Below are 114733 nucleotides of genomic sequence, written 5' to 3'. Positions count from 1 at the left end.
AAAATATATCTCCAATATCATTTGTAGTATATTCTATATACGATATTGCCAAAGCTGGAAGAAACAGAAAGAAGAAAGAAACGACAAAACTTTTTATTAAAAAATTGTTCCTTTCTTTATCTTCTTCGACAATGATTTCACACACGGTATAAACAAGTATTATTATAAATAAAATTAACAGTAATATCCCATACTTCATAATCGTCTCCTAGTCAGCCATCAGATAGTCATAAATCTCCTCCACCGTTCCTAGGGTCATCAGCTCTTGCTCCTTGACAATCCTTTTCAGGTCTTGGTAAATCTGACTTTCCTCAATCTCGCGTTTACTAGCCTCCTTATTGACCGTCATGACCCCGTCCTTAATGCTGACAAAGCCTAATTCTTCAAAGATTTGAATCATTTTAACCAATAAAATGGGCTCCAGCCTTAGATAGGTCGCTAGATCCTTGAGCTTGTAGCGAATGTCGAACTCTGGAAATTGATAGATGGTCTTGTAGAGACGGGCAAACTGCTCTCTGGTGCCATAGCCGGTCAGATAGTAATTTTCCTTGACTTCATTTTTAAAGTAAATGGCCTGAAAATCATGCTCGGCTAAAATATCCTTGAGCACCTGTAAATCCTGGGGCAAATCATAAATAACCACCGCCTGGGCCTGGCTTAAATCAGGCAGGTCCTTGCTGAAGGAAAGGACTGGGACCTGGTCTGGCAGGGCCGCTTTTTTACCTCGAATATTAAAGAGCTGGACCCCTTCCACCCTAGCATCTAGCAGCATGAGTTGCAGACTGGCTTGACCATTCCAGCGATTGACCGACAGGCTAACTGCTAACTCCAACTGCTTGGCCTGGGCAAACTCATTGGCCAAGGCTCCTAAACCAAAGGCCACCACCTCAAAACTAGCCCCTTCCTGGGCCACTTTCAACTTGAGGTGGGCATTGTTTTGACCCATGGTCCGAGCCTGCTCTACCTTAAAGTCCTTGAGATAAAAGACCGGTTTTTTATTATCCATGCCAAAAGGAGCCAGCTTTTCAAAGCTCTTCAAACTATCCAGACTCAAGTCTGCCAGCAAGAGCTCTTCATCAAGTAGAAGGGGCGCTTTTTGGGACAAATCTAGCTCCTGCTCTTTGATATAGGCCACTAATAAATCAGATAACTGGGGCAAATTAGCCTGGTCCAAGGTCATCCCAGCCGCTCCAGCATGACCCCCAAAAGCCTGAAAAATATCCCGATGGCCGTCTAAGGCCGCAAAAATATCCACTGCTTCAATGGAGCGGGCACTGCCCTTGGCCACTCCCCGGTCAATATTGAGGACGATAACTGGCTGACCCAATTCTTCCAAAAGACGTCCTGCCACAATGCCAAGCACTCCTGGATTCCAACCCTCCTTAGCCAGGACCTGGACCGGCTTGGTCAAGTCCAGCATGCTCCTAGCCTCATCCTGAATAGTCTGGACCAGTTCCTTGCGTTCCTCATTTTTCTGATTAACCATCAAAGCTAGCTCCCGCGCCTCTTCCTCATCAAAGCCTGTTAATAGCTCGATAGCCGGATTAGGGTCGTCCAAACGCCCCAGGGCATTAAGCCTAGGTGCCAGCTGAAAGCCAACCGTTTCCTCATTTAGCTCCTCGGTCTGAATGCCGGCAATCACAAACAGCTCTTGGAGACCGATTCGTTGGGTTTCTTTTAAGACAGCCAAACCATACTTAACCAGGATTCGATTTTCCCCCGTCAGGCTGACCATATCCGCTATGGTCCCAATAGCCACCAAGTCAAGCAGCTCTAGCTGGACTTCCTCTAGGAGGGCCGTTGCCAGCTTAAAGGCCACCCCACAGCCGGCCAAGTGCTTAAAGGGATAGTCAGCATCCGGGTGCTCCGGGTGAATCAAGGCGTAGGCAGCCGGCAAGACCTCCGGCATAGAGTGGTGGTCGGTCACAATGACATCAATCCCCATTTCCTGGGCCAGCTCAATAGCTTCTAGGCCAGCCACTCCATTATCAACCGTGATAATCAGTGAAATCCCTTGATTTTCGATAAAGTATTTGTAAACACTGGCATTGGGGCCATAACCATCTGTAAAACGATTGGGCAGATAGACCTGACAGTCAGCTCCCAACTGCTCCAAAGCTTCCTTGACAATGGAGGCCGAGGTCATCCCATCGGCATCATAGTCCCCATAAATCAAGATTTGCTCGCCAGTCTCAATAGCCTGTCTGATTCGCTCGACAGCCTTTTTCATATCATGTAGAAGATAGGGATCATGCAAATCTTCCAAGTCAGGACTTAAAAACTGCTGCAACTCCTCCTGGGTCTGAATCCCTCTTTGATAGAGGAGACCCGCCGCTGCCGGCTCCAAACCAGCCTTTTTCGCCAGCTTCAAAAACTCTTGATCCGAAAAATTAGGGGCAAACTGCCAGTCATATTTGGCTTTAATCATGAATGATAACTCTTTCTCTAAAATCTTTTACTATTATAACGCACATTCCGAAACTTTACAAAATTTAGAAATAAAAAGCCCAGTACAATATTATACTAGCTTCCTAATCTAATTTCATTATCATAATTTTTAAATTGTTCTTCGAAATATAGTCTTCGACCTCCGAAAAACCAAACTTTGTATAAAAACTAATCAATTTTTCGGTATCTTCACATTCTAGCCACACATACTTGCATCTGATAATCTGAGATGCTTCCTTGACTTTTTTGTAAGCTAAAGTTAGTAGTTCATTTCCAGTTATTTTTTGGTCTATTTCTTCAATATGATTTTTCCCTAACTGACCTATAAGATAACCATTTACTTCATATTTCTGATCAGAAGTTCTTCGCCCTATTCTTAATAGTTTTTTCTTTCTTGTATTACTCAACTTTTCAAAATTCTTTTTATTCATCTTCAATGGTTTCATTGTCAATGAAAAAAATCCCAATAAAAGATTTGTTTCAGCCTCAAAAACTAAATGAGTAGTAGAAATAGCTGACCTTTCAAAGTCAATAGCTTTTTTATGTAAAAACACTTCCACATCATGAGGTGTGGAAGTGTCCGCTTTTCGTCCTTTAAATTGTTGTAATATTGACTTGCTCTCTTCATCTCCCACCGCAGCCAATAAATCACTTAACGAAATAATATATACATCAACCATTAAAATTATTATTCCTTACTAAAAATAGCTTTTATCGCCTCTATTTTAGTTATTTCTTTTGTGTTTTGTATATGAGAGAGATTAGGTCTTTTATTATTTGTTAATGCAGAAATAAAATTGTCAGCTGATTTTCTGGTGAATACAAAATCTGTTGTAAAACTTTTTGTAGCCATTTTTTCTCTCCTTCCGTTCCAATGTTGAACATATCATCTACCTGATGTATTATAAACAACTATATTGTACAACAAATGAATGTTAGTTGTCAAAACCACTATATGTTGATTTTATAGCTGAAATACCTAAGAAATCACCTTCTTAAATCAATATATAGTATACAAAACTTTTTTATATATGTAATTCATGTTTTTTGGACTTTTTTAAAAAATGTACAGATAGCAAATACTTTTTTAGATACTTCAAATTTCGATTGATTTACAACTTTTTCAGTATTTCGTTAATTTACTTGTAACCTCAAGTGGTCAAGCTATTAGCCTACCTCTTTCCGTTCAAGATATTTGAGATGGTAGACTGGGTTACTACAGTTTCTTGATTTATAGAGTAATAGCTAGCGTTCACTAACTATCACTTCATCTTCTCCATAATGCCCCAGGAGCGCCCGGTTTAGGTTGTGGGAATTTAGTAAGAATCAGACACAAATCTCCTCCTCCCACCTAGAAGTTCTTCCGGACTGACTTTTAATAAAAAAGCCTGCGACTTCTGTCGCAGACTTGCTACCTTAAATGGCATTCTTATCAAAGCCAAGTTTTCTTTGGATAAATTTAACCAATTCAACAATGACAATCATGGAGAAGCTTCCAACCAGAACAGCTAGCCATTGTGACGGATCCAACTCGGTCACATGGAAGATTCCTTGTAGGGGCTTGATGACAATAGTTGCCGCCAAAAGGACAAAGGAAATCAGGATAGACCAGTTAAAGGTCTTGGACTTGAATGGTCCGACCTTGAGGATAGACTGGTAGACTGACTTGACATTGTAGGCATGGAAGAGCTGGATGAGTCCTAGAGTCGCAAAGGCCATAGTCAAGGCGTCAGCATGAATGGCCTTGCTATCTCCTAGGTGGACTGGATTCATCAGGGCATAGCCGTAAACTGCCAGCACCAGGAGACCTTGAAGGAGACCTTGGTAAATAATGGAGCTCATGACACCACCTGAGAAGAAGCTAGACTTGCGTCCCCGAGGCTTGTGGGTCATCACACCCGGTTCGGCCGGCTCTACTCCTAGGGCAATAGCTGGGAAGGTATCTGTTACCAGATTAATCCAGAGCAGATGAACTGGCTGCAAGACATCCCAACCAAAGAGGGTGGCTAAAAAGATAGTTAAGACTTCTGCTGTATTGGCTGAAAGGAGGTATTGAATGGTCTTTTGAATATTAGAGAAGACCTTACGTCCTTCCTCAACAGCCACGATGATGGTTGCAAAGTTATCATCAGCCAAAATCATATCAGAAGCTCCCTTGGATACTTCTGTACCAGTAATTCCCATACCGATACCGATGTCCGCTGTCTTAAGGGCTGGGGCATCATTGACCCCATCACCTGTCATGGCAACGACCTTGCCTTGGTTTTGCCAAGCCTTGACAATCCGCACCTTGTGCTCAGGTGATACGCGAGCGTAAACCGAATATTGACCGACTACCTTTTCAAAGTCCGCATCTGACAGCTCATTAAGCTCAGCACCAGTCAAGACATGATCCACACTATCGCCTTCTTCGATAATTCCTAGCCGTTTGGCAATGGCTTCTGCCGTATCTTGGTGGTCCCCAGTAATCATGATTGGACGAATGCCCGCTTCCTTGGCCACTCGTACGGCCTCGGCCGCCTCGGCCCGCTCTGGGTCAATCATTCCGATAAGACCTGTAAAGATTAGGTCCGCTTCCAGATTTTCCGAAGTCAAATCACTAGGAATCTCATCGATAACCTTGTAGGCACCAGCCAGGACCCGCAAGGCTTGGTGGGCCATCTCTGAATTATTGGTCTTAATCAGTTGCGAAATTTCTTCATCAATGGCAGCAACTTCCCCTGCCTTATCACGCGCCACACAGCGTTTCAAGAGTTGGTCTGGCGCCCCCTTGACAGCCACTAGGTATTGGCCATTTTCTAGAGGGTGGATCGTAGACATGAGCTTGCGCTCAGAATCAAAAGGCAACTCGGCTACCCGAGGGTATTTTTCTAAAAAGCCCTTGACATCATAGCCCTTGTCTAGGGCAAACTGGATAAAGGCCGTTTCAGTCGGATCTCCGATCAGCTTGCCTTCTTGGTCAATCTTGGTATCATTGGCTAGCACGACTGAGCGTAGAACTGGCAAGTCAAGCCCCAGAGCCAAGTCCTCATCTGAAGCATGGAGTTGCCCGTCATAAAAGACTTTTTCAACCGTCATCTTATTCATGGTCAGGGTTCCAGTCTTATCAGAGGCGATAATTTCAGTCGAACCTAGTGTCTCCACAGCCGGCAACTTGCGGACAATCGAATTACGCTTGGCCAAAACTTGGGTTCCCAAGGCTAGGACAATGGTCACGATAGCTGGTAAACCTTCTGGAATAGCCGCAACCGCTAGGGCTACCGAGGTCATAAGACCAGCCAGGGGATTTTCCCCGCGGACAAAGACCGCAACGACAAAGGTAATAGCAGCAATGACTAAAATCAGATAGGTCAAAAACTTGGATAGTTGATTAAGGTTTTGCTTGAGGGGAGTATCTGTTTCATCAGCCCCTTGGAGCATACCTGCGATATGGCCAACCTCGGTAAACATACCAGTATTGACCACGACACCAACTCCCCGACCGTAGGTGACATTGGAGTTTTGGAAGGCCATATTGACCCGGTCTCCTAGACCGGCATCCGCAGCCACCTCTAGGCTAACATCCTTTTCTACAGGGACAGACTCACCTGTCAAGGCCGCCTCTTCAATCTTGAGGGAATTGGCCTCCATTAGCCGCATATCGGCAGGGACTACATCACCAGCCTCAAGGATAACCACGTCTCCAGGAACCAGGTCCTTGGAGTCCACTTCGGTCACATGGCCGTCCCGCAAGGCCCGAGCCAGGGGACTAGACATGGACTTGAGGGCCTCGATTGCCTCCTCAGCCTTGCCTTCTTGATAAACACCAAAGGCTGCATTGAGGACAACGACTAATAGGATAATGATAGCATCTGTTAGACCATGCAGGCCTTCGGCTAGAACAGATAGACCCGCCGCAATCAATAGGATAATAATCATCAAATCCTTAAATTGTTCGATGAACTTCATCAAAAGGGTCTTCTTTTCCCCTTCTTCCAGCTCATTATGACCGTAGCTGTCCAGGCGCTTCTGCGCCTCAGCAGTTGTCAGCCCCTCTTCAGAGCTTTCTACCTGACGCAAGACTTCTTCGACATCTTGCGTGTAAAACTTCTCGTGTTTTTGTTCTTTTGACACGACATACCTCCTCTAAGATTGAAGCTGTCTAAAACCAGGACTGCCCTCTAGATATAGAAAGTTTTCTCATTTCAAACAAACTTACTGCACTCAGGCCTTTTTTGCAGACTAAATCGTTTTCAGAATACAAAAAAGAGACCTGTCCAAAAACAAGTCTCGCTATTTCATTCAAGGCCGGAAATTGCTTTCGTATTGACGACCTTGACGCGGATATTCCGCCAGCTACTCCCTTGAGTATTCTTATTATAACCAAATTCCAGTAATTTTTCAACCAGGAATTCCATTTTCCAGCCAAGTTTTAAAAGTCCTTTTCAGCCAAGACCTTTCTGGTCTCCCTAGTCAGCCTCTCCCTACTAGATTTTTCTTATTTTCTCGGGAAAGATAGGTGAATTTCCTCTCTTTTTATGATAGAATAGGTAGGAAAACTCTAGGAGGAAGTAAATGACTACTGAACATTCGAAAGAATTAAACGATCAACAAGTGATTCGCCGCGAAAAAATGGCAGCCCTGGCTGAAAAGGGCATCGACCCCTTTGGTAAACGCTTTGAGCGCACTGCCAACTCTGGCCAACTCAAAGGACTCTATGCAGACAAGGACAAGGACCAGCTGCATGACCTGGGAGCTAGCGCGACCATTGCTGGACGTTTGATGACCAAGCGTGGAAAAGGAAAGGTTGGCTTCGCCCACATCCAAGACCGCCAAGGCCAAATTCAAATCTATGTCCGCAAGGACGAAGTCGGTGAAGAAAACTATGAAATCTTCAAGAAAGCCGACCTGGGTGACTTCTTGGGTATCGAGGGAGAGGTTATGCGGACCGATATGGGAGAATTATCCATCAAGGCCAGCCACATCACCCACCTTTCAAAGTCTCTCCGGCCCCTACCAGAAAAATTCCATGGCCTATCCGACCAGGAAATCATCTACCGCCAGCGCTATCTGGACCTTATCACCAACCGTGAAAGCTTTGACCGCTTCGTGACCCGCTCTAAAATCATCTCTGAAATCCGCCGCTATCTGGACGGGCAAGATTTCTTGGAAGTGGAAACACCAGTCCTCCACAACCAGGCTGGTGGAGCTGCCGCTCGACCTTTCACAACCCACCACAATGCGCAAAATATGGAAATGGTTCTCAGAATTGCGACCGAACTCCACCTCAAACGCCTCATCGTTGGTGGTATGGAAAGGGTCTATGAAATTGGCCGCATCTTCCGTAATGAAGGAATGGACGCTACCCATAATCCTGAGTTTACCTCCATTGAAGTCTACCAAGCCTATGCAGACTTTGAGGACGTCATGGACCTGACAGAAGGCATCATCCAGCATGCTGCCATTGCTGTCAAGGGAGATGGACCAATCGACTATCAAGGAACTCAAATCAAGATTAACGAGCCCTTCAAGCGGGTCCACATGGTAGATGCCATTAAGGAAGCGACCGGTATCGACTTCTGGGCTGATATGACCTTTGAAGAAGCCGCTGCCCTTGCCAAGGAAAAGCAAGTACCAGTAGAGAAGCACTATACCGAGGTCGGCCACATCATCAATGCCTTCTTTGAAGAATATGTCGAAGAAAGCTTGATTCAACCAACCTTTGTCTACGGTCACCCTGTGGCAGTCTCCCCTCTGGCTAAGAAAAATCCAGAAGACCCTCGCTTTACCGACCGCTTCGAGCTCTTTATCATGACCAAGGAATACGCCAATGCCTTTACCGAGCTAAACGATCCGATTGATCAGCTGGCCCGCTTTGAAGCCCAAGCTGCGGCTAAGGAGTTGGGAGACGATGAAGCAACTGGTATTGACTATGAGTACGTGGAAGCTCTAGAATACGGTATGCCACCAACTGGTGGTCTGGGTATCGGTATTGACCGCCTCTGCATGCTCCTCACAGACACCACTACCATCCGCGATGTCCTGCTCTTCCCAACCATGAAGAATAATTAAGCAGAAGGTAAAACCTTCCTCATAAAAAGTCCCTAGCTAAGTCAGCTAGGGCTTTCTTTTTCTTCTCCTATCGATTCCAAAATGAGCTAAAAGAAGCCGACTTTTCATTCAAGCATATCCGATACAATTTTATTTTGCCAGTCAAAACTTCCGATTATTGATACTCATTCTTGTCCAACTAAAAAGAGGTCGCTCACTGCAACCTCTTCTTTCTTTACTTTTCTTCCTTCATGGCAAAGTAGGCCCGCACTTTTGGCGCTACCTTGGTCCCAAAGAGTTCAATAGCCTTAAGGACATCTTGGTGGGGCATGGAGCCCAGAGGTAGGTGGAGCATAAAGCGGTTGAGACCCAAGGTCTCAATCATCTTAATCAGCTTGTCTGCCACCTGGTCTGGATTGCCGACAAACATGGCTCCGTCAGGTCCTAGCTGCTGCAAATATTGATCATAGGTCATAGGAGACCAGTGGGGCCGATCCTTGGAAATGGCATCAACCACCTGCTTGGTTGGGTGGAAATAGCGCTCGACCGCCTCTTGACCATCCTCCATGATAAAGCCCCAGGAGTGCGCTCCGACCTTTAATTGCTCTAATCCAAAACCATTTTCCCGGCCAATCTTGCGATAAGCGTCAACCAAGCCCTTAAAGTACTTGGGATTGCCTCCGATAATGGCATAGACAATAGGAAGTCCCATCTGCGCAATCTTAATGGTTGACTCGACATGGCCTCCAGTTGCCACCCAGATGGGTAGGCCCCCTTTCTGGACTGCCCTTGGATAGACCTCCCGATTGGGAATGGTCTGGGTATGGGTTCCCTTCCAGTTTAGCTTGCTTTCCTGATTGGCATAGAGGAGCAGGTCCAATTTTTCATCAAAGAGCTGGTCGTAGTCTTTTAAGTCATAGCCAAAGAGGGGGAAGGACTCGGTAAAAGAGCCCCGCCCAGCCATGATTTCAGCCCGACCATTGGATAGGGCATCAATACTTGCATATTGCTGATAGAGACGAATCGGGTCCATGCTAGAGAGGATACTGACAGCACTAGTCAGGCGTATCTTCTTGGTATTTACCGCCCCTGCCGCCAGGACAATCTCTGGTGCCGATACAGCAAAGTCTGCTCGGTGGTGTTCACCAAGGCCATAGACATCCAGACCGACCTTGTCCGCCAGTTCAATCTCTGCTACTAGCTGTCTGATGCGCTCATCATGAGAAAAGACTTGCCCACTTCCCTCCAGGGCTGTTGTTTCACCAAAAGTAGAAATTCCAAGTTCAATCATTTTTATTTCCTCCGTACTGCTTTAGTATGACCTTAGTTTATCACTAGTTAGTAATAAAATCAAAAAATTGGCTTACTAGGAAAAATTGCCCAAAGAACCACTCCAGGAAGGAAAATTACTGGGGCTTCTCTCGTATCAAAAAATCAGCTAAAAGTTCTCCAGTTGCCACTAAAAGTATAACCTTTTGTCCAACTGTCAAGAGCGCTTCCGTCTAGTAACACTTTTCTGGATCTTTACTTTAGATAGCTAGCCACAAGCCATAATAAAAAGACTGGAAGCAAGTTCCAATCTTTTAGTTTTATTCGTAACGCAGGGCTTCAATCGGATCAAGTTTTGAAGCCTTATTGGCTGGGAGAATCCCAAAGACAATCCCGACAGCTGCTGAGAAGGCAATGCTACCAATAGCTACTAGAGGCGAGACGGTTGGCGGTCCACCTAGAGACTTACCAGCAACCGCACCAATTAAAGTGTTGAGACCATAGGCCAAGCCTAGTCCAATCAAGCCACCAATCATGGTCAAGACCATGGACTCAATCAGAAATTGGGTCAAGATATTGCCCCTAGTCGCACCCAAGGCCTTGCGTAGACCGATTTCTCGTGTCCGCTCGGTTACTGATACCAACATGATGTTCATCACACCGATACCTCCGACCAAGAGGGAAATACCTGCAATGGCTCCGACAACACCCGTCATCATGGAAACAATCGTATTGATTTGCCCGAGAACCTTATCCAAATTGAAAATTTGGAATTGTCCTTCTGGCACACCAGAAAGTTTGGTCAACTGTTTCGCAGCTTCCACACCAACATTTTTAATTTGTTCAGGCTCTGCCACATGAATATAGGGCGTTTGGATTTCATCCACATTAAATTCAGAAGCCAACTGGGTATTAGCCATGATGGCTGTTCCCCCAGATGAAGCACCCAGGACAGAAGTCCCTGCATTCGGATTTTTAAACACTCCGACCACCCGATAGGAAGTCTCACCTAAGGTGACAATTTGGTTGAGGGAATTACGGATACCGCCATAGAGCTTTTGGGCCAGGGGCTCATCCAACATCACCACTCGAGAAAAATTCTGATAGTCTGCGGGAGAAAGCCAACGACCAGTTACTAGCTTGTAACCACCCATTTTAAAGAAGGTGGCATTGACACCTGTAATGTCGACATTATTGGCCTTCTTATTACGACTACTGAAATCCGCCTTGGTATTATTGCTGACATAGTAGCCATCAATCCCCTTAATCTTGGTCAATTCTTTGATCCAAGCCTCTTGGATTTTAGGAGGTTCTACCGTACTATTGCTAATATCTTCATCAGAGTCTGCTGAACCGTTCAAGTTAACACCAGAGATATAGTCCCCTTTTTTAGGATTATAAAAGAGGGAAACATACTGCTGGTCCTTGGTCAGCGTACCAGTCACCCCAGCCTTCATCCCGTTTCCCAAGGCCATAATCACAACAACCGAGGCGACCCCGATAATGATTCCTAGCATGGTCAGAAAGGCCCGCATCTTGTGCCCCCAAATGGAGCTCAGAGCAAATTTCCAATTTTGCAACATCTATTGGCCTCCTTTCTGACTGCTATCCTCGGTAATCAAGCCGTCACGAATGACGATTTGGCGAGTGGCATAGGCCGCAATTTCAGGTTCGTGGGTAACCATGATGATGGTTTTTCCCTCCTTATTCAAATCAGTCAGAAGGTTCATGATTTGCACACCTGTTTTGGTATCCAAGGCTCCAGTCGGTTCGTCCGCAAGGATAATCGAGGGACTATTGACCAGGGCTCTGGCGATGGCTACCCGCTGTTTTTGCCCACCTGAAAGCTCAGACGGCAAATGGTGCATCCGCTCCTTCAATTCGACCTTGGTTAAAAACTGCTTGGCCAACTCTTTTCTCTTAGACTGATGGACGCCAGCGTAAATCAAGGGCAACTCCACATTTTGCAGGGCATTTAGTTTTGAAAGTAGGAAAAACTGTTGAAAGACAAAACCGATTTGATGGTTGCGGACCTTGGCTAGATTCTTCTCACCCAGACCGGCTACTTCTTGTTCTTCCAGATAGTAGCGACCGCTGGACGGGCGGTCCAGCATGCCGATAATATTCATCAAGGTCGACTTACCCGAACCAGACGGTCCCATAATGGCCACAAACTCGCCTTCCTCAACTTCCAAACTAATATGCTTTAAAACTTGCAGTTCTTGATCCCCATTACGATAGCTTTTAGTGATATCTTCTAGCTTAATGAGTTTCTTCATATTCAACCTCTTGACCGTCTTTTAGGCTGCTGTTTGGATTGCTGATAACCTTGCTGTCCTTGGTCAAACCGGCTGAAATCACTTGTTTTTCAGCATCGGCACTACCTAGAGTAACTTCGACCTTTTTAGCACTTCCATTCTTATCAAGAGTCCAAACATAGTTCTTATCCTTGTCCTCAACCACACTAGACACTGGTACTAGGATTCCCTGGGTATTATTCTTTACCTCAATATTGACAGAGAAACCTTGCTTCAATTCCCCCACCTCACTCGTCAAGTCAATTGTGAATGGGTATTTAACACTGCTACCTCCACCGCTAGTGCCAGAGCTTGCTGCCGCAGCTGCTGCTTGGCTTTCCTTTGGATAATTAGAGATGTAGCTAATCTTACCAGTCCAGGTCTTATCAGGGTAAACCTTAGAAGTAATACTTACTTCTTGGCCGACCGAAAGATTGGCCAAGTTGTACTCGGACAACTCCCCCTTGACCTGCAAGTTCCCGTTGTTTACAATGTGGACCAGGGTCTGGCTAGAGCCAGTTGTTGATTTAGAGACATCCCGGTTAACCTCAACGACAGTCCCTTCACCATTGCTAGTAACCGTTGTGGCATCCAAGGCCGCCTTGGCCTTATTGACATTATCTGCCGCATCTGCGCGTGAATCTTGCAGATCTTTTAATTGGTCATCGACAGAGCGCTGAGCACTATTACTAGTCTGCTGGTCTGTGGCCTCATCACCCGTTACTTCAACAGTTGTCCCGTAGGTTTTCAAGTTATAGATTTGGCGGTCAACCTTATTTAAGGCACGCACAGCCGTATCATAGGCTGACTGGGCTTCTGCATTCTTGTATTGGACCAGGGCTTGACCAGCCGTTACTTGATCACCGACATTGACTGAAACATTATCCAAGTCTCCCTTGGTACTATCATAGTAGACATACTGTTCTTTATTGGCAGAGACATTTCCTGATAGCAAAACCGAAGAAGCTACTGAGCCTTCTTGAACAGCCTCTACCTTAAATTTACTGTCTGTCTTTGCCTGACTGGACTTGTTTCCTGTCAAAAGCATGCTGGCGGCACCGATGACAACTACAGTCGCCACGCCAATCAATGTAAATAGTTGCCATTTCTTCATTTTTTTCATCTTTTTCCCTCCTGATGAAAACGTTTATTCGCTGTTAATTATATCACATTTGGTTGAAAACCATTGTAAATTTTTTCTGTTTTCTTGAAAAGTAAAATTCTGCTCTTGAATCGCCTAAAATATTTTTGTTTTTTTACCTACCGTAGCAAATTTTTGCTTTCAAATTTCAAAAGCGGTACAATATCTTCATCTAAACAAAAGAAGGAGTTTCTATTATGAATGTAAAAGAATTTGATATTGTTGCTATCGGAGGAGGCAGTGGCGGTATTGCTACCATGAACCGATCAGGGGAGCATGGAGCCAAGGCTGCTGTCATCGAAGAAAAGCAGCTGGGAGGCACCTGTGTCAACAAGGGCTGCGTCCCTAAGAAAATCATGTGGTATGGCGCCCAGATTGCCGAGGCCATCCACCAGTATGGACCAGACTATGGCTTTAGTGCCAAGGACCATCAATTTGACTTCAAGCAGCTCCGCAAGCATCGTGAGGCCTATATCGATCGGGCCAGATCTTCCTACGACGGGAGCTTCAAGCGCAACGGCGTCGAACTCATCGAAGGCCGGGCCCGCTTTGTCGATGCCCACACCCTTGAGGTTGGGGACCAAATCATCAAGGCCAAGCATATCGTCATTGCCACAGGTGCCCACCCTGCCCTACCAGTCATTCCTGGTGCCGAGCTTGGTGAGAATTCTGATGATGTTTTTGCTTGGGAGGAGCTACCCCAGTCTGTCGCTATCCTTGGCGCTGGCTATATCGCTGTGGAGCTAGCCGGAGTTCTCCATGCCCTAGGAGTCAAGACCGACCTCTTTGTTCGGCGAGATCGTCCCTTGCGTAGCTTTGATGACTATATCGTCCAAGGCCTGGTAGAAGAAATGGATAAGTCAGGTCTGGCCCTCCATACCCACAAGGTTCCAGAAAGGCTGGAAAAATTGGCTGACGGCAGTATTAAAATCTACTTTGCTGATGGTAGCCACCACCAAGCCCAAAAGGTTATCTGGGCTGCTGGCCGAAAACCAAATGTAGAAGGCTTGAATCTGGAAGCTGCTGGTGTGACCCTCACAGAACGTGGTTTCATCGCCGTTGATCAGTATCAAAACACAGATGTTCCCGGTATCTACGCCTTGGGCGATGTGACCGGGGAAAAGGAATTGACTCCTGTTGCGATCAAGGCCGGACGAACCCTAGCCGAGCGTCTCTTTAATGGAAAAGATGAGGCTAAAATGGACTATGAAAACATTCCAACCGTCGTCTTTTCCCACCCCGTTATCGGCACAGTCGGTCTGACCGAAAAAGAAGCCAAAGAGCGTTATGGAGCAGACCAGCTAAAGGTTTATACTTCCGAATTTGCCTCCATGTATAGTGCTGTCACCTCCCACCGCCAGCTAACTCGCTTCAAGCTGATTACTGCTGGTCCAGATGAAAAGGTGGTCGGCCTCCATGGTATCGGCTACGGGGTGGACGAAATGATTCAAGGCTTTGCTGTTGCCATCAAGATGGGGGCAAGCAAGTCTGACTTTGATGCCACTGTCGCCATCCACCCGACAGCCTCTGAAGAATTTGTCACCATGCGTTAAAAATAGCATTGAGAGTAGGCACAAGCCTGCTCTTTTTAGCTATATTCTTAGTGACTAAGTCTATCCTAACCTAAAAGGAAGCAAGCTGCCATAACTTAAACTTACAATCCTTCCTCTTGTCTTACATCTTTGTAAGATAGCTAGACCAATAAAGGGCTTTACTAGATAAACTACTAAATGATACCTCCTTCTTAGATAACTCAATTATTTATATATAAAATAATTATACAGTTATATTATATATAATAAAAATCAGCCTGTCAAATTTTTACTGTCCCTAATCATCTTGACTTATTATTTTTTTCCTGCTAGACTATAGGCAGATAAACTTGTTCTCGTTTGAAGGAGGTTTTATGCGCAAATCCAAATCAGTCTTTAAAGGCCTAGCCTTGCTTGTTCTCAATATCTTGGCCATCTTTGGTTTTATATTTCTAGCCTTTCGCGCCAAAAGGAAAAAAGGTTGATACAAGAGGCCCCTCTAGCCCTACCGGCTAGAGGGGCTATTTTTATAGACCTCCCTGTCAAGTCTAATAAATACTAAGAGCTATGATTTGGGTATAGCTTCTGCCTCCCTCCTCTTTTACCCTTAGGGGCTTAAGAATTATCTTGACATTTAAGTATTTTCCTTTATAATAGTTACCATAAATAAAAAGAGAGGTTAACTATCTTGCGGACAACATTTTCCTTGGCTCTTGCAGCAGTCGGCGCTGCCCTAATTGCTGTACTAGCTCAATTCACCCTTCCCTTGGGGACCGTTCCCCTGACCCTGCAAAACTTCGCTATCGGCTTAGTAGCTACTATCTTTCATCGCCGAGAGGCAGTTTGGGCAGTGGGACTCTATCTGCTTTTAGGTGCCATTGGGCTTCCTGTTTTTGCTGGTGGAGCAGCTGGTTTTCATGTTCTGACTGGACCTACGGCCGGCTACCTCTGGTTTGACCTAGCCTATGCCGCTGTCACTTCCAGCCTGACCAAGCCCAATAGTAAGCTTTATCAGATCTTTTTAGCCAACCTCCTAGGGGCCACCCTGACTTTCTTAGGTGGGGTCTTGGGCCTAGTTTTCTTAACATCTGGCGCAACTAGCCTGGCTCAGGCCTTTACGGTGGGAGTCGTCCCTTTTATCCTGCCAGACCTACTAAAAATTGTCCTGATTTGCCTAGTCAGCCTTCCTATCTTTAGGGCGCTAAAAAATCATTCCTACTTTTCGTCCAGCAAGGTTTGAGGGGAAGACAGCTAAAAACAAAAGAGGTTGCTCCGGCAACCTCTTTTATACTGAAAACTCCTAGTTCTTGAAAGCCTCTACTAGAACCTGAAACTCCTCATTGGTCAGAGTAATTCCCTTGCCCATCTTGCTATGATCCGGACTCCAGGTCCGTAAATCATACTTGGCAGGAGCCCCATTAAAGCTGACCCTGTTCAACTCCTTGGTCCAGCCCTTGTCATTTTCTGATAGGACTAGCAGTTTTTCTTCGATTTCAAAAGTAAAGTCTGCCATTTTTTCTCCTTTCTACATCATAAATTCGCAAAATCTTAGAATTTCACAAAAAAATAGGTTATAATATATTGTAACAAGTTATGGAGATTTTAGCCATGAAAAAATTTCTCAAAATGCTCATTGATAAAACCAATGATTTTTTAAATGATAAAAAGACCGACCCCCTGCTTGAAAATAGTAACCGCGTCCAGGAGATGATTGATTTGGCCCTCAGAAAGAAATCAGGCATCCATGTCATCTTTCTGGATCGGAGCTTTACCGGGGATATTCTCAAATATGACCAGGACAGGCAGCAACTCATCGTCAAAAATTTCAGAAAGAGTATGTCCATCATCATCCGGATTGCCGACATCAAACGGATTAGCCTGGTGCCCAACACCATCAAAAGGGCCCAACAAACTTCCGTCTCCCTCAAAGACAAAAGCAAAAATCCTCCCTCTTAAGCATCTCAAAGAGCTAAGGGGAGGATTTTTTTGTTTTCTTAATAGCCAATCTATTCTAAAAGGAGAAAGAGACCAGCCAACTAATCCCTAAAGTAGAGGTCATAGTGGTTTTTACAGGCCGGATTAAAGGCCCGCTTGCAATTTGGACAGCTCAACTGCCCCCGATATAGAGAAATAGTTAGCTCACTCTTACAGGCCCCACAAAGGACAACCTTGTCAGACTTTTGCTTAGATGGATAAGCTACAAAGTGATGGTCTCTCAAGGAATCGTGACATTGGTAGCAGGAAAAATAGTCCTGACAAGCCCAGCATTTGAGAGCTACGATATCCAGGTCACTGTGGTAGTGGAGACAGCGAGTCTCCTCATCTATTTCAAGACCAAACACCCTCATCATCTTTCCTCCTTCACTTCAGCTAGGCACGAATCGTTAAACTACTGCCATCCTCTTGATAAAGATTGATGAGACCTTCCTTTAGTCCCCGCACCATATCTCCTGGGTAAACCGGTTGGTCCAGGTCGATGGTTAAAAGCTCCATCGGTTTTGGTGCCCGCTCAATCTTTTGGCCTTGGGCATCGCGCAAATTTTTAATCTTGGTCTCAAAGTGCCGGAAATGGGGACCGTAAAATTCAACTTGATCTCCCTCATTGATGACATTGCGCTGTCGAATGGTAGCTAGCTTTTTCTGAGGGTCATAAGCGACAACTTCTGCAACAAATTTATACTCTGGAATTTTTCTACGAGCGCCAAAGAGCTGTTCATTTTCTGTCGGAGTACCATAGTAAAAGCCGGTCGCTAGCTCACGCTGGGCCACCTTCCACATCTCATCGACCAGGTCTTGTTTGATGGCTTCAAACTTTTCTGGGCTTTCTAGGTAAGCATCTACCGCAGCTTTATAGCAATTAGAAACGGTGGAGACATAGTGAATGGACTTCATCCGTCCTTCAATTTTTAAGCTATCCACCCCATTTTCAATCATATCAGGGATATGATCAATCATGGACATATCGACAGCAGACATGGAAAATTCTTCAGGAATTTCCCCTTTTAAGCTACGTCTTTCCCGGCCAAAGGGCATATCGTAGAGGTCATACTTCCAGCGACAGGACTGGGAGCAACCTCCCCGATTGGCATCGCGCATACTCATGTGGTTAGACAGGGTACAGCGCCCCGAATAAGAGATACACATGGCTCCATGGACAAAGGCTTCGATTTCCACATCCGTCCGCTGGCGAATCTCTGCCAACTCAGCCATGGAAACCTCTCTGGCTAGGACGACCCGGGTCAGGCCCAGATTCTTCCAAAACTCTAGGGTTTCATAGTTGGTGGCACTGGCCTGGGTTGATAGATGAATTTCTAGGCCTGGAGCTTCAGTCGCCGCAATCATAATCAAGGCTGGATCAGAAACAATAACAGCCGCAATCCCAATATCCCTCAGCTTACGAAACCAGGCTCCAGCTCCTTCTTCATCCCCCTCATGGGTGACCATATTAGCAGCTACATAGACCTTGGCTCCATGCTCACGAGCAAACTGGATGCCTTCCTCCATCTCTTCAAAGGTGAAGTTTCCAGCCCGACTTCTCAGGCCATAGGCCTGACCGCCAATATAGACAGCATCAGCCCCATAGCGAATAGCTACCTTTAGCTTTTCCAGGGTTCCAGCTGGTGCCAAAACCTCTGGGCGTTTCAATTTTTTTGTCATCATTTTCTCCTATTTGCAATATAGTTCTTGATGTTCTATCTTTATTTTATAGCAAAGAAGGGGCAAAAGCAAGGCTTGATCCAGGGCTAGTAAATGTTTTCACAATTCTCATTTTTTAAGAAAAAAAGAAAAAGCCATACTTAGACACTTGTCCAAGTATGGCTTGACAGCTTCTTCTTATTTGACCATGTCCGGTGTATAATCGTAGAAACCGGGACTCAAAAAACGATTTTTAGGGTGATAGCCATGCAGGGCCTCATCAAGGAGAAAGGCCTGATCGGCAGTGAACTTTCCATCCTTAATCAACTGGCGGGCCTGGACAAAAAGTTTGGCAATCTCTACAAAATTAGGTCCTGGGGTATAGAGGCCCTCCAACTTCCAGTGGGTAAAGCCGTGGCTAACCAACTCATCTAGCTTGGTCATCAAATCCAGGTCATTATTGGCAAAGACATGGGTCCCATGATTATCCTCAAAGATGGAGTAATGGCTGCTTGGATCATTGGGTTCAGCCAAGAACAAGTCCCTCTGACGACTCTTTTCATCATCAATGTGAGTGAAATTGTAGTAATTTTGCAGGAGCGGCCGCTTGGAGTGGTGAATGACACTGGCTCCATAGACCAGTATCTCTGCGGGAATCTCTAGGTTTTCCTGCATCTTAAATAACTCGGCTGCTGGAATTTCTCGGGCTAGAACAGCCTCTGCTGCTCCTGCCTTTTGTCCCCAAAAGTTGATCTGTCGACTGCTAGTGACCATGGTTGAAGCATCATAGATAGTTTTTAGTGGATAGCCGTCCCGATTGATGACATAAAAAAGACCAGCATCACCAACGGTGATATAATCAACCTTAATCTCACACAAAAAGTCTAAAAAAGGCTTGACCTTGTCCATCATCTCTTGGTGCATCAGAGCATTGACAGCTACTGTCAACTCCTTGCCGGCCTCGTGGACCATTCGCGCAATTTGGCGCAGCTCCTCATAGTAAAAGGTATGGGGGAGGCGGAGACCATAGTCCTTTTCTCCGACATAAATCCGGTCCACTCCTACTTCCAGGAGTTGGGCTACTTGTGGGATACTTTCTGCGGTTGCAGTAATAATTATCTCTTCCATATTTTTTATTATAACACAATTTTTTGCTTCTGTTCATCTTCTGAAAAGTTTTTTTATCCTTTTTGTAACTTTTCTGTAATATTTTTCTCTATTAAATCGTGATAAAATAGTAGAGTACTGTAAGGAGAGAGAATATGGCAATAAGAAAATACCAAGAAGAGAATTACACCTACCAAGAAAGTTCTGAAAATCAATTACCACTTTATCAGGAATACATACCAGAAGCAGAAACGGCTCCGCGCCTTAGTGAACTTTTGTTCTTTTTGAACATCGCAGCCTTCTGTATCTTAACTGCTATTTTTAGCTTTGTCTTCCTGTCATTCAAGATGAATACCTTTGCTGCTTTTGCCCTAGCTATTACAGCTAGTCTAGCTAGCATTCAGAGCTACCGTATGTTTTTAAAATTTAAAAAAGCCAATTAGTAAAAGCCCATACACATAGCAAAAAATTCTCATTTCAAAGTGAGAATTTTTGTTCTGCCTTCAAATAGTTATGCTTCTCTCGCCCATGGTGAAGCGACTAAGCCAACTCTTAAATACGCAAAAGCCCTGCTCGATTTCCAAGCAGGGCTTTTATCTATTTTAGTCTTTCTCTTTTTCATCCAGGTCGATGACAATGTCTTCTGACTGAAGAAAGTGAACTTTTTCTTCCAAGGCTTGAGCCTGCTCCTGAATGGAGGCTAGGAGGTCGTCCCTCCCAATATTTTCCTCCTGCAATTTATCCTTGATGCCTTGAAATTTATCTGGAGACAAGTTGAGAGCTGCCTGGGCCTGCTCCTTTACAGAGGTAAGGACAGTTTCTCCTGTGATTTGGCCAGTTGCCACCTTTTCTTTGACTTCTGACACTCGCTCTACTGCTTGATTGGTAAAATCATTAGCGGTTTGAAAGACCTGATCTCGAAAATCTTCGGGATTGGCCTGGACATCCTTGATAAAATCTGTCACTTTAGCTGTTACTTCCTGGCCCTTCTTGCTGGTTAGGAAATAGGCAACTGCTGCTCCAGAAATGGTTCCTAATAGAATAGATGAAAATTTTCCCATATAAACCTACTTTCTATATATCTTATTTAAAGAGCTTAGAAATAAAGCGAAGGGCTGATAGACCAGCCTTGGTCTTGACCGTATTGCTACCAGCTACTACTGCCTTCTTTCCAAGATTTCGAGCAGAATCGTTCAAGTCCGATACAGACTCGGACAAGTCAGCGACTGCTGTAAAGAGGGGGTCAATGGTGACCATTTTCCCATTGATGTCATCGGCCAAGACATTGACCTTGGCCAGGAGTTCATTGGTCTGATAGAGGGTTACATTGACATCTGTCGTCAAAATCTGAATCGTTTTTTCTGTTTCATCAACAACCCGACTAATCTTCATCACTAGAAAGATAGCGTAAATAATCAAGGCAACCAAAGCAAGGGCGACTAAACTAAAGGTAATTTCAAGCATTTTCTTCTCCATTTTCTATTTACTAGCTTGATAGTAGGGACTATCTTTTTTCCGACGCTGGTAAGCAATCAAGGTCAGCCCCAGCAAAATAAGGAGGACTGACAGCCACTGGGACACGCGCAAACCAACGAACATAAGACTATCTGTCCGCATGCCCTCAATGACCATTCGACCGCTACCATACCAAATCAGGTAGAAGGCCGTGATTTCTCCCTGCTTGAGGAGCTTGGGTTTTCTGCGTAAAAAGAGAATAATGAGAAAACCGAGCAAGTTCCAGAGGGACTCATAGAGAAAGGTTGGCTGGCGATAACTACCATCAATATACATCTGCTTTTTGATAAAGTCAGGTAGGTAGTTAAGACTTTTCACCGCTGCCCCATAGGCTTCCTGGTTGACAAAATTTCCCCAGCGACCAATGCTTTGGGCGATCATAACACTGGGAGCGGCAATATCTAGAAAATCTAGAGGATTGATGAGCCGCCTTTGGGAAAAGAAATAAAGAACCAGGGCCCCAGTTATAAGACCACCATAGATGGCGATTCCGCCATTCCAAATCTCAATAATTTGACCTAGATTTTTACTGTAATAGTCCCATTCAAAGGCTACATAGTAAAGGCGGGCCCCTAAAATAGCTAGGGGAAAGGCCACTAAAATGAAATCCAGAATATCATCTGGTCTCATCTTCTTGCGGGGTGCTTCCTTCATAGCCAGATAGACTGCCAAAACCAGACCAGTAACAATGCAGATGGCATACCAACGAATACTGATTGGACCTAAACGGAGGGCAACTGGATCAATCATTGGCCACCTCATTCTTATTGATTAGCTGGGTCAGACGTTCCTCAAATATTTTTGTGGCATCAAAGCCCATTTCCTTGGCCCGGTAGTTCATGGCTGCCGCCTCGATAACTACTGAGATATTGCGTCCAGTCTTAACGGGAATGCGAATCCGTGGGATTCTCACACCAGCGATTTCAATCTCTTCAGCTCCATTTCCTAGACGGTCAAAGACCTTGCCGGTAGTATAGTTTTCTAGGTAAACAGCGATTTGCACTGGAGATGAATCCTTGACAGCACTAGCACCATAGAGGCTCATAACATCAATAATCCCCACTCCTCGAATCTCTAGGAGGTGGCGAAGAATTTCAGCAGGCTCTCCCCAGAGAGTCATCTCGTCCTTGGCATAGACATCTACCCGGTCATCAGCCACAATCCGATGTCCCCGCTTAACTAGCTCTAGCCCTGTCTCGCTCTTTCCGATTCCGCTGTCTCCTTGAATCAAGACCCCCATACCATAGATATCCATCAAAACTCCATGGACACTGGTCCGCTCTGCAAGACGCGAATCTAGGTAACTTGATATTTCACCAGATAGGCGACTGGTTGCTGTATAGCTCCTGAGGATAGCAATCCCTTTTTCCTTGGCTGCTTGCAGCATTTCCTGCTGGATGTCCAGACCACGCGCCACGATGATTACTGGCGTCTCTGGCTGAAACATCTTGCGCAGGACCTGATAACGGTTATGGGAAGTCATGGCGTTCAAATAGGACCATTCCTTCATTCCGATAATCTGAATCCGCTCTGGGGAGTAGTAATCAAAGTAGCCAGTCATCTCCAAACCAGGCCGGGAAATATCAGCTGTCCGGATAACCTTCTCTAATAATTGGTCATCACCATAGATTAAATCTACTTTTACCTTCTCTAGTAAATCCTTTACTTTAACCGACATTAAATGCCCCCTTTATAATCTTCTTTCTCTATTATAGCAAATTTTGTGCTAAAAGAGACTTTAACAGTCGTTTTTGGTCAGAAAATAGGAGATTTTCTTTCACTATAAATCAGAAAGAGCCCGAGGGATTAAACTCGAGCTCACTATTAGGAGGCTTTATTTGGGGGAAATTGGCGTCTCTTACCAAAACCAAGCATCATTTTCTTTTATCGGTTCTGCTTCCTTGCGCTTACGCGGGCCAGTTCCATACATATCGGCTTCTAGGTCTTCCTTATAGGGCATAACAGTGGCCATCAAGATATAAATCAGGACCCCCAGTCCAAAGTTTGCAATGGTAAAAATGATAAAGAGAAAACGAATGAGATTTAAGTCAAAGTCAAATCTATCTGCTAGACCGGCCAAAACCCCTGATATGAGTCGTCCTCTTCTTAATTTGTAAAACTTTAGCTTCATCCTTTTGTCCTTCTTTTTCTAATACTTACCTTATTCTATCAGAAAGTGGAAGAGAAAAAATCAGCCCCAAGGCTGATTCTTAATTTTTACTTGATTTGGGTGTGATGTAGTGCAGGGTCTTGGCCGCTTGGCTATCAATCACGCGGTAGGAAACGAGTTTTTCTGAGAATTTTCCATATTCAGAAATCAGAATAGCACCGCTTGGATAAAGCTTCTCAACAATGGCAACCTGGCCTTGCGAGCCGGCTTTTTCCTGCTTGGGCTGAAAGGCAACGACTGTCCCAATCTTGGGCTCTTGGTTGACAGTATAGCCTTGCTTGCTGGCACTGTCTGCCCAGTTGGTCGTTTCAGCAAAATTGGTCTCTAATTTTCCACCCAACTGACTCATGCGGTTAAAGGCATAGCGAGCACTGGTCTCTTTGTAATTCTCCACGCCTGGGTAGTCCTTGCCGTCATAGTCAGGATAGTCACCATCAGGATAGCGCTCCAAAAGGGTCTTGTCTGTATCCTTATCGTACTGGGTCAAATCATAGGCCTCAATCAAGGCATTCAACTTCTTATCATAATGGATATCAGTAGCATAGCGACCAGTCAAGGCCTTGGTAGCTGCCTGATAGGTGGCTGCATTTTCTATCCATGCTCCTCGGTAAAGCTCCGTCCTTAAAAGCTTGGCATAATCAGTCAGAGAGGCTCTGACATTTGGATACTTACGAAAGGCTGCCTTGACGGTGTGGAGTTTGCCTGAGCCATCATCTTCCTTGGTATCCATGCTGACACTGCTGCCCTCATAGGCTCCCTTGATACCAAAAAGGTTATAGTTGGGTGCCTGGGCCAGTCCACTATTTCCGCTACCTGACTCAAGGATTGCCTGAGCAATCATGACTGAAGCGTAAAGTTTATACTCTTTTCCGATGGTTCTGGCATCTTCAGCAATCAGTTTGATGAAACTTTGGGTCGTATGGTTGACAGAGACCGTAAAATTCCCACCATCTTGGTCCTTTTCATCATCTTCTTTCTTAATTCCAGCTGCATCTTCCTTCTCTTTAGGGCTGAGAGGCTCAGCTGGAGCAGAATCAACTTCTGATTTAGGCTTGGTCTCTTCTTCCTTGGCTGATGAAGAAGGTTGACTCTCTGAACTAGAGCTGGAACTTGAGTCCTGGCTAGTAGAGGAAGAGCTAGATTCTTCAGTACTGGTGCTAGAAGAACTAGTCTCTTCTTGAGAGCTAGTATCAGTCGGTCCCTCAGCTAAGACTGGTATCTGAGCCAAGAAGAGACTGGCTAATAAAATAAGAGAGCTTGTTCTTTTTTTCATGTTGTCCTTTCTAAGCGGCCGCGACATCGGCCACAGCGATATTTTTCTAGATTGACTTTTCTTTGTCTATAATAAACCATCTTACAGTTTTTGCAGCGATAAATCAAGGATTTACGGTCAGAATTTAGGCTGGGAGCATAGCGGAGACCTCCGACTTTTGCTAAGAGGGCCTTAAAATCCCTATCCCCATGGCGATAACCCCTGCCCTCATAATAGAGATGATAGTGGCAGAGTTCATGGGCCACAATTTTCCGAAAAGTAGCTAGATCAAATTCTTGATAAATCCTAGGATTAAAATCTAGGTGGCCATCTTGGGGAAAGAAGCGTCCCCCTGTCGTTCTCAAGCGCTTATTCCAAAAGGCTTGGTGCCGAAATTCCTTCTGGAAGTCTTGACGGGAGACTTCCTGGACATAGCTAGTTAGATCCATCTGGCTCAACTAGAGAGAGGTTAACCTTTTCTCTTTCCAAATCTAGCTTGTCCACCCAAACAGTCACCAAATCACCTACTGCTAAGACCTGACTAGGGTGTTTTACGTAATTTTTACTTAATTTAGAGATATGAATCAAGCCGTCCTCATGAATCCCAATATCTACAAAAGCGCCAAAATCTACGACATTGCGAACAACTCCCTCTAGCTTTTGGCCAATTTCTAGATCCTTGATGTCTAGAACATCCTGCCTCAAAACGGGAGCCTCAAAAGAGTCCCGCAAATCACGACCCGGCTTTAAGAGGTCAAAAACAATGTCTTTCAGGGTTTCTAAGCCCAATTCCAAGTCCTGGGCCAGTTTAGGCAAGTCTAAATCTTGGAGTTTGGCTTGGGCAGTCTCATCTAGCTGCTCGATTTTCAGATAGTCAAAAAGCCTGGCCACTGCTGGATAGCTTTCTGGGTGAACACCAGTATTATCCAAGAAATTTTGACTTTCTGGAATCCGTAGGAAACCGGCTGCCTGCTCGAAGGCCTTGGCCCCTAGTCTAGGGACTTTTTTAATCTCTTCGCGACTCTGAATCAAGCCCTGACTTTCTCGATACTTGACAATATTTTCTGAAATACTCTTATTGAGACCAGCTACATGGCTCAAAAGGGCTGAGCTAGCTGTATTGATATTGACTCCGACCTGGTTAACCACCGTATCAACCACAAAATCCAAACTTTCGCTTAATTTCTTTTGGCTGACATCGTGCTGGTACTGGCCGACCCCGATTGATTTGGGATCAATCTTGACCAGTTCAGCCAAGGGGTCCTGCAAACGTCTAGCGATGGAGATGGCAGATCGCTTCTCAACCGTCAAGTCGGGAAATTCTTGCCGGGCCAAATCACTGGCCGAGTAAACCGATGCACCGCTCTCATTTACAATCACATAGCTGACCTGAGGCTGGTCCTTTAGAACCTCAGCTACAAAGGCTTCACTCTCCCGACTAGCCGTTCCATTACCGATAGCAATGATTTCCACGCTGTATTGATCCAGGAGGTTTGATAGGTCTTTTTTCGCTGCCTCGATTTGAGCGGGCTTGGCCGGAGCTACTGGATAAATAACCTGGGTCGTCAACATCTTTCCGGTCGCATCTACAATCGCTAACTTGGCTCCCGTCCGAAAGGCAGGGTCAAAACCTAGAACAACCCGCCCCTTTAAGGGAGCAATCAGAAGGAGATTGCGTAAATTCTCTGAAAAGAGCTGGATGGCTCCATCTTCTGCCTGCTCGCTCAACTCTGTCCGAATCCGCCGCTCCATGGCAGGAAGAATTTTCTTTTTGACAGCCTGCTGAATGGCTTCATCTATATATTCGTTTTTTACTTTGAAACGAACCGCAAAAAAGCGCAGAATTTTTTCCAAATGATGTTCAAAGGAAATCTTCAAAATCCCTAACTTCTCTCCCCGATTGAGGGCCAGGGTTCGGTAGCCCTGCATGCTGGCTACTTTTTCTGAAAAGTCATAATAAATCTGAAAGACCTGCTTGTCGTCCAAACTCTCGTCCTTGAGCTTAGAGAGGAGGCGGGAATGACTTAAAATTTCATGGTAAGTCCAGGACCGCAATTTGGCATCTTCTGAAATGGCCTCAACCAAAATATCGACCGCACCAGCCAGGGCAGCAGGCCCAGTTGGGAAGCTTTGATTGGTCAGCGTTTCGGCCTGACTTTCCAAATTTGGGGCATCTTGAAGGATGAGACGGGCCAAGGGAAAGAGCCCATTTTCACGCGCAACCGTCGCCTTGGTCCGACGTTTTTCCTTATAGGGAAGATACAATTCTTCAAGGTCCGCCAGCTTTTCAGCTCCTTCAATCTCCGCTCTTAACTGGGCTGTCAGCTTGCCCTGCTCTTCAATCTTGGCTAAAACCGTCGCTCTTCGCTCCGCCAGATTGGTCAGACTCCGGTTCAGGTCAATAATGGCCTTAATCTCGACCTCATCTAGATTGCCTGTCAACTCCTTGCGGTAACGAGCAATAAAGGGAATGGTATTCCCCTCTGAGGTTAGATCCAGCACCTTGCTAATCTGGCTATTTTTCAGGCCCAATTCCTGGGCAATTTTATCAATATGTTGCTTTTCCATAGTAGTATTATTATAACATACTCTTTAGGCTCCATTAGCCTTTTATCCAAATTTTGTCCATTTTTCCTCTAATTCCTTTCTGATTTTTTTCTAGTTGGAGGAGGGAAGGCTGAAACTGTTCATTTTTCTTTTTTGATAGTATAATAGACTTAATCAATGTAGAAAAGAGGTCCTTTATGGCTATTAAATTTAATCGCTCTGATGAGCTAGACAAGATGTTTGAGGAGTTCGCCAGCCTACCTAAAATGGAGAAGGTTGAATTTCCTGAAGATGAAAAAGAAAAGAAAACAAATGAAAAGCAGGCTGAGAAAAAATGAATTTCTTTTCCCAGCTACCGCCCAGTGTCTTGCAGGCTGGGGCTATCTTTTTATCCATCATCATTGAGGCCCTGCCCTTTGTCTTAATCGGAAGTATCATTTCTGGCTTTATTGAGGTCTATGTGACACCAGAAAAGGTCTACCACTATCTTCCCAAGAATAAGTGGCTCAGAATCTTCTTTGGTACCTTTATCGGCTTTATCTTTCCTTCCTGCGAGTGTGGGATTGTCCCCATTGTCAATCGCTTTTTAGAAAAGAAGGTTCCCAGCTACACAGCCCTGCCCTTTCTGGTCACTGCACCGGTCATCAATCCAATCGTTCTCTTTGCCACCTATTCGGCCTTTGGAAATTCCATCAAGTTCGCCCTGCTTCGGGCGCTTGGCTCTATCTTGGTCGCTGCGGCTCTGGGAATTTTTCTGGGCTTTTTCAGCCAAAATTCTATCCAAAAGGAGGAAAGAAAACAGGTCCACCAGCATGACTTTTCCCATCTATCCGCCGGAAAAAAGCTCTTCCAGGTCTTGGTCCAGGCCATTGATGAATTTTTCGATACAGGCCGCTATCTGGTCTTCGGCTGTCTCTTTGCTAGTCTGGTCCAGGTCTATGTACCGACTAGGATTTTGACCTCTATTAGCTCGACACCCTTGGTCGCTATCCTGCTTTTGATGCTCCTGTCTTTTCTGCTCTCCCTGTGCAGCGAGGCAGATGCCTTTATCGGAAGTTCCCTGCTATCTAGCTTTGGTCTAGCTCCTGTCCTGGCCTTTTTGGTTATCGGTCCCATACTGGATGTAAAAAATCTTCTGATGATGAAAAATTACTTTAAAACCAGCTTTATCTGGCAATTTATCGCTATTGTCAGCGGCTTTGTCCTCCTTTATTCTTGGCTGGTGGGGGTACTTCTATGATTCGTTTTTTAATTCTAGCAGGCTACTTTGAAATGAGCATGTACCTACACTTATCTGGTAAGCTCAACCAGTACATCAACCTGCATTATTCTTATCTGGCCTATTTATCCATGATTTTATCCTTTATTCTGGCTATCGTACAGTTGATTGTCTGGATGAAGCAAATCAAGGTCCACAGTCACCTGACTAGTCGCTGGGCCAAGATCGCGAGCATTGCCTTTCTCGCCATTCCCTTAATTGTCGGTACTTTTTTCCCGACAGTCAGCTTAGACTCAACAACGGTTTCAGCTAAGGGCTTTCATTTCCCACTTGCAGCAGGAGCTTCCAAGGAGGTCCAGGCCGACGAGGGGACGACCAGCCAATACCTAAAACCCGATACCAGCACCTACTTTACCAAGAGCGCCTATGATAAGGAGATGCGAACTGCTGCTAAAAAATATCTCAAGGAAGAGATCATCAAGGTCTCTACCGAAAATTATATGGAGGTCATGGAGGTCCTCTACGACTATCCTGACGAATTTGCCGGAAAAACTCTAGAATTTACCGGATTTGTCTACAATGACCCCAGTGACAAAAATAGTCAATTTCTCTTTCGCTTCGGGATTATCCACTGTATCGCCGACTCCGGTGTCTATGGTCTTTTGACGACGGGCAACGACCAGCATTATGAAAATAATACTTGGGTCAATGTCAGCGGTAAAATCACCATTCAATACCATAAGCAGCTAGGACAAAGTCTGCCAACCTTGGAAGTCAATCGTTTTACCAAGGTTGACAAACCAGACAATCCTTACGTTTATCGGGTGTTTTAAGCAAAAAATCCAAGTCTAATAGGGCTTGGATTTTTTAGCGCTTGCCTTCCCACTCAGCATAAAATTGTTCCAGATAGCTTTCCATAAAAGCATGTCGGTTTTCAGCTAATTTCTTTGCTGTCTCGGTATTCATCTTGTCTTTCAAGGTTAGTAGCTTCTCATAAAAGTGCATAATGGCAGTCCCTTCAGTTGAGCGGTATTCTTCCAAGGTCATATTTTCACGCGGTGAAAGATTTGGATCGTAAATCGGTCTCCCCTTAGCACCCGAATAAACCATGGCTCGCGCAATGCCAATTGCTCCTAGAGCATCTAGACGGTCGGCATCTTGAACGATTTTCCCCTCTGCAGACAGAGGGAAATTAGACACTTGTCCACCTTTAAATGAGATATGACTGATAATTGCCATTATCTCTTGGCAATCGGCTGGTTCAAGCTCTTTTTGCAGAAGCCAGTGCTCAACTTTTGCAAGCCCGGCTTCTTCACTGCTATTTAATTTTCCATCTGCCACATCGTGCAACAGGGCTGCCAAATGGCAGATAAAGGTGTCAGCTTTTTCTTCCTCTGCTATTTGGAGAGCTAGATTGACTACGCGTTTTACATGCCAAAAATCATGCCCTGATACGTCATTGCCTAGCTGCTCCTTGGCATAAGCCTCAGCTGCTTGCAGGATTTTTTCTTCTTTATTCTTATTTCTCATTTTTCTATTATAATACAAATTTTCTCTTTTAGAAACTATGAATGAAAACGGAATCCTCCTTTGCGACATCAAATTTATGTTACAATAGTTCTAGTTTTATTCTAGGAGGTCGTATGACAGATACAAAAGAAAAGGTCGCAAAGGCCGATTTAATTTCTATTTTTGCAACAGCCTTGGTGACTTTCGCAGGGATTCTCTCGGAAACCAGTATGAATGTTACCTTTTCTAATCTCATGAAAGTTTTTGGGGTTGGGCTGGGTACAATCCAGTGGATTACTACCGGTTATCTGCTGGCGGTAGCTATTACCATCACCCTTGGAGCCACTCTTGCCCATAACTGGACTGAAAGGCGCATCCTTTTTACTGCCCTGGCTATCTTTAGCTTGGGAAATGGGATTGCCATGATAGCTCCTGATTTTTTCTTTCTGATGCTGGGGCGGGTGCTCCAGGGAGGAGCGACTGGAATTGCCATTCCACTCATGTTTAACCTGATTGTCGAGCGGGTACCTCGACAGCAAATTGGTTTTTATATGGGGCTAACGGGGCTCGTTATCAGCTTGGCTCCAGCCTTGGGACCAACCTATGGGGGAATCATGATTGGGCTTTTTGACTGGCATCGAATTTTCAGTTTTATCATGCCCATTCCCTTGATTTCCTTTGCCCTAGGCTTTCACTTTCTGAAAAATTCGGCTGGCAAGAGCCGGCGGCCCTTTGATTTTCCTTCCTTTATTTTCTTGACCTTAGCACTAACCTTTTCCTTGATTAGCATCTCAAGCCTTGAAACGGGTCGCATCGACTGGCTTTTCACCCTCCTCTTTCTGGTTACTTTCAGTCTCTTTATCTGGCGGAGCCTGACTATCAAGAATCCCTTCTTGGATATTCGGATTCTAGCCAAACCTACTATTTTACTAGGAATTATCCCCTTTTTCATCTACCAATTTTCCAATCTTTCCTCCAACTTTATCATTCCCAACTATTTAACCCTGGTCCAGGGAGAAACAACGGCTAGGGCTGGTTTTGCCCTCCTTCCTGGAACCATGATTGGGGCCTTTTTAGCTCCCTTTCTGGGAAAACTCTACGATAGTAAGGGACCAAAACTTTCGCTCTTTGGTGGAAATGCCATCTTCTTTCTAGCAGTTTCTATCTTTGCCTTTTTCACCAAGGATTTGACCCTACCCCTGATTATTGGTGTCTACATTTTATTTACCATGGGGCGCAATATGGCCTTTAATAATACCATGGCCCTATCCATCTCTCAGATTGACAGAGATCAAGCGGCCGATGCGACAGCCCTCTTTCAAATGGCCCAGACCTTTGCTGGTGCCCTAGGAACAGCCATCGCAGCTGTTCTAGTCAAGCAGGCTCCCGACAAGGCAAGCGGTGTCCACCAGGTCTTTCTACTCCTCTTTATTCTGGTTCTGTTCATCTTTTTCCTCTTTTACCGCCTCTTTGCCACTATCAAATCAAAAAAAGGAAATTTTGATTAAGTTATGGTAAAATGAAGTGAATTTATATTAGAAAATAGGTATTAGGATGTCATCAAAAGTTATTATTACTATTTTTGGCGCTAGTGGTGATTTAGCTAAAAGAAAGCTCTATCCTTCACTATTTCGCCTCTACAAGTCGGGCAATCTATCCAAGCACTTTGCAGTGATTGGAACTGCTCGCAGACCCTGGAGCAAGGAATACTTCGAGTCTGTCGTAGTCGAGTCCATTACAGATTTGGCTGATAGTCCTGAGCAAGCTCAAGAGTTTGCTGGCCACTTCTACTATCAAAGTCATGATGTACAAGATACAGAACATTACATCGAACTTAAAAAACTACAAACGCGTCTCAATCAAGAGTACCAGGCCGAGCATAATAAGCTCTTCTTTCTGTCCATGGCTCCACAATTTTTCGGGACCATCGCTAAGCATCTCAAGTCCGAACAAATCGTTGATGGACAAGGCTTTGAGCGTCTTATCGTGGAAAAACCTTTCGGGACAGACTTATCCACTGCTAGTCAGCTCAATCAGGAACTCCTAGCTACCTTTGATGAAGAGCAAATCTTTAGAATTGACCACTATCTAGGCAAGGAAATGATTCAAAACATTTTTGCCATTCGCTTTGCCAACTCCCTCTTTGAAAACATCTGGAATCGTAACTATATTGACAATATTCAGATTACCTTTGCTGAACAACTAGGAGTCGAGGAGCGGGGAGGCTACTATGACCAGTCTGGAGCCCTGCGCGATATGGTCCAAAACCATACCTTACAGCTCCTGTCCCTCTTGGCCATGGATATGCCTAGCGCCTTCACTAAGGAGGCTATTCGCACCGAAAAGGTCAAGGTCTTTGAAAGACTAAGAAAACCTAGCCAAGAGGAGCTGAAAAAGCTCTTTATTCGGGGCCAATACAAGTCTGGTACAGTTGACGGCAAGAAGTACATTTCCTATCGTAGCGAGCCAAATGTAAACCCTGAATCAGAAACCGAAACCTTTGTTTCAGGGGCTTTCTTCGTTGATAGCGAACGCTTCCGCCATGTTCCCTTTTTCTTCCGAACTGGAAAGCGCCTGACCGCCAAGGGAACCCATGTCAATATTGTCTTTAAGCAGATGGACTCTATCTTCGGCCAAAGTCTGGAGCCCAATGTCCTGACCATCTATATCCAACCAACTGAAGGCTTCTCCCTCAGCGTTAATGGAAAAGAGGTGGGCGAACAGTTTAGGCTTGCTCCGATTTCCTTTGACTATCGGACAGATGCGACAGCGACTGGCGCCTCACAGGAGCCTTATGAAAAACTCATCTTTGATGTCCTCAATAATGATTCGACCAACTTCAGTCATTGGGACGAAGTCCGGGCTAGCTGGGAATTGATCGATCAGATTGAGGCCATCTGGCAAGAAAATCAAGTTCCCCTCCACCACTATGAAGCAGGGAGCATGGGACCAGAAGCTGCCTTTGAATTATTGCAAGAATTCGGGGCCAAGTGGCAATGGGATCCAAGAGAAAAGTGATTGGGGATAATAAATAGAAGCGATAAGCCTTATCAGCTACCAGCTTAGCTGGTGGCTTTCTCTTTTTATCTCCGAGAAAAACTGGCTTGAAGGTATAATAAAAAAGCAAGACTTTCAGTCTTGCTTTTTTCTGTCTTAAATCAGGCCTTCTAAAAGACCACGCATAAAGTTTTCAGACTTAAATTCGCCGATGTCGTCGATTTTTTCTCCAAAACCAATCAGCTTGACGGGGATGTCTAGCTCTTCTCGAATGGCTAGAACCACTCCTCCTCGGGCTGTCCCATCAATCTTGGTTAGGACGATGCCGGTTACTGGGGTAATTTTTGAAAATTCCTTGGCCTGGACCAGGGCATTTTGTCCGGTTGAAGCGTCCAGGGCGAGGAAGGTCTCATGCGGTGCTGCTGGATCGACCCGCTTGATGATGCGGCCAATCTTTTCCAGCTCTGCCATCAGATTATCCTTGTTTTGCAGGCGGCCTGCGGTATCAATCATGAGAATATCCACATCTTCTGCCTGAGCCCGCTCCATACCATCAAAGACAACGCTGGCTGGGTCGCTCTTTTCAGGTCCAGTAACAATCGGAACGTCTACCCGTCTCGCCCATTCTTCTAGTTGGGCCACGGCTCCCGCGCGGAAGGTGTCTGCTGCAACCAGCATAACCTTTTTGCCTTCTTGCTTATACTTATAAGCTAATTTCCCAATAGAGGTGGTCTTGCCGACCCCATTGACACCGACAAAGAGCATGACTGTCAAATCTGGTTGGAGATTGATTTTTTCCTGATAGCGACCATCCTTTTCATAGATGTCAACTAATTTTTCGATGACTAGCTGGCGTAAAAAGTCTGGCTTTTTGGCATTTTCTAACTTGGCTTCTTGGCGCAATTCTTCAGTTAGATTAGAGGCTACCTGCACACCTACATCACTGGTAATAAGGAGTTCTTCTAACTCTTCAAAGAAATCCTCATCAACAGCCCGAAAATTAGCGAAGAAGGCATTGAGCCTAGCCCCAAATCCTGTCCGCGTTTTCTTCAAGCTGCGGTCATATTTTTCTTGGACCGTTTCTTTTTCTCTTGCTTCAATGGCCGGCTCTTCTTCCTGAGAATCTTGGTCACCTAGTCTTTCCTCGACTGGGTTAGAAGGAGTCTCTAAGTTTTCTGCTGGCTGGTCCTCTTCTAGACTAGCCCCTGGAACGGGCTCCTCTGGGGCTTGCTCGGCTAGGCTTGCTTCTGGTGTTGGAGATGCCGCTTCGAGGGTTTGCTGGCTTTCAGCTTCTTTAAAATCCCTACTTTCCTCGACTTCTTTCACTGTTGTTAAAGCTGGCTCTTCCAAACTAGCCTCTGGAGCTAGGCTTTCCAGCTGGTCCCTAGCTTCCTGGACCTGGTCTTGTTCGGTCGAGCTAGAAGCTGTCGGCGTCTGCTCGCTAGGCTGGTCTTGCGAAAGTTCCTCTAGGGGCTCTTCCTTTGTTACTTCTTTTTCTTTCTTTCGACCAAAGAGTCGATCAAATAAACCCATTTTCTACCTCCCTATTTGGATAAAACATATTTTTCAATGGCCCAGGCTACCCCGTCTTCATCATTGGTCAAGGGGGTGACAACCTCAGCTGCTTCTTTGACGGCAGGAACGGCATTTTTCATAGCTACGCCAAGCCCTGCCCAGGCAATCATGGACAAGTCATTGGCCTCATCTCCCATAGCCATCACCTGGCTAGTCTCGAGCCCCAAATGAGCAATGAGTTTAGCCAAACCATTGGCCTTATGGGCCTCCTTGGGGCACCATTCCAAAATTTGGTCCCGCGATTTGAAAACGCCATAGCGCTCTTTGAGCGCCTGCGGAATCTCTGGCAGAGCACGGTCAATAGCCGCTGCCGGACAGGCAGTGATACATTTATTATAGCTGAGCTTCTGGTCCAAATTTTCAAAATCAAGGGGAATAAAGTTAAGGGCTGGATTGAAGGTCGAGTAAAGGGAGGGCTGATTAGACTGAATCTGATAGACATGGCCTTCATGAATGGCATCAAGTGGCAAGTCCATAGCCTGAGTGACCTCATGAATAGCCGCTACGTCTTCATAGGAAAAGACAATCTTGTCCAGAACCTCTCCTGTATTACGCTGAACCAGACCGCCATTAAAGGTAATGGTGTACTCGTTTTCTTGGTCAGCAATACCGATTTCTTTCAAGAAAAATTCCATGGCCTTGAGCGGACGCCCTGTTGTCAGGACAATTTTAACGCCTTGAGCATGAGCCGCCTTAAGCGCCGCCAAATTTCTTTCCGAAATCTTCTTATCATGGGTCAGTAAGGTCCCATCTAAATCTAGGGCAATTAGCTTGATTTCTGTCATCATAATCCCTCCATATAGGTCATAACCGAGCCTGCCGCATGGTGGCCGATTACTTGCTTAGCCAGGGCCAAAATTTCCGGCCGGGCATTTTCTGGGGCAATGGGTTGGCCGGCCACCTGCATCATGTGGAGATCATTGAGATTGTCTCCAAAGGCCATGACCTGCTCCATTTCAAGACCTAATTTTTTTGCCAGCTCCACCAGGGCCACACCCTTATCCACATAGTCTAAGACAATATCGATTGACTCAAAGCCTGTGGTCATGGCCTTGACTCCAGCAATATTTTCATTGACCCAGGCTTCGCCTGCCTCCACTGTTTCAGGAGTGAAATTAGTCGTGAATTTGAAAATCTCGTCCTCAATCTCAGCCAAGTCAGCAACTTTCTGGATATTTTCATTGTAATGGGCACTAAAGGAAAGGTAGGTCGGATTGACCGTTTCCAAAACATAGCAGCCCTTCTTACCCGTCAAAAGCAGCTGGTTGACATCTACATAGGGAGAGGATTTGAGCTTGTCAAAGACCTGCAGGTAAAAATCCTTGGGCATGGTGGCTTCATACAAGTCCTCACCATGAAATTCAACGACGCTACCATTTTCTGCGATGAAAATAATCTGATCGCGCACTTCTGCAAAGAGCTTTTCCAGGGACAAAAGACCGCGGCCGCTAGCTACTGCAAAATAAATCCCTTTTTCCTTAAAATTTACCAGCAAGGCCTTGAGCCGGTCCATATCAAACTGGCCCTTGTCGTCCAGAAAGGTCCCGTCCATATCTGTTGCTACTAACTTTATCGTCATCTTACACACTTTCTAAATCCTTCAATTTGACTGATACAATCTTGGAGACGCCTGATTCCTGCATGGTCACACCGTAGATGGAATCCGCCGCCGACATGGTCCCCTTGCGATGGGTCACCACGATAAACTGACTCTCCTTGTCAAAGCGGTTGAGATAGTCCCCGAAACGCTTGACATTAGCCTCATCAAGCGCCGCTTCCACCTCGTCCAAAATGACGAAAGGAATGGTCTTGACCCGGATAATGGAAAATAGCAAGGCCAAGGCTGAAAGGGCCTTTTCGCCACCACTCATTAGGTTGAGGGATTGAATCTTCTTGCCTGGCGGTTGCACTGAAATCTCCACACCAGCAGTTAGAAGGTCGCCCTCGGTCAAAATAAGGTCTGCCGATCCCCCACCAAACATCTGTCTAAAGGTGACCTTAAAACTTTCACGAATGGCCTCAAAGGTAGTTTTGAAGCGCTCTTTAACCTCATCATTCATCTCCTGAATGGTCGATAAAAGTAGGTCCTTGGCTGACAGGATGTCCTGGCGTTGACTATTGAGGAAGTCCAGACGCTCCTTGACCTCATCGTACTGGTCAATGGCGTCCAAATTGACTGGTCCCAAGGCTCTGATTGCCTTTTCTAAGTCCTTAAGCTGGCTTTCGGCCTGGCTTAGATTTTCTAGCTGCTTGGCCTTCAGGCTGGCCTCTTCAAAGCTAATCTGGTAGTCCTCGGTCAGGCTAGTTGCCAAGCGACGCAGGGTTTCAGCCAGCTTATCTCTTTCGGCTTCCGCACGAGCTTGCTTGCGAATCCAGTCTTCATTTTCCTCCCTAGCCTGCTCAAGTAGGCCTAGTAGGTCCTCTGACTGACCTTCCAAGTCCTCCTGCTCAAACTTAAGACGAATCAGGCTTTGGTTGAGCTCTTCCTTTTGCTTTTGAGCATCGGCTAGTTGCTCTTCCAAGAGGGCCAAATCGACCCTTGGCCTATTTTCCAATCTTTCTTCTAGCAGGATTTGCAGATTTGCTGTCTCTTCTCTGAGACTAGCTCCTTCCTGCTCCAAGCGTTCTAAATCGCTTTGTTCAAAGCGTTTACTGCTGGTTAGCTCGGTCCGGCTTAATTTGAGATTGGCTACTTCTTCTGACAACTTATCAAAGCGGAGCTGGACAGCATTCTTGTCTGATTTGACCTGCTCAATCTCCAGGGAAATCTCCTGCTTGATGCCTTCAATTTCAGCCAAGCGTTCGGCCAAGCGAGACTTTTCTAGCGAAAGATCTGGACTGGTCTGGCTGGATAGTTGCTCTTCCTGGGCCTGCTTGAGGAGGCTCAAGTCCTCCACCCTTTTAGCCAACTGTTCATAGGCTAGCTTGGTCCGCTGCTCCACTAATCGAGCCTCTTCTCCCTCTGTCTTGGTCCTTTCTAAATCCTGCTTGATTTTAGAAAGTTCTGCCTGTAAGGCCTGGGTTCTCTTTTCCTGCTCCTTTAGAGCCTGGTCTTTGTCCGCAATCTCCCGGGTCAAGGCGTCCAGCTCTGGCTTGATAAAAATGCTATTATTCTGCCGATTGGCACCACCTGCATAGGAACCACCTGTCCGCAATTCAGTCCCGTCAAGAGTCACTATTCGGACCTGATAACGAACCTCCCTAGCGGCTGCCCTGGCCTCTTCAACCGTCTCAAAAATAGCAGTTGTTCCCAAAAGATTTTCAAAAATATGGGTCAGGGGCTGATCAAATCGAACCAAATCAGAAGCTAGACCTAAAAAGCCTGGACTAGACTCAATTTTTGCTCGATTGTGGTCAGCCAGTTGTCTAGGCTTAATGGTCGTCAGAGGGAGGAAGGTTGCCCGACCTGCCCGATTTTTCTTAAGAAAATCAATGGCTCTAGTCGCCGCATTTTCATCCTCAACGATGATGTGCTGGCTGCTGGCCCCTAGGGCAATCTCTAGGGCGGTCTGATAGCTAGGATCAAAACTCAACTTTTCACTGACCGCTCCAAGAATGCCCCCCAGACGACTAGACTCCTGGAGAACCGTCTTGACTCCGGCATAAAAATTACTATGATTTTTTAGAATGGCTTCTAGACTGGCCGAGCGAGCTTTTTTATTTTTCAAATCATCCAGCAAATCAAAGAGCTGGCCTTGTTCTTTTTGATAATGCCCCTCTAAAACTTGGGCTTTTTCTACCTGGCTCTTGTACCTAGCTAACAGCTCCTTGAGGCTAGCCTCGGCCGCCTCTTGCTCATGCAGGGCCTGGACCTTTTCAGCCTCGGCTGTTTCTAAATCGGCCAAAAGTTTAGAAAATTCTTCCTGCTTGCTCTCGCTGAGCTTGGCCTCACTAAGCAAACGGCTCTCCAAGGCCGTCAAATCATTGGATAATTCAGCCTCTTCCTGCATCAACTTGACATAGCGTTCTCTAAGGTTTTCAATCAGTTGATCGGGATCCTCAGAAAAACTAGCCAATTCTTCCTCAAGATCCTCCAGAGCCTTCTGATTGCTCTTGAGCTCTTGGTTGAGCTCAGTCAATGCTTGGGTCTTGGCCTGATAGGCTCTTTCTACTTCTTGCAGTTTTTCAGCCAGTTTATCCAGACGCTCCTGGGTCTCCTGACGACTACTAGCTGCCTGACTAGACTCTAACTTAGAAAGGTCAATCTGGCGCTCTAAATCACTAATTAGACGGGTCAAGTCCAAGAGACTGGCCTGCTGGTCTTCCAAGTCCTGGTTCAAGCTTTGGCGTTTTTGCTTTAATTGTTGATTTTCAACTTCCAGGCGGTCACGCTTACTATAATAGGCAGCCAATTCCTGGGAAATCTTTTGAATACCCTGCTCAAGAGCTTCATGCTTTTCCTTGTTCAGCTTGATTTGGGCCACCAAGACATCCAAATAAAGCTCCTTGTGCTGGCCATCCAAGTCCAGAAAACGCCGAGCCGTCTGGGCCTGCTTTTCCAAGGGCTTAATCTGGCCATCCAGCTCATAGATAATATCTTCTAGCCGATCTAGATTGTCCTGGGTCTGGTTTAGCTTGCTCTCAGTTTCTTTTCTACGAGTCTTATACTTCAAGACTCCTGCGGCCTCTTCAAAAATAGCCCGTCTCTCCTCAGGTTTGCTGTTGAAGATTTCTTCGACCTTGCCCTGGGAGATAATAGAGAAACTATCTCTACCCAGCCCCGTATCCATAAAGAGATCATGGACATCGCGCAGGCGGACTTTTTTGCCGTCAATCTTGTATTCGCTGTCCCCGCTACGGTAGATATGGCGTTCCACCCGAATTTCTGTGGCCGCATTTTTGATAAACTGGTCCTTATTATCCAAAACCACCACGACCGAGGCATAGTTGAGCGGCTTTCTGGTCTCCGTTCCAGCAAAGATAACGTCTGGCATCTTGCCGCCCCGCAAACTCTTAACGCTCGACTCCCCCAAGGCCCAACGCAGGCTCTCGGTAATATTAGACTTGCCCGATCCGTTTGGACCGACCACTGCTGTCACTCCCTGGTCAAAGACGACCTTGGTCTTATCCGCAAAGGACTTGAAACCTTGAATTTCAATTTCCTTTAAAAACATTAGTAATTCCCCTTTTCAAAGGCATTTTTGGCTGCCTCTTGCTCAGCTAATTTCTTAGAGCGCCCCTGGCCTTGCCCCCTGGTCTCCCCGTTAACCAAAACAGCTACCTCAAAGCGCTTGGCATGGGCCGGCCCTGACTCTGCTACCACCTGATAGTTAATGACCACATCACCATTGACCTGGAGCACTTCCTGAAGTTTGGTCTTATAGTCGGTCACCTGTTCGAAGTCGCCCGCCTCTACCTTAGGAATCATAACCTGGTAAAGAAAATCTCGGACAGCCTCTACTCCCTTATCCAGTAAGAGGGCACCCAGAAAGGCTTCAAATAAATCTCCTAGAATGGTATCGCGATCACGTCCACCAGACTTTTCCTCCCCCTTACCTAGCTTGATAAAGCGGTCAAATTGGCAGTCTCTGGTAAAGCCAGCCAAGCTTTCCTCGCGAACAATCATGGACCGCAATTTGGAGAGGTCCCCTTCTGGTTTCTTGGGATATTTCCCATACAAATATTGGGAAATAATCAATTGCAGAACAGCGTCTCCTAAAAATTCCAAGCGCTCATTATGTGAAATTTTTAAGAGGCGGTGCTCATTAGCATAGGAGGTGTGGGTAAAGGCTGTTTCCAAGAGCTCCTCCTGACTAAAAACAATATTAAAACGCTCCAGCAGAGCTTGATGTAGTTTTTTCATAGTGATCAATTTTTCTAGACTTGATAGACTAAAAAATTCCTTTCTCATATATATAAAATCTGACATGGTCAATATAAGTTCAAACAAGGAACCAAATCCCTAATTGAATAAGGTTTGAGGGCTTATTGCTAATCCGAGACCTTGAAAAGATAATCGACTCGATACAAGTTCCATTATAACAAAAAAAGGGGCTTAACGCACTCCTTTTCCTTTGCTTCTTCCTACTTTGAGTCAGGGTCTTCTGGCCGATCAGGAATGACCTTGAAAAGATAGTAGGTAATAAAGATAGTCAGACCGACAAGAGCAATTTTGACCCAAATAATGGGAGCAAAAAAAATGGAAATCCCCATTAGGATGTAGATGGAAACCAAAATCCTTTTCTTGCGCTTGCGCGGGATAGAGCCTGTCTCTCGGAAATCAGCCACATAGGTCTGATAGAGCTTGGTGTGGTAGAGCCAGGTTTCAAAGCGCTTGGAGCTCCTTGAAAAACAAGCAATGGCAAGCAGTAAGAAGGGGGTGGTGGGAAGGAGGGGTAAAACCACTCCCAAGAGGGCTAAGCCCAGGGCCAAAAAACCAAGTAAGAGATAAATAAGTCGCATAATCTTTCCTTTACAGTTCCTAATAGTTATAGTTTCCCATAAAAGGGGCAGCTTTGTCAATAGGGACAGAATCTTTCTGCTTAATAAAAGCCAACCAGAGTGCTCTCTAATCGGCTAAAGTCTTATCATCAAGGTCCCTAAATATTGGTCAGCGGAGTCGCCTGATCTGGTGAGGTATCGTAGACCTTAAAATCATGACCCACTGCTAGGTCGGCCTGAGCTAGCTGGTTGACCATGGTCATATGGGCCAGCTCCTTGATATTATTTTCCTTACTGAGATGGCCCAGATAAATCTTCTTGGTCCGATTGCCCAGGGTCCGAATCATGGTCTCGGCCCCATCTTCATTGGACAAGTGGCCTAAATCAGACAAAATCCGCTGTTTGAGGCTCCAAGGATAGGCCCCACTGCGCAGGATTTCAATATCGTGGTTGCTCTCAATCAGGTAGGCATCGGCATTTTCAACAATACCCGCCATCCGATCGCTAACATAGCCCGTATCCGTCAAGATGACAAAGCTTTTATTGTCCTTCATAAAGCGGTAAAACTGGGGGGCAACCGCATCATGACTGACCCCGAAACTCTCAATATCCAAGTCTCCAAAGGTCTTGGTCTTACCCATCTGGAAGATATGCTTCTGGTCCAAGTCTAGCTTGCCCAGATGGCCCTCCATGGCCTGCCAAGTTTCTTGGTTAGCATAAATATCCAAGTGATACTTACGGGCCAAAACTCCCACTCCATGAATGTGATCCTTGTGCTCATGGGTCACAAAAATAGCGTCCAAATCTTCAGGCTTGCGGTCGATTTCAGCTAGGAGGCTGGTAATTTTTTTGCCGGATAGGCCAGCATCAACCAATATCTTCTTCTCTGGGCTCTCCAAGTAAAAACAATTTCCACTAGAGCCCGATGCTAAAATACTATACTTAAATCCTTGCTCGCTCATCTTAACTTTCTATTTCATCACTTTCCCAGTCATCGTCTAGAACCGCTTCCTTATCATAAGGCAGAACAATGGTAAAGGTTGAGCCCACCTCATACTCACTTTTAGCCCAGATAAAGCCCTGGTGCTGCTTGACAATTTCCTTGGCAATTGCCAGTCCCAGACCCGTTCCTCCCTGGGCCCGACTCCGGGCCTTGTCCACCCGATAAAAGCGGTCAAAAATTCGAGGCAAGTCCTTTTTAGGAATCCCTAGCCCCTCATCAGAAATGGAGATAATCAACTGGGCATCTGTCGTCTTCATCTTGACCGTAATCTTACCACCGTCAGGAGAATACTTGATAGCATTGTTCATGATATTGTCGATGACCTGGGTCATCTTATCCGTATCGATCTCCACCCAAATAGGAGTAATGGGATAATCACGGATAATTTCATACTTCTTGCTCTCATCCTGACTCCTAATCTTATCAAAGCGATTAAGGATAAAGGTGATAAAGGCTGTGAAGTTGGTAAACTCGACATCTAGCTGGCTGGTCGCATTATCAATCCGCGACAGGCTGAGTAGGTCTGAAACCATCCGCATCATCCGATTGGTCTCGGTCAAGGAAACCTTGACAAAGTCAGGCGCGACTGGCTCAGACAGGGCCCCCTCGTCCAGAGCTTCCAAATAAGACTTGACACTTGTCAAGGGTGTCCGCAATTCATGACTGACATTGGAAACAAAGAGACGGCGCTCCCGCTCTTCCTTTTCCTGCTCGGTCGTATCATGAAGAACGGCAACCAGACCCGAGATAAAGCCACTCTCCCGCCTTACCAGGGCAAAGCGGACACGCAGACTCAAATACTCGCCATTCTCATCCTGGGAGTCAATGGTCAACTCGGGAACGTTGGTAATCAAATCCCGCAGGTCATAGTCCTCACCAATATCTAACAATTCGATAATACTGGTATTTTGGACCTCCTCTGCCTTGACCCCCAACTGCTTGGAGGCCATATCATTGATCATGATAATCTGGCCCCGCCGGTTGGTCGCTAAGACCCCATCTGTCATATAAGATAGAATGCTGGTCAAGCGCTTGGTCTCCTGCTCCAAATTTTCCTGGGTCAGACGAGTGACCTCAGATAAATCATTGATACTATTGGTCATATCCGTAATTTCTGGACTTCCCTGCATATCTAGTACCTCTGAATAATCCCCAGCAATCAAATCCTTAACCTTTTGATTTAGGATGCGAAGCTGGTGATTATCCCGACGATTTTCCAAGAAAAGCAGGGCCACAACCAGGATAAAACCAATGATAATCAGAACAAAGACAAAGTCAACCGACACCACAAATTGTCTAATTTTTTCAATCATTATTTCTCATATAATAGCCGACACCACGACGGGTTAAGATATATTCAGGGCGGCTTGGTGTATCTTCAATCTTTTCGCGCAGACGTCGAATGGTCACATCGACCGTCCGAACATCGCCGAAATAATCGTAGCCCCAAACTGTTTCCAATAAATGTTCCCGGGTCATAACCTGACCGACATGGGTCGTCAAATGATGGAGCAACTCAAACTCGCGGTGGGTCAACTCCAACTCCTTGCCATGCTTTTTAGCCACAAAGGCTTCCGGCAAGATTTTTAAGTCACCAATGACCAATTCATTGGGACCTGACTCTTCTTCTTGATTATCAACTGATAGCTCCGAGCGCCGCAAGATTGCCTTGACCCGCGCCTGTAATTCACGATTTGAGAAGGGTTTGGTTACATAGTCATCCGCACCGATTTCCAGTCCAATTACCTTGTCAAATTCGCTATCCTTGGCCGATAATACAATAATGGGAACATTACTGGTCTTCCTGATGGTCCGAGCGACCTCAAGGCCATCGACTTCTGGCAACATCAAGTCCAGAATTAAAATATCTGGTTGCTCTGCTTCAAAGACTTCCAGAGCCTCGCGTCCGTCAAAAGCCGTCACTACCTCGTAGCCCTCTTTGACCATGTTAAACTTGATAATATCTGAGATTGGTTTCTCATCATCTACAACTAATATTTTTTTCATTTTATTCACCTTTTCTAACTACTTATTATACCAAATTATTCTTAAAAATGGCTAATTTGAGCGCCTCTAAAATGAAATTGTAAATTTAGATTAAAAATTGAGAGAATTTCTTCTTAAAAAAACGAATCCTCTACACTCAAATGAGTGTAGAGGATTCGTTTTTTTATTTCTCCACCCGCGATTTTCTTTCAATATCAGCCAGGATATTTTCTGTAAATGCTGCTAGGCTTTCGGTATGGGTTGCCTTAGAGCCGTAACGGCGGACATTGACTGCCTCTTCTTCCAACTCCTTGTCTCCAACAATTAGTTGGTAAGGAATTTTATGGGTCTGGCTCTGACGAATCTTGTACTGCATTTTTTCATTGCGCTCGTCAACAACAGCCCGAATGCCCCTATTTTGGAGCTCCTTGGCCACCTTCCAAGCATAGTCCATATGGACTTCATTAGAAACAGGGATAACAGTCGCCTGGGTCGGTGCTAGCCAGGTTGGAAAGGCCCCCTTGTAGGTCTCAATCAAGTAGGCAGTGAAGCGCTCCATGGTAGACACGACACCTCGGTGAATCATGACCGGCCGGTGCTCCTCACCGTCAGCCCCGATATAGCTAAGTTCAAAGCGTTCAGGCAAGAGGAAGTCCAGCTGAATGGTGGACAGGGTCTCGTCATTTCCAAGAGCAGTCTTGACCTGAATATCCAGTTTCGGTCCGTAGAAGGCTGCTTCTCCTTCCGCCTCATAGTAGTCCAGCTCCATCTCATCCATGGCAGCCTTGAGCATGGTTTGTGCTTTTTCCCACATCTCATCGTTGTCAAAGTATTTTTCCTTGTCCTCAGGGTCACGGTAGGATAAGCGGAAACTGTAATCTGTAATATTGAAGTCCGCGTAGACATCAATAATCAGTTGCAGGGCCCTTTGGAATTCTTCCTTGATTTGGTCTGGTGTTACAAAAAGGTGACCGTCGTTAAGGGTCATTTCCCGCACCCGTTGTAGACCTGACAAAGCGCCTGATTTTTCAAAGCGGTGCATCATGCCCAGCTCCGCAATCCGGATTGGCAATTCCCGATAAGAATGGACATGATTTTTATAGACCTGGATGTGGTGGGGACAGTTCATGGGACGCAGGACAAACTGCTCACCGTCACCCATATCCATCGGTGGAAACATGTCTTCTTGATAGTGCTCCCAGTGGCCAGAGGTCTTGTAGAGTTCGACACTGGCTACTGGTGGAGTATAGACGTGCTGATAGCCTGAAGCTAATTCCTTATCGGTAATGTAGCGTTCAATGGTTCGACGAATGGTGGCCCCATCTGGCAGCCAGAAAGGCAGACCTTGTCCCACTTCTTGGCTAATCATAAAGAGGTCTAATTCCTTACCCAGCTTACGGTGGTCACGCTCCTTGGCTTCTTCTCTCATTTGGATGTATTTCTTGAGGTCTTTCTTGTCAAACCAAGCTGTTCCGTAAATCCGCTGCATCATGGCATTATCAGAATTTCCCCGCCAGTAGGCCCCTGCCACATTGAGCAGTTGGAAGATTTGAATACGACCAGTTGAAGGGACATGAGGGCCACGACAGAGGTCCACATACTCTCCCTGACGGTAGATGGTCAAGCCACCCTCGTCCTCGGAATGCTCCTCAATCAGCTCAAGTTTATAAGGGTCATTTTTGAAAATCTCCCGGGCTTCTTCCTTAGAAACTTCCTCACGAATGCTAGGGAAATTTTCCTTGACAATCTTGCGCATCTCATCTTCAATCCGGGCTAAATCTTCATTAGAGATTTGGCCGGCCTCATTGTCCGTATCGTAGTAAAAACCGTCCTGAATAGCCGGACCCACGCCTAGATGGATATCTGGAAAATGACGTTTGGCTGCTTGAGCAAAAAGGTGGGCTGCTGAGTGACGGAGGATATCCAAGGCATCCTCATGGTCAGGCGTTACGATTTCAAGCGCACCGTCCTCAGTCAAGGGACGGGTCGTATCGACCAAGCGACCGTTAAATTTACCAGCAAGGGCCTTTTTAGCTAGGGAATTGCTGATAGACTGAGCAATGTCAAAAGTTGTGCTGCCAGACTGGTAGTCACGAACGGCACCATCTGGGAAAGTAATCTGAATCATGTTTTCTCCTTTTTAATTGGTTTTCTTTTTGTGCTAATCTCCTAGGCTAGTGATGCTATCCGAGCGGAGATTATTGTTAGAGACAGGCTAACTTAACTGATAGCTTAGGAGCTTAAGCCAAATATTCGAGTGACTTGCTCTGCCATCTCCTCGACAGACTGACTACCGTCTGTTATCAAACTGGGATAACCCAGCCTTTCGGCCTCTTCGCGGCATTTTTGAGCAAAGAGAATATCTCGGTTCATCCAGTTCTCGAAAGCCAGCTGGGGCTTGGAGGAAGCTCGCAGAACATAGGGGACCCATTCTCTTTTGGCATAATGCTCCTTCTGAAAATCTGCTGTCGGTGTGATACAAAGATAGGAAAGCTCCATCTCCAGCGATTTTATCAGATGTGGCAGGAGACCTGCCCCTTCAATCAGCAAGGTTTTATCCTGATTTTCCACCAAATAGTGTCCTAAGTAAGGGAAAATCTCCTCATAAAAGGACCATTCTTCCTCAAACATAAGAGGGGGCTCTCTCAACCAGATTTGATCGGCGGCTCGATTGGCCCTGAGATTGGAAAGTGGAGCCCCGTCTCTTCTAGCTGCTTGAGTAAAATCTTCCAGCAAATCGTCCAATTTAATCGGAAGCAGTTGATAGTGCTCTCCTAAAATAGAAGCAATCGTTGATTTTCCACTACAGGGCGAACCACCGATACAATAGAACATCTTCATTCCTCCCTTCCCTTGGGCAATCCTCTTGCTAAGAGGAGACAGACTTTGAAATCTTGCAACTAGACCTGATAGCAAAAATTTTTCAAAAATAAAAGGACGTCCTCAAAAAGGACGTCTCAACGTGGTTCCACCTTCATTCATCCATGGTAAAAACCATGAACCTCATGTTTGGCTATATCGTGGCCACCGTTTTATGTTTTCATAAAAGCTTATCGAGTAGTATCAAATCAGGCTTTCTATGCGCTTGCAGCAACCGCGCACTCTCTCAAAGAAAGGGACTGACTGACTTGTCTCTTTTCCTATTATAACACGATTAAAGAGAATTTCAAGCCTTCTAGACAAGAAATTTAATACCAGCCTCGTCTTCTCAACTTTTGTAATTGCCGGCTAGATGCCTTGATAATCCGAGCTGACCCATTGACTGGTAGGGCAATCATCTTGCTAGGCAGATACATGGCTGACTTGGCCAAACGCTTGGTAATCGGCTGTGCTTCTTCTGGATTTAATTTTTGGAAGTCCTTGGAAATCAGTAAATCAAGATAGAACTCATAGACCCTACGACCAAAATTTTCCGCCGAGATTTCATAGAGTTTGTTTTTCAAACGCTCCTCATCCATATCTGGTGTTGCTATGATAGCTTCCAAGATTGCACCAGCCAAATCATTTTCCTGATAATAAAGAGTACCGAAAATTTTCTCCGTAATCAGATTGTCCAGATAAGGATTGCCGTGAGCAATGATTGGCGTCCCACTGGCTAAGCTTTCCAAGTAGGTCAAGCCTTGGGTCTCACTGGTCGAAGCAGAGATAAAGAAGTCAGCCGCCTTATAGTAAAGGGCTGTCTCACTCGGAGCAATCATCCCCGTAAAGATAATTGCCTGCTCAATACCTAGCCTTCTAGCCTGGGCCTTCAAGTCCTCCAAATAGGGACCATCTCCAGCCACCACTAGCTTGACCTGGGCATTTTCCTCCAAGACCTCAGGCAGGGCTGCCAGAACAGCCTGGATATTTTTTTCATAAGAGACCCGAGATAGGCTTAAAAGCAAGGTTTCTTCTGGTCTGATTCCCAACTTTTCCCTTAACTCGGCTACATTCTCCTGGGAAATCTCTGGCCGTTCAAACTTGGCCAGCTCAATCCCTGTCGGAATGACCCTCTTTTCAGTCTGAATCTTATACTTGGTCAAGAGGTCATAGACAATCTCGCTGGGACAGATAACCCCGTCTAAATCATTGAGAAAGCCACGAACGATGTACTTGACCATACTAGGACGAATCAGCATACCATTTGCGATATAGCGGACATAGTCCTCATACTGGGTATGGTAGGTATGAACCACTGGAATCTTCAACTCCTTGGCAATCCAAACGCCTAAAAGACCTAGGGCAAACTCTGTTTGGGTATGAATGATGTCTAGCTGGTACTGGCGGGCAATCTTGAGGGCCGTTGAAAAGCCCCGATAGGCTACCCGCCGATCCTTAAAGGCAAAAAAAGGAACGCTAGGTATGCGGATGATTTGCCAGTCCTCGTAACGATTGACATCCTTGTCAGTCGTAGTGAAAATGAAAACAGTATGTCCCTGCTTTTCCAACTCTGTTTTTAGGGTCCGAATTGATGTAGCTACCCCTGAAACCTGAGGAAAATAAGTATCTGTAAAAAGACCAATGCGCATATTACATCTCCAATACTCTTTGGTAGGCTTCGACCAGCTGGTAGGAAACATCATCCATCGAGCGGCTCTCAGCTACCCGATAACCAGCCTCACGCTTATCCACCTTCTGGTCTAAAATATCTTGAATGGACTCTACAAATTCATCTACATTATGGCAGAGCTCAGCCGAAGTTTCATCAATCCAGCCCTCATAGACTGGAATATCTCTTAAGACTACATGCTGATGACTGGCCAAGGCCTCTAAAACAACGATTCCTTCCGTTTCTTCATAAGAGGGGAAAAAGAAAAGATCACTGCCACTCATGGCTCCCTGAAAGAGGGCTCCCTTAAAATAGCCAGGAAATTCTACATTGGCCGGATGGTTACGCTCAACCAACTTTCTAATCTTAGCTGGAATCAACCATTTATTGATAGAGCCCAGCCAGATAAAGCGAACATGGGGCATGCGACGAGCGACCTCGACAAAGTCCTCAATCCCCTTGCGGCGGAAGTAAAGACCGGCACAGACCACCACAGGCTGCCCTTCCTCAATATTAAAATGCTTGCGAAAGACAGCTTCCTTTTTAGGGTCCTTTTGATATTTGGCCAAATCAATCCCATTAGACACAGCAATAATGGGGGTACTGACCCCATAGGCCTGAATCAGCTTTTTAGAATATTCCGACGGAGTAATAATAAAGTCAGCCTTCTTATACATGTGGGCCAGGTATTTGCCCACCAAGGGTGCAAAGAAGTTAGAGCCGATAAAAGAATTTTCAAAGTCCTCTCGGGTCGAGTGACCATGCATAATCACCTTTTTTCCCCGCCTCTTAGCTGCATGGAGTAAGAGCCAGCTCCGGGGACCATAGGTATTGATATGAACGACATCATAATCGCCCAAAACATCTGTTGTATAAGGAATACCAGCCAGATCCAGGGCATGCATCTGATGCTGCAAGGCCCGACCAATCCCTGACTTTTCCAGGACAGACTTCCCTTCAAGATACAATAAAACTTTCATACCTCCTATTATAGCAAATTTTTAACAAAAAAACTGGAAGTTTCCTTCCAGCTGATCAAGAATCTTGATTATCCTCTTCTTTGTTTGCGCTTGAATTTCCAGAAGTAATAGAGAATTGGAATAATTGCAATGACTAAAAGAAGACTCAGGTAAAACCAATATTCTAGGAGGTAGACCCTAGCCCAATCCAGCTGCAAAATCTGGGTGGTTAACTGGAGAAAGACAGTCATAAAATCCGAACCCGGATATTGAGCCTGGATGATTAGCGTATAATGAATCACCTCTGAAAAATAGATGGTCAGATAGGAAAAAACGACACTGATAATTAAGGAAAAGAGGGAGAAATCAGGCTTAGCTGGAGCAAATTTACTCTTTGGAGTCGGTTCAAACTTGCTGCCTCCAAAAACTTCTTCCACTTCTTCTACTTCCTTTTGACCAGTCAGTTTCCTGGCCCAGTAAGCCCCTATCATAGGGCCCGAAAAGGCTATAAAGGGAACTAAGTTCGATTTACCTATATTTTGGGCTAGCCAGAGCAAGAAGCAAGTCGTCACAATCGCTCCCAAAAGAATGCCCAGGAAGGTCACCAATTTATACTCTTCTACAAAGGATATTTCTCTTCTTTGTCTCATGACTGTTCTCCTAGGCTAATAACCAGAGCAGCCAGCAGATTGACACGATGAATCAGGGCCTGATTGGACAGGAAAAGGATGAGCTTGCCCGTCTTATCCCAGATTTTGAGACAGCCTAGCTCATAGCCCACTTGATATTGGTCAAAGTCGTAGACCTCATCATCAACGCTAATGCTGTCTTTTGTGAGCTTGATTGTCATGGCAGCTAGTTCCAACTTCTCAAACATTCTCTTTTTGCTCAGGGAATTGATGTTCTTTTTGGGATCTTTAAATCTAAATTTTAGCTCCTGACCTGCTGCCAAGGCCTCCATAGCCTCAGGATAGGTCGCCTCAACAAAGTCTTGCTGGAAACCATCAAAACTCCTTCTAGAATAACCCATGGCAGGAATTTTTTGCCATTCCCCATCCTCGTCCTTGTACCAGACGAACATAAAACGATTGACCTGCCCCTTAACTGGTCCAAAGAAATATTCCAGATTTTGGTAAGAGAGCAAGGGTCCCTTGTTAACTCGAAAACCATCATCGTAAAAATAGAGGCTTGGATAGAGGCGCCAGAAAAAATAGGGCATCAGATAGCCAAAAAAGGCTAAGAGCAAAATAACACAAATCACAATGAGGATAAAAGGCCCCGTCGTTCCAAGCTCGGTCACCACCTTATATTGTTTTAGCGCAAAAAGAATAAAACTAACTAATAAAAAAGAGCATACACTAACCAGGATAAGATTAAGAAACATAATCTTAAGCGGCCGAACAAGCTTTTTAGGTTTTTCATTGATCATAGTCATCTCTCCTATTTGTATAATATATATGTAATATACCCCATAAAAATAGCTTTGTCAAGCTGGCTTATAAAAAAACCTGAGACAAGGCTCAGGTTGACTCTCTATTTCTTGGTCGAATTTCTTTCATAGATGCCATGGGCCAGAATCACTTCGCGCTCATCTAACTCTTCCTTGTGCATAATCTTGGTCAGCATGCGCATGCTGATTGCCCCCAAATCATAGAGGGGTTGGCTAACCGTTGTCAGGTTTGGTCTGGTAAAGCGAGCTACCTGAGAGTCATCACTGGTGATAATTTCAAAGTCTTCTGGTACCTTGACTCCCTGATCGGCCAGGCCATTTAAGAGACCAGCTGCTAGCTCATCGCCAGTAACAAAGGCAGCGCTAGCCTTAGAGGCAATGAGGCGTTCCGCCAGATGATAGCCATCATCATAGCTATACTTGGACTCAAAGACCAAACCTTCACTATAGGAAAGTTTCTTTTTCTTGAGCGCTTCCTTATAGCCTGCTAGGCGAATCTTGCCATTGATATCATCCACCAAGGGACCGCTGACAAAGGCAATCTTCTTATTTCTCTTGGCCAAAAGCTCCACTGCATCGACAGTCGCTTGCTTGTAATCAATATTCACACTCGGGAGTTGATGTTCCACATCTACCGTTCCAGCTAGGACAACCGGGGTCCTAGAACGGGAAAATTCAGAACGAATCTTCTCTGTCAGATGATAGCCCATAAAGATAATTCCGTCTACCTGCTTGGAGAAGAGGGTGTTGACTACGGATACTTCCTTATCATCATCTTCATCACTATTGGCTAGGACAATATTATACTTATACATCTCGGCAATATCGTCAATTCCCTTGGCCAGGGTTGAGAAGTAAGAATTGGTGATATTGGGAATAACAACTCCGACTGTCGTCGTTTTTTTGCTAGCCAGGCCACGAGCAACCGCATTTGGTCGATAGTCTAGACGTTCGATGACTTCCAAAACTTTTTTTCTCGTATTTTCCTTGACATTCTTGTTTCCATTGACGACCCGACTGACCGTAGCCATGGAAACACCTGCTTCACGGGCGACATCGTAGATTGTCACTGTATCGTCTGTGTTCATAATTCTTCCTTTCTAATGTGAAAATATCGTTTTCATTTTCCTACCAAGAACATTTTATCACTTATTGTAAACACTTTCAAGTATTTTGATAACTTTTTGAAAAGTCTTGATTTTTTATGGTTTTTTTGCCAAAATAGGAGGTGTAGAAAGAAGGTTTACCATGACAAAAATCAAGCAAATCACCCACTATCTCGAAACTGAAAACTTAACTGCTGCCGTCCTATCTGATCCAGTAACCATTAACTATCTGACAGGCTTTTACAGCGACCCCCATGAAAGACAGATGTTTCTCTTTATCTGCACTGACAGACAGCCCCTGCTCTTTGTGCCAGCGCTTGAGGTCGAGCGCGCTAATTCAGCTGTCGATTTTCAAGTTGCAGGCTATGTTGATTCTGAAAATCCTTGGGAAAAGATTAGGGAAATCCTTTCTCCTAGTACCAAGAGTCGGATTGCCCTAGAGTTTGACAATTTGATTCTCAGCAAGTACCAGGGACTCAAGCAGGTCTTTGAGGGAGCTGTTTTTTCCGATTTGACTCCTTTTGTCAACCGTATGCGGCTGATTAAGTCGGCTGATGAAATCAAGAAGATGCTGGTGGCCGGACAATTCGCTGACCAGGCAGTCCAGCGTGGTTTTGCAGCTATTGCAGCCGGAAAAACAGAGACTGACCTGATTGCTGAAATTGAGTTTGAAATGAAGAAATTGGGACTGGAAATGAGCTTTGAAACCATGGTCCTAACCGATGATAATGCCGCCAATCCTCATGGTATTCCTGGACCAAACCCGATTAAAAAAGACGCCCTACTCCTTTTCGACTTGGGAGTCATGGCAAATGGCTATGCCAGTGACATGACCCGGACTGTAGCTGTCGGCCAACCAGACCAGTTTAAAAAGGACATTTATCAATTAACCCTAGAAGCTCAAAGGGCTGCTCTTGACTTTATTAAACCAGGAGTTACCGCCCATGAGGTAGACCGGGCTGCCCGCCAAGTGATTGAGAAGGCTGGTTACGGCTCCTACTTCAACCACCGTCTCGGCCATGGTATCGGAATGGATGTCCACGAATTTCCTTCTATTATGGAAGGAAACGATTTGGTCATTGAAGAGGGAATGTGCTTTTCGGTTGAACCGGGAGTCTATATCCCAGGCAAGGTTGGAGTCCGCATCGAGGACTGTGGCTATGTGACCAAGGATGGTTTCAAACTCTTTACAGAAACCAGCAAGGACTTACTCTATTTTGACTTATAAAATAAAAAGGTAGGAAATCCTACCTTTTTATAATTTTATTTTGGTTACAATGCCGTCTGAGTCGGTCACTTCTAGCTCACTTGAAGTCAGCCAACGGCTGGGAGCCTGCAAATCTTGAGCCTTTTCATAGATATGAAGGAGGGCTTCCTTACTAGCCACTTGGACAGTGTAGTAGGCCAGCCCCAGTTGATTCGCTTGCCGCTTTTTCAGATGCTGACCTGCCCATTGATTGACGGCCAAATGGTGGTGGTAGTCACCCGAAGCTAACCAGGCCGCTGAAGGCAGAGAAAATTTATCCTCCAGACCTAGCAAGTCTTGATAAAAGCGACTAGCAGAGCGACTGTTTTTCACAGACAAGTGGACATGCCCCATCCGACTTCCAGCTGCAATCTTGAAGGGATCTTCTTCCCTACCTAGCTCATAGATGGCCTGGGCTGCCAATTCCTCGGTAACTCCTACAATTCGGCCGTCCTCTCGAATATCCCAATCTTTTTGTGGCTTGTCGCGGTAGAGCTCAATCCCATTTCCCTCCAAATCTTCCAGATAAATAGCCTCACTGTAACCATGGTCAGCCCCGCCAACCAGAGGCAGTTTGAGCTCGGCCAGGTGTTTAAAAATATCTGCCAAGCCCTGACGGTCCGGTAGGAGAATAGCCAGGTGATAGAGACCATAGTTCTCCTTGCTAGAGCTAGTATCGCTTGATTTTAAGAGGCGAATCAAGGCCTCCTCGCCACTTCCTAAGAGGACTTGGCCGTCTGATTCTTCTAAGACTTCTAGACCCAAAATCTGCTGATAGAAAGCTTTTTGCTTGTCCAAGTCTGCCACATTTAAGGCTACTTCCTTCAGATAAAGTTGACTATGATATGGATAGGTCATATTTCCCCTTTCTTTTTAGAACAAGACTCAGGCTAGCTTACTTGCCAAGCACCGAAATTCGCTCTTGAATATGCTGACCTTGCTCGATTTCGTCTAGCATAGCGATGGCATAGTCAGCATAAGAAATGCTGCTTTGACCGGCTTCATTAAGGGTGAAGACTTCACCTGCCAGGATATAGTCCCCTGTCTTTTCACCGTCTTCTACAAAGTCCGCAGCTGGACTGATGTAGGTCCACTTGACTTGATTAAATCGGCGTAAGGCTTCTAGTCCTTGAGCCATGGCCTTAGCTAGCGGTTTAAATTCTGCTGGAAAGTCTGGAGCGTCTGATAGTTGACTAGTCAGGCTCTCATCTAAATAAAGGCTACCTGCTCCTCCCACGACTAAGAAACGAGTGTCGGTCCCTTCTAGAAGGCCAGCCAAATGCTCTAGTGAAGTGGTGTGCTGAGGCAAGAGTTCAGGACTAAAGGCTCCAAAAGCAGTCACGACCACATCAAAACCTGTCAAATCTTCTCTAGTCAAATCAAACAAGTCTTTTTCCAAGACCTTTTGGGCCTGGCTCTTATTCTTAGAGCGGACCAGTGCGGTCACCTCATGTCCACGTGCCAGGGCCTCTGCTACGATGGCTTGTCCGGCCAATCCATTTGCTGCTACTACTGCGATTTTCATTTTAAATTCCTCTACTAAATACTTTTTGTTTTGTTGTAACTATTTTTATTACATCAACTATTATAACAGATAGAGATGTAATGTCAAGTGTTACATCTCAAAAAAGATATTTTATAAAAAAGAGTGGACAAGGCCCCTCCCATAAGGATAGTCTCCTTGTCTCTCCAGACTAGAAAGAAAAAGGCTCTATAATATCTGTAGTGGGTAAATTAGTTCAAATCAAAATATACCCTTACAATCTAGTAATTGTCTGGTTTCAACTTATACCTTGTGAGATAAATTGTAAAGGATACTTTTGAATGGTGGTAGCTCTCATCAGAATTATAATTCTGATGAGAGACAGTTGACAAAGAGCCAAAAAAGCTGAAGTTTTTTCTTCAGCTTTCTTTTTGAATATAGTATTCTGCATCTGCCACTAGACTGGCTAAATTGGTCTGGGCTAACTCTTTTTCCATAGCTGCTTGGGCAGCTAAAAGGCGCTTATCTAAGACTTGGCGAACATTGCGTCCAATGGAACAGTCTGGATTGGGACGTTCATGAAAACTAAAGAGCTGACCGCTCTTGCCTAGACTTTCTACAGCCCGGTAGACATCTAATAGGGTAATGTCTTCTAAATCCTTACTCAAAACAGCTCCTCCGGTCCCCCTAGCCACTCTTACTAGACCACTTTTTTTTAGTTGCGACAAGGTCTTACGAATGATAACTGGATTGACTCCGACACTACCAGCTAAAAGATCACTGGTTATTCGTTCTCCTTCTTCCCTAAGGGCAATCACGATTAAGATATGGCTGGCAATGGTGAAACGACTCGAAATTTGCATCCCTCTCTCCTTTCTTCCCAACATTTAATTCTATGCTTTCTCTATTATAACCTATCTTTGTTGTAACCGCAAATGTTACCACTCAAAAAGGAGTGAACCAGAGTCCACTCCCAAAATCATAGCCGAGATTTTTTGCCGATTTTTTCAGCCTTCTTGCCTATCTAATCTACCGATTTCAAGGCTTCTAACATATCAATGCGTCTGAGCGTATAATTGACAACAAAGCCGAGAATAATCAAAATTAGAATAATAGAAATTATTGGAACCAAATAGACTGATAAGGAAACATTGGGATTGAACATGATATTGGACGGTGCAATCATACGAAGCAAGAACTGGTGGAGGGACCGACCCGTAAAGATGCCAACTACAATCCCAATCAACGATAGACTGATGGTCTCCCGATAGATATAAAGGGTTACTTCCTTATTATGAAAACCAAGGACCTTAATCGTTGATAACTCACGAATCCGCTCCGCCACATTGATACTGGTCAAATTGTAAAGGATAACGATGGCTAGCAAAATAGAGACCAGGGTCAGGATTTGCATGACCAAACCGAGCGACTTGACATTCCCCTTAATCTGATTGACAAGACTGGTATTTTGGACCACTGCCCTTACACCGCTTAATTTCATAAAGTCGGCAGCCACATTTTGGATATTGCTAGTGGAAGAATCCTTCAATTTTATCAGGTAGGCATTTTCGACCAAGTCCTGCTTAAAGGCTTCCTGATAATAAGCCTTATCCATAAAGATAAAGTGACCTGCGTACATCTCGCTGATAGCCGAAACTTTTATTTTATAGCTTTTACCCTCATCGGAAGTCACCTCAAAGCTATCGCCCACCGATAGGTGGAGCAAGTTAGCTAATTTCTGTGAAATAATAGCACCCTTACTTGATAATTTTAACTCTTTCTTGGTCTTACTATCATAGAGATGAACAAAGCCCTTGAAATCCTGACTATCAATCGCAAATAGGGTCAGGCTCTGCTCATCCTTTTGCCCCTTGATGGTCTTACTAAAGTTTTCGCTATAAATACTTTGTTTCTTGCTTAAGCTAGCAGAGTCTAAGGCTTTTTTCAAGTCGGTCTTTTCTTGAGAAGTCATCTGCTTTTTTTGTGATAGCAAGGCATGGTAGGTGATAATCTCACCAAATTGCCGCTCTGCGATACCACTCAAGGAAGAAGTAATGCCCAAGCCTGCAAAGAGTAGGGCAACCGAACCAGCCACTCCAAAAATAGTCATCAGCATTCTTTGCTTGTAGCGGAAAATATTTCTGGCTGTTACCTTTTGCGTGAAAGTTAGACGCTTCCAGATAAAGGGCAACCGCTCCAAGAGAATTTTTGAGCCCTTGCTAGGTGGCTTGGGTAATAAGAGCTGGGCTGGTACTTCCTTTAATTCCTTACGGGCAATATGTAGGGCCGGCAAAACACTACAGATAAGGGAGCAAAGAATAGCAACCAAGCTAATCTCCCAACGAAAGGCCAAATGGACCGGTGGATAAGTCGCCGTTACAAAGAGGGCCCGACCTAGGATATAAGGAAGAAAATAGAGTCCGGCCAAGATACCGATAAGGGTCCCTGCTAGGCCTGCAACCAGACCATAGATGACAAATTTCTTGATGACATCCGAATTGTTGTAGCCCAAGGCCTTGAGTACCCCAGCATTGATCCGTTCTTCATTGACAAAGCGGGTCATGGTCGTCACCGTGACCAAGGCAGCTACCAGATAAAGGACCAAAGGAAAGATATTTCCCACAGAAGAAATCCCTGAAGAGCGAGTCGCGGTCATGCGGTATTCCTCTGCTCCCGGAAGCGTACTGCGCGTATAGACATGGTAGCTAGGAAGAATCAAGCCAGCCACTTCATCCTTGGCCTTTTGAATCCTAGCCTGGCCGTCCTTGAACTTCTGCTCGGCCTTGCTCTTTTCAGTCTCAAAGGTCGCTTTCTTTTCATTGAGAGTAGCCTGAGCCTGCTGGATTTGCTCTTGTCCGGCTGCGAGCTGGCTTTTAGCTTGACTCAACTGGGCTTGCCCAGCCTGATATTCTGCTCTTTTATTAGCCAAGGTTGCTTGTCCAGCCTGGTACTGGGCCAAACCTGCTTGATATTGGGCTTGCTTGCTTTCAAAGCTAGCCTGGGCGGCCTGATACTGGCTCAAGCCGGATTCGTAAGGTGCGGCCTTGCTTTGGTATTGGCTGTAAGCGGCATTGTAGGTAGCTTGTCCCGCTTCTAATTGCGCCTGAGCGTTTGAAAGAGCGGCTTCTTGGCTGGCAATTTGATTTTGGCTAGCGGCAATCTCAGGCACGGTCGCAGGATCAACTCCTTGAGCCTGTAAAGCAGCGATTTTAGCTTCTAGGTCTGCTTTAGCTGCACTCAGTTGCGCTTGATTTTGTGCAATCGTCGCTACTGCTGCATCCAATTGCCCTTGCTGAGCATCCAACTGGGCTTTGGCTGCCGCTAGAGGTGCTGCCGCAGCATCTAATTGCGCCTTGGTCTGATTGAGTTGGGCTTGTCCAGCCGCCAACTGACTGGCTGCGCTATCTAACTGACTTTTAGAGGCTGCCAAACTTTGCTCAGCCTGGCTAAGCTGGCTGGCCCCTTGGGCCAAGACTTTTTCCTTTTCTGCAATCTGGCCTTGGGCACTAGCCAATTCCCCTTGTTTTTGATTGATTTGAGCCTGACCTTCGTCCAATTTAGCCTGACTATCTGCCAGGGTTTGTTCGCCCTGTTCAAGTTCAGCCTGGCCCTGACTAATCTTGTCCTTGGCTTCTGACTTGATGTCTGCCAGACGATTTTTTCCATTATCCTTGACTAGCTCTTCCAAATCCTTTTGATGGCCCTCAACCTTTTTACGGTAGCTATCCGAAAAAGAATTGAGCCTTTTCACATCATCAAAACGGAGGCGGGCAATGGTATAAACCGAACTTTTAAAAGCTTGATCAGAAACGACAGCATAGGCCGATAGACTCCCGCTCCCTGCATTTGAAGAACCCAGAGTTTTACTAGAGGACATCTCACTAGAGTTGACAAAGCCTGTAATGGTAAAAGTCTCTTCTTTCAAGATTTTTTCATTCCCATTTTCCTCCTTGAGGCTAATCTTGTCGCCAATTCGATACTTGCCCTTGTAAAAGGAAGCCAGAGCTAACTCATTTTCCTTGCTGGGCATTTTTCCAGCAACCAGCTCGAACTGAGAAATCTTATCTGTTCTTGAAAAGACCCGCACAGCCTCTGCACTATCACCGATAACTGTATCGGTAAAATAGCCATATTCGACCTGCGCCCCCTTGACCTTATCCAGTTCTTTCTGGTCATCCTTGCTAATACCATAATCTGAAATCACAGCCAAATCTAAAGCCTGATATTCTTCTAAGTACTTGCTGACCGTATCTTCAATATCGGGACTGGCTACCTTGAGCCCGACCAAGGCAAAAGAACCCAGCATCATCAGGCACATAACGGAAATAAAACGCCCCTTGGACTGACGAAAAGAGAGCAGGATATCCTTGTTTAAAATGGATTTTTTCATGGAAATCCTCCCTACTAATACTCTAGACTAGCAATATCTTGCGGCTCTGAATTAAGAGTCACCGACTGAACTTGCGCATCGTGCATGCGAATGACCCGATCTGCAATCGGAGCCAGAGCCCCGTTGTGGGTTACGATAACCACCGTCGCCCCCTGCTGGCGGGACATATCCTGTAAGATTTGTAGGACCTGCTTTCCTGTCTTATAGTCTAGCGCCCCTGTCGGCTCATCACAAAGTAGCAGTTTGGGATTTTTGGCAACGGCACGAGCAATCGACACCCGTTGCTGCTCCCCTCCTGATAATTGGGCTGGGAAATTATTGAGCCGCTTGTCCAAGCCGACTGCCGTCAAAGCCTCAACCGCATCTTGTGCATCCTTGACAATTTCTGAGGCCAATTCCACATTTTCCTTAGCCGTCAGATTGGGCACCAAGTTGTAAAATTGAAAGACAAAGCCCACATCATTACGCCGGTAGTCTGTCAGCTGATGTGAATTGTAAGTAGCAATATCTTGCCCGTCAATAATCACCTGTCCCTCATCATTGCTATCCATCCCGCCCAAGATATTAAGCACCGTTGACTTGCCCGCTCCAGACGAGCCCAGAATAATCACCAACTCACCCTTTTCAATCTCAAAAGAAATATCATTGTTAGCGACAATTTCCGTTTCACCTGTTTGATAGCGTTTATAGCTGTGTTTCATTTCAATATAAGCCATAGCTTCTCCTTTATCATGCCTATTTTCCTTTTTAAAAATCATTTAAATAAACAACGTGTTGATTTTTTGTCTTTCTTATTATATAATAGCAGTAAGCGAAAAGCAATCATCAATTTTCAACAGACTGTTGATTTAAGAAAAGAGACAAGCATGCAAAAAAGACAGACTGAAACTAAAGCCGCTATCAAAGAAGCCCTGACCCAATTATTACTGGAGGAAAAGTTTGAAGATATTTCCGTTAGTAAACTAACTAGGCGTGCGGGCATCAACAGAGGGACCTTCTACCTTCACTATCTGGACAAGTACGATATGATGGACAAGATAAAGGAAGAAATCATCTCGCAGATGCACACCATTTTTGAAGAAGACCTAACTCCTCAAGACATGATTATCCGAAATCTGACCCAGCTCAAACAGGACTATTCCTTTATCTATGCCGTTTACAAGAGCAACTATATCAATCTCGGTCAGGTTATCCGCGACTTTCTAATGACCGTTGTAACGACAGGCGACCAAAAACGGACCCAGTGCTTTATTCAAAGCAACTTCAAGATTCCCCATGAATACGCCCTGGAAGTATTCACCTCAAGTATTTCAGGCCTTATCCTCCATTGGATCGCCAACGGGGCCAAGGAAAGCCCCCAAGAAATTGCCAATATGTTCCTTCAACTCTTTAATTATGATAGCTGGTAATAAAAAGGCTTCAGATCTGGCCCTTAGGCGCTAGCTGAAACCTTTTTTACTTTTAGGATTTGATTTTTTTAGCCAGCATGGTGGCAAATTGCAGCTCAATCCGCCGGCCATTTTCATCACGCTTATGGAGCTTACCTAGATTTTCATTGTATTTAATCAATTCCCAATCCTTGTAGTATTCCTTGAGCTCTCCTTCCTTAAAGGTAAAGGAGAAAGGCATGGTGCAAGGGTGGCTCGCTGTATCCATGGCACAAACAATTAGATTGTAGCCACCAAGTTTGGTGTGGTCCTGCATATCAGCAATAATAGCTGGCACTCGCTCAGAATCCAAAAACATAAAGACCACCGTCGAGAGAATAAAGTCATAATCCCCAATCAAGCTTGCCTGGTTAATGTCGTAGCTAGCTAGCTCCAAGTCCAAGTCTTCTTGGTCAATGATAGAGGCTAAAATTTCTAAGGACAAGGGATTTCTATCCACCGCCGTCACCTCAAAGCCTAGCTGGTTGAGAAAAAGAGCATTACGCCCCTGGCCGCAACCCAAATCCAGGGCCTTCCCAACCGGCACTGTCTCCGATGCCTCCAAAACCTCAGAATGCACAGCCGTTAAGTTATATTTCTTAGAAAAATAATCCCTAGGCCGGCAGTAAAATTCCAAGTAACACTCCAAGTCAGGACTTAGAGCTTCCACCTTGTGCCAGGCCTGAGGCTCTACAAAGGGAGTCTCTGTCTCTGGACTAAAAATATGCTCTTCCAAGACTTGGCCTGCTTCGTCTAAGTCAAAAAATTTGAGCTGGCCCTGCAAAATGGTCAACTTGCCCCAAGTCCCCACCTTAGTATTATGCTTTTCTTTCACCATATCAGGCAGGGTCGCTGCTGTCCAGATAGGGAGGCGCTTATAAACGATTAAATTTTCTGTCATGGAAAACTCCTTTCTTGCCTCTATCATATCGAAAAAAAGCCCCTTATTCAAGAGGCTAAGAACTAAATTTTATCATATTTTCCTGCTTCTTACCATTTCCCCTTACACTAAAAGCAAGAGCTCCTACAGCTCTCAACTATCCTCAAAAGAGACAGTAAAAAAGGTTGGCGACTGCTGTCCCAACCTTAATTTCCTTATCTTGTATTATACTGCTTCATGGTTCTGGCAATATCGCGGTTTTGTTCACGCCGTTTAATAGACTCCCGCTTATCATAGTCATGTTTCCCCTTGGCTAGGCCTAAAAGGAGCTTGGCAAAACCATCCTTGAGATAGACCTTCAAGGGTACCAGGGTCATCCCAGTTCCTTTAAGTTGGCCTTCCAACTTTTGAATCTGCTTTTTATGCAGGAGGAGCTTGCGACGGCGTTCAGGCTCCTGGTTCCAGATATTGCCCTCTTCATAAGGGGCAATGTGAACGTTACTCAGCCAAACTTCGCCATTTTTGATCTGCGCAAAGCCGTCCTTTAGATTGATTCTGGCTGCGCGGACGCTCTTGATTTCCGTTCCTGTCAAAACCAAGCCTGCCTCTAGGGTATCGACAATGCTATAGTCATGCCTGGCTTTTTTATTTTGTGCGACGACCTTTCCTTCTCCCTTGGCCATGTTTTCCTCCTTTTTTAGCTATATCTTTGTAAAATGCCTTCTTATTTTTAGGCTTCTTGCTCTTACTTGACTTGTCTTTTTTCGCGCCTGCTACCTGGGGCTTTCGATTATTTGCCTTAGGGCTAGGCTTTCTTCTTTTAGTCTGTTTCCGGCCTTTTTCAATGACATCAAACTCACTAGGCAAAAAGGCAAAGTCAATCTCACCGCTTGTCTTGTCTGCCCGAAGGAGCTTGACCTTGATTTGCTGGCCAACCTGAAATTGACGGCCTGACTTTTCTCCTACCAGGGTCATGGTCCGTTCATGATATTGGTAGTATTCTGGTAGATTGCTGATATGAATCAAGCCCTCTACTGTATTGGGCAATTCGACAAAAAGACCAAATTTGACGACGCTTGAGACCACTCCCTCAAATTCCTGATTGACAAAGGCTTCCATATACTCAGCCTTTTTCATGGCCTCTACTTCTCTTTCCGCCTCAATAGCCCGACGTTCTCGACTAGAGGACTGGCTAGCAATTTCTGGAATGATTTGCTCAAAATGATCGGCTACCTTCTTGGATTGATTGTACTCTCGGACCATGCGGTGCACTAAGAGGTCTGGGTAACGGCGAATGGGGCTGGTAAAATGGGTATAAAATTCCGCTGCCAGACCATAGTGGCCGTGGTTGTTCTCGGAATAGCGAGCCTGCTGCATGGAGCGCAGCAACATCATAGCTAAGACTTCCTCATAAGGCTGGCCCTTGGCTGCCTTCATCAAATTCTGCAAGGCCTCTTGCTTGATACTAGAAGCTGTACCAAAGATACTCAAGCCAAAGCTCGAAGCATAATCAATAAACTTCTGTACTTTTTCAGCCTTAGGCTCCTCGTGAATCCGATAGATAAAGGGCAAATCTAACTTGGCAAAATGCTCAGCCACCGTTTCATTGGCTAGGAGCATGAAGGATTCAATCATCCGCTCGGCAATTCCCCTCTGACGCAGAACAATGTCCAAGGGTTTTCCCTCTTTGTTGACCATGATTTTAGCTTCACTGGTATCAAAGTTTAAGGCTCCCCGCCTCAAACGCATCCGCTCCAAAATTTCATGCAGGCGGACCATCTCCTCTACACTGGTTGCAATAGGAGCAAACTCGGCCAACTTATCGGCCTGGCCGGCAATCATTTGATTGACATCGCTATAGGTCATCCGAAAGACCGTTTTAATCAGGCTGGCTGTAATTTGATAATGAACCACCCGTCCCTTGGCATCGACTTCCATGATGGCCGATTGGGTCAGGCGTTCTAGCTGGGGATTGAGGGAACAAATCCCATTAGATAGGCGCTCGGGAAGCATGGGCACCACTCGGTCGGTCACATAGACAGAAGTCGCCCGATTGAGGGCTTCCCTGTCTAATTCAGACCCTTCCTTCACATAGTAGGAGACATCCGCAATATGGACTCCCAGCTCAAAATTCCCATTAGGCAGACGCTTGATGTGGACTGCATCGTCCAGGTCCTTGGCGTCTGCCCCATCAATGGTAAAGGTCATTTCCTCTCGCAAGTCCAAGCGTCCTTGATAGTCCTTTTTAGTCAAGCTTTCAGGGATGGCCTCGGCTTCAGCCAAGACAGATTCAGGAAATTCTGAGACAATATCCATTGACTCCAAGACCTCTAATACATCGATTCCTGGGTCATAAGAGTGGCCTACCACCTCTAAGAGGCTAGCCACAAAATAATGGTGGTTGCGGCTAGGATATTTTTCAATCTTAACCTTAACAACTTCTGTACCGTCCAGGTCAAGGGCTGGCTTTCTGATATAAATAGGCTGGCTAATCTTTTGATTTTTGGACCGGATATACCCCACATATTTGGGCTTTTCCTCATCGATTATCAATTGACCGACAGCCGTAGTCAGAGCATGCTCTAGGACATCGACCACCTTGGCCTCGGCAGCAGTTCCCTTCAAACGATTGGCTACCTTGGTGATGACCACCTCGACCTTATCACCATCAATGGCATAATGGACATCATTTTTACCAATAAAAAGGTCCTCTTCCTCCTCATTGAGGCTGACAAAGCCAAAGCCATTTTTATGGGCATGGAAAATCCCCGTTAGACTTGGTTCCTTTCTGACCTGCTTGAGATAGAGCAGGCCCTGATCGTTAAAACTTAATTGATGCTTTCTTTCCATTTGAGAAATGGTCTTGACCAAATCTCGAAAATCCTTGGCCGACTCTTTTCCTAATTCCTGGGCCAAGTCCGTCATACTGACGGCTTCCTTCTTTTTCAAATACTGTAATATTTCTGTTTTCATAGTTTCCTTTTCTGCTAGGCAGGGTATTTTAAGCCCGACTAGACTTAAAGACTTCAAAAAAATAGGCAAAGACAAAGTCCAAGCCTATCTTATTTACTTGATACCAATACCAGGGCCAGGGCTACCAGGAGCCAGAAAAAGACCAGCACTCCGGTTAAACGTTGCATCACTGCCTCAAAGCCACGCGCCTTTGGTCGTTCAAAGAGATCTCCTGAACTATTATCAAAAACGTTGCTGGACTGGTTTTTAGTTGGTTGCATAAAGATAGCGATGACTACAATCACTGACAAAATCATTAGAATGGTTATTAATAGACTGTACATATATAAACTCCTTCAAATCTTATCCATTTTATCATAAAATCTACTTAGATTCAAGATGTAAGGTTACTTTTCTTTCCTTGGGACAGTACTTGAGCACCTCAATCTTGGATGGATGCGTCTTTGTATTTTTACTAGTTAAATAATTCTGACTGCCACAAGAGCTACATGTTAAATTGATTTTTACCCGCACTGATTTCCTTTACTCCTAAATATTTTCTAAAGCTGATAAGCAAGATGATAAAATTAAGCAAGACCAAGCCTGCCGTTCCATAAAAGACCCAGGAATAACCCCAAGAAACTGAAATACTAGAGCCCATTAAGGGTCCCAAAACCCCTCCGATATAAAAGAAGGTCTGATTATAACTAAAGATTCGGGAAATCCCTTCCTTGGGAATCAGCTTATTCAAGAGAGAGCTTACCCCTGGAAGCAGGGCCCCCGTTCCTAGGCCAAAGAGAAAGCGTAGAAAGCCCAAGTCCCAAGGGCTGGTCGCCCGAGCACACAAGAGATAGATTAAAAAACTATAAAAGAGGGCGATTAAGAGCAGACGATGGCTCCCTATCCGGTCTCCCAGACGTCCCATCCAGCTAGAAGAAAGGATACTAGAAAAGCCCATAGCAGAAACAATTAGACCCGACACCAAGATAAGATGGTCTTTTTGACCCAAAGCCCGAATATAAAGGGTTAGAATCGGTGAAATGGACTGACCGACCATCTGAATGACCATGCTAGTTACAAAAAGGCCGATAATCATGGACTTATGGGGCAGGGCCTGCCAGAGCTGCCGACTAGATAATTCTTGCCCCTTGGTCAAGGGCTCAAAATTCTCTTGAATCCCAAAAATCGTTAATAGGGTCAAAAGAAAGAGCAAAAAACCAACCAGAAGAAAGACATTGCGAATACCCAGAGTCTGGGCAACCATTCCCCCTAGGAAAGGACCGAGCAGGGTCCCAGCCACTACTCCAGTTGACAAGGTCCCCAGGGCATAGCCCGAATATTTCTTGGGTGCCTGACTGGCAATCAAGGCCGTACTATTAGGCACATAGCCAGAGAAAATCCCATTTAAAAGCCGTAAAACAAGGAGAAGATAGACATTAGGAACAAAGGCTAGGCCCCCCATAGTAAAAGTCATAGCAAGTGCTGCCCGAATCATCATGGGCTTGCGACCATAACGATCGGCCAACTGGCCCCAGAGGGGGGAAATCAAGGCTGCTGTCATGGAAGAACTGGACACAGCCAAGCCGGCATACCAGTCCACAGCCGAACCTTTGAGGCCTAATTCCTCTACATAAAGAGCCATAAAAGGCACCACTAGAGAAAGACTGGCCCCAATCAAAAAATTTCCCAGCCAAGCTATCCATAGATTATGCTTCCAATTTACTGTCGTTTTAATACCATCATCTTCTTTCTTTTGCCAAGAGGCCCTCCACCTGATTGAGACAGGCCCTTAAGGAGCCGTTGTTGTCTAGCAGAACATGAGCCCTTTGTCGCTTTTGAGCCAGGGGTAGTTGGGCCTTGAGACGCTGCCTTGCCTGAGAGTCCGACAGCCCATCTCGAGCCTTTAGGCGCTCAAGCTGGACCTTATCCTCTACATCAACCAGCCAAATCTGGTCAAACCAAGACTCATAATCCAACTCGAATAAAAGAGGAATATCCATAAAAAAGAGAGTTTCTTTTTCTTTCAACCGATCGCGCAGGCGGGCCAATTCCTCCCGGATAATGCCATTTTGCAACTGACTGGATTTCTTCATCAGGTCAGGATTATCAAAGAGCATTTGGCCTAATTTCTGTCGATTGAGCTGGCCGTCTTCCTGCAAAATTTCAGGTCCAAATTCAGCCAGCAGAACCTGATAGAGAGCACCTTGTGGTGCCTGCAAGTCATGCACGACTTGGTCAGCATCAATGACCTGATAGCCCTCTTCTCTTAAAAATTGGCTGACACTAGATTTACCCGAGGCGATACCGCCTGTTAAGCCGATTATTTTTCCCATCTATTTCACCTGACAATGTGGACAGAGGTGGGTCCCCCGTCCAGCTAACTTCATTTTTTCAAGCTCACTACCGCAACGTGGACAAGGCTGACCTGCCCTAGCATAGACCTTGAGTTCCTCCTGCATGGTCCCATCCTCACCCAGGGCATTACGGTAGGTACGAATGGTTGAGCCACCCTTTTCAATCCCTAGCTGTAAGACCTGAATAATTTCTCGATGCAAGGCCCTTATTTCTGACTCAGATAGACTGGCAGCCAACCTTTTAGGGTGAATCTTAGCCCGCCAGAGCACTTCGTCCACATAGATATTCCCCAAGCCTGCAACCAAGGTCTGGTCTAGCAAGTATGGTTTCAAGACCTTTCTTGATTTTTTCAAAGTAGCCTTAAAAGGCGCCAGCTGGAAATCTCGCTCGGTCGGCTCAGGCCCCAGCTTTCTAGCCTTAAAATAAGCCTGGACCCTTGATTTTTCCAGCAATTCCATAGTCCCAAACTTGCGCACATCCTGATAAATCAGACTGGTTTTATCCCTAAAATCAAAACGAACATGGCTGTGCTTGTCAAGAAGCGGCTCTCCTGAAAAATAAAGGTATTTGCCCTCCATGCGTAGGTGAGAAATCATGCTCCAATCTGTCAGCTGGAAAATCAGATACTTGCCCCGCCGCTCAATGGCTAGAATTTCCTGACCCTGGAGAGCCTTTTGAAACTCTTTGGCACCGCTGACAATCATCTTGGGATAAAAAACAGTCACCCTTTCAATTTTTTTGTCGACAACCAAGCGCTCCAAACCACGCCTGACCGTCTCCACTTCTGGTAATTCTGGCATCTTCTCTCTTTCCTATCTTTTATCAATGTCCCAGCTCAAAGTGACCAGAAAAATATTCCGAAAGCATGAGGCCATGCTTGGTAGAAACACTGGCTAGCTGATCAATTTCTTCCTCTGAGAAAAAGCGCAGAGCCTTGGTCTCCTCATTATGAAAATTCTCGATAGCAATCTCAGAAACCGCCTTAACTTCATAGAGAAAAACCACCGTCTGCACCTTGTCTCCGTTGGGATAGACTTCTTCAAAATTTGTATAGACATTGAGCAAATGGCTCACCTCAACCTCAATCCCCGTCTCCTCAAAAAACTCACGCCGACAGGTGTCAAGGGAGGATTCGCCCAATTCCATAGCACCGCCCGGGATTGCCCAAGTCTCCTTATCACCGCGAAGTTGGAGCAACACGCGCCCCTTTTCATCAGTCAAAATGCCGCCAGCAAAGGTCAGAATAATCTTATCATGTCCAACCTTGGAGCGAATATAGGAAATGTAGTCTTGGGTCATCTTTGCTCCTTTCATAGAAAATATAAATCAGTCAAACCGCCTCAAGGCATGAGGAAAGCTAGCACCTTGCAAAAAGTATTTTATAAGCTCAATGTGTGTTGCTACATCACTAAACAACCAAGCATGACCTTTATCAGGATAATAAGCACACTCACTAAAGGTATTTTGGCTTGCCAGCAACTTGTGCGACTCGTGCATCGAAGGTGACTCCTTTCCGCCTGAAACGAAAAAGATAGGATTATCAAAAGTTAAATCTAAGTTTAAGAGATTGGCTTGGGACATCGCCCGACGAAAGGAGCGACCTGAAGTATCTTGTAAATCAGCAACGAAACTCTGATAGTCCTCCTCAGGAACGCCGTCTTTTGCCATTCCCTTGCTCAATATCTGAGCAAGCAAGCCAGTATTTTTAAACAGTGACATGATGTAGACACCCGCAATTATCTTTCGATAGCCTTTGATAGGATAATGACACATACCGTCCACAAGCGCGCGGTCAAACAAATCGGCATGCTTTTCCAGCAGGGTCAAAACGAGACCTCCGCCCAGCGAAAGACCAACAAGATGTGGCTTACCGTGCGTTTTATCCTTGATAATGTCAGCAATCATTTCCGTCACATCATCAAAGTTTGTCCAATCCACATCGTGACTCTTGCCGTGACCAGGCAGGTCAATGGCTAGGCAATAAAAATCTTTCTCAAGCGCAGCCATGTGGCGTCGCCACATCCTGCTACTAGAGCCGGAAGCGTGTAAAAAGACAATCGTCTGCGCGTGTTGTTGACCACTTTCTCTGATAAACAAATCAGTCATCCTTGCCACCTTCCTTTAGCTGCGACTATGGTAAAATCCCTTAATATTCCTTCTTATTATAGCCAAAGTCTGCCAAGTCCAGCTTCTTGTCGCGCCAGTTTTTCTTGACCTTGACCCAGGTTTCTAAGAAAATCTTGTCGCCCAGCATGAGCTCAATATCGCGCCGCGCAAGCGAACCAATTTTTTTGAGCATGGAACCGCCTTTACCGATGACAATTCCTTTTTGACTATCGCGCTCGACCATAATGGTCGCCCGAATATGAATTTTATCGGTTTCTTCATCCCGTTTCATGCTATCAATAACCACGGCCACCGAATGCGGGATTTCCTCTCTGGTTAAGTGGAGGACCTTCTCCCGAATCATCTCCGATACCAAGAAACGCTCGGGGTGGTCGGTAATCTGGTCGGCTGGGAAATATTGGAAGCCTTCTTCCAAATTGTCGCTCAAAATATCAATCAAACGAGAGACATTGTTGCCTTGTAGAGCCGAAATTGGCACGATTTCCTGAAAATCCATTTGCTGACGAAAATCATCAATCTGCGCCAAAAGCTGGTCAGGATGCACCTTGTCAATCTTATTGACCACCAAAATAACCGGCACCTTAGCCTGCTTTAGCCGCTCGATAATCATATCATCCCCCTTGCCTCGCGCTTCATCCGCTGGCACCATAAAGAGAACCGTATCTACCTCCCGCAGGGTACTGTAGGCTGATTCGACCATAAAATCACCCAGCGCTGTCTTGGGCTTGTGAATGCCCGGCGTGTCAATAAAGACAATCTGCTCCTGCTCGGTCGTATAAATCCCCATGATTTTATTGCGCGTGGTCTGGGCCTTATCGCTCATAATGGCAATCTTTTGCCCCATAACATGATTTAAAAAGGTCGATTTTCCAACATTGGGTCGACCTAAAATTGCTACAAAACCTGATTTAAAAGTCATATCTATCCTCTTTTTTAAAAAATAATATTCCAAATTTTAGGAATAAAAATAATCAAACCTGTCAACAAGGCAAAGCCTGACACGATAAGCACAGCCCCTGCCGCCATATCCTTGGCATTTTTGGCCAACATGGAAAAGTGATAGTCACTAGCCAAATCAACCACATTTTCAATCGCCGAATTCATGACCTCAAAGGCCACTACCAGAAAAACACTCAAGAGTAAAAAGAGCCACTCTACTTTAGAAACCCGGAAAACCAAGCCAGCAATAATGACTAAAACTGCTGATATTGCGTGTTTACGCAGATTCCTCTCTTCTTTAATTGCTGTAAAAATCCCTGTCAAGGCAAATTCTAAACTTGCTGTCAGAGTTCGGTTTTTCCACTTTCTCTTATCGTTATTATTCTCTCGTAAGTCCATAAGCTGTCAAAATCTCTTCCTGTAAACCAAACATTTCTGCTTCTTCTTCAGGGCTATAGTGATCATAGCCATTGATATGCAAAAAACCATGCACAGCCAAAAAGCCCATCTCCCGCTCAAAACTGTGACCGTAATCAGCCGCCTGCTCGCGCGCCTTATCCACCGAAATGTAGAGCTCGCCGATATAGGCATCAAAGTCCTCTAGCATGGCCGCAAGTTCTGGATTGTCCTCCAAATCCTCCTGACTAAAGCTGATGTCTGTCTCTGGCTTATACTCTAAGCTGACCACATCTGTCGGCTTGTCCATATTTCGATATTCTAGATTAACTTCATGGATACGTTGATTGTCCACAAAGCTAATGGCCATCTCCTTGTTTTCCTGACCAATTTTTTCAGCCGCAAAAGATACCAAATCCATGATTTGCTGCTGCATTTTTTCAGAGACTTGACCCGTCTCATCCACCATCTCAATATACATATCTCACCCTCATCTGTTTACTTACTCTCATTATACCATAAATCACAAACCTTGAGCTGAGAAAAAGAAAAAGCCTCGTTAGGCTTTATCTAGTAAGTTCTCTAAAAAAAGTAAAACGCTCAACTCTTGCATCTACTTGCATCTAATAAATATCTCGCCGATGTCCCACTTCTAGCGCCAAGATAATCAGTTCCTCATCTTGAATATTGACAATAACCCGATAGTCTCCAACACGATAGCGCCACTGACCCGAACGATTGGCAATCAAGCCTTTTCCCTTGGCTCTAGGATTGTCGACTATAGAGTTAAGATAAGCTTTAATCCTCTTCTTAGTAAAAGCAGCCATTTTTCTAAATTGCTTGGCAAATTTGGGCGTAGGTATGATTTTATAAGTCATCCCAGCTCAAAACCTCCCCACCATTTGCCAGGTATTCTTCATACTCTGCCAAAGATTCATCTGCAACTCTTGCATCGTACTCATCTTCTAATGCTTTGAGTGTTTTATGACGAATTAGCTCAGAAAGGCTCACATTTTCTAACTTTGCCATTGCTTGCATGAAAACTTTATCTTGTTCCGAAACTTTCAAAGTAATTGTAGCCATGACACGCCTCCTTTATTATATTATATTTTATATGTATATTTGTATTATTTTTAGTAATACTATTGTATTACACTTAGAAAAATTATGCAAGCTAAACATGCTTACTAAATATTTCGGGCGAAGTTCGGGCCGAATAATGAAAAAAGCCTTATTTACAGGCTTTTCTTTATCTGTTCTATGCTAATTGCCGGGATCGAACCGGCGACCTCATCCTTACCATGGATGCGCTCTGCCAACTGAGCTAAATCAGCAGTACCTATCTAGTCTATCATCTTGATAGATACTTGTCAATACCTTTACAGATTCTTTTTCAAAAATTTTTCAATCTTTGGAATTTCTACTAAGATATTCTTCCCTGGTCAGACTGTACCATCTTCTTGTCACTAGTCGGCCGGGTTCTTTTTTATCGATAGTGGCATAGGGTTCTTGGTGAGAAAAGGTCATACCCGCCTTTGCCATGACCCGACCCGAAGCAGGATTTGCTTCATCGTAACAAGCGATTAGCTTGTTCATGCCTACTTGCTCAAAGGCGCAAGCGAGCAAGGCTTCCAAGGCTTCTGTCGCATAACCTTGCTTCCAATATTCTTTGTTAAGGCCGTAGCCAATGGCAGCTGTTTTCAACTGCTCGTCTAGCTTATGTAAATCAATACTGCCGATAAAGGTGTGACTTTCTTTGATTTCAATGCCGTAGTTGCCTAGAGGCCGGCTCAAAAAATACCGAGCAATCTGATTTTTGCTATCTTCCACACTGCTATGCCGCGCAAAAACAAAACGCGTATTCTCCTCATCGCTAGCATAGTCAAACATCTCCTCCGCATCATCCAAAGTCACAGGACGCAGCAGCAAGCGGTCAGTTTCTATAATCATATGCTCTGCTAATAATTGATAAATATTTTTCATTTGTCTCCTTTTTTAAAATAGTCTTCCTTAGTCAGTAAATAATGTTTCAAAGTCATGATACGATTTTCCTGATTTTTATTAAGCATTGCATAAGGCTCTTTGTGTGAAAAGGTAAAACCTGCCTTTTCCAATACTCTACCGGAAGCTGGATTTTCAATATCATGACGAGCTACCAGACAATTCAAATCCAATTTATCAAAAGTTAGCTTAACCATTGCTTTTAGCATTTCTGTCGCATAGCCTTGGTTCCAATAGTCTTTGTTAAGACAGTAACCCACTTCTGCTTTTCCAACATCCTGCTTTAATTCCACAAATCCGAATGTTCCGATAAATTTTCCATTGCTTTTCACTTCAATACCATAGGAACCCAGAGGATAATTTAAGAAAAACTGAGCAATTTGATTTCTGCTATCTTCTACTGACTGATGGGGCGAAAAAGTCACATAACGAATAGTTTCTAAATCTGATGCATACTCAAACATCTCCTCCGCATCATCCAAAGTCACAGGACGTAGCAGCAAGCGGTCAGTTTCTAAGGTGCGGTGTTGGGCTAATTTAAGATAGATATTTTCCATAGGCGCCTCCTTTTTTCATAATAGAATAACATGAATCAGCCTCCAAGACAAGGCCGGTCAATTTTTTCTTGATTTTTAAAGCGTTTTCCTATAAAATGAAAACATCAAAAGAAAAGAGGTTTTTCTATGCTAATTGGTATTCCTAAAGAAATCAAGAATAACGAAAATAGGGTCGCTCTGACTCCCGCAGGTGTCCAAACCTTGGTCGCCCAGGGTCACCAGGTCGTCATTGAGACCGGCGCAGGGCTGGGTTCAGGATTTTCCGACCAGGCCTATGAAAAGGAAGGGGCAAAAATCCTGGCTACAGCAGCCGAGGTTTGGGCCAGTGAGTTAGTGGTCAAGGTTAAGGAACCTCTGGCAAGTGAGTATGGTTTTCTCCGTCCTGACCTGACCCTCTTTACCTACCTTCACATGGCGGCAGCTCCTGAACTGGCCGATGCCATGACAGCAAGTAAGACCACAGGAATTGCCTATGAAACGGTGACCGATAGTGACGGTCAACTCCCACTTCTGGTGCCTATGAGTGAGGTAGCTGGACGTATGGCTGTCCAAATCGGGGCTCACTTCTTAACCAAGCAAGAGGGTGGCTCTGGTGTGCTCTTAGGGGGTGTGCCAGGAGTACCAAAAGGAAAAGTAACCATTATCGGGGGTGGTGTCGTCGGCACCCATGCGGCACGAATTGCCCTTGGACTCGGTGCTCAAGTGACCATTCTAGACATCAATGCCAAGCGCTTGTCTGTCCTTGAGGACGTCTTTGGCCATCAAATTCAAACCCTCATGTCCAATCCTTTCAACATTGCTGAAAACGTCAAGGACGCCGATGTGGTTATCGGAGCCGTTCTGATTCCAGGAGCCAAGGCACCAAAACTAGTGACCGAAGACATGATTAAGGAAATGCGACCTGGCTCTGTCATTGTCGATGTAGCTGTTGACCAGGGTGGAGTTATCGAAACGGCTGACCGTGTTACCACTCATGACCAACCCGTCTACGAAAAACACGGAGTTCTCCACTATGCCGTTGCCAATATCCCTGGGGCCGTTGCTCGCACTTCAACCATCGCTCTAACCAATGTCACCCTGCCTTACATTGTCGCCCTAGCTAATAAAGGCTTTAAGGAAGCTGTACTTGCAGATCCAGGTCTCTTCTTAGGCGTAACCACCTACCAGGGTCAGATTACCAGCGAGCCTGTCGCCCTTGGATTGGAAAGAACCTATACCAGTCTTGACCAATTGTTCTAATATCCAAAGTGGATTTGGAAGAGAGCCCTCCCTAGTCTAATAAGGCTAACTCTAGCCACTTATAAGAAAGAAAAACAGAGAGTCCCTTCTTAGGTGACTCTCTATTTTTCTAAGCTGAAAGCATTTATCTTTCAAACTTTATTTAATCTTCCTTTATTTGGTTGATCCCTTCTTTAGGCTCATAGGCGCGGATAATTTCAGCGACAACAGGGTGGCGGACCACATCTTTGGCTGAAAAATGCACAAAGTCAATCTGACGAATAGCTCTCAACTTCTCTGTCGCATCAATCAAACCAGACTTGACCTGGCGTGGTAAGTCAATCTGACTGATGTCCCCATTGACAATCATCTTGGAGTTAAAGCCCAGCCGAGTAAGAAACATCTTCATTTGCATGATGGTTGTATTCTGGGCCTCATCTAGGATAACGAAGGCATCATCCAGGGTCCGCCCCCGCATATAGGCCAAGGGGGCAATCTCGATAATTTCTCGCTCCATCATCCGACTGGTCTGCTCTTTACCTAGGATTCGATAAAGGGCATCATAAACCGGCCGCAGGTAAGGATCCACTTTTTCCTTGAGGTCACCTGGTAAAAAACCCAGACTTTCACCAGCCTCAACCGCAGGACGGGTCAAGATAATTCGCTTGACTTGTCCCCGCTTGAGCGCCGTTACCGCAAGGGTCACAGCCAGAAAGGTCTTACCAGTCCCTGCTGGACCAATCCCAAAGACAATATCATGATGCTGGACACTATCAACATAGAGCTTCTGTCCCAAGGTCTTGACCCGAATGGGCTTGCCATAGCTATCCTTGATGATTTCTTCCTCATAGAGGGCCACAAACTTATCCAGTTCTCCATTTTTGACCATAGAAATGGCCGTCACAATATCAGGAGTCCCCAGGGTCATACCACGATTTACAAGGACCAAAAGGGCCTGTATGACCTCTTGGGCCTGGCGGCAATTTTCCTCCCCTCCTAAAATCTGAACAAGCTCTGTCCGAGCATGGATAACCACTCCCAACTCTTCCTCCATCAAGCGCAGATAACGCTCATTGGAGCCAAAGAGATGAAAAGAATCATCTGGATGTTGTAATTGAATATCGATTGAATGTTCTTGCAAAGCATTCTCCTTGATTATTACTTTTTTCTATTATAACAAAGCTGGTACATTTTTTCTAATCATCTTCAGAATTTGACTTAAAAAATTTCCACAAAACAATAGGAATAAGAACGGGTATTGAAAGTAGAGATAAGATAATACCATAATTGATTAACTCTCTAAACCAACCATTGATAATCAGACAGATAACCAGCACACTCAGAAAGACAATCCAATAGCTCCTTAAATTAGCTATTTTATTGATTTTCTTTTTTTGAGAAAAATAGATTACCCATATAACTATGACCAAGGCAAATGCTAAGAGGTATAAGAATCCAAAATATGCGCCTTCAATCAAATCAAAGAAAAATTTGAATACATGCTCAAGCCAATGAGTTCCCATTTGCGAAACAGAACGGCTGTGCACTCGAAGATAGACAAGATAAGGTAACTCAAAACTCATTAGCAAAACAGTATAAAGTATAGGCTGATTGAGAATTGAACTTAAGTTCTTTCTAGTGCTCTTCATATTCCTCCCAAATCTGGTCAAACTGACCTAGGTTAAAGGAAAAGCTGGCCTGCTCTTCCAAAAAACGACTGACCTCGTCAAAAGAATCTGTATGTTTGGGGAAGTTTGATTCATGAAAGACCAAATCAGCCAAAAGAGCCTTGGGCTCATTTGACTTGGGATTACGCTCGGTCATAAGCCAACTATAAAATGATTTTCTCATACTAGCTCCGTCCCAGTCGCATCTTGCTTGATTTTTCCAGCCTTCATCAAGCCACCCAGGGCCTTTTTAAATTGTCCCTTGGAAATACCAAAAGTGGCCTTGATGTCTTCAGGGCTAGACTTGTCATTCAGGGTCATAAATCCTCCATTAGACTCTAGATAGGTCAGAATCATCTGGGCATCATTTTCCAACATTTCAAAGGAGCGAGGCTTGATAGACAAGTTCAGGGTCCGGTCCACCTCCCGAAAACCAATGACCCGGGCATCTAAGACCTGTCCCAGGCGTGGCTCGGCATAGCGCTCATTGGGGTGGATAAAGCCTAGCATATTATTTTCTGGCAAATAGACAAAGGTCCCAGACATTTTAAGACGGTAGACAATAGCTGGCCAGTTTTGGTTTTGCATATTATTATAGGCTGGTTTGGCTAATTTTTGAAAATCTTGCTGGTCGGCCAAAATCCCCCAAATCCGGTCCTTCTTGTCCACCTCATAGCGCAGATAGAGTCGATCCCCCTTCTTAGGCCATAAGTCCTTGATTTCAGGTAAAATATCTAGAGAAATAACAATTTCCTTGTCCGGAAGCCCGGTATTCACAAAGACACCCAAGTCGCGGCGTACCTCGGTCACCACTCCCCAGCCGTAATCTTCCTTGGTCGCAGTCACTTCTAGACTGGTCAAGCGTAGTCTTTGCTTCATATCACTATAGGCAAAGCCCTTAACAGCCTGCCCAAGCCTATGCTCCCCTTCGCTTTTGGCTAGGGCATAGACCTGGCCATCCTTTTGAACAAAGTAAAAATCCTTGTTCTCATCTGTCACAAGACCTGTGATAAAGGTCGCTAAATGTGTGTTCATATTTATTTCTCTCTATCTAAATCAACAAAGGCCAGGCTAGCAACGGCAAGGCCAGAAAAAGCAAAAACCCAGTTTTTTACGATAAAGGCGATCATTAAATTGGCTATACCAATGGCCAGAAAGGCAATATTGACTTTTTTCATTTCCCACCTCTTTTAAAGAAACCCAGCTAGCTGGGCCAACTGAGTTGATTTTTTTATTGACTTTATCAATTAGACTTCCAAAAGTTCCTTTTCCTTGTGGGCTGTCATTTGGTCAATGTGTTTAACAGCATCATCAGTGACCTTTTGAATATCTTTTTCCAAGCCCTTGAGCTCATCTTCGGTGATTTCCTTGGCCTTTTCTTGCTTCTTGGCTTCATCCATAGCATCGCGACGAATATTGCGGATAGCTACCTTAGCACTTTCACCAACTTTTTTCACTTCCTTGGCCAAGTCTTTACGAGTTTCCTCGGTCAAGGCAGGGATAACCAGACGGATAACAGAACCGTCAGAAGCTGGAGTAATACCAAGATCAGAAGCGTTAATGGCCCGCTCAATGTCCTTGATTGATGACTTGTCAAAGGGAGTTACAAGGAGCACCCGCGCTTCTGGAATAGTAATAGAAGCGATTTGGTTGAGCGGAGTTTCCACTCCATAGTATTCGACATGAATGCGGTCAAGGAGGCTGGCATTAGCCCGTCCTGCCCGAATAGCACCAAATTCACGCGCCAAACTTTGGTGCGAGTGAGACATTCTTTCTTTTGCTTTTTCTACAATTGCATTTGCCATGATTATTTTCTTCCTTCTTTCTTAACGTTTTTTAGGCCTTGTTGGAGACAGTCGTACCGATAGCTTCTCCCAGAATGACCTTCTTGATATTTCCATGCTCGTTCATGTTAAAGACAACCAAGTCAATGTCATTGTCCATAGACAGACTAGCAGCCGTCGAATCCATAATCTTCAAGCCCTTATGAATCACTTCCACATGGGTCAACTCAGAGAATTTAATGGCATTTGGATCCTTCTTAGGATCGGCATTATAGACTCCATCAACCCCATTTTTAGCCATCAAAATAGCTTCTGCATTGATTTCTGCGGCCCGAAGAGCTGCTGTTGTATCTGTTGAGAAGTAAGGAGATCCAGTCCCTGCAGCAAAGATAACAATCCGATCCTTTTCCAGGTGACGAAGGGCCCGTCCTCGAACATAGGGTTCTGCTACCTGGTGCATGGCAATAGCTGTTTGGACCCGAGTATCCACCCCAATTTGAAGGAGGGCATCTGCCATAACCAGGGCATTCATTGCCGTTCCCAGCATTCCGGTATAGTCTGCCTGCACACGATCCATACCTGCTGCCGCAGCTGGCTCACCCCGCCAGAGGTTGCCACCACCGATAACGAGGGCAATCTCCACACCAGTCGCATGAACTTCCTTGATTTCCTCAGCGATTGACTGAACTGTCGCAATATCAATACCGACACCACGTTCACCAGCCAGGGCTTCACCAGACAACTTAATTAAAACACGTTTATATTTGGGTTCTACCATTTTCTTACTCCTTGTTTTATCCTTATTATTTTACCACAAAATCACTGACAAAAATAGTAAAAAGAGAGAGGAATCAAACTATTTTTTTGCCAATAGCTGTCCCCCTCTCTTTTAAAGGAGTAATTCTCTAACTTTCTCCCAAATCCTGATAAGGAGCTGCGAGTCCCCTCTTGACTCCGGGACGTTGGGCAATCTTCTCTACCCAGGCCTTAAAATGTGGATAAGAGTCTGTCTGTAAAAATTTTGCTGCCCCTGGATAAATCTTATCTTGACTCAGGCGTCCATACCAGGACCAGATAGCAATATCTGCAATACTATAGTCTGAACCAGCTATATAAGGCCGGCTAGCCAAGACCTGATCCAGCAAATCTAGCTGCCTTTTTACCTCCATACTATAACGATCGATTGGATACTTTTGCTCGCTCGGAGCATAGTGGAAGAAATGCCCAAAGCCACCGCCCAAGAAAGGAGCTGCTCCTGTCTGCCAAAAGAGCCAGTTGAGCACTTCTGTCCTCCCCTTCAAATCTTGAGGCAGCAAGTGTCCAAACTTTTCAGCTAGATAAAGCAGAATATTAGCCGACTCAAAGACAGAAATGTCCTCAGAGCCCGACTGATCTAAGAGAACTGGAATCTTAGAATTAGGGTTGAGAGCCACAAAGCCTGACGCAAACTGCTGGCCCTTGACAATATCAATCTTATACTGATCGTAATCTATCCCAGTCACTCCCAAGTCGCGCAATTCCTCCAGCATGATTGAAACCTTAATCCCATTAGGCGTTCCCAAAGAATAAATCTGAAAAGGGGCCTTACCTCTGGGCAAGGCTAGCTCAAAGCGTGCACCTGCTGTTGGCTTATTACCAGCCCGGCCATCATGCGGCTCTTCCCATTCCCAGATGAGGGGTTTCTTATATTCTGACATGGTCTGTCTCCTTCTCTTTTGTTACTTCTAGCCTAAGCTAAAAAAGCAAAAATGTCAATTTTCCAAACTGCAAAAGCACCCGGATTAAGGGTGCCTACTGCAAATATCAAAATCTATTTCCTAATCTCCAACTCCCTTAATTGCTCCATAATTTGCTCTAGGCTTGCCCCCGCCTCTACTAGGGCGGCGGCAGTATAGCTTCCCTCAACCAAGGGTACATTCATCGTTTGAAGGGGGCGATCAGAAAAATCCGCTAGCATTTCTAGATTCATTCGAGCCGAGCCCAAATCATAGAAGGCAAGGACTTGCTGGCCTTCAATTTGCTCAAAAGCCTCCTGGATCCGCTCAAAACTTGTACCAATTTCTCCCTGATTTAGACCACCCACAGCCTGAATGGGAGCCTTGGGAGCAACCTCTCTGATTAGTTCAAACAGACCTTGAGCCAAGAGGGAAGAGTGGGACACAATGAGAATACCTACTTCCATTAGTCTAGCCCTCCTTGGCTTCTAGATAAGCCTTAAACAAGAGGACTGAAGAATAAGAACCTGGATCAATATGACCAATCGAACGCTCCCCAAGATAAGAAGCCCGGCCCTTGGTTGCCTTCAAATCCTTGCTTTGCTCAAGGAGGGAGTCAATCAAGGCTTCTGTTAGTTGGTCTTTCCCTAAGGCAGGCAAGACCCCTGTCCAGACATCTACCATGGTTTTTTCACCAGGCTGGGCCTTGCCCCTTTTGACAATCATCTCCAAACCTGCTTGGAAAAGTTCCAGGTCTGTCAAGCCCTCTTTTTCTGCCTTCATCATCCCCATAAAGGCTGAGCCATAAAGAGGACCTGAAGCACCTCCGACTTTACTAATCAGCTGCATAGAAATTGCTTGAAAAATCTCGGCTGTACTTGCAAAGTTCTTTTCATTTAAAAGCTCCTGGACAGCAGCCATCCCCCGAGCCATATTCCCGCCATGATCCCCGTCACCGATAGGAGTGTCTAGCTCTGATAAATAATCTTTTTCTCTTTGAATAGCCTCATTAAAAAGAAGCAACCATTTTTTAGCAAAAGTTTGTTCCATAAATCCTCCTTACCAAGCAATCGTTGTAACTGGACTATTTAAGGCTGTTAACCAAGCCTCATCCTTAATCTTAAGCAAGGTCAAGGACAAACCAGCCATATCAATCGAGGTCATATAGTTCCCTAATTTTTTATAGGCAACCTGAAGACCTGCCTGTTCCAAAAAACCTGCAACATCCTTAGCAAAGATATATTGCTCCATCAGGGGAGTTGCCCCCATACCATTGATTAAGAGAGCAAACTTCCCCTCCCTAGCCTCAAAAGAAGCCAGTAGTTTTTCAGTCAATTCTTGAGCCAAGACCTTGGAGGTCTGCATCTTTTCGCGCCGATAGCCCGGTTCCCCATGGATTCCAATGCCGTACTCAATTTCATCATCTGACAAGACAAAACCAGGTTTACCAACTTCCGGAACGGTTGCTCCTGATAGAGCCAGTCCTAGAGTGGAAAGCTCTGGGACCAACTCATCTGCTAGAGCCTTAATCTCAGCCAAAGATTTTCCTGCCCTAGCCGCATGACCAAGAATTTTGTGAACAAAAATTGTGCCAGCAACTCCACGCCGTCCTTGAGTATAGAGGCTATCCTCAACAGCAATATCGTCATCAACCACGACACTTGCAACCTCAATTCCCTCCATTTCAGCTAATTCCTGAGCCATCTCAAAATTCATAATATCGCCCGAGTAATTCTTAATAATCAGAAAGACCCCGGCTCCTTCATCAGCTGCCTTAATAGCCTCTAAAATTTGATCTGGAGTCGGTGAGGTAAAGACCGCCCCACAAACAGCGGCCGATAGCATACCCTCGCCCACAAAACCAGCATGGGCAGGTTCGTGACCAGAACCTCCACCTGATACCAGGGCTACCCTTCCGGTCTTGGGGCTTTTTCGGATAATCGAGTCAAAACCATCCAACCTTTCCACCAAATCTCCATGAATATAAGCCAAACCATCCAACATCTGGTCCACAACAGCACTTGCATCATTTATAATTTTTTTCATAGCGACTCCTTTACTAGCTGCCTAATTTTCTGAAAATTAAGCAAAAGATTTCTTACCTCTATTTTATCAGGAAAGAAGCAAAAACGAAAGCGCTAACATTTATTTTTTCTAAACTGTATATGAAAACTAGCCCCTCTACAGGACTAGCTTAGATTCAGACAATTTTTAGTATAGGTTTACTTCTCTCGGTATTTGGACCATTTCTCCTGGGCTAAAAACCAATTATAGTCCTGGTTCTTGTTGTCCAAGACAAAGTCTAGCAGAGCTTTTTTAACAGGACTTTGATCTTTGACCTGCCAAATGGTCTGCTGGTAGGTCGAAAAATACCATTCTTTTTCCTTAAAATTTCTATCCCAATCGACAAGGACAGTATGCCCATCATCAATCTTCTCCCTAATCTTCCCCAAGGCCTTAATCTTCATCGTTGAAACCTTCTCCCCTTTAGGATTGGCAAAAGGTAAATCTTTACTTTTAGTATAGGTAGCCTTGAGAGCAAGATAATCGCCCACCTTCATTTGATCATAGAGTTTTTTCATCTTTATATACTGCTTATTCTCTTCTTGACCCTTCCAACCAAGTTCCCAGCAGTTTTGGCTCAAAAACCTTTCACTTTGGTCTTCTTGACCAAAAGCCGTCCCTACAAAATAACAAAGTCGCTCAGTCATTAAAAATATCCTCCGCCTAATTTTCCTTTATCATACTATAAAATAAAGCAGATGAACAGAAAAAACTCCACCCGAGGCAGAGTTTTTCATATCGATTTTTTTATCAATTAAAATGAACTTGGGTCAACCTTGATACCAACACCTTGAGTAGTGGTGATAGTTAGGTTGGTCATGTAGGTACCTTTAGCAGTAGCTGGTTTTGCTTTTACGATAACATCGTTGAAAGCCTTGAAGTTTTCAACCAACTTGTCAGCATCAAATGATACCTTACCGATGATTGCTTGTACGTTACCTGCGCGGTCTGCACGATAGGTAATCTTACCACCCTTAGACTCTTCAACTGCCTTAGCAACATCCATAGTTACAGTACCAGTTTTAGGGTTTGGCATCAGGTTACGAGGTCCAAGGACCCGTCCGAGACGTCCTACAAGAGCCATCATGTCAGGGGTTGCAACAACCACATCAAAGTCAAGCCAACCACCGTTGATTTTTTCAACGAGGTCTTCTTCACCGACAAAGTCAGCACCAGCAGCCTTAGCTTCTTCAGCCTTGGCACCACGCGCGAAAACAAGTACGCGTTGAGTCTTACCAGTACCGTTTGGAAGGACCATTGCACCACGGATTTGTTGATCCGCTTTTTTAACGTCAATATTCAAGTTGTAAGCAACTTCTACAGTTGCATCAAATTTTGCAAAGTTAGTTTCTTTTGCAAGTGCTACAGCTTCTTCTACGCTGTATGCTTTTGTGCTGTCGATTTTCTCAAGTGCAGCACGAAGTTGTTTGCTTTTTTTAGCCATTTTATATTCTCCTTGTAAAGTGGTTCAATCGATTTTCATCTCCCACGTCACTCAGTCATGATGAAGTGAGCGGGTCTAGGGTTTGTTATTGATTAGTCAACAACAGTGAATCCCATAGAACGAGCAGTACCTTCAATCATACGCATTGCAGATTCAATATTTGCAGCGTTCAAATCTGGCATCTTAGTTTCAGCAATTTCTTGTACTTGCGCACGAGTAACTGTTGCAACCTTAGCTGTGTTTGGTGTACCTGAACCTTTTTCAACACCAGCAGCTTTCTTCAAGAGAACAGCAGCAGGTGGGGTTTTTGTTACGAAAGTAAATGATTTGTCTTCATATACTGAGATAACAACTGGGATAATCATACCAGCTTGATCAGCTGTACGAGCGTTAAACTCTTTGGTGAATCCCATAATGTTGATTCCTGCTTGACCAAGTGCTGGTCCAACTGGTGGAGCTGGTGTCGCTTTACCGGCAGGAATTTGCAATTTTACAAGTTTTTCGACTTTTTTAGCCATTTTAAAATCCTCCTTTGTGGTTCTTTCGGTAATGTAAGATTTTTACCTCCCACAAGTATGCTTATCGCATACCTTTCTATTATACACTAATCTTTCTAAATTGCAAGAAAAAAATCACTTCCCCCTTCTTTTTTACCCATTTTATGGTAAAATAAATCTATGATACTATTGAAAATTTCTGCGGTCCTCTTTGTCTTTTTAACTCCGCTGGTTACCATTATTATTAGTCGCTTCTTCAACCTAAAGAAATTCGGCCTAAACTTTGCAGATTTAGCTTTTCCGCTTTTTGTTTTGGAGCTTTACTTCATCACAGACAAGGCCTACTACCATAGCTTTCTGCCCCAACTGGTCTTGGCCCTAGGACTCTTAGCTATCGCTATCACCATTTACTTCCTTAAAAAGAAACGCTCCTTTTACTATCCCAAGTTCTTTAAGTTTTTCTGGCGGGCTGGTTTTATTCTGACCTTTCTTATGTACCTGGCCATTGTTATCGGCCTCTTTCTCAAAAAATAATCAGACTAGTCAACTAGCCTGATTATTTTTTTATTCATGAATCTCCAAGGGTTGGCCGTCTGGATCAAAGAAGAAGGCCATTTTTTTACCGTCAAAGTCATCATACCTTAGTCCTTGGTGGGCAATCCCTAATTGGTCAAAGCTCGCTAGGCAAGCCTCTACATCAGCCACCTTAAAGGCTAGGTGCCTGAGTCCTGTATGCTCGGGCTTAGGCAGGGCAGGCCTTAATGGTGCCTCTGGCTTGATAAAAATCTCCAAGGTCAGCTGGCCCTTTCTGACATTAAACAAGATATCCCCCTTATCGGGACGGACATGTAAATCTAGCTGCTCAAAACCCAGCTTATCAACATAAAATTCCCGGCTTTTCTCATAATCGTGGCCAATGATAGCAATATGGTGGAAGCTGTCAAATTTCATAATAGTTCCTTTCCTAATAAAAGGAGGCGGAGGCAAGTGCCTCCCAGCTCAATAAGTCTTTAAAACTGCTAACAGAAGAACAACTAGACTTTTACATAGGAGCTAGTCTGTTCAATAAGGACCTTTTCTGTCTCTTGTCTAGCCGGTCTGTAAAACCTTACGCGGTTTGGTCCCCTCAGCTGGACCGATTACGCCAGCTGCTTCTAGCTCTTCCATCAGGCGAGTTGCCCGATTAAAGCCGACAGATAAGCGTCTTTGAATCATGGAGGCAGAGGCTTTCTGGGTCTCAATCACTAAGGCCTTGGCTTCTTCAAAGAGGGGATCTCCCTGCTCATCCAAGTCCTGGCCACTTTCACTATCTCCTTCAGCAACTTCACCCGGATCAAAGCTTTCATCATAGTCAGCCTCGGCTTGATCCTTGATAAAGGAGACGATATTTTCTACCTCCTGATCAGAGATAAAGGATCCCTGAAGGCGGACCGGATGATTTTCATCGATAGGTTTAAAGAGCATATCTCCTCGACCCAGCAATTTTTCTGCCCCATTTTCATCAAGAATGGTCCGACTATCCGTTCCACTTGAGACGGCAAAGGCAATTCTTGAGGGTACATTGGCCTTAATCAGACCAGAAATAACATCAACAGAAGGGCGCTGGGTGGCTAGAATCATGTGGATACCTGCAGCCCGGGCCTTTTGTCCCAGGCGGATAATGGCATCTTCTACCTCCTTACTAGCTACCATCATGAGGTCAGCCAATTCATCGACGATGACGACGATAAGAGGGAGGGGAATCTGCTTGTATTCGGACTGGGCATTGTATTCAGCTACCTTGGCATTATAGCCAGCAATATTTCTAGCCCCTACCTTAGAGAAGAGTTCATAGCGATTCTCCATCTCATCAACCACCTTTTGCAGGGCACGACTGGCCTTGCGCGGATTGGTGACAACGGGAATCAGTAAGTGAGGAATATCATTATAGACAGACAACTCGACCATCTTGGGGTCTACCATCATAAACTTGACCTCATCTGGTCTCGCCTTCATAAGAATGCTGGCAATAATCCCATTAACTGCAACGGATTTACCCGAACCAGTCGAACCCGCCACCAACAAATGCGGCATTTTCGCTAAATCAAAGGAACGAACAGAGCCATTGACAGCCTTCCCCAAGGGAATTTCCAAGAGTTTATTGGCTTCTGTCTTGGACTGCTCCCAAAGTTCACGGAAGGTCACCGTTGCGACTTCTGAATTGGGCACTTCTATCCCAACCAGGGACTTACCGGGAATAGGAGCCTCTATTCGCACATCCTTGGCAGCTAGGGCCAGGGCCAAGTCATCGGCTAGGTTAGAAATTCGATTGACCCTAACACCTACGGCAGGCTTGACCTCATACTTGGTGACGGAGGGGCCGATTTCAGCCCTTTCAACCACCACACGAATCCCAAAGCTAGCAAAGGTTTCTTCCAAAATTTTGATATTCTCCCGCACTAGCCTCTTTTCCTTGGACTGGTTTTTAGGCTTATCAGGAGCGAATAAGGACAGACTTGGAAGTTTATAGTCCAGACTTTCCTGGGGGCGGAAATCAACTTCCAACTCCTCTTCGTCTGCCATCTCGTCTGCTTCCAAATCTTGGTCTGATTCTCTTTCAAAATTCAAAGGAGCATGGGGGTCATAGTCGAAAATCTCCGGCTCATGCTCTTCAACTTCTGGAGGCAATTCTTCCATAATGGTCTGGTCGAAAAATTCTTCTTGTGCTAACTCTTTCTTGGCAGCTTCTGCCTGACTAGCCGCCGCCTTTGCCTTCTCTTCTTTTTCTACAAAACGTTGTTGCCGTTTTTCTTCCCGCTTGGCCAACCAGAGCTGAAAGAGCTGGCCGACTTTTTCAGCCAAATCATAAATAGACCAAGGACTAACCAAGAGTCCACCCAGTAAGATAAGCAAAAGTCCGATAAAGTAGCTGCCGATATTTGAAAATAAAAAGGAAATCGGCGCATAAAGAAGGGCTCCAATCAAACCTCCTCCTGCAAAGGAGCTGACCTTAAAGGCCAAGAGATCAGCCAAGACACGAGAAAGAGTGGTCTGCAAAACCTGCCCTTTTAGGGCCAAAACGTCTACAAAATAAGCCTGAAAGATTAGGGCCAGGCCTGCAAAGGCACTCAAAAAGCCTGATACAGAGCCCTCATGCTTGCCCAACCACTTGAAGAAAAAGAGGTAGACAAGGCTAGCCCCAATCGCTAGATAGGCCAAACTCCCCACTCCTAGTCTGATGAGATTATAAATACTGATACCAAAGGCCCCTAATTTCAAAGCGGCAAAAAGGAGGATAAAAGCCAGCATAAAGCTGACTATCATTCTTTTAATAGCTTTTTGCCTTTCTAATTCTGCCTTGGTTGGGCGTCTTGTCGTCCGCCCCTTACTTGATTTTTTCTTACTTGCCATAAGCTCTATTATACCATAAGACGGCCCTTAGTCCAATCAATATCAAATAGAAAAATAAGCCCAGCTTATTTCAAGCGTCTAAGAAAAAATTTGTTGCCCCAAATCCCCTTATGATTTACTTGAACCCATCTGCTTCCACTAATATTCTGGATTAGCAAGACCAGTAAACCAAGACTAGACCCTGAAAGTAAAGTGGATAAGGCCAGGGACTGTCAGCTCTCTACCAAGATAGTTGGCAAGCCTGATATAAAGTTCTTTTCATGCTCCTTGCAAGGGTATTCTTCCTTTATTTCTTAAAGCTAGTTTTTATATAATTTATCTATTTTCTTTTAGGGAGGAGACTAATTTTTTAGTTTTTCTAGCAGAAAGGTTTGAAAAAGGCTGGTCTTTATAGTAAAATGTCAATAGTCCATCATTCAGAAAGGAAGACTATGAAAAAACTAATTATTTTAGGACTTGCTGCTGGTCTTGTCTTGACAGGCTGTACCAGTATTCAACGGAGCTTGCGCGGAAATGACTATGTTGATTCCAGCCTAGCAGAAAAAGAAAAAACAGCCGCTCTAACTAATAAAAATGCCTACTTCCCCCAACTCTCCAATAAGGTAGGAGAAAATGAAGCCGAAGTCAAAATGACAACCAGTCAAGGAGATATCCGCCTCAAGCTCTTTCCCAAATACGCCCCCTTGGCAGTTGAGAACTTCCTGACCCATGCGAAAGAGGGTTACTATAACGGCATTAGCTTCCATCGAGTTATCAAGGATTTTATGATTCAGTCTGGAGATCCTAAGGGCGATGGCTCTGGCGGCCAGTCCATCTGGCAGGGTAAGGACACTAAAAAAGACTCTGGCAAAGGCTTTAAAAATGAAACCTCTCCCTATCTCTATAATCTAAGAGGGGCCCTAGCAATGGCTAATTCAGGTCCTGATACCAATGGTAGCCAGTTTTATATCAACCAAAACTCAGCAGACCAGTCCAAGGCCCTTAGTAAGGACACCTATCCAGAAAAGATTATCCAAGCCTATAAAAAGGGCGGAAATCCTAGTTTAGACGGCAACTATACCGTCTTTGGCCAGGTTATCGACGGCATGGATGTGGTTGATAAGATTGCCAACTTAGAGACCGAAGATAACACCAAACCCAAACAAGAGGTTAAGATTCAAAAAATCGAAATCATCAAGGATGTCAAGAAAAAATAGCAAGCAAAAAAAGATTTGATCGGCCCCAAAGCCACCAAATCTTTTTTCTTTATTTACCAAGCTCTAGCTAGACTTTGGCTAGCTCAGCTGATTGAAGTCCCAAACCTGGCTCACCCAGCCCTCATAAAAGTCCGGCTCATGGCAAACCATGAGAATACTTCCCTTATAGGCTTGTAGGGCCCTTTTCAATTCTTCCTTAGCATCCACATCAAGGTGGTTGGTTGGCTCGTCCAGGACCAGAACATTATTTTCTCGATTCATCAATAGACAGAGGCGGACCTTGGCCTGCTCTCCACCAGAGAGGACCTGAATTTGACTCTCGATATGCTTGGCTGTTAGACCACAGCGGGCCAGGGCTGCTCTGACCTCTGCCTGGTTCATGGCTGGAAAAGCATCCCAGACCGCTTGCAGTGGGGTTTGCCGCTTATCGCCAGCTACTTCTTGCTCGAAATAGCCCACTTCCAAATAGTCACCTCGCTCAATCTGGCCAGCTAGGGCCGGAAGCAAGCCCAAAAGGCTCTTTAAAAGGGTGGTCTTTCCAATCCCATTAGCCCCGATAATCGCAATTTTTTGATTGCGTTCAAAGGTCAGGTTTAAGGGTTTAGTCAAGGGCTTTTGGTAACCAATTTGAAGGTCCTGGGCCTGGAAGATAAAGCGGCCTGGCGTGCGGGCCATCTTAAAATCAAAAGAGGGTTTAGGCTTTTCAGCCTGCAACTCAATCAAGTCCATCTTATCCAACTTTTTCTGACGCGACATGGCCATATTTCTAGTCGCTACCCTGGCCTTATTGCGATTGACAAAGTCCTTCAAATCAGCAATTTCCTTTTGCTGCCGCTCATAGGCCGCTTCAAGCTGAGCCTTTTTCATCTGATGGACCTCTTGAAACTGGTAGTAGTCCCCACTATAGCGGGTCAAATGTTGATTTTCTACATGATAGACAATATTGATTACATCATTTAAAAAGGGAATATCATGGGAAATGAGGACAAAGGCATTTTCATAATTTTGCAGATAACGCTTGAGCCAGTCAATATGCTCCGCATCCAAATAGTTGGTTGGCTCATCCAAAAGCAGAATATCTGGCTTTTCAAGCAAGAGCTTGGCCAGCAGGACCTTGGTCCTTTGACCACCAGAAAGAGCAGTCACATCGGTCTCCATACCGAAGTCCATAACCCCCAAGGCCCGCGCAACCTCGTCAATCTTGGCATCCAGACTGTAGAAATCCCGACTATCCAAGCGATCTTGGAGCTCGCCAACCTCTTCCATCAAGCTCTCATAGTCCTCAGCCTCGGCCATCTCCAGGTAAATCTCATTGATACGACTTTCCGTCTTAAAGAGTTCATCAAAGGCTGTTCGTAGGACATCTCTAACTGTTTGCCCTTCCTCTAGGACCGAATGCTGATCCAGATAGCCAGCCGTCACATACTTGGACCACTCAACCTTGCCTTCATCGGGCAACATCTGGCCAGTGACAATACTCATAAAGGTTGATTTCCCTTCCCCATTGGCTCCCACAAGCCCAATATGTTCTCCCTTTAGTAGACGAAAGGATACATCCTCAAAAATGGCCCGGTCTCCAAAACCATGACTCAGATTCTTAACTTCTAAAATACTCATCTCTACTCCTTCACTGGAAAATTTCTCTCAAAATTATATCATCTCTGGACTAGCTTTGGCAAGATAAAAAAGAGACCGGATGACCAGCCTCTTTTTCCTAAGATCTATCTTAATCAAAATCAAGATATTCTTTTTCGAGTTCAAGAACTTCTTCCATAGTAGCACATTCTGTAAGAGCGCGTTCTGCCAGTTCTTGCATCTTCTTAGTATCTAATTTCTTCATCAAGCTACGTGTCCGAAGAACAGAGGTTGCTGACATAGAGAATTCATCCAAGCCCATACCAACAAGAAGTGGTACAGCGGTTTGATCTCCAGCCATCTCACCACACATACCTGCCCACTTACCTTCCTTATGTGCTGCCTTGATGACATTGTTAATCAAGCGCAAGATAGAAGGGTTGTAAGGTTGGTAGAGGTAAGACACCTGCTCGTTCATCCGGTCTGCTGCCATGGTGTATTGGATCAAGTCATTGGTACCGATTGAAAAGAAGTCTACTTCCTTGGCAAATTGGTCAGCCAACATTGCTGCTGCTGGAATTTCAATCATGATACCAACTTGGATATTGTCAGCTACGGCTACACCTTCTGCCAACAATTTAGCCTTTTCTTCTTCATAGACTGCCTTAGCCTTGCGGAATTCAGTCAAGAGCGCTACCATTGGGAACATAATCCGAAGTTGACCATGAACAGAAGCGCGTAGGAGAGCCCGTAATTGGGTGCGGAACATAGCATCTCCGGTTTCAGAGATAGAAATCCGCAGAGCCCGGAAACCAAGGAAAGGATTCATTTCTTTTGGTAGATCGAAGTAAGGAAGTTCCTTATCTCCACCAATATCCATGGTTCTTACCACAACTGGCTTGCCGTTCATACCCTCAAGCACTGCCTTGTAGGCTTCATATTGCTCGTCTTCTGTCGGGAAGTCTTGAGAGTCCATATAGAGAAATTCAGTCCGATAAAGTCCGACTGCTTCTGCCCCGTTGGCATTTACCCCTTCAACGTCCTTTGGTGTACCGATATTGGCAGCCAATTCAAAGTGCTTGCCATCAGCAGTAACTGTTTGAGCGTCTTTGAGTAATTCCCACTCAGCTTTTTGCTTGGCATAAGCTTGACCAGCTGCCTTAAATTCTTCAATCTGTTCTGGGCTTGGATTGATTAAAACATCACCAGTAATTCCGTTTACAGCAAGCAAGTCGCCATCTTTAACTAATTCAGTAATGTTATTGGTTCCGAGAACAGCCGCAATTTCCAAAGTCCGAGCCATAATAGCTGAGTGACTGGTCCGACCACCAATGTTAGTGACAAAGGCCTTAACAAAGTTACGGTCCAATTGGGCTGTATCTGAAGGAGTCAGGTCATGAGCAATCACAACAGACTCTTCATCAATCATGGCTGGATTTGGCAAGCGAACACCGATAAGGTGGGACAAGACCCGCTTGGTCACGTCACGAATATCTGCCGCCCGCTCCTGCATGTATGGATTGTCATCCATATTTTCAAAGAGAGTAATAAACATATCCGTTACTTCTTTTAGACCTGCTTCTGCATTGGTCTTTTTAGCACGAATTGTTTCCTTAATCTGACCGATCATTTCTGGATCAGCCAGCACCATCAAATGAGCATCAAAAACTTGTGCTGCTTCTTCACCGAGGCTATCTACTGCTTTTTCACGGATAACAGAAAGCTCGTTCTGTGCTGCTTCTAAAGCGACATCCAAACGAGCCTCTTCTGCATTCGTATCTTCGACTGAAACAGTCTCAAATGACAAATCCGGTTGAACTAATAGATATGCCTTAGCAACAGCAACACCGTCAGATGCTGCAATTCCTTTTAGCATTTCTGTCATATTAAGCCAATCCTTCTTTATCCATTGTTTCTGAGATTGCTGCAAGTGCGTCGTCTGCATCTGCACCTTCAGCTGCAATAGTTACGTCTGCACCTTGACCAACACCGAGGCTCATAACACCCATAATTGACTTAAGGTTTACGGATTTACCTTTGTATTCAAGAGTAATATCTGAAGCAAATTTGCTAGCTGTTTGAACGAGCAAAGTTGCTGGACGAGCGTGGATACCTGTTTCTGCCACAATGTGGAAATCTTTAGAAGCCATAGTTAGACTCTCCTTTAAATATTTCTTTTTGGGTTATTTTGATAACCCTTACAACATAGCATTATACCACCTTTTGAAATCTTTTTCAAGAATTTTATGTATGCCTTCCAAAATATTTCTAAAGGATTGGAACTTTAAAAAGCTTCTTTCGGCTCGCATTTTTATATTGGTTTCGGAAATTTTTTCCGCCTCTATAAAGGAGATAGATAGATAAATATTTTTCTTTTCTCCTTCTTTAAAAGTCTGAATTATCAAGGAATTTCCTCCTAAAAGACGAGAAATAGGGACTTTTCCTTTGTTGGCTCAAAACACTATATGTAGTATCAAGTCCTACTTGACACCAAAATCTTCTACAATATTTAGTTTAAATCATTGACATCTGATTTCATTTTGTTTATACTAAGAGGGTACTAGTTTTCAACACATAAAACATATAGAGGAGTTTACTTATGGTAACTATTTATTCAAAGGATAATTGCGTTCAATGCAAAATGACTAAACGCTTTTTAGATACCAACCATGTTGAGTATCGTGAAATCAATCTAGATGAGCAGCCAGAATACATCGAGCATGTCAAAAATCTCGGTTTCAACTCTGCACCGGTCATTCAAACTTCAACCGATGCTTTCTCCGGCTTTCAACCAGGTAAATTGAAACAACTTTCATAATCTCATTTAAACATTAGATGACGGCTTCTATCATTAAAATAGGAGCGCTTTCTTTTGTTTGGCAAGTTGTCAGACAAAGCAGTTGCCCTAGCAGGACCTTTGGGAGACTAGATTTTGTCTAAGCGCTTGACTGCTGATTAAGTCTGCCAACGGGCTTTGTATCTTATAATTGAACACGCCCTTCAACTTCGGAAAACGGGCTTTGTATCTTGTAATTGAATTCGAGCTAAAAGTTCGGAAAATAGATAAACTTTCCTAGGTTCATGGAACCGTCGTCAAGTTTCCTAATTTTCTGTCACTTTTTACACGCTCTCATATCTTAGTAAAGGAATTATCATGAGTCTTAAACAATTAGGGGATGTTACTTACTTCCGTCTAAATAATGAAATCAACCGTCCCATCAATGGGCAAATTATGCTTCACAAGGACAAGGAAGCCTTGGATGCTTTCTTTAAGGAAAATGTCCAGCCTAATACCAAGTCTTTTGCTTCTATTACTGAAAAGATTAACTACCTAATTGAAGAAAATTACTTGGAAGAAGCTTTCATTAAACTTTATCGTCCTGAATATATTGAAGAATTGTCGGCCTTTATCCATGACCAGGATTTTCATTTCAAGTCTTTCATGGCTGCCTACAAGTTTTATAATCAATATGCCCTCAAGACCAATGATGGGGAATACTATCTTGAAAGCATGGAGGATCGGGTCCTCTTTAACGCCCTCTACTTTGCAAATGGAGATGAGGCTATCGCCAAAGACATTGCCAATGAAATCATTCACCAACGCTACCAACCAGCTACCCCAAGTTTCTTGAATGCTGGACGTAGCCGTCGAGGGGAGCTAGTATCTTGTTTCCTCATTCAGGTGACAGACGATATGAATGCTATTGGACGCTCCATCAACTCAGCCCTTCAACTATCTCGTATTGGGGGTGGAGTGGGAATCTCCCTCTCCAATCTGCGGGAGGCTGGAGCACCAATCAAGGGTTATGAAGGGGCGGCCTCTGGTGTCGTTCCTGTCATGAAGCTCTTTGAGGACAGCTTCTCCTACTCTAACCAACTAGGACAACGCCAAGGGGCGGGAGTTGTTTACCTCAATGTCTTTCATCCAGATATTATCTCCTTCCTTTCAACTAAGAAGGAAAATGCTGATGAAAAGGTGCGGGTCAAGACCCTCTCTCTAGGGGTTGTTATTCCTGATAAGTTCTACGAATTGGCTCGTAAAAATGAGGACATGTACCTCTTTAGTCCTTACTCCATTGAGCGTGAGTACGGAGTGCCTTTTGCCTATATCGACATCACCGAAAAATACGATGAGTTGGTGGCCAATCCTAAGATTACCAAGACCAAGATTCGGGCTCGTGATTTAGAGACTGAAATTTCTAAGTTGCAGCAGGAATCCGGCTATCCTTATGTTGTCAATATCGATACGGCCAATCGTTCCAATCCGATTGACGGTAAGATTATCATGAGCAATCTCTGCTCAGAAATCCTTCAAGTACAAGAACCTAGCCTACTCAATGACGCCCAAGAATTCCTGAAAATGGGTACAGATGTATCATGTAACCTGGGCTCTACAAACGTGGTCAACATGATGACTTCACCAGACTTTGGTAAGTCTATTCGGACTATGACCCGGGCTCTGACCTTTGTCACTGATAGCTCCCATATCACAGCTGTTCCAACTATCGATCATGGTAATAGCCTAGCCCATACCTTTGGTCTAGGGGCCATGGGGCTCCACAGCTATCTGGCCCAACAGTTGATTGATTATGGATCTGCCGAGGCTGTGGAATTTACCAGCATTTACTTTATGCTGATGAATTACTGGACCTTGGTTGAGTCAAACAATATCGCTCGCGAGCGTGGTGTAACCTTCCATAATTTTGAAAAGTCAGACTATGCTAATGGGACCTACTTTGATAAATACCTAACAGACAAGTATCTACCAAAATTAGACCGCGTCAAAGAATTATTTGCAGGAATTTTCATCCCGACAGCTAGCGATTGGGCAGCTCTTCGCGACAAGGTCATGGCGGATGGTCTCTACCACCAAAACCGCTTGGCTGTAGCACCAAATGGCTCTATCAGCTACATCAATGATGTTTCTGCTTCTATCCACCCCATTACCCAAAGGATTGAAGAACGTCAGGAAAAGAAAATCGGAAAAATCTACTATCCGGCTGCTGGACTGTCAACCGAGACCATTCCTTACTATACTAGCGCCTACGATATGGATATGCGCAAGGTGATTGATGTTTATGCCGCAGCGACCGAGCATGTCGATCAAGGACTTTCACTTACCCTCTTTATGCGCAGTGACATTCCACAAGGTATCTATGAGTGGAAAAATGAAAGCAAACAAACCACACGCGATCTTTCTATCCTGCGTAACTATGCCTTTAACAAGGGTATCAAGTCTATCTACTATGTCCGGACCTTTACAGATAATGGCGATGAGGTTGGTGCCAACCAATGTGAAAGCTGTGTGATTTAGGGTGTGGAAGCAAGCAAAAATCAGAGATTTTTACTTTATCAGCCTAGCCTCGCAAGCTTGACTAGGCTTGTAACCAGCTTGAAAAAGCCTGGGGAGAAGCCAGATAACTACTGCGCTAAGAACTATTAGATTATGCAAAAAGGAACCACTATGAAAACTTACTATAAAGCCATAAACTGGAATGCTATCGAAGATATTATCGATAAATCAACCTGGGAAAAGCTGACCGAACAATTTTGGTTAGATACTCGGATCCCCCTCTCCAATGACTTGGATGACTGGAGAAAGCTGTCCCACAAGGAAAAGGACTTGGTCGGCAAGGTCTTTGGTGGCTTGACCCTTCTTGATACCCTGCAATCTGAGTCCGGGGTAGATGCCCTGCGTAAGGACGTTCGGACCGCCCACGAAGAGGCCGTCTTTAACAATATCCAATTTATGGAGTCTGTCCATGCCAAATCCTACTCTTCTATCTTTTCAACCCTCAATACCAAGGCTGAAATTGATGAAATTTTTGAATGGACCAATACCAATCCTTACCTACAAAAGAAGGCTGAAATCATCAACGAGATTTATCTAAATGGAAATGCTTTAGAAAAAAAGGTAGCTAGCGTCTTTCTAGAAACCTTCCTCTTCTACTCAGGTTTCTTTACCCCTCTCTACTATCTGGGTAATAATAAATTGGCCAATGTCGCTGAAATTATCAAACTGATTATCCGTGATGAATCGGTCCATGGAACCTATATCGGCTATAAGTTCCAGCTAGCCTTTAACGAATTATCCGAAGAAGAACAAGCCAACTTCCGCGAATGGATGTATGACCTTCTCTACCAACTCTATGAGAACGAAGAGGGCTATACCGAGACCCTCTATGACCCCATCGGCTGGACTGAAGAAGTCAAGACCTTCCTGCGCTACAATGCCAATAAGGCCTTGATGAATTTGGGACAAGACCCACTCTTTCCAGATACAGCTGACGATGTCAACCCTATTGTTATGAATGGTATCTCGACCGGGACCAGCAACCACGACTTCTTCTCTCAAGTCGGAAATGGTTACCTGCTCGGTGAAGTTGAGGCCATGCAGGACGATGATTATCTGATGGGATTATAATGAATGGAAGCTATAAGCCTGATAGCCACCAGCTAAGTTGGTGGTTTTCTTATTTTCCTCTCCGAGAAAAACTGGCTTGAAGCCATAATAAAAAAACAGATATTCATGAACCGCACCCCAAAAGTTAGACAGAAAATCTAACAGAAGGGGTGTTTTTTGATGAAATTAAGCTATGATGATAAAATTGAAATCTATCAGCTAAAATTAGCTGGCTGGTCCTGGTCAAGACTCGGTCAAAAATACGAAGTCCATGTGTCTAATCTTCAATATATGGTCCGGCTAATGGATAAGCATGGACTAGAAAGTGTTCGTAAAGGAAAAAAGAAGTATTATCCTCCTGAATTGAAGAAACAAATCATGGACGATGTCTTACTTAAAGGTCGGTCTCAGCTAGAGGTTTCCATAGATTATGCTCTCCCAAATCGTGGGACGCTCTCCAATTGGCTGGCACAATACAAGAAAAACGGGTATACTATTGTTGAGAAACAAAAGGGAAGGCCACCAAAAATGGGACGGAAGCCAAAGAAAACCTGGGAAGAGATGACCGAACTGGAACGCCTTCAGTACGAAAATGAGCGCCTTAGAACGGAGGTCGCCTACCTAGCAGTAGCTTGTTGCCAATCGTTTCATCCTTTCAGTCTTCACTCTTGGACAAGCTTTGCAGGGATATTCGTAAGCGATTAAAATTGCAACGACTATCGCCAAAAAGTTGAGAGAGCTTCGCTTAAAGGACGAAGCCGAACAGCGAGAAAGGCAGCGACAGTTAGAGAGATGGTTACAGGAGGATTCCGACTAGACTTTCTTCTGGAGACGGCAAAACTAGCGCGCTCAACTTACTACTATCAGCTAAAACAGCTGGAAAAAGGGAAACAAGACAAGGAACTCAAAACTGAAATAAGAGCCATCTATCAAGAGCATAGAGGCAACTATGGCTATCGGCGCATTTATCTAGAGTTAAAAAATCAAGGAGTCCATGTCAATCACAAGAAAGTCCAGCGCCTCATGAGAGAGCTTGGTTTGAAAGCTGTGATGCGTCGACCTCGCAAGTATAACTCCTACAAGGGTGATGTCGGTAAGAAAGCAGACAACTTGATTCAGCGCCAGTTTGAGGGTTCCAAACCTTATGAGAAGTGTTATACAGATGTGACGGAATTCGCTATCCCAACTAGTGATAAGAAACTCTACCTATCACCTGTTTTAGATGGATTCAACAGCGAGATTATTGCCTACAATATTTCTCAATCTCCTAATCTAGAGCAATTACATGATATGCTTGAGAAAGCCTTCCCTGCTGAGACTTACAAAGGAACTATTCTACATAGTGACCAAGGTTGGCAATACCAGCACCAGAGCTATCACTACTTTCTAGAAATGCATGGCATGGTGCCGTCTATGTCTAGGAAGGGCAATAGCTTAGATAACGGCATGATGGAGTCTTTCTTTGGCATTCTCAAGTCTGAGATGTTCTATGGCTATGAGAAGTCTTATCAGACACTAGATGAATTGGAAAAGGCTATTGAGGAGTATATTGACTACTACAATAACAAACGGATCAAAGAAAAATTAAAAGGACTTAGCCCTGTAGAATACAGAACTAAATCCATACAATAATTATTTGTCTAACTTTTTGGGGTCAGTACATCAATCTGTTTTTTTATGTTTTAGGAATTATTGTTTTTTATTAAATCTAACACATTAACAGTTGGGATAACAATCGCCTCAGCACTATCAAGAGCAGAAATCATAGACACTGCACTCCGTAAATATGGAAATATTATCGCAGTTCCATTGATAACTAGATACTTTTCAACATCCTCTACATCATTGACACTAAAATAACCTGAAATTTCAGCCTCTATTTTTCTGGAATTATCTTTATCAATAATTTTTGTTTTAAGAGTCACTTTACCATTTTTTTCATCTTTTGTCGTTCCTGCTTGAAAATTTATTTCAAAATTAGAGTCTACACTCAATTCTTCTTCAGTAAGATTATGAAAATAGAGTAATTTATCTATCTTGTATCTTTCAAGTGATATAACTGGTTTCGTCATTTTGTTTATGCCGCCTTCAAAGTATCCAATTTATTATTTAAAATCTTTGTAGCATCAATATAAATTTTATATTGTTTCTCAAATAAATTTTTTCCTGTGCTTTTATCTGTATTAAAGTTCTTATCATGCAATGAGTTATTTTGTATCTTATCTGAGGTATCTAGCGAGATTTGCATAGTGACCCTGTCTAATTCACTAATTTTTTCATTTTGAAGAAAATCTTCATAATTTTTTGCAAGTTCCTCTAGGAACTCGTCGTCTCCACTCTCAATTTTAGCAATTAAATCATCTATTCTATCTATAACTGACATAGCGTCCTCCTTTTTTTGAATCTACATTTTACAAACGATTTGAAACAAACTATCATTTCCTTTTTTAATACAATAAATAGCTTTAATTTGGTTAGTAAGTCTTTCTTTCTTACTACTGCTATTAGAAGATATGAGGTCTGTGTTAGGTGTATGAGGATACTTAGCAAAAAACTTAACTAATTTAATCCCCAATTTATCACAGTAAAAATCTATTTTTTTTCCTCTACTTCCCATTGCCAAAGAAGGATATTTTTTTTGCTTAGAAACCAACTTAATCAATTTGTCTATACGTCTTTCATGTTCCAAATCGGTTAAATCTAATAGCTCATTTTCATCATCAAAAGAAATATAACACTTTATTATTCCTGTATTTCCACCTTTTATAGATTTCCAATAATTAGCATTAGCTTTATTATCCCAAAAATACATACCTTCTCCACCCCAGTCTGCATCATCTTGATGGCGGCTAATAACTAAGCGTTTATTCAAAAGTTCTTCTAATATTTCCTCTTTGTTACAATGAAATAATGGTATAATTGTATTCAAAATTAAAATCTCCAACTATATTAGTTATATTTTATCTTATTTTTTATCCAAATGTCAACTATAAAGTAGTAAATTTAATATTTAAGATAACTTAACTCAACCGACCGTGATAGCTACTTTGTTCTTCTTTTCATTTTTCTTTCTTCTCCTCTTCTAAGCAAAAAACTGCCTCCAAATTTTCTCCGAAAATCTTGGCAATTTTTAAGGCAATAAGAACCGACGGCAATAAGCTCCATAAAAGATGAGACCCAAGCCAAAATCAAAGAGGAAGGCAAAAATCGTTGTCGGAAAGCGACCGAGGGCAAAAAGGGCTGAGCTTAGGAGGGCTAAGACTAGTTTGTCCTGGGGCTGGAAGAAATAATAGGTCATAAAGCCACGGAAAATCAGCTCCTCCAAAATTGGTAAAACTTGGTAAAACAAGGCTGATAATCATGACATAGAGGAGGCCAGCTGCAAAAAATTGCTGGGAAATCTGCTTGGCAGTGGCCAAGAGACCTGCTTCATAGCTGACTAGACCAGGACCAAGAAGGTGCTCCAGCACAGGCAGTCCCAACCAGAGAAAGAGTCGATCCAGAGTAAAAAAGCAAAGAATGAATAGGCCGTCTAGGATTGACAGTCCTTCTTTTTCCACCCTTTTTTCCTCATAGGAGAAATAATGGGAGCTAATCCCTACTAGACAAGCAGCTAGGATTAACATAGAGAAGATAACCCCTTTGAACTGAGCCTTCATCCCTCCAGTTGCCAGCCAAGCTGTGAGGCCCTGGGCCCAAAAACGACAGGCTAATAAAAAAACAAAGAGGAGCCCTAATTTACAGCTATTTCTAAATATTCGCTTTACTTCTTTCATAAAATCTACCTTTTTATAATTTTATATAAATATATCTTATCATAAATAGGTCAGAAAGAAAAGATTATTTTTAGACAAAGAGAAGCAAAGCTTGCAAAAATCAGAAAAAACTTCCAAAGAAGCTGACTTTTTATCAGACTCTTTGGAAGTTTTTCTTTGATGATTATTGGTTAAATAAGCTAATGGCTAAAAGAATAGCAGCTGGAAGATTATTGAGAATATGGACAGCAATCGAATCCTTAATATTGCCCCGACGTTGAAAACTTAAATAAAATAGGAGGCCAAGCAGGAAATAGACAGGAAGTTCAATCAGCTTACTGGTATGCAAGATTCCAAAAACCAGGGACGTCAGAATTGCTCCGATGATCTTACTTGCTTTCCCCTTGATAAAGAAAGTTTGAGGGAGGCCCCGGAAGGTCAATTCTTCCAAAATCGGAGCAAAAACACCTATGGTCAAGACAAAGAAGATGATGAAGGCCGGAAAAATATGTCCTTGTCCCTGACCGACAGACTGAATCATCCTATCATTAGCAGTCTCCTGCTGGCCAGTCATCAAGCGGAGCAAGAACGTAGCGAGTATAGCGATGACCCGACCGACCAAAGAATAGAGCAGGGCAATACCAAAATCCTTCCAACCAAACTTTTGCTCCCTAATTTCTAGGGGTTGTTGCTTTTGATAATAGCGCCAAATAAAGCTATAGAAAATGAGGATAATCGCAATATAAAATAGACTGGCTAATATCTTTACCGGCAGACTGAGAACATCATTTCGAGCAATCAGCAACATTGGTAGAGAATTAAGGAAGATGGTCACCAAGACAAGGGCTACAACCTTACCTAAATTTAAGAGAATTTTACTAGTTTTAATCATAAGACCTCCTTAAGATGAAAGAAACTAAAATTGACAAAAATCGCCCCTAGGAGTAATAGCGTTTAACGATGCGATAGGACATGATATTGATGTAGAGGTGGATAACCGCTACTGCTACTATGGCTAGCCATTGTAATTGACCAAGCAACACAGATGCTATTATAATCACAAAATAGACAACTGGGATAACCACTTGATTTAGACGGAAAAGAATGAGAAAACTCTCTTCAAAATTGACCTCCTTTTCTGCCTCATCATAGCTTTGCACCAAGCGCAGCGAATCCTCTGGCCAAGGAAATAGCGGAAAGTCGATACCTCGCAATTCTTTAAGGGCTTTTCTTAAAGGGAAATAGTAGAGAAAACTGATTAGCATGAATATCAGAGGGAGCAAATCAAAAGAGAAACTACTCTCCCTAATTCTGACAGACAAGAAAAGGCTCACAATAACCAACACCTGATAAAGGTTTGAGAATACGGAACTATAACCCAAGCTCCGATAAGCCTTTCTGTAGAGCAGGTAGGCCCTTTCCTCATCGACTTCTACCTGCTGTTGGCGGTAAATCTTACGGCTTTGCCCTAAGAGATAAAACATGGCAACTAGGCTAGTAAGAAGGGAGACCAGAATAAGAATCTTGACTACCCCACTTTGATAAAAGCTTGAGAAGTTGATGTTTTCTCCTTTAATCATGCCCATAACCAGACCTAGAGCCATTGATAGGACCAGTAGCAAAAGGAATTTTACTTTTCTTTTCATTTTTCTTTCTTCTCCTCTTCTAAGCGAAAAACTGCCTCCAAATTTTCTCCGAAAATCTTGGCAATTTTTAAGGCAATAAGAACCGACGGCGTATACTCTCCGCGCTCAATCAGGCTAATTGTCTGACGGGAAACCCCTGCTTTTTTAGCCAGTTCAGTCTGATTGAGCCCGTCTCTGGCCCGCAACTCCTTGAGCCGATTTTTTAACTGAATCATCTCCTCACTCCTTTATCCACTACGATTAGCGCATGGAAAATCTGCTTTTCCCTTTGACGAAGGGGTTTAGAGCTTTCTTTCCTAGCTCCTCAACTCCTCTTCACTAATATTGTAACATTTCTTTGTCTTTTTGACAAGTATCATTGTCAAAAAAACTATTATTTTTGTCATTTTAAAAAATAGACAGTATACTCTTTTTGTCTAGTTTGTTGATTTTTTTAGCTTATTGTTCTATAATGAAAGTAGAAGTAGTTTACAATACCAAAGAAAGGTGGTAGACAAGGATGAAACATGATGTCAAAGCGATTTCAGGCCTTATCTGGGGCTTGACTACTGTTACTTACCTTATTCTAGGTTTTTTCTTCAACTTATGGCACCCCGCTTGGATTCTATTCGTCCTAGCAGGAGTCATCATCCGCTATCTCGAATTCCGTTCCAAACATGCTTGAGTTCGGATAGGAGCCATCTATAAAAATAAGCTAGGAAGTGCCTTCCTAGCTTATTTTCTTATATCTTTTATAGTTTATCAGCTACGGCATTTAAGAGGTCCTGGATGGCAGCTTGCTTGCTACCTCCGGCCATGGCCATATCTGGTTTTCCTCCTCCTCGTCCATCGACGATTGGAGCTAGTTCTTTAATCAGATTTCCAGCATGGACCTCCTTGGTCTTGCTTGCTACCAGGACATTGACCTTGTCACCGATTGCTGCTACTAAAACCAAGACATCTGAATAGTCTTTTTGCTTCCAAGTATCTGCGTAGGTCCTTAGGGCCCCAGCGTCAGAGACAGAGACCTGACTAGCGATAAAGGTCTTGCCTGCCACTTCTTGGACAGTCTTGAAAATCTCACCAGAGGCAGCCGCAGCAGCCTTGGCCTTGAGCGCTTCGTTTTCCTTTTGCAGTTGACGAACTTGCTCTTGGAGGGCCTCTACCTTATAGGGAACTTCCTTGATTTGTGGCGCCTTAAGGGTGCTAGCGATAGCCTTAAGGGCCTCTTCTTCTTCCCGGTAGGCTTCAAAGGCTTCCTTGCTGGTCACAGCTACAATCCGGCGAGTTCCTGAACCAATTCCTTCTTCCTTGACAATCTTGAAGATACCGATTTCGGAAGTGTTGCCAACATGGGTCCCTCCACAGAGCTCGATAGAGTAATCACCGATGGTCACGACCCGAACATTCTTACCGTATTTTTCTCCAAAGAGGGCCATAGCCCCCATTTCCTTGGCGCTTTCGATGTCTGTCTCAACCGTTTCAATGGCTAGGGCCTCCCAGATCTTTTCATTGACCTCCTGCTCAATTCTGCGGAGTTCATCTGGACTAACTGCTTGGAAATGGGTAAAGTCAAAGCGAAGGAAGTCCACTTCATTGAGTGAGCCGGCCTGAGTTGCGTGGTTGCCCAAAACATTGTGAAGAGCCGCATGGAGCAAGTGGGTGGCTGTGTGGTTCTTCATGACCCGGTGGCGACGACTGTGGTCGATTTCAAGCTGGTAGTTCTCATTGACAGCTAGCGGTGCTAGAACCTCTACCTTGTGCAGGGCTTGGCCATTCGGTGCCTTTTGAACATCTAGGACTTGGGCAAGGAGTTTTCCTGTTTGGTCTAAAATTTGACCATGGTCGGCTACTTGTCCCCCCATTTCAGCGTAGAATGGTGTTTCTGCAAAGATAAGGTGGGCTGTACCTGCGGCAACTTCTGCTACTTCTTGGTCGTCTGCTACGATGGCAAGAAGCTGACTAGATAGGGCTTCTTTTTCATAGTTGAAACGGCTCTCCACTGTAATAGCTTGCAGGGTTTCATTTTGCATGCCCATAGAGCCACCTTTGACAACTGAAGCTCGTGCTCGCTCTTGCTGCTCCTTCATAGCTGCTTCAAAGCCTGCCCGGTCAATGGTCAAGCCCATTTCTTGAGCGATTTCTTCGGTCAATTCAACTGGGAAACCATAGGTATCATAAAGTTTAAAGACATCTGCTCCCGCTAGTTCTGTCTTATTTTCTGCCTTGAGTTGGGCTGCCATTTGTTCAGCAAAATGCTGGCCAGAATGCAGGGTCCGGGCAAAGGACTCTTCCTCACTCTTGATAATCTTCTCGATGAAGGCCTGTCTTTCTAGGACTTCTGGATAGTAGGATTCCATAATCTTGCCGACTGTTGGGACCAGTTTATAGAGGAAGGGACCAGTAATTCCTAGTTTTTGGCCATGCATGGAGGCCCGACGCAGGAGACGGCGTAGCACATAGCCCCGGCCTTCATTACCCGGGAGGGCCCCATCGCCAATAGCAAAGGAGAGGGAGCGAATATGGTCGGCAATGACCTTAAAGCTCATATTATCTCCGTCTTGGTCGTAAACCTTGCCTGATAGATGCTCGACCTCACGAATAATGGGCATAAAGAGGTCGGTTTCAAAGTTAGTCTTGGCTCCCTGGATAACCGCTACTAGGCGCTCCAAGCCTGCTCCCGTATCAATATTTTTGTGAGGAAGCTCCTTATACTCGCTCCGCGGTAGGTCAGGATCAGCGTTGAATTGAGATAGGACGATATTCCAAATCTCAATATAGCGGTCATTTTCAATATCCTCAGCCAAAAGGCGTAGGCCGATGTTTTCAGGGTCAAAGGCTGGTCCTCGATCAAAGAAAATTTCCGTATCCGGACCTGAAGGACCAGCTCCGATTTCCCAGAAATTGTCCTCAATTGGAATGAGATGGCTAGGGTCTACTCCGACTTCAATCCAACGGTTATAGGAGTCCTTATCATCTGGATAGTAGGTCATATAAAGCTTGTCCTTAGGAAAATCAAACCATTCTGGACTGGTCAAAAGTTCATAGGCCCAACCGATAGCCTCATCACGGAAATAGTCCCCAATAGAAAAGTTCCCCAACATCTCAAACATGGTGTGGTGACGGGCTGTTTTTCCGACATTTTCGATATCGTTGGTCCGGATAGCCTTTTGGGCGTTGGTAATTCTAGGATTTTCTGGAATAATGGTTCCGTCAAAGTATTTCTTCAGCGTTGCCACCCCGGAGTTAATCCAGAGTAGGGTTGGATCATTGACCGGAACTAGGCTGACAGAAGGCTCGACGCTATGGCCCTTTGAAGCCCAGAAATCAAGCCACATTTGGCGGACTTGTGCAGATGTCATTTGTTTCATTATTTTTCTCCTCTTATCTTTATCTAATCATTTTAGTGGTTTTTGGAATTAGCTGCATCCTCCATGGCCTCGACATAGTCGATAGCCACAACTAAGGATATAACTAATTCTTCGTAAGCCTCATCAAAAATAGTGATATTGTAATGAGAGCTTAGGTGGAAAAGTTCCTTGTCAATCTCGGCGACTAGCTGGCTTTGATTGTCTACTAGCTTGAACTTCAAATCCCAAAAATTGCCTTGAACAGTCAAATCAAAATCGGTTAATTCATAGCGGTCCCGAAAAAAGGTCCACTTTTTCTTAATCCGAAACCGACTGCCCTTAGCCAGGACCACCTCAAAACCTGGTAGGAAGGTCAAGAGTTGCTTTTTGATGCTGGCGACCTCTGAACCATCGCTCCTAGAAATCTTAAAGGTCTTAGGGATTTTCAGAAAAGAGCCGGCCGCTTGATAGGCTAGGCGGTTAGCTGCATCAAAGATTTCAAACCGTTCTCCACCTAGGCGAACTTTCTGCTTGACATGATAGCTTTTCATCTTTTCCTCCTATGGGGGCGAAAAAAGACAAGTCTCATCAGACGAAGGGCGAAAAACCGCGGTACCACCTTCATTCAATGAACTTGTCATTCTCATTTACTATTTTAGTTTGCAACTTGAGTAGCATGATAATCACTTCTAGATGGCTCGCAGCACCGCCAATTCTCTGGGCTAGAATCTGTCATTATCAATTCTCAATGATTTTATTATACTGGCTTTCCAACCTTTCGTCAAGCTATTCTGCTGCTGACGATGACGTTTGGCTAGAAGAGCTGTTGGCGCTAGAGCTAGAAGTTGAGGACGCTTCTGATGAACCAGTTGAACTAATGTATTGGGCAAAGACATTTTGGAAGGCCTGATCCTTAACCTTGATGTTGGCCTCTTGCAATTCTTTAGCTACAACGCTTTGGATAAAGCTTGGGTCATTTTGCTTTTGGGTCATGATGGACTGCTTGAGCTTTTCCTTGTAGTCTTCCCACTTGGCTGACTTTTCTGTCTTGCTGACCAATTTTAGGATATAGTAGCTATCGGTATAGCCTTCCTTGACATTGATTACCTCAGAAATGGCATTTGGCTCTAAGCTAAATGCTGCCTTTTTAAGGTCCGCTGCTACATTAGCGGTAGTTGAGTCAAACTTGATTTCACCGCCCTTGTCCTTGCTGGCACTATCTGTTGAGTTATCCTTGGCAATCTGGGCAAAATCTGCCCCCTCTGCCTTGACTTGCTCCAGAACTTGCTTAGCCTTATCTTCACTATCTAGCTTGATAATCTGAGCAGTTACTTCTGGCGTGTACTCTTCATAAGCTGCCTTGTAGTTGGCGTCGGTCAGCTCCTTTTCAGCAGCTTTTTTAACCGCATACTCAACCAGCTTATTGGTTCTGATTTGCTCGCGGTAGCTGTCTTCATTCAGACCAGCTTGGGCTAGGGCCCGCTGGAAATTATCACCGTAGGATTTAACACTCTTGTCGTAGGCTTCTGTGACTTCTTTATCTGTGACATTCTTGCTATATTTCTTTTCAAAGACGTCCTTAATCGCCATGCTCAAGAGAACTTGTTGGGCAGCTGAATTGGTCTTTACCTTGTCATAAAATTCACCAACTGTAATCGTGTCGCCCTTCATACTAATAATATCGGTATTGTTATTTGCTGACTGAGAACAGGCCGCTAAAACTGCAGCAGATGCAAGGGCCAAGGCTCCAGCAATCATTTTTTTCTTCATTAAAAAAATACTCCTCCTTTAATTCACTTTCCCTATTGTACCATAAAAAGAAATGATTGACTTAAATTTTGCTAAAAATTAGGTCAAATCCTCAAAATTTACGGTTTCCTTATCCTTTCTAAGCATGAGGAGGCCATCTCCCAAAGGCAGGAGGCTGGCAGTCAGATCGGGGTGATCCAAGCAGGCATCAAAAAGACGATGTAGGCCTCGGTAGATAGCCCTTTGGCCCCTCTTTATCTCCTCGGCAGGTCTTGCGATGTCCCCTCCTTGGAAAACATCATCAATCAAGACCAGCCCTCCCTTTTTGAGCTGCTTTAGAATTTGGGGTAGAAAGACGATATACTTGGACTTGGCTGAGTCCATAAAGGCAAAGTCATAGCTGCCTGAAAGGTTAGCCAAGAGATCCAAGGCTTCTCCTTCCAGAAGCTCAATCTGCTGGCGCTGGTCCAGGCGCTGAAAATTCTCCTTGGCTAGAGCAATCATTTCTGGATTGCGTTCAATGGTTGTAATCTGAGCCTCCGGTGCAGCCTCAGCCATCAGAAGGGCAGAAAAGCCAATGGCTGTTCCCACTTCTAAGATTGACTGGGGTTGTAGGCTGGCCAATAATAGGCGGAAATAGGCCACTGTTTCCTTGGGGATAATGGGGATATTCTCTCTTAAAGCAAAATCCTCTAGGTCTTTTAAAGAGCCAGTCAGAGGTTTTTGTCTCTGCCTCATAAAATCCAGCACCTGCTCCTTGACGATGGGTCGGCGCATATTCGGATTGGAATCTTTACTATAAGTCTCAACCATTTGACACCAAACCTAACTTCTCAACCAAGGCTTCAAACTCATCCAGGCGGCGTTCAAAGACGGCAAAGGCGGCATCTAGATAGGCCTCTTCTTCCATATCTACACCAGCTTTTTTAATGACCTTAAGAGGATAGTCAGAGCTACCGGCCTTGAGATAGGTCAAATAATTTTCCTTATCCTCTGGGCTACCATAGATAATCTTTTCAGCCAGGGCTGAGGCTGCTGCAAAACCAGTTGCGTATTGGAAAACATAGTAGTTGTAGTAAAAATGAGGAATCCGGGCCCATTCGTATTGAATTTCTGGGTTGTCCTCAGTTTTAAGGCCATAGTAACGCTCATTAATGTTTGCATAGAGCTGGTTTAAAAACTCACTGGTCAAGACCTGACCTGCCTGGTCGGCCTCATGAATAGCTTGCTCAAACTCGGCAAATTGGGTCTGACGAAAGATTGTTCCCTTGAAGCCATCTAAAAAGTGATTGAGGATAGCAAAACGACTCTGGTCATCTTCTACTTCTTGCAAGAGTTGCTCGGTCAAAATATTCTCATTGGTCGTAGAAGCAATCTCTGCCAAGAAAATAGAATAGTCCCCATAGACATAGGGTTGATTTTCACGAGTAAAGGTCGAGTGGAGACTATGACCGGTCTCATGCACCAGGGTGAAGAGACTATTTAGATTGTCCTGCCAGTTGAGGAGCATAAAGGCATTGGTATCATAAGAACCGCCCGAATAGGCTCCTGAACGCTTGCCTTGATTAGGCTTGGCATCAATCCACCGCTGACTAAAGGCCTGCTGCACGCGCTCCAGATAGTCTGGTCCTAGTACCGCCAAGACCTGCTCTGCTTTATCAAGAGCCTCTTCATAGTTGAACTTATAGTCCAAATCAGACAAGGGACGATAGAGGTCGTACATCTTTAAATCTGGTAAATCTAAAATCCGAGCTCTGAGCTTAATGTAACGGTGGAGCAGGGGCAGATGTTTATTGACCGCAGAAACCAGGCTATCATAGACACTCTCTGGAATAAAGTTTTCTGCCAGGGCAGCCTCGCGAGCACTGGAAAAATGCCGGACCTTGGCCTGATAGTTTTGAACCTTGACATTGGTCTGTAAGGTCTTAGCATAGGTATGCTGGTACTGCTCATAGACACTATATAGGGCTTCAAAGGCCTCTTTTCTTACGCGACGATCCTTGGACTCAACAAAGCTAATATAGTTGGCGTGGTTGAGCTCCACTTCCTGACCTTCTTCATCTCTAATCTTAGGAAAACGCAAATCCGCATTGTCCAAGATAGCAAAGACCTCACTGGCAGAACCAAAAATTTCGGTCGCAGCTGCCAAAAGTTCCTCTTCTCTTTGGGGAAGAACGTGGGCTTTTTTCTGCAAGAGTTGGTCAAAAAAGTGACGATAAAGGGCCAAGTCAGGCTCTTGGGCCAGAAAATCCTGATAGCTTTCTTGGGAAATAGCCATAAATTCTGGATCATAGAAGGCGAAAACCTGATTGAAGCGGCTATAAAGGGCTAGGGCCTTGGCCTGAAACTCCTGGTATTGAGCTAGACGAGTGTCTTGATCGTTTTTCATCGAAGCATAGACCGAGAGCTTTTCCAAGCGTCGCATCAAGTCTAGGTAGAGCTGGGTGACTTGAAGCAAGTTTTGGGCCGAATCCAGCAAATGGCCGGACCAAGCCTGGGCGGCTTCAATGTCAGACTCTAGCCTAGCTAGCTCTTCCTGCCAGGCCTGATCACTAGGATAGACCGTAGTCAAATCCCAGGTATATTTTTCTGCAATTTCATTTCTTTCTTTCATGATAAGAAGTCCTCCATGCTCTCCATTTTACCATAAAAACGGCGCTTTTTTAAGTCGGGATGCAACTAGTTTTCTTAAAAGAGCTGGGACTTGCTGGCCTTATCGGCTTTTTATCTAGAAGGACTAGACTTTTCCTCCCCTTGACCTTGCCTAATGTAGGCATAAAAGGCTGGGGGATAGAGGACCTGGACCTTCTGATAGCCCTGGTCTAGATAATAGGCCGCAAAATTTTGATAGTAGTTAGTCAGGTCTTGACTAATTTGACAAAAACCTGTCCGAGACTTTAAAGGAGTCACCTGGGGATAAAAATCCTCTAGCTTTTGAGTCAAGAGATTTTCCCCCTTTTGATAACAAACCGCCTGACGGGCTAGCCACTTGGGATTGCGATAGTAGAGCTGGCGACGGACATAGGTAGAGATTTGCGGGTCTGTCTTGGCTAAAAGACTAGTTAAATTCTGCTCTTGATAGGGAAGGCGCAGGACTTGCAGGAGATTTCCCTGCCCAAAGGGAAAGGAGAGCTCCTTGTACTGGACCTGGCCATGTAAATCCTCATGGAGTAGGTATTTCAGTCTTAAGACTTGCTCTTTTTGATCCAACTCCCAGAGATGAAAACCCATATTTTGACTGAAATAAAGGAAGTCTCTTTGCAGGGGAGTCAGCGACTTTTTTAACCAGAGACGCTCTCCCAAAAGCCAGATAACCTGATAACCTTGCTCTTGGTAAGACTGACTTCTCTCTTTTAACCTTGCCTGGCTCAAGGGACTGCATTGGATTTCCAGGGCTACTTTCTCTCCCACTAGCAAATCGGCAATCTGACCCAGCTCAGCTAAAAAGGCTTCGACCTTTACGGGACCAGACCTTCTAGCCCAAGCAAAGAGGGTTGCCTTTAAGCCCAGATGCTCTGGTCCTTCATTCTCACTTTGATACTGGCAATTTTTAAGGGAAAGATGGGCAAAATGGGCCTGCATTACTGGACCCTGTCTTAGGCATAAGGGACCTGCACAAGCTGGACAAAAGAAGGGCCCTTGATCTGGAAGGTCCCCTTCCAATAAATGAATCAACTCTCTCTGATGATTGCGGGCGACAAACATGGCTGCTCCTTTCTCTTTGAGGCCTATACAAAAAGCCTTTCTGGATAAAACAAACTTACTCCTGGCCTATCTTGAACTGGCTTTCTGGCTCAAGGAGTCTTTCCTATCTATTTATTCGTAAAAAAGAAAAACCAAGCCCTTGACCAGCTTAAAAGCCGGCAAAGACTCAGTTTCTTCTATTTATTCTGACTAGAATCGATAGTCCATTAGACCTAGGCTGCTTCTTGAGCTAGGGCCTGTTCTTCCTTGTAGAGTTTAGTATCGTGCATCTTGATAAATGGTAGATAAACCAGGAAGGCAACCACAGCACAGACGACAGCCACTACCGCAGCCCGCCAGTCTCCGGTACCGACAAAGGCTCCGATTCCCACTGGAGAAGGCCAAGGCATATTTCCAATAACTGGTCGACATAGTTGCAACTTAATCGCAAAGTAGGCGATACTACCTGAAGCCATTGGAGCTAGGAAGAAAGGTAGCATAAAGGCTGGATTATAGATGATTGGTAGACCAAAGATAATGGGCTCATTGATGTTGAAAATTCCTGGAATAATCGCCGCCTTACCCAACATTTTCAGCTGTTCAGACTTGGCTACATAGGCCATATAGATGATGAGGCCTAGGGTCGCTCCGGATCCCCCAAGAGTAACAAACATATTAGAAAATTCACCGGCCAAAGGGATATGAGCCCCTTTAAGGTTAAGGGTGATGTTATGGAGCACAATCGGGGTGATGAGGGAGCTGATGATGGTTGCTCCATGAATACCGACAATCCAAAGGGCATGAATCAAGAAATAGATGACCATCAAGCCCAACCAAGAATCGGTGATATGGGCTACAAAACCAAAAGGAATGGAGACGACTTGGAAGATGTCTGTACCTAGGACCACAAAAATCCCATTGATAAAGATGACCGCAAAGGCTACGCTAAAGGCTGGAACCAGGGCTGTAAAACCACGCGATACCCCTTCTGGGACAGATTCAGGCATCTTAACCACCCATTTTTTCTTCACACAGAAGCGATAGATTTGTACAGCCAAAGCAGCCATGATGATAGCTGTAAAGATTCCCACTGTTCCTAGACGAGAAACCCCGTCACCACCGATAGCCCAACCATTGATGATATAGGCTCCTTCCTTGACTGACTGCACAAGACCGACAGCACCTCCCTTAAAGACTAATTGAGGTAGGCTCATAAAGAAGGCAAAAACAGAAAGCAAGGCTCCGTTTAAGGGGGTCAAATTTAGCTCTTCTTCTTCAGCGTAAATCTTGGTCAATTCGTAACCGATAACGATATTGAAGTAGAGGGCTAAAATCCCCATAGTCGCCCGATTGGCCAACATGTAGAGGTCAGCAAACTTGCCGAAGGTATTATTGAAGAAATCAACAAACCAGGGCATGGTAAAGGTAATGGGTAGGATATTGAAAACCAAAAACATGGACCCTACAATGGTAAAGGGAATGCTGGCCATCCCGGCTGCGGTAATGGCCCTAACAAAGCGGTACTGGGAAATCTTTCCCAGAGGGGCCATAAACTTCTCAAACGACTCAAACATCTTATTCATAAAATGTCCTCCTTTTTAGATGTGAGAGCTGGGAGCTCTATGATGACTTTTTTAATTTAGACTAGGGGAATCGGACTAGCAACGATTTTTAGGAAGGAATCCGTTCTACTCTTGCTAGTTTGGCTAGGACTTGGCTGATAAATATTGCCTGATGCGCTTGTATTGCCAATCAGCCTTGGCATCAATCCGTCTGAGCTTGGCTAAGATTAGCCCGGCCAAAAGGATACCCAGTCCCAAGAAGATGATAAGAATGGCGCTAGTCCCACTTGTATCTTTGACAAAGGGATAAAAGAAGGACTTAGCCCCTCCTAACACCGCTAGCATGAGCACTAGGTTGCTGATAATGGTCAGCTGCAAGAAACGAGAGGTCAACCGCGCAGGCTTTTGCTCCTCGCTATACATCCGCCCCTGCTCCAACATGGCCAAACCTCCTGCCCCCATTAGAACCAGGGGATAGGGAAGGGCCAGATAGGACTTGGACAGAAAGAGAATCAATAGCCAATAAAGATTGACGAAAAAGTAGATAGGCAGGGTATAGCGAACCAGCAAGTAGCGGGCATAGTACATATTCTTCAGTGTGGCGGCCTTGCTTTTAGCCTCTAGGGCCACCCTTTCTTTTCCGGTCATGACTGGCTCCTTCCTAGGCTAGCTTGCGATAGAGACTAAGCATTTCTAGGGCTACCTCTCTTAGAGTCATGGTGGTCATGAGGTGGTCCTGGGCATGGACCATGATGATTTCAATTTTGATTTCTTCTCCACCGGCATAGTCTTGAAGGAGCTTGGTCTGGGCATGGTGGGCCTCAACCAACTCCGTATTAGCAGCCTCTAGTTTTTCCGCTGCTGCTTCATACTTTCCTTCACGCATATCGGCAAAGGCTTCATGGACCACCGTCCGGGCAGTACCACTATGAAGAATAATCTCAAATGCCACTACTTGTAATTCTTCTTGATTCATAGACAGCCTCCTTAGTTAATCGATAAAAATACTTGTTTAAAGCTAGAAAAATCAGAGCATTGGAGCAGGCCCTGCTCCAAATCCGGTCTCTCAAGGAGCTGGACAATTTTACCAGTCAAGCTAGAGAGGCCTTGATTATCATAAATAGCCGGGGACAGAAGAAAGACCAGACGAATGTTTGGAAAATCCTGATTCCAATAGAGGCCTTCTGGCAGGATGGCAAGACCAATTTTATGCTCCTTGGCCAGGGGTTTGATGGGGTGGGGAACCGCTAGACTTGGCGAAAAGACGACCGAACTCAACTTTTCCCGCTGTTCAATCAAGTCCTGCATGGAAGAGACAAAATAGGGCTCTTCTCCTGCTGACATCCGAATAAGCAGGTCCTCAAGTAGCTCCGCCTTACTTGTGGCCTGGCTAATGACAAAGTAGTCTTCTGAAAAATAGGCCTGAAAGAGCTCTTCAAGTTCCTCAGCCTGGGCCACCTGCTGCTTGAACTCATAAGCGTCCAAGGGCTGGAGCTGGGCTATTTCCTGCTTAATCATCTTGACTTCCTCACTATTTAGGAAGATACTAACCGTGAAGACAGGCATGGTAAAGACCAGATTGGACAGGTCGATAGAGGAAATAATGAAGTCAATATTTTCCAGACGTTGATCATTTAACTCATAATAGCCGATAAGGTCCACAATCTCAACCAGATTGCCCAACTCATGTTCAATTCGATTTTTAAGCATTTGGGCACTACCATAGCCCGTCGCACAGATAACCAAGACTCGAAACTTTTGCTCTTCTTTTAAATGTTCCAAAGCAGCCATAAAATGCAGGGCTACATAGGCCACTTCGTCATCTGACAAACTCTCCTCAGCAAAGAGGGGCATGGCCTCTAAGACCTCTCTGGTCAGCTCAAAGCTTGCCAGATATTGGTCCTTAATTTCCTTTAGCAGCGGATTATCAAGGACAACCTGGTTTTTCAGCCGCAGGAAAAAGGTGCTTAAGTGGGTAACCAAGCCTTCAATCAGTTGAAAATTTTTCGCAAAACCATAAGGTTTGAGCTTGCTGGAATTTTCCAGAACCTGAATGAGTTGCCGGCGCAGTTCTTCTTCCAAATCCCCTGCTTGATTAGGTGCTAGCTGACAGGAAGCCTTGGAAATCAAGTGCAGGGTGATATAGTCTACCTCTTCCTCGGGAAAGTCTAGACCAGTCGCTAGGCGGACCCTTTCTAAAATCCGCCGGGCAATCCTACGCTCAAGTTCATAATCTTCCTGGGACCAACCCTCAATCTGGCTAATCTGAAAGCCCTCGGCCAGACGCTTAAAGGAGAGGGCGATATGGACTACCAGATTTTGGATGACAAAGTCTGACAGCCTCAACTGGCCCTCCCGGCATTCATCCAAAACGATAATGGTCAGCTCCTCCAGACTGATTTCCCGTCCTTCCACCTGGATATTGATATAGTGATGAAGGGACTGGAAAAAACGATCCCGAAAGAAATAGTCCATAATGAAGCGGCGTTTGTCCCGCTCCTTTCCCTGGATATAAACGCCCTGCTTGGCCTTGCTTTCAATCTTTAGCTGATAAGGGGCCAGGTCCCTTCTAATCTTTCTAAAATCAGCCGAAAGAGTGGAGCGACTGACAAAGAGCTCCTCGGCCAAATCATCAAAGTAAAGCTCGGCCTGCTCAAAGAGCAGTTTATTAAGCAGATAACTGTAGCGATCTTCTATATTGGCTCCCGCTGTCGGCTCTCGCTCCAAAATATTCTCTGACTTGATAAAATTTTGGCAGTCCTTCTGGTTGACAATAACTAGTTTGTAGCCATAGCCCTGCTTGGAGACCAGCTCCCAGCCAGTCTGAGCGGGACTGAGGGCCTTCAAGGACTTTAGATAGGTCCGAACCGTCCGGTCCGAGCAGGCTAGCTCTTGGGCCAAATGCTTACTGGTTACAAAGCGGCCCTTGTTTTCTAGAAGTTGGTGGAGCAATCGCTTTTCTTTTTGTTGTAACACACAAGGTCCTCCAAACTATTGGAACAAGGTTGACAGAAAAATTCTAGAGATGCTCGTTAATTAAGCCGGCTAACTTTTCAATTCCCATCGGAATCGGAATATAGGCCTGGGGCGGAATAAGGGCGATGGGCTTGCCGACCTTGGCTGCCGCTTCTTCAAACTGCTGGTAATACATCTTGGTTTGAGGGCTAATCAAATAGAGGTCAAACTGGGCTCCGTCAATGGCCTTTTTCCCCTCGGTAGCACTAATAGCATCTACCTCCACATCTTGCCCCTTGGCTTGAAGAAACTCTGTTGTCTTTTTAGCCATCAGAGAGGAAGACATACCTGCTGCACAAATAATCAATGCTTTAACCATCTTATTACTCCTTAGTAATTTATTTCTATCTCTAGTATATATGAAAGCGTTATCAAAATCCAGTGGAATTTTTTCCTTTGCACTAAGGAAAATATTAAAAAAAGCAAAAAGGAAATCTCCCCTGACCTCCTAGTCATAAAAATAAGTAAGCTCTTACCTCCATAAACAAAGGAAGATTGGGCTAGAAGCCTTGCTTTTTAGCACTGACTTCTGCCCAATCTCTTCTTTTTTTATTTGATAGATTGTAAAATAAAGTGCAACAAAAAATCCCCATAGACTCCTCTAATCGTGTAAACTGTAAGTAACCACAC

Annotated in this window: 116 protein-coding genes, 1 tRNA gene and 3 pseudogenes (1 of these 120 cut by a window edge); 20 read left to right on the top strand and 100 right to left on the bottom strand. The window is 44.6% G+C overall.

The window, feature by feature from the left end:
- The 5 genes from C4K46_RS03235 to C4K46_RS03215 all read right to left on the bottom strand — a co-directional run.
- Nucleotides 1–199: the 5' portion of a hypothetical protein gene (locus C4K46_RS03235; protein WP_209627360.1), read on the bottom strand. 1079 nt of this gene lie to the left of the window's left edge; the window shows 199 of its 1278 coding nt (coding positions 1–199); the start codon lies at nt 197–199; its stop codon lies beyond the left edge, outside the window.
- A gap of 9 nt (nt 200–208) precedes the next feature.
- Entirely contained in the window at nt 209–2428 is a 2220-nt protein-coding gene (gene recJ / locus C4K46_RS03230) for a single-stranded-DNA-specific exonuclease RecJ (protein WP_209627358.1), read from the bottom strand.
- Nucleotides 2429–2531: 103 nt separating this feature from the next.
- Nucleotides 2532–3128 (bottom strand): GNAT family N-acetyltransferase, encoded by a 597-nt coding sequence (locus tag C4K46_RS03225; RefSeq protein ID WP_209627356.1) that lies wholly within the window; start codon nt 3126–3128, stop codon nt 2532–2534.
- Nucleotides 3129–3136: 8 nt separating this feature from the next.
- The gene (locus C4K46_RS03220; protein WP_209627355.1) at nt 3137–3301 is read right to left on the bottom strand and encodes a hypothetical protein; all 165 of its coding nucleotides are present in this window, start codon (nt 3299–3301) and stop codon (nt 3137–3139) included.
- Between the two features lie 563 nt (nt 3302–3864).
- Nucleotides 3865–6561 carry a cation-translocating P-type ATPase gene (locus C4K46_RS03215; RefSeq protein ID WP_209627353.1) on the bottom strand — a complete coding sequence of 899 codons (2697 nt, stop codon included), beginning with the start codon at nt 6559–6561 and terminating at the stop codon, nt 3865–3867.
- 441 nt (nt 6562–7002) lie between these two features.
- Here C4K46_RS03215 and lysS point away from each other — a divergent pair, with 441 nt between their 5' ends.
- Nucleotides 7003–8499, top strand: a complete 1497-nt coding sequence (lysS, locus tag C4K46_RS03210) for a lysine--tRNA ligase (protein WP_209627351.1) — start codon at nt 7003–7005, stop codon at nt 8497–8499.
- A 214-nt stretch (nt 8500–8713) separates the two neighbouring features.
- Here lysS and C4K46_RS03205 read toward each other — a convergent pair whose 3' ends face one another.
- The 4 genes from C4K46_RS03205 to C4K46_RS03190 all read right to left on the bottom strand — a co-directional run bounded on the left by C4K46_RS03205 (nt 8714) and on the right by C4K46_RS03190 (nt 13167).
- Nucleotides 8714–9769 (bottom strand): LLM class flavin-dependent oxidoreductase, encoded by a 1056-nt coding sequence (locus tag C4K46_RS03205; protein ID WP_209627349.1) that lies wholly within the window; start codon nt 9767–9769, stop codon nt 8714–8716.
- A 298-nt stretch (nt 9770–10067) separates the two neighbouring features.
- A complete protein-coding gene (locus C4K46_RS03200; RefSeq protein ID WP_209627777.1) occupies nt 10068–11327 on the bottom strand; it encodes an ABC transporter permease in 1260 nt (419 codons plus the stop codon).
- A gap of 3 nt (nt 11328–11330) precedes the next feature.
- On the bottom strand, nt 11331–12026 hold the full coding sequence (locus C4K46_RS03195) for an ABC transporter ATP-binding protein (protein WP_209627347.1): 696 nt from the start codon (nt 12024–12026) through the stop codon (nt 11331–11333).
- Nucleotides 12010–13167 (bottom strand): efflux RND transporter periplasmic adaptor subunit, encoded by a 1158-nt coding sequence (locus tag C4K46_RS03190; protein WP_209627345.1) that lies wholly within the window; start codon nt 13165–13167, stop codon nt 12010–12012. The genes C4K46_RS03195 and C4K46_RS03190 overlap by 17 nt, the downstream gene beginning before the upstream one ends.
- A gap of 215 nt (nt 13168–13382) precedes the next feature.
- Here C4K46_RS03190 and gorA point away from each other — a divergent pair, with 215 nt between their 5' ends.
- Complete coding sequence (gorA, locus tag C4K46_RS03185; protein WP_209627343.1) at nt 13383–14738, top strand: glutathione-disulfide reductase; 1356 nt, start codon at nt 13383–13385, stop codon at nt 14736–14738.
- A gap of 667 nt (nt 14739–15405) precedes the next feature.
- The gene (locus C4K46_RS03180) at nt 15406–15957 is read left to right on the top strand and encodes a biotin transporter BioY (protein ID WP_209627341.1); all 552 of its coding nucleotides are present in this window, start codon (nt 15406–15408) and stop codon (nt 15955–15957) included.
- Nucleotides 15958–16017: 60 nt separating this feature from the next.
- On the opposite strand, the gene C4K46_RS03175 is transcribed toward C4K46_RS03180, so the two are convergent.
- Complete coding sequence (locus tag C4K46_RS03175) at nt 16018–16230, bottom strand: YdbC family protein (RefSeq protein WP_209627339.1); 213 nt, start codon at nt 16228–16230, stop codon at nt 16018–16020.
- Nucleotides 16231–16310: 80 nt separating this feature from the next.
- Between C4K46_RS03175 and C4K46_RS03170 the strand changes: the two genes are divergently transcribed.
- Complete coding sequence (locus tag C4K46_RS03170; protein WP_209627337.1) at nt 16311–16673, top strand: hypothetical protein; 363 nt, start codon at nt 16311–16313, stop codon at nt 16671–16673.
- Nucleotides 16674–16753: 80 nt separating this feature from the next.
- Here C4K46_RS03170 and C4K46_RS03165 read toward each other — a convergent pair whose 3' ends face one another.
- From C4K46_RS03165 to C4K46_RS03155, 3 genes are all read right to left on the bottom strand, one after another.
- A complete protein-coding gene (locus tag C4K46_RS03165) occupies nt 16754–17068 on the bottom strand; it encodes a CHY zinc finger protein (RefSeq protein ID WP_209627335.1) in 315 nt (104 codons plus the stop codon).
- A gap of 19 nt (nt 17069–17087) precedes the next feature.
- Entirely contained in the window at nt 17088–18374 is a 1287-nt protein-coding gene (locus C4K46_RS03160) for a peptidase U32 family protein (RefSeq protein ID WP_209627776.1), read from the bottom strand.
- 177 nt (nt 18375–18551) lie between these two features.
- Nucleotides 18552–19481: a peptidase U32 family protein gene (locus C4K46_RS03155; RefSeq protein WP_209627333.1), complete on the bottom strand. Its 930-nt coding sequence runs from the start codon at nt 19479–19481 to the stop codon at nt 18552–18554.
- 134 nt (nt 19482–19615) lie between these two features.
- Between C4K46_RS03155 and C4K46_RS03150 the strand changes: the two genes are divergently transcribed.
- A complete protein-coding gene (locus C4K46_RS03150; RefSeq protein ID WP_209627331.1) occupies nt 19616–19903 on the top strand; it encodes a DUF3270 family protein in 288 nt (95 codons plus the stop codon).
- Between the two features lie 159 nt (nt 19904–20062).
- On the opposite strand, the gene C4K46_RS03145 is transcribed toward C4K46_RS03150, so the two are convergent.
- The 8 genes from C4K46_RS03145 to C4K46_RS03110 form a co-directional block, all read right to left on the bottom strand.
- Nucleotides 20063–20521 (bottom strand): YtxH domain-containing protein, encoded by a 459-nt coding sequence (locus tag C4K46_RS03145; protein WP_209627329.1) that lies wholly within the window; start codon nt 20519–20521, stop codon nt 20063–20065.
- Between the two features lie 22 nt (nt 20522–20543).
- On the bottom strand, nt 20544–20924 hold the full coding sequence (locus C4K46_RS03140) for a DUF948 domain-containing protein (RefSeq protein ID WP_209627327.1): 381 nt from the start codon (nt 20922–20924) through the stop codon (nt 20544–20546).
- Nucleotides 20925–20939: 15 nt separating this feature from the next.
- The gene (gene lgt, locus C4K46_RS03135; RefSeq protein ID WP_209627325.1) at nt 20940–21725 is read right to left on the bottom strand and encodes a prolipoprotein diacylglyceryl transferase; all 786 of its coding nucleotides are present in this window, start codon (nt 21723–21725) and stop codon (nt 20940–20942) included.
- On the bottom strand, nt 21718–22653 hold the full coding sequence (gene hprK, locus C4K46_RS03130; RefSeq protein ID WP_209627323.1) for an HPr(Ser) kinase/phosphatase: 936 nt from the start codon (nt 22651–22653) through the stop codon (nt 21718–21720). Before hprK ends, lgt begins: the two co-directional genes overlap by 8 nt.
- Nucleotides 22654–22833: 180 nt before the next feature.
- Entirely contained in the window at nt 22834–23106 is a 273-nt protein-coding gene (locus tag C4K46_RS03125; protein WP_209627321.1) for a PspC domain-containing protein, read from the bottom strand.
- Between the two features lie 79 nt (nt 23107–23185).
- Nucleotides 23186–24418 (bottom strand): glucosaminidase domain-containing protein, encoded by a 1233-nt coding sequence (locus C4K46_RS03120; RefSeq protein WP_209627319.1) that lies wholly within the window; start codon nt 24416–24418, stop codon nt 23186–23188.
- Nucleotides 24415–24846: a SprT family protein gene (locus C4K46_RS03115; RefSeq protein WP_209627317.1), complete on the bottom strand. Its 432-nt coding sequence runs from the start codon at nt 24844–24846 to the stop codon at nt 24415–24417. The genes C4K46_RS03120 and C4K46_RS03115 overlap by 4 nt, the downstream gene beginning before the upstream one ends.
- Complete coding sequence (locus C4K46_RS03110) at nt 24833–26965, bottom strand: Tex family protein (RefSeq protein WP_209627315.1); 2133 nt, start codon at nt 26963–26965, stop codon at nt 24833–24835. The genes C4K46_RS03115 and C4K46_RS03110 overlap by 14 nt, the downstream gene beginning before the upstream one ends.
- 176 nt (nt 26966–27141) lie before the next feature.
- Between C4K46_RS03110 and C4K46_RS03105 the strand changes: the two genes are divergently transcribed.
- From C4K46_RS03105 to C4K46_RS03095, 3 genes are read left to right on the top strand one after another with little or no spacing between them, the layout of a single operon-like run.
- Nucleotides 27142–27282: an SPJ_0845 family protein gene (locus C4K46_RS03105; RefSeq protein ID WP_209627312.1), complete on the top strand. Its 141-nt coding sequence runs from the start codon at nt 27142–27144 to the stop codon at nt 27280–27282.
- Entirely contained in the window at nt 27279–28184 is a 906-nt protein-coding gene (locus tag C4K46_RS03100) for a permease (protein WP_209627310.1), read from the top strand. The genes C4K46_RS03105 and C4K46_RS03100 overlap by 4 nt, the downstream gene beginning before the upstream one ends.
- Nucleotides 28181–28996, top strand: coding sequence for a TIGR03943 family putative permease subunit (locus C4K46_RS03095; RefSeq protein ID WP_209627308.1), 816 nt, complete (start codon nt 28181–28183; stop codon nt 28994–28996). The genes C4K46_RS03100 and C4K46_RS03095 overlap by 4 nt, the downstream gene beginning before the upstream one ends.
- A gap of 34 nt (nt 28997–29030) precedes the next feature.
- Here the strand turns inward: C4K46_RS03095 and C4K46_RS03090 are convergent, their stop codons facing one another.
- Nucleotides 29031–29693 (bottom strand): HD domain-containing protein, encoded by a 663-nt coding sequence (locus C4K46_RS03090; RefSeq protein ID WP_209627306.1) that lies wholly within the window; start codon nt 29691–29693, stop codon nt 29031–29033.
- Between the two features lie 113 nt (nt 29694–29806).
- On the opposite strand from C4K46_RS03090, the gene C4K46_RS03085 reads away from it, so the two are divergent.
- Both C4K46_RS03085 and zwf read left to right on the top strand, forming a co-directional pair.
- Nucleotides 29807–31180, top strand: a complete 1374-nt coding sequence (locus C4K46_RS03085; protein WP_209627304.1) for an MFS transporter — start codon at nt 29807–29809, stop codon at nt 31178–31180.
- A gap of 46 nt (nt 31181–31226) precedes the next feature.
- Complete coding sequence (gene zwf, locus C4K46_RS03080; protein ID WP_209627302.1) at nt 31227–32690, top strand: glucose-6-phosphate dehydrogenase; 1464 nt, start codon at nt 31227–31229, stop codon at nt 32688–32690.
- A gap of 135 nt (nt 32691–32825) precedes the next feature.
- Here the strand turns inward: zwf and ftsY are convergent, their stop codons facing one another.
- The 16 genes from ftsY to ccpA form a co-directional block, all read right to left on the bottom strand.
- Nucleotides 32826–34202 carry a signal recognition particle-docking protein FtsY gene (ftsY, locus tag C4K46_RS03075; protein ID WP_209627300.1) on the bottom strand — a complete coding sequence of 459 codons (1377 nt, stop codon included), beginning with the start codon at nt 34200–34202 and terminating at the stop codon, nt 32826–32828.
- An 11-nt stretch (nt 34203–34213) separates the two neighbouring features.
- The gene (locus C4K46_RS03070) at nt 34214–35029 is read right to left on the bottom strand and encodes a Cof-type HAD-IIB family hydrolase (protein WP_209627775.1); all 816 of its coding nucleotides are present in this window, start codon (nt 35027–35029) and stop codon (nt 34214–34216) included.
- The gene (locus C4K46_RS03065; protein WP_209627298.1) at nt 35029–35823 is read right to left on the bottom strand and encodes a Cof-type HAD-IIB family hydrolase; all 795 of its coding nucleotides are present in this window, start codon (nt 35821–35823) and stop codon (nt 35029–35031) included. The genes C4K46_RS03070 and C4K46_RS03065 overlap by 1 nt, the downstream gene beginning before the upstream one ends.
- A 1-nt stretch (nt 35824) precedes the next feature.
- The gene (gene smc / locus C4K46_RS03060) at nt 35825–39358 is read right to left on the bottom strand and encodes a chromosome segregation protein SMC (protein WP_209627297.1); all 3534 of its coding nucleotides are present in this window, start codon (nt 39356–39358) and stop codon (nt 35825–35827) included.
- Nucleotides 39358–40047 carry a ribonuclease III gene (gene rnc / locus C4K46_RS03055; protein WP_209627295.1) on the bottom strand — a complete coding sequence of 230 codons (690 nt, stop codon included), beginning with the start codon at nt 40045–40047 and terminating at the stop codon, nt 39358–39360. Before rnc ends, smc begins: the two co-directional genes overlap by 1 nt.
- A gap of 221 nt (nt 40048–40268) precedes the next feature.
- Nucleotides 40269–40646 (bottom strand): YbaN family protein, encoded by a 378-nt coding sequence (locus tag C4K46_RS03050; RefSeq protein WP_209627293.1) that lies wholly within the window; start codon nt 40644–40646, stop codon nt 40269–40271.
- Nucleotides 40647–40783: 137 nt separating this feature from the next.
- On the bottom strand, nt 40784–41587 hold the full coding sequence (locus C4K46_RS03045; protein WP_209627291.1) for an MBL fold metallo-hydrolase: 804 nt from the start codon (nt 41585–41587) through the stop codon (nt 40784–40786).
- A 1-nt stretch (nt 41588) separates the two neighbouring features.
- Nucleotides 41589–42941, bottom strand: a complete 1353-nt coding sequence (vicK, locus tag C4K46_RS03040) for a cell wall metabolism sensor histidine kinase VicK (RefSeq protein WP_209627289.1) — start codon at nt 42939–42941, stop codon at nt 41589–41591.
- A complete protein-coding gene (gene yycF / locus C4K46_RS03035; RefSeq protein WP_209627288.1) occupies nt 42934–43635 on the bottom strand; it encodes a response regulator YycF in 702 nt (233 codons plus the stop codon). The genes vicK and yycF overlap by 8 nt, the downstream gene beginning before the upstream one ends.
- 163 nt (nt 43636–43798) lie before the next feature.
- Nucleotides 43799–45742 (bottom strand): threonine--tRNA ligase, encoded by a 1944-nt coding sequence (thrS, locus tag C4K46_RS03030; RefSeq protein ID WP_209627286.1) that lies wholly within the window; start codon nt 45740–45742, stop codon nt 43799–43801.
- A 104-nt stretch (nt 45743–45846) separates the two neighbouring features.
- Complete coding sequence (locus tag C4K46_RS03025) at nt 45847–46455, bottom strand: AAA family ATPase (RefSeq protein ID WP_338059772.1); 609 nt, start codon at nt 46453–46455, stop codon at nt 45847–45849.
- 347 nt (nt 46456–46802) lie between these two features.
- Nucleotides 46803–48122 carry a glycosyltransferase family 4 protein gene (locus C4K46_RS03020; protein WP_209627284.1) on the bottom strand — a complete coding sequence of 440 codons (1320 nt, stop codon included), beginning with the start codon at nt 48120–48122 and terminating at the stop codon, nt 46803–46805.
- Between the two features lies 1 nt (nt 48123).
- Nucleotides 48124–49122, bottom strand: coding sequence for an LTA glycolipid anchor biosynthesis glycosyltransferase, IagA/BgsA family (locus tag C4K46_RS03015; RefSeq protein ID WP_209627282.1), 999 nt, complete (start codon nt 49120–49122; stop codon nt 48124–48126).
- 68 nt (nt 49123–49190) lie between these two features.
- The gene (locus tag C4K46_RS03010) at nt 49191–49751 is read right to left on the bottom strand and encodes a hypothetical protein (RefSeq protein ID WP_209627280.1); all 561 of its coding nucleotides are present in this window, start codon (nt 49749–49751) and stop codon (nt 49191–49193) included.
- A complete protein-coding gene (locus C4K46_RS03005) occupies nt 49748–50530 on the bottom strand; it encodes an SLC41A family transporter (protein WP_209627278.1) in 783 nt (260 codons plus the stop codon). Before C4K46_RS03005 ends, C4K46_RS03010 begins: the two co-directional genes overlap by 4 nt.
- A gap of 104 nt (nt 50531–50634) precedes the next feature.
- Entirely contained in the window at nt 50635–51639 is a 1005-nt protein-coding gene (ccpA, locus tag C4K46_RS03000; RefSeq protein WP_209627275.1) for a catabolite control protein A, read from the bottom strand.
- A 160-nt stretch (nt 51640–51799) separates the two neighbouring features.
- On the opposite strand from ccpA, the gene C4K46_RS02995 reads away from it, so the two are divergent.
- Nucleotides 51800–52885 (top strand): M24 family metallopeptidase, encoded by a 1086-nt coding sequence (locus C4K46_RS02995; protein ID WP_209627273.1) that lies wholly within the window; start codon nt 51800–51802, stop codon nt 52883–52885.
- A 27-nt stretch (nt 52886–52912) separates the two neighbouring features.
- On the opposite strand, the gene C4K46_RS02990 is transcribed toward C4K46_RS02995, so the two are convergent.
- From C4K46_RS02990 to C4K46_RS02970, 5 genes are all read right to left on the bottom strand, one after another.
- The gene (locus C4K46_RS02990; RefSeq protein WP_209627272.1) at nt 52913–53761 is read right to left on the bottom strand and encodes a VOC family protein; all 849 of its coding nucleotides are present in this window, start codon (nt 53759–53761) and stop codon (nt 52913–52915) included.
- Between the two features lie 37 nt (nt 53762–53798).
- Nucleotides 53799–54428 carry an NAD(P)-dependent oxidoreductase gene (locus tag C4K46_RS02985; RefSeq protein ID WP_209627270.1) on the bottom strand — a complete coding sequence of 210 codons (630 nt, stop codon included), beginning with the start codon at nt 54426–54428 and terminating at the stop codon, nt 53799–53801.
- Nucleotides 54429–54805: 377 nt separating this feature from the next.
- Nucleotides 54806–55249 carry an Rrf2 family transcriptional regulator gene (locus C4K46_RS02980; protein WP_209627268.1) on the bottom strand — a complete coding sequence of 148 codons (444 nt, stop codon included), beginning with the start codon at nt 55247–55249 and terminating at the stop codon, nt 54806–54808.
- A 161-nt stretch (nt 55250–55410) separates the two neighbouring features.
- Nucleotides 55411–58776 carry an FtsX-like permease family protein gene (locus tag C4K46_RS02975; protein WP_209627266.1) on the bottom strand — a complete coding sequence of 1122 codons (3366 nt, stop codon included), beginning with the start codon at nt 58774–58776 and terminating at the stop codon, nt 55411–55413.
- A 14-nt stretch (nt 58777–58790) separates the two neighbouring features.
- The gene (locus C4K46_RS02970; RefSeq protein WP_209627264.1) at nt 58791–59492 is read right to left on the bottom strand and encodes an ABC transporter ATP-binding protein; all 702 of its coding nucleotides are present in this window, start codon (nt 59490–59492) and stop codon (nt 58791–58793) included.
- Nucleotides 59493–59642: 150 nt separating this feature from the next.
- Here C4K46_RS02970 and C4K46_RS02965 point away from each other — a divergent pair, with 150 nt between their 5' ends.
- A complete protein-coding gene (locus tag C4K46_RS02965; RefSeq protein ID WP_209627262.1) occupies nt 59643–60185 on the top strand; it encodes a TetR/AcrR family transcriptional regulator in 543 nt (180 codons plus the stop codon).
- A 52-nt stretch (nt 60186–60237) separates the two neighbouring features.
- Here the strand turns inward: C4K46_RS02965 and tehB are convergent, their stop codons facing one another.
- From tehB to C4K46_RS02875, 18 genes are all read right to left on the bottom strand, one after another.
- Nucleotides 60238–61104, bottom strand: a complete 867-nt coding sequence (gene tehB / locus C4K46_RS02960; RefSeq protein WP_209627260.1) for an SAM-dependent methyltransferase TehB — start codon at nt 61102–61104, stop codon at nt 60238–60240.
- A gap of 194 nt (nt 61105–61298) precedes the next feature.
- The gene (smpB, locus tag C4K46_RS02955; RefSeq protein WP_209627258.1) at nt 61299–61766 is read right to left on the bottom strand and encodes an SsrA-binding protein SmpB; all 468 of its coding nucleotides are present in this window, start codon (nt 61764–61766) and stop codon (nt 61299–61301) included.
- Nucleotides 61729–64056 carry a ribonuclease R gene (gene rnr, locus C4K46_RS02950; protein WP_209627256.1) on the bottom strand — a complete coding sequence of 776 codons (2328 nt, stop codon included), beginning with the start codon at nt 64054–64056 and terminating at the stop codon, nt 61729–61731. The genes smpB and rnr overlap by 38 nt, the downstream gene beginning before the upstream one ends.
- Before the next feature lie 89 nt (nt 64057–64145).
- Nucleotides 64146–64379 carry a preprotein translocase subunit SecG gene (gene secG / locus C4K46_RS02945; RefSeq protein WP_209627254.1) on the bottom strand — a complete coding sequence of 78 codons (234 nt, stop codon included), beginning with the start codon at nt 64377–64379 and terminating at the stop codon, nt 64146–64148.
- A gap of 40 nt (nt 64380–64419) precedes the next feature.
- Nucleotides 64420–64569 (bottom strand): 50S ribosomal protein L33, encoded by a 150-nt coding sequence (gene rpmG / locus C4K46_RS02940; protein ID WP_209627252.1) that lies wholly within the window; start codon nt 64567–64569, stop codon nt 64420–64422.
- Nucleotides 64541–65677 (bottom strand): multidrug efflux MFS transporter, encoded by a 1137-nt coding sequence (locus tag C4K46_RS02935; RefSeq protein WP_245335120.1) that lies wholly within the window; start codon nt 65675–65677, stop codon nt 64541–64543. The genes rpmG and C4K46_RS02935 overlap by 29 nt, the downstream gene beginning before the upstream one ends.
- A gap of 97 nt (nt 65678–65774) precedes the next feature.
- Nucleotides 65775–66368 (bottom strand): dephospho-CoA kinase, encoded by a 594-nt coding sequence (gene coaE, locus C4K46_RS02930; protein ID WP_209627250.1) that lies wholly within the window; start codon nt 66366–66368, stop codon nt 65775–65777.
- The gene (mutM, locus tag C4K46_RS02925; protein ID WP_209627248.1) at nt 66369–67190 is read right to left on the bottom strand and encodes a DNA-formamidopyrimidine glycosylase; all 822 of its coding nucleotides are present in this window, start codon (nt 67188–67190) and stop codon (nt 66369–66371) included. It abuts the gene before it with no gap.
- A 22-nt stretch (nt 67191–67212) separates the two neighbouring features.
- Nucleotides 67213–67689 (bottom strand): NUDIX hydrolase, encoded by a 477-nt coding sequence (locus C4K46_RS02920; RefSeq protein WP_209627246.1) that lies wholly within the window; start codon nt 67687–67689, stop codon nt 67213–67215.
- A gap of 27 nt (nt 67690–67716) precedes the next feature.
- A complete protein-coding gene (locus C4K46_RS02915; protein ID WP_209627244.1) occupies nt 67717–68496 on the bottom strand; it encodes an alpha/beta fold hydrolase in 780 nt (259 codons plus the stop codon).
- A 40-nt stretch (nt 68497–68536) separates the two neighbouring features.
- Complete coding sequence (gene era / locus C4K46_RS02910) at nt 68537–69436, bottom strand: GTPase Era (RefSeq protein ID WP_209627242.1); 900 nt, start codon at nt 69434–69436, stop codon at nt 68537–68539.
- A gap of 14 nt (nt 69437–69450) precedes the next feature.
- A complete protein-coding gene (locus C4K46_RS02905) occupies nt 69451–69855 on the bottom strand; it encodes a diacylglycerol kinase family protein (RefSeq protein ID WP_209627240.1) in 405 nt (134 codons plus the stop codon).
- Nucleotides 69836–70333, bottom strand: a complete 498-nt coding sequence (gene ybeY, locus C4K46_RS02900) for an rRNA maturation RNase YbeY (protein ID WP_209627238.1) — start codon at nt 70331–70333, stop codon at nt 69836–69838. Before ybeY ends, C4K46_RS02905 begins: the two co-directional genes overlap by 20 nt.
- A 142-nt stretch (nt 70334–70475) precedes the next feature.
- Nucleotides 70476–70730 carry a type II toxin-antitoxin system RelE family toxin gene (locus C4K46_RS02895; RefSeq protein WP_209627229.1) on the bottom strand — a complete coding sequence of 85 codons (255 nt, stop codon included), beginning with the start codon at nt 70728–70730 and terminating at the stop codon, nt 70476–70478.
- Nucleotides 70720–70935, bottom strand: a complete 216-nt coding sequence (gene relB / locus C4K46_RS02890) for a type II toxin-antitoxin system RelB family antitoxin (RefSeq protein WP_209627227.1) — start codon at nt 70933–70935, stop codon at nt 70720–70722. The genes C4K46_RS02895 and relB overlap by 11 nt, the downstream gene beginning before the upstream one ends.
- Before the next feature lie 178 nt (nt 70936–71113).
- Nucleotides 71114–71186: transfer RNA gene (locus C4K46_RS02885), tRNA-Thr, on the bottom strand.
- 70 nt (nt 71187–71256) lie between these two features.
- Nucleotides 71257–71835 carry a GNAT family N-acetyltransferase gene (locus C4K46_RS02880; protein WP_209627225.1) on the bottom strand — a complete coding sequence of 193 codons (579 nt, stop codon included), beginning with the start codon at nt 71833–71835 and terminating at the stop codon, nt 71257–71259.
- On the bottom strand, nt 71832–72410 hold the full coding sequence (locus tag C4K46_RS02875; RefSeq protein ID WP_209627223.1) for a GNAT family N-acetyltransferase: 579 nt from the start codon (nt 72408–72410) through the stop codon (nt 71832–71834). The genes C4K46_RS02880 and C4K46_RS02875 overlap by 4 nt, the downstream gene beginning before the upstream one ends.
- Nucleotides 72411–72536: 126 nt before the next feature.
- Between C4K46_RS02875 and ald the strand changes: the two genes are divergently transcribed.
- On the top strand, nt 72537–73649 hold the full coding sequence (gene ald, locus C4K46_RS02870; RefSeq protein ID WP_209627221.1) for an alanine dehydrogenase: 1113 nt from the start codon (nt 72537–72539) through the stop codon (nt 73647–73649).
- A gap of 142 nt (nt 73650–73791) precedes the next feature.
- Here the strand turns inward: ald and C4K46_RS02865 are convergent, their stop codons facing one another.
- From C4K46_RS02865 to rplK, 14 genes are all read right to left on the bottom strand, one after another.
- Entirely contained in the window at nt 73792–74769 is a 978-nt protein-coding gene (locus C4K46_RS02865; protein WP_209627219.1) for a PhoH family protein, read from the bottom strand.
- Nucleotides 74770–74824: 55 nt separating this feature from the next.
- Nucleotides 74825–75277 carry a hypothetical protein gene (locus C4K46_RS02860; RefSeq protein WP_209627217.1) on the bottom strand — a complete coding sequence of 151 codons (453 nt, stop codon included), beginning with the start codon at nt 75275–75277 and terminating at the stop codon, nt 74825–74827.
- Nucleotides 75264–75479: a YozE family protein gene (locus C4K46_RS02855; protein WP_209627214.1), complete on the bottom strand. Its 216-nt coding sequence runs from the start codon at nt 75477–75479 to the stop codon at nt 75264–75266. The genes C4K46_RS02860 and C4K46_RS02855 overlap by 14 nt, the downstream gene beginning before the upstream one ends.
- Nucleotides 75476–76330, bottom strand: coding sequence for an RNA-binding virulence regulatory protein CvfB (gene cvfB, locus C4K46_RS02850; protein WP_209627212.1), 855 nt, complete (start codon nt 76328–76330; stop codon nt 75476–75478). Before cvfB ends, C4K46_RS02855 begins: the two co-directional genes overlap by 4 nt.
- 2 nt (nt 76331–76332) lie before the next feature.
- A complete protein-coding gene (locus tag C4K46_RS02845) occupies nt 76333–76473 on the bottom strand; it encodes a hypothetical protein (RefSeq protein WP_209627210.1) in 141 nt (46 codons plus the stop codon).
- Between the two features lie 69 nt (nt 76474–76542).
- Nucleotides 76543–77100, bottom strand: a complete 558-nt coding sequence (gene frr, locus C4K46_RS02840) for a ribosome recycling factor (protein ID WP_209627208.1) — start codon at nt 77098–77100, stop codon at nt 76543–76545.
- Nucleotides 77101–77131: 31 nt separating this feature from the next.
- On the bottom strand, nt 77132–77857 hold the full coding sequence (gene pyrH, locus C4K46_RS02835) for a UMP kinase (protein ID WP_209627206.1): 726 nt from the start codon (nt 77855–77857) through the stop codon (nt 77132–77134).
- A 127-nt stretch (nt 77858–77984) separates the two neighbouring features.
- Nucleotides 77985–78776: a glutathione-dependent disulfide-bond oxidoreductase gene (yghU, locus tag C4K46_RS02830; RefSeq protein ID WP_209627204.1), complete on the bottom strand. Its 792-nt coding sequence runs from the start codon at nt 78774–78776 to the stop codon at nt 77985–77987.
- A 113-nt stretch (nt 78777–78889) separates the two neighbouring features.
- Entirely contained in the window at nt 78890–79261 is a 372-nt protein-coding gene (gene dhaM, locus C4K46_RS02825) for a dihydroxyacetone kinase phosphoryl donor subunit DhaM (RefSeq protein WP_209627202.1), read from the bottom strand.
- A gap of 4 nt (nt 79262–79265) precedes the next feature.
- Complete coding sequence (gene dhaL, locus C4K46_RS02820; protein WP_209627201.1) at nt 79266–79844, bottom strand: dihydroxyacetone kinase subunit DhaL; 579 nt, start codon at nt 79842–79844, stop codon at nt 79266–79268.
- A gap of 9 nt (nt 79845–79853) precedes the next feature.
- Entirely contained in the window at nt 79854–80840 is a 987-nt protein-coding gene (gene dhaK / locus C4K46_RS02815; RefSeq protein WP_209627199.1) for a dihydroxyacetone kinase subunit DhaK, read from the bottom strand.
- A 176-nt stretch (nt 80841–81016) separates the two neighbouring features.
- A complete protein-coding gene (locus C4K46_RS02810; RefSeq protein WP_209627197.1) occupies nt 81017–81376 on the bottom strand; it encodes a hypothetical protein in 360 nt (119 codons plus the stop codon).
- A 236-nt stretch (nt 81377–81612) separates the two neighbouring features.
- Nucleotides 81613–82302, bottom strand: coding sequence for a 50S ribosomal protein L1 (gene rplA, locus C4K46_RS02805; protein ID WP_209627195.1), 690 nt, complete (start codon nt 82300–82302; stop codon nt 81613–81615).
- 92 nt (nt 82303–82394) lie between these two features.
- Nucleotides 82395–82820, bottom strand: a complete 426-nt coding sequence (rplK, locus tag C4K46_RS02800; protein ID WP_209627193.1) for a 50S ribosomal protein L11 — start codon at nt 82818–82820, stop codon at nt 82395–82397.
- A gap of 159 nt (nt 82821–82979) precedes the next feature.
- Here rplK and C4K46_RS02795 point away from each other — a divergent pair, with 159 nt between their 5' ends.
- Nucleotides 82980–83333 (top strand): DUF3397 domain-containing protein, encoded by a 354-nt coding sequence (locus tag C4K46_RS02795; protein ID WP_209627191.1) that lies wholly within the window; start codon nt 82980–82982, stop codon nt 83331–83333.
- A 30-nt stretch (nt 83334–83363) separates the two neighbouring features.
- Here C4K46_RS02795 and gloA2 read toward each other — a convergent pair whose 3' ends face one another.
- The 3 genes and pseudogenes from gloA2 to C4K46_RS10705 form a co-directional block, all read right to left on the bottom strand.
- Complete coding sequence (gloA2, locus tag C4K46_RS02790) at nt 83364–83750, bottom strand: SMU1112c/YaeR family gloxylase I-like metalloprotein (protein WP_209627190.1); 387 nt, start codon at nt 83748–83750, stop codon at nt 83364–83366.
- Between the two features lie 138 nt (nt 83751–83888).
- Nucleotides 83889–85430: pseudogene (locus C4K46_RS02785) on the bottom strand (DNA translocase FtsK); the annotation flags it as partial.
- A 95-nt stretch (nt 85431–85525) separates the two neighbouring features.
- A pseudogene (locus C4K46_RS10705) lies at nt 85526–86189 on the bottom strand (cell division protein FtsK); the annotation flags it as partial.
- Between the two features lie 431 nt (nt 86190–86620).
- Here C4K46_RS10705 and C4K46_RS02780 point away from each other — a divergent pair.
- Entirely contained in the window at nt 86621–87385 is a 765-nt protein-coding gene (locus C4K46_RS02780) for a peptidylprolyl isomerase (RefSeq protein WP_209627186.1), read from the top strand.
- A 78-nt stretch (nt 87386–87463) separates the two neighbouring features.
- Here C4K46_RS02780 and C4K46_RS02775 read toward each other — a convergent pair whose 3' ends face one another.
- The 4 genes from C4K46_RS02775 to C4K46_RS02760 all read right to left on the bottom strand — a co-directional run bounded on the left by C4K46_RS02775 (nt 87464) and on the right by C4K46_RS02760 (nt 91365).
- Nucleotides 87464–89002, bottom strand: a complete 1539-nt coding sequence (locus C4K46_RS02775) for an ABC-F family ATP-binding cassette domain-containing protein (RefSeq protein WP_209627183.1) — start codon at nt 89000–89002, stop codon at nt 87464–87466.
- A gap of 109 nt (nt 89003–89111) precedes the next feature.
- Nucleotides 89112–90845, bottom strand: coding sequence for a phosphoenolpyruvate--protein phosphotransferase (gene ptsP / locus C4K46_RS02770; RefSeq protein WP_209627181.1), 1734 nt, complete (start codon nt 90843–90845; stop codon nt 89112–89114).
- Between the two features lies 1 nt (nt 90846).
- A complete protein-coding gene (locus C4K46_RS02765; protein ID WP_209627179.1) occupies nt 90847–91110 on the bottom strand; it encodes a phosphocarrier protein HPr in 264 nt (87 codons plus the stop codon).
- 48 nt (nt 91111–91158) lie between these two features.
- Nucleotides 91159–91365 (bottom strand): hypothetical protein, encoded by a 207-nt coding sequence (locus C4K46_RS02760; protein WP_209627177.1) that lies wholly within the window; start codon nt 91363–91365, stop codon nt 91159–91161.
- 194 nt (nt 91366–91559) lie between these two features.
- Between C4K46_RS02760 and nrdH the strand changes: the two genes are divergently transcribed.
- The 4 genes and pseudogenes from nrdH to C4K46_RS02740 all read left to right on the top strand — a co-directional run bounded on the left by nrdH (nt 91560) and on the right by C4K46_RS02740 (nt 96995).
- On the top strand, nt 91560–91778 hold the full coding sequence (gene nrdH, locus C4K46_RS02755; RefSeq protein WP_209627174.1) for a glutaredoxin-like protein NrdH: 219 nt from the start codon (nt 91560–91562) through the stop codon (nt 91776–91778).
- Nucleotides 91779–92114: 336 nt separating this feature from the next.
- Complete coding sequence (nrdE, locus tag C4K46_RS02750; protein ID WP_209627172.1) at nt 92115–94274, top strand: class 1b ribonucleoside-diphosphate reductase subunit alpha; 2160 nt, start codon at nt 92115–92117, stop codon at nt 94272–94274.
- A 150-nt stretch (nt 94275–94424) separates the two neighbouring features.
- Nucleotides 94425–95384, top strand: a complete 960-nt coding sequence (nrdF, locus tag C4K46_RS02745; RefSeq protein ID WP_209627170.1) for a class 1b ribonucleoside-diphosphate reductase subunit beta — start codon at nt 94425–94427, stop codon at nt 95382–95384.
- A gap of 159 nt (nt 95385–95543) precedes the next feature.
- Nucleotides 95544–96995: pseudogene (locus tag C4K46_RS02740) on the top strand (IS3 family transposase).
- A gap of 50 nt (nt 96996–97045) precedes the next feature.
- On the opposite strand, the gene C4K46_RS02735 reads toward C4K46_RS02740, so the two are convergent.
- The 7 genes from C4K46_RS02735 to C4K46_RS02705 form a co-directional block, all read right to left on the bottom strand.
- Nucleotides 97046–97435: a protein-export chaperone SecB gene (locus tag C4K46_RS02735; RefSeq protein WP_209627168.1), complete on the bottom strand. Its 390-nt coding sequence runs from the start codon at nt 97433–97435 to the stop codon at nt 97046–97048.
- 5 nt (nt 97436–97440) lie between these two features.
- A complete protein-coding gene (locus C4K46_RS02730; protein WP_209627166.1) occupies nt 97441–97746 on the bottom strand; it encodes a hypothetical protein in 306 nt (101 codons plus the stop codon).
- A 21-nt stretch (nt 97747–97767) separates the two neighbouring features.
- Complete coding sequence (locus tag C4K46_RS02725; protein WP_245335119.1) at nt 97768–98292, bottom strand: hypothetical protein; 525 nt, start codon at nt 98290–98292, stop codon at nt 97768–97770.
- A gap of 201 nt (nt 98293–98493) precedes the next feature.
- Nucleotides 98494–98661 (bottom strand): hypothetical protein, encoded by a 168-nt coding sequence (locus tag C4K46_RS10700; RefSeq protein ID WP_420853772.1) that lies wholly within the window; start codon nt 98659–98661, stop codon nt 98494–98496.
- A 641-nt stretch (nt 98662–99302) separates the two neighbouring features.
- Nucleotides 99303–100010, bottom strand: coding sequence for a CPBP family intramembrane glutamic endopeptidase (locus C4K46_RS02715; RefSeq protein ID WP_209627160.1), 708 nt, complete (start codon nt 100008–100010; stop codon nt 99303–99305).
- A gap of 46 nt (nt 100011–100056) precedes the next feature.
- Nucleotides 100057–100764: a DUF3169 family protein gene (locus tag C4K46_RS02710; protein WP_209627158.1), complete on the bottom strand. Its 708-nt coding sequence runs from the start codon at nt 100762–100764 to the stop codon at nt 100057–100059.
- Nucleotides 100761–100979 carry a helix-turn-helix transcriptional regulator gene (locus tag C4K46_RS02705; RefSeq protein WP_245335117.1) on the bottom strand — a complete coding sequence of 73 codons (219 nt, stop codon included), beginning with the start codon at nt 100977–100979 and terminating at the stop codon, nt 100761–100763. Before C4K46_RS02705 ends, C4K46_RS02710 begins: the two co-directional genes overlap by 4 nt.
- Nucleotides 100980–101263: 284 nt before the next feature.
- On the opposite strand from C4K46_RS02705, the gene C4K46_RS02700 reads away from it, so the two are divergent.
- Nucleotides 101264–101428 (top strand): hypothetical protein, encoded by a 165-nt coding sequence (locus C4K46_RS02700; RefSeq protein WP_209627157.1) that lies wholly within the window; start codon nt 101264–101266, stop codon nt 101426–101428.
- A 67-nt stretch (nt 101429–101495) separates the two neighbouring features.
- Here the strand turns inward: C4K46_RS02700 and alaS are convergent, their stop codons facing one another.
- From alaS to C4K46_RS02645, 11 genes are all read right to left on the bottom strand, one after another.
- A complete protein-coding gene (gene alaS / locus C4K46_RS02695) occupies nt 101496–104114 on the bottom strand; it encodes an alanine--tRNA ligase (RefSeq protein ID WP_209627155.1) in 2619 nt (872 codons plus the stop codon).
- 32 nt (nt 104115–104146) lie between these two features.
- Entirely contained in the window at nt 104147–104644 is a 498-nt protein-coding gene (locus C4K46_RS02690) for an LURP-one-related/scramblase family protein (RefSeq protein WP_209627153.1), read from the bottom strand.
- A 235-nt stretch (nt 104645–104879) separates the two neighbouring features.
- Nucleotides 104880–105863 (bottom strand): peptidylprolyl isomerase PrsA, encoded by a 984-nt coding sequence (gene prsA / locus C4K46_RS02685; protein ID WP_209627151.1) that lies wholly within the window; start codon nt 105861–105863, stop codon nt 104880–104882.
- A gap of 78 nt (nt 105864–105941) precedes the next feature.
- Nucleotides 105942–106655: an O-methyltransferase gene (locus C4K46_RS02680; protein ID WP_209627149.1), complete on the bottom strand. Its 714-nt coding sequence runs from the start codon at nt 106653–106655 to the stop codon at nt 105942–105944.
- Nucleotides 106648–108459, bottom strand: coding sequence for an oligoendopeptidase F (gene pepF / locus C4K46_RS02675; protein ID WP_209627771.1), 1812 nt, complete (start codon nt 108457–108459; stop codon nt 106648–106650). The genes C4K46_RS02680 and pepF overlap by 8 nt, the downstream gene beginning before the upstream one ends.
- A 107-nt stretch (nt 108460–108566) precedes the next feature.
- On the bottom strand, nt 108567–109547 hold the full coding sequence (locus C4K46_RS02670) for a competence protein CoiA (protein WP_209627147.1): 981 nt from the start codon (nt 109545–109547) through the stop codon (nt 108567–108569).
- 212 nt (nt 109548–109759) lie between these two features.
- Nucleotides 109760–111109, bottom strand: a complete 1350-nt coding sequence (gene celB / locus C4K46_RS02665) for a PTS cellobiose transporter subunit IIC (RefSeq protein WP_209627145.1) — start codon at nt 111107–111109, stop codon at nt 109760–109762.
- Between the two features lie 123 nt (nt 111110–111232).
- A complete protein-coding gene (locus tag C4K46_RS02660) occupies nt 111233–111736 on the bottom strand; it encodes a hypothetical protein (protein ID WP_209627143.1) in 504 nt (167 codons plus the stop codon).
- Between the two features lie 13 nt (nt 111737–111749).
- Complete coding sequence (locus C4K46_RS02655; RefSeq protein WP_209627141.1) at nt 111750–112064, bottom strand: PTS cellobiose transporter subunit IIA; 315 nt, start codon at nt 112062–112064, stop codon at nt 111750–111752.
- Nucleotides 112065–112075: 11 nt separating this feature from the next.
- Complete coding sequence (locus C4K46_RS02650; RefSeq protein ID WP_209627139.1) at nt 112076–114064, bottom strand: BglG family transcription antiterminator; 1989 nt, start codon at nt 114062–114064, stop codon at nt 112076–112078.
- Nucleotides 114065–114107: 43 nt separating this feature from the next.
- A complete protein-coding gene (locus C4K46_RS02645) occupies nt 114108–114422 on the bottom strand; it encodes a PTS cellobiose transporter subunit IIB (protein WP_209627137.1) in 315 nt (104 codons plus the stop codon).
- Nucleotides 114423–114733 lie beyond the last annotated feature (311 nt).

This window comes from Streptococcus oricebi, from assembly GCF_017883985.1.
Lineage (GTDB): Bacteria > Bacillota > Bacilli > Lactobacillales > Streptococcaceae > Streptococcus > Streptococcus oricebi.
This window is presented reverse-complemented; position numbering and strand designations above follow the sequence as displayed.

Excerpts from the sequence above, each read along its gene's own strand:
- C4K46_RS03120 (WP_209627319.1), bottom strand. The coding sequence starts at position 24,418 with ATGAAAAAAAGAACAAGCTCTCTTATTTTATTAGCCAGTCTCTTCTTG.
- dhaM (WP_209627202.1), bottom strand. The coding sequence starts at position 79,261 with ATGGAAGTAGGTATTCTCATTGTGTCCCACTCTTCCCTCTTGGCTCAA.
- C4K46_RS02880 (WP_209627225.1), bottom strand. The coding sequence starts at position 71,835 with ATGAAAAATATTTATCAATTATTAGCAGAGCATATGATTATAGAAACT.
- C4K46_RS03190 (WP_209627345.1), bottom strand. The coding sequence starts at position 13,167 with ATGAAAAAAATGAAGAAATGGCAACTATTTACATTGATTGGCGTGGCG.
- C4K46_RS10700 (WP_420853772.1), bottom strand. The coding sequence starts at position 98,661 with ATGACCTATTATTTCTTCCAGCCCCAGGACAAACTAGTCTTAGCCCTC.
- C4K46_RS03095 (WP_209627308.1), top strand. The coding sequence starts at position 28,181 with ATGATTCGTTTTTTAATTCTAGCAGGCTACTTTGAAATGAGCATGTAC.
- C4K46_RS03110 (WP_209627315.1), bottom strand. The coding sequence starts at position 26,965 with ATGGAAAAGCAACATATTGATAAAATTGCCCAGGAATTGGGCCTGAAA.
- C4K46_RS02775 (WP_209627183.1), bottom strand. The coding sequence starts at position 89,002 with ATGAGTATTTTAGAAGTTAAGAATCTGAGTCATGGTTTTGGAGACCGG.
- C4K46_RS03145 (WP_209627329.1), bottom strand. The coding sequence starts at position 20,521 with ATGGGAAAATTTTCATCTATTCTATTAGGAACCATTTCTGGAGCAGCA.
- C4K46_RS02765 (WP_209627179.1), bottom strand. The coding sequence starts at position 91,110 with ATGGCTTCTAAAGATTTCCACATTGTGGCAGAAACAGGTATCCACGCT.
- C4K46_RS03170 (WP_209627337.1), top strand. The coding sequence starts at position 16,311 with ATGGAGATTTTAGCCATGAAAAAATTTCTCAAAATGCTCATTGATAAA.
- era (WP_209627242.1), bottom strand. The coding sequence starts at position 69,436 with ATGACTTTTAAATCAGGTTTTGTAGCAATTTTAGGTCGACCCAATGTT.
- C4K46_RS03125 (WP_209627321.1), bottom strand. The coding sequence starts at position 23,106 with ATGAAGCTAAAGTTTTACAAATTAAGAAGAGGACGACTCATATCAGGG.
- C4K46_RS02670 (WP_209627147.1), bottom strand. The coding sequence starts at position 109,547 with ATGTTTGTCGCCCGCAATCATCAGAGAGAGTTGATTCATTTATTGGAA.
- rnc (WP_209627295.1), bottom strand. The coding sequence starts at position 40,047 with ATGAAAAAACTACATCAAGCTCTGCTGGAGCGTTTTAATATTGTTTTT.
- hprK (WP_209627323.1), bottom strand. The coding sequence starts at position 22,653 with ATGTCGGTTAAAGTAAAGGATTTACTAGAGAAGGTAAAAGTAGATTTA.
- gloA2 (WP_209627190.1), bottom strand. The coding sequence starts at position 83,750 with ATGAAATTTGACAGCTTCCACCATATTGCTATCATTGGCCACGATTAT.
- C4K46_RS02795 (WP_209627191.1), top strand. The coding sequence starts at position 82,980 with ATGATACTATTGAAAATTTCTGCGGTCCTCTTTGTCTTTTTAACTCCG.
- C4K46_RS02935 (WP_245335120.1), bottom strand. The coding sequence starts at position 65,677 with ATGGCTCTTTATGTAGAGGAATTAGGCCTCAAAGGTTCGGCTGTGGAC.
- rnr (WP_209627256.1), bottom strand. The coding sequence starts at position 64,056 with ATGAAAACAGAAATATTACAGTATTTGAAAAAGAAGGAAGCCGTCAGT.
- C4K46_RS02965 (WP_209627262.1), top strand. The coding sequence starts at position 59,643 with ATGCAAAAAAGACAGACTGAAACTAAAGCCGCTATCAAAGAAGCCCTG.
- C4K46_RS02970 (WP_209627264.1), bottom strand. The coding sequence starts at position 59,492 with ATGGCTTATATTGAAATGAAACACAGCTATAAACGCTATCAAACAGGT.
- C4K46_RS03205 (WP_209627349.1), bottom strand. The coding sequence starts at position 9,769 with ATGATTGAACTTGGAATTTCTACTTTTGGTGAAACAACAGCCCTGGAG.
- C4K46_RS02920 (WP_209627246.1), bottom strand. The coding sequence starts at position 67,689 with ATGACCCAAGACTACATTTCCTATATTCGCTCCAAGGTTGGACATGAT.
- C4K46_RS02985 (WP_209627270.1), bottom strand. The coding sequence starts at position 54,428 with ATGAAAATCGCAGTAGTAGCAGCAAATGGATTGGCCGGACAAGCCATC.
- C4K46_RS03225 (WP_209627356.1), bottom strand. The coding sequence starts at position 3,128 with ATGGTTGATGTATATATTATTTCGTTAAGTGATTTATTGGCTGCGGTG.
- C4K46_RS03175 (WP_209627339.1), bottom strand. The coding sequence starts at position 16,230 with ATGGCAGACTTTACTTTTGAAATCGAAGAAAAACTGCTAGTCCTATCA.
- C4K46_RS03010 (WP_209627280.1), bottom strand. The coding sequence starts at position 49,751 with ATGAGACAAAGAAGAGAAATATCCTTTGTAGAAGAGTATAAATTGGTG.
- mutM (WP_209627248.1), bottom strand. The coding sequence starts at position 67,190 with ATGCCAGAATTACCAGAAGTGGAGACGGTCAGGCGTGGTTTGGAGCGC.
- C4K46_RS03090 (WP_209627306.1), bottom strand. The coding sequence starts at position 29,693 with ATGAGAAATAAGAATAAAGAAGAAAAAATCCTGCAAGCAGCTGAGGCT.
- nrdH (WP_209627174.1), top strand. The coding sequence starts at position 91,560 with ATGGTAACTATTTATTCAAAGGATAATTGCGTTCAATGCAAAATGACT.
- C4K46_RS02855 (WP_209627214.1), bottom strand. The coding sequence starts at position 75,479 with ATGAGAAAATCATTTTATAGTTGGCTTATGACCGAGCGTAATCCCAAG.
- yghU (WP_209627204.1), bottom strand. The coding sequence starts at position 78,776 with ATGTCAGAATATAAGAAACCCCTCATCTGGGAATGGGAAGAGCCGCAT.
- coaE (WP_209627250.1), bottom strand. The coding sequence starts at position 66,368 with ATGGGAAAAATAATCGGCTTAACAGGCGGTATCGCCTCGGGTAAATCT.
- cvfB (WP_209627212.1), bottom strand. The coding sequence starts at position 76,330 with ATGAACACACATTTAGCGACCTTTATCACAGGTCTTGTGACAGATGAG.
- pyrH (WP_209627206.1), bottom strand. The coding sequence starts at position 77,857 with ATGGTAGAACCCAAATATAAACGTGTTTTAATTAAGTTGTCTGGTGAA.
- relB (WP_209627227.1), bottom strand. The coding sequence starts at position 70,935 with ATGGCTACAATTACTTTGAAAGTTTCGGAACAAGATAAAGTTTTCATG.
- C4K46_RS03020 (WP_209627284.1), bottom strand. The coding sequence starts at position 48,122 with ATGCGCATTGGTCTTTTTACAGATACTTATTTTCCTCAGGTTTCAGGG.
- C4K46_RS03005 (WP_209627278.1), bottom strand. The coding sequence starts at position 50,530 with ATGATCAATGAAAAACCTAAAAAGCTTGTTCGGCCGCTTAAGATTATG.
- dhaL (WP_209627201.1), bottom strand. The coding sequence starts at position 79,844 with ATGGAACAAACTTTTGCTAAAAAATGGTTGCTTCTTTTTAATGAGGCT.
- alaS (WP_209627155.1), bottom strand. The coding sequence starts at position 104,114 with ATGAAACAAATGACATCTGCACAAGTCCGCCAAATGTGGCTTGATTTC.
- C4K46_RS03085 (WP_209627304.1), top strand. The coding sequence starts at position 29,807 with ATGACAGATACAAAAGAAAAGGTCGCAAAGGCCGATTTAATTTCTATT.
- C4K46_RS02995 (WP_209627273.1), top strand. The coding sequence starts at position 51,800 with ATGACAAAAATCAAGCAAATCACCCACTATCTCGAAACTGAAAACTTA.
- C4K46_RS02915 (WP_209627244.1), bottom strand. The coding sequence starts at position 68,496 with ATGACTGATTTGTTTATCAGAGAAAGTGGTCAACAACACGCGCAGACG.
- thrS (WP_209627286.1), bottom strand. The coding sequence starts at position 45,742 with ATGATTCAGATTACTTTCCCAGATGGTGCCGTTCGTGACTACCAGTCT.
- C4K46_RS02875 (WP_209627223.1), bottom strand. The coding sequence starts at position 72,410 with ATGGAAAATATCTATCTTAAATTAGCCCAACACCGCACCTTAGAAACT.
- C4K46_RS03150 (WP_209627331.1), top strand. The coding sequence starts at position 19,616 with ATGGCAATAAGAAAATACCAAGAAGAGAATTACACCTACCAAGAAAGT.
- zwf (WP_209627302.1), top strand. The coding sequence starts at position 31,227 with ATGTCATCAAAAGTTATTATTACTATTTTTGGCGCTAGTGGTGATTTA.
- C4K46_RS02905 (WP_209627240.1), bottom strand. The coding sequence starts at position 69,855 with ATGGACTTACGAGAGAATAATAACGATAAGAGAAAGTGGAAAAACCGA.
- C4K46_RS03155 (WP_209627333.1), bottom strand. The coding sequence starts at position 19,481 with ATGGAAGAGATAATTATTACTGCAACCGCAGAAAGTATCCCACAAGTA.
- vicK (WP_209627289.1), bottom strand. The coding sequence starts at position 42,941 with ATGATTGAAAAAATTAGACAATTTGTGGTGTCGGTTGACTTTGTCTTT.
- yycF (WP_209627288.1), bottom strand. The coding sequence starts at position 43,635 with ATGAAAAAAATATTAGTTGTAGATGATGAGAAACCAATCTCAGATATT.
- C4K46_RS02710 (WP_209627158.1), bottom strand. The coding sequence starts at position 100,764 with ATGAAAAGAAAAGTAAAATTCCTTTTGCTACTGGTCCTATCAATGGCT.
- celB (WP_209627145.1), bottom strand. The coding sequence starts at position 111,109 with ATGAATAAGATGTTTGAGTCGTTTGAGAAGTTTATGGCCCCTCTGGGA.
- C4K46_RS03050 (WP_209627293.1), bottom strand. The coding sequence starts at position 40,646 with ATGCGACTTATTTATCTCTTACTTGGTTTTTTGGCCCTGGGCTTAGCC.
- C4K46_RS02780 (WP_209627186.1), top strand. The coding sequence starts at position 86,621 with ATGAAAAAACTAATTATTTTAGGACTTGCTGCTGGTCTTGTCTTGACA.
- dhaK (WP_209627199.1), bottom strand. The coding sequence starts at position 80,840 with ATGAAAAAAATTATAAATGATGCAAGTGCTGTTGTGGACCAGATGTTG.
- smpB (WP_209627258.1), bottom strand. The coding sequence starts at position 61,766 with ATGGCCAAGGGAGAAGGAAAGGTCGTCGCACAAAATAAAAAAGCCAGG.
- C4K46_RS03105 (WP_209627312.1), top strand. The coding sequence starts at position 27,142 with ATGGCTATTAAATTTAATCGCTCTGATGAGCTAGACAAGATGTTTGAG.
- C4K46_RS02860 (WP_209627217.1), bottom strand. The coding sequence starts at position 75,277 with ATGAAGAGCACTAGAAAGAACTTAAGTTCAATTCTCAATCAGCCTATA.
- nrdE (WP_209627172.1), top strand. The coding sequence starts at position 92,115 with ATGAGTCTTAAACAATTAGGGGATGTTACTTACTTCCGTCTAAATAAT.
- tehB (WP_209627260.1), bottom strand. The coding sequence starts at position 61,104 with ATGACAGAAAATTTAATCGTTTATAAGCGCCTCCCTATCTGGACAGCA.
- C4K46_RS03140 (WP_209627327.1), bottom strand. The coding sequence starts at position 20,924 with ATGCTTGAAATTACCTTTAGTTTAGTCGCCCTTGCTTTGGTTGCCTTG.
- C4K46_RS02715 (WP_209627160.1), bottom strand. The coding sequence starts at position 100,010 with ATGATTAAAACTAGTAAAATTCTCTTAAATTTAGGTAAGGTTGTAGCC.
- C4K46_RS02975 (WP_209627266.1), bottom strand. The coding sequence starts at position 58,776 with ATGAAAAAATCCATTTTAAACAAGGATATCCTGCTCTCTTTTCGTCAG.
- C4K46_RS03065 (WP_209627298.1), bottom strand. The coding sequence starts at position 35,823 with ATGACGATAAAGTTAGTAGCAACAGATATGGACGGGACCTTTCTGGAC.
- C4K46_RS02690 (WP_209627153.1), bottom strand. The coding sequence starts at position 104,644 with ATGAAAAGCTATCATGTCAAGCAGAAAGTTCGCCTAGGTGGAGAACGG.
- frr (WP_209627208.1), bottom strand. The coding sequence starts at position 77,100 with ATGGCAAATGCAATTGTAGAAAAAGCAAAAGAAAGAATGTCTCACTCG.
- lysS (WP_209627351.1), top strand. The coding sequence starts at position 7,003 with ATGACTACTGAACATTCGAAAGAATTAAACGATCAACAAGTGATTCGC.
- C4K46_RS02895 (WP_209627229.1), bottom strand. The coding sequence starts at position 70,730 with ATGACTTATAAAATCATACCTACGCCCAAATTTGCCAAGCAATTTAGA.
- rplA (WP_209627195.1), bottom strand. The coding sequence starts at position 82,302 with ATGGCTAAAAAAAGCAAACAACTTCGTGCTGCACTTGAGAAAATCGAC.
- C4K46_RS03115 (WP_209627317.1), bottom strand. The coding sequence starts at position 24,846 with ATGGATCTAACTAGCTATGTCCAGGAAGTCTCCCGTCAAGACTTCCAG.
- ccpA (WP_209627275.1), bottom strand. The coding sequence starts at position 51,639 with ATGAACACAGACGATACAGTGACAATCTACGATGTCGCCCGTGAAGCA.
- C4K46_RS03100 (WP_209627310.1), top strand. The coding sequence starts at position 27,279 with ATGAATTTCTTTTCCCAGCTACCGCCCAGTGTCTTGCAGGCTGGGGCT.
- rplK (WP_209627193.1), bottom strand. The coding sequence starts at position 82,820 with ATGGCTAAAAAAGTCGAAAAACTTGTAAAATTGCAAATTCCTGCCGGT.
- prsA (WP_209627151.1), bottom strand. The coding sequence starts at position 105,863 with ATGAAGAAAAAAATGATTGCTGGAGCCTTGGCCCTTGCATCTGCTGCA.
- C4K46_RS03195 (WP_209627347.1), bottom strand. The coding sequence starts at position 12,026 with ATGAAGAAACTCATTAAGCTAGAAGATATCACTAAAAGCTATCGTAAT.
- ybeY (WP_209627238.1), bottom strand. The coding sequence starts at position 70,333 with ATGTATATTGAGATGGTGGATGAGACGGGTCAAGTCTCTGAAAAAATG.
- C4K46_RS02730 (WP_209627166.1), bottom strand. The coding sequence starts at position 97,746 with ATGTCAGTTATAGATAGAATAGATGATTTAATTGCTAAAATTGAGAGT.
- C4K46_RS03025 (WP_338059772.1), bottom strand. The coding sequence starts at position 46,455 with ATGAAGATGTTCTATTGTATCGGTGGTTCGCCCTGTAGTGGAAAATCA.
- C4K46_RS02980 (WP_209627268.1), bottom strand. The coding sequence starts at position 55,249 with ATGCAAATTTCGAGTCGTTTCACCATTGCCAGCCATATCTTAATCGTG.
- C4K46_RS02990 (WP_209627272.1), bottom strand. The coding sequence starts at position 53,761 with ATGACCTATCCATATCATAGTCAACTTTATCTGAAGGAAGTAGCCTTA.
- recJ (WP_209627358.1), bottom strand. The coding sequence starts at position 2,428 with ATGATTAAAGCCAAATATGACTGGCAGTTTGCCCCTAATTTTTCGGAT.
- C4K46_RS02810 (WP_209627197.1), bottom strand. The coding sequence starts at position 81,376 with ATGAAAAAACTCTATGATCAAATGAAGGTGGGCGATTATCTTGCTCTC.
- gorA (WP_209627343.1), top strand. The coding sequence starts at position 13,383 with ATGAATGTAAAAGAATTTGATATTGTTGCTATCGGAGGAGGCAGTGGC.
- C4K46_RS03165 (WP_209627335.1), bottom strand. The coding sequence starts at position 17,068 with ATGATGAGGGTGTTTGGTCTTGAAATAGATGAGGAGACTCGCTGTCTC.
- C4K46_RS02680 (WP_209627149.1), bottom strand. The coding sequence starts at position 106,655 with ATGGTTGAGACTTATAGTAAAGATTCCAATCCGAATATGCGCCGACCC.
- C4K46_RS03045 (WP_209627291.1), bottom strand. The coding sequence starts at position 41,587 with ATGAGCGAGCAAGGATTTAAGTATAGTATTTTAGCATCGGGCTCTAGT.
- C4K46_RS03015 (WP_209627282.1), bottom strand. The coding sequence starts at position 49,122 with ATGAAAGTTTTATTGTATCTTGAAGGGAAGTCTGTCCTGGAAAAGTCA.
- C4K46_RS02645 (WP_209627137.1), bottom strand. The coding sequence starts at position 114,422 with ATGGTTAAAGCATTGATTATTTGTGCAGCAGGTATGTCTTCCTCTCTG.
- ftsY (WP_209627300.1), bottom strand. The coding sequence starts at position 34,202 with ATGGGTTTATTTGATCGACTCTTTGGTCGAAAGAAAGAAAAAGAAGTA.
- C4K46_RS02735 (WP_209627168.1), bottom strand. The coding sequence starts at position 97,435 with ATGACGAAACCAGTTATATCACTTGAAAGATACAAGATAGATAAATTA.
- C4K46_RS02845 (WP_209627210.1), bottom strand. The coding sequence starts at position 76,473 with ATGAAAAAAGTCAATATTGCCTTTCTGGCCATTGGTATAGCCAATTTA.
- C4K46_RS03070 (WP_209627775.1), bottom strand. The coding sequence starts at position 35,029 with ATGACAGAAATCAAGCTAATTGCCCTAGATTTAGATGGGACCTTACTG.
- nrdF (WP_209627170.1), top strand. The coding sequence starts at position 94,425 with ATGAAAACTTACTATAAAGCCATAAACTGGAATGCTATCGAAGATATT.
- C4K46_RS02655 (WP_209627141.1), bottom strand. The coding sequence starts at position 112,064 with ATGAATCAAGAAGAATTACAAGTAGTGGCATTTGAGATTATTCTTCAT.
- C4K46_RS02660 (WP_209627143.1), bottom strand. The coding sequence starts at position 111,736 with ATGACCGGAAAAGAAAGGGTGGCCCTAGAGGCTAAAAGCAAGGCCGCC.
- ald (WP_209627221.1), top strand. The coding sequence starts at position 72,537 with ATGCTAATTGGTATTCCTAAAGAAATCAAGAATAACGAAAATAGGGTC.
- C4K46_RS02700 (WP_209627157.1), top strand. The coding sequence starts at position 101,264 with ATGAAACATGATGTCAAAGCGATTTCAGGCCTTATCTGGGGCTTGACT.
- C4K46_RS03220 (WP_209627355.1), bottom strand. The coding sequence starts at position 3,301 with ATGGCTACAAAAAGTTTTACAACAGATTTTGTATTCACCAGAAAATCA.
- C4K46_RS03160 (WP_209627776.1), bottom strand. The coding sequence starts at position 18,374 with ATGACAAAAAAATTGAAACGCCCAGAGGTTTTGGCACCAGCTGGAACC.
- C4K46_RS02705 (WP_245335117.1), bottom strand. The coding sequence starts at position 100,979 with ATGATTCAGTTAAAAAATCGGCTCAAGGAGTTGCGGGCCAGAGACGGG.
- ptsP (WP_209627181.1), bottom strand. The coding sequence starts at position 90,845 with ATGACAGAAATGCTAAAAGGAATTGCAGCATCTGACGGTGTTGCTGTT.
- lgt (WP_209627325.1), bottom strand. The coding sequence starts at position 21,725 with ATGATTGATCCAGTTGCCCTCCGTTTAGGTCCAATCAGTATTCGTTGG.
- secG (WP_209627254.1), bottom strand. The coding sequence starts at position 64,379 with ATGTACAGTCTATTAATAACCATTCTAATGATTTTGTCAGTGATTGTA.
- smc (WP_209627297.1), bottom strand. The coding sequence starts at position 39,358 with ATGTTTTTAAAGGAAATTGAAATTCAAGGTTTCAAGTCCTTTGCGGAT.